At 62.3% G+C, this 111466-nt stretch carries 112 protein-coding genes, 2 tRNA genes and 3 pseudogenes (1 of these 117 only partly in view); 60 read left to right on the top strand and 57 right to left on the bottom strand.

The genetic code is table 11. The annotated features are described in order from the left end of the window. Positions 1 to 171 precede the first annotated feature (171 nt). The 4 genes from frdA (at position 172) to frdD (ending at position 3567) form a co-directional block, all read left to right on the top strand. Positions 172 to 1956 (top strand): fumarate reductase (quinol) flavoprotein subunit, encoded by a 1785-nt coding sequence (frdA, locus tag BN1120_RS02150; protein WP_010673806.1) that lies wholly within the window; start codon positions 172 to 174, stop codon positions 1954 to 1956. Continuing rightward, on the top strand, positions 1949 to 2683 hold the full coding sequence (locus tag BN1120_RS02145; protein ID WP_005298338.1) for a succinate dehydrogenase/fumarate reductase iron-sulfur subunit: 735 nt from the start codon (positions 1949 to 1951) through the stop codon (positions 2681 to 2683). Before frdA ends, BN1120_RS02145 begins: the two co-directional genes overlap by 8 nt. A 16-nt stretch (positions 2684 to 2699) precedes the next feature. Beyond that, positions 2700 to 3098, top strand: coding sequence for a fumarate reductase subunit C (locus BN1120_RS02140; protein ID WP_010673804.1), 399 nt, complete (start codon positions 2700 to 2702; stop codon positions 3096 to 3098). A 112-nt stretch (positions 3099 to 3210) separates the two neighbouring features. Beyond that, complete coding sequence (gene frdD, locus BN1120_RS02135; protein ID WP_010673803.1) at positions 3211 to 3567, top strand: fumarate reductase subunit FrdD; 357 nt, start codon at positions 3211 to 3213, stop codon at positions 3565 to 3567. Positions 3568 to 3676: 109 nt separating this feature from the next. On the opposite strand, the gene BN1120_RS02130 is transcribed toward frdD, so the two are convergent. Next, positions 3677 to 4375 (bottom strand): DAPG hydrolase family protein, encoded by a 699-nt coding sequence (locus BN1120_RS02130; protein ID WP_042014532.1) that lies wholly within the window; start codon positions 4373 to 4375, stop codon positions 3677 to 3679. Positions 4376 to 4468: 93 nt separating this feature from the next. Here BN1120_RS02130 and BN1120_RS02125 point away from each other — a divergent pair, with 93 nt between their 5' ends. Further along, positions 4469 to 5110, top strand: coding sequence for a TetR/AcrR family transcriptional regulator (locus tag BN1120_RS02125; protein WP_042014531.1), 642 nt, complete (start codon positions 4469 to 4471; stop codon positions 5108 to 5110). Between the two features lie 10 nt (positions 5111 to 5120). Here the strand turns inward: BN1120_RS02125 and BN1120_RS02120 are convergent, their stop codons facing one another. Both BN1120_RS02120 and BN1120_RS02115 read right to left on the bottom strand, forming a co-directional pair. Next, positions 5121 to 6341 carry a winged helix-turn-helix domain-containing protein gene (locus tag BN1120_RS02120; RefSeq protein WP_042014530.1) on the bottom strand — a complete coding sequence of 407 codons (1221 nt, stop codon included), beginning with the start codon at positions 6339 to 6341 and terminating at the stop codon, positions 5121 to 5123. A 74-nt stretch (positions 6342 to 6415) separates the two neighbouring features. Then, positions 6416 to 7057 (bottom strand): class I SAM-dependent methyltransferase, encoded by a 642-nt coding sequence (locus tag BN1120_RS02115; protein ID WP_042014528.1) that lies wholly within the window; start codon positions 7055 to 7057, stop codon positions 6416 to 6418. A 187-nt stretch (positions 7058 to 7244) separates the two neighbouring features. Here BN1120_RS02115 and BN1120_RS02110 point away from each other — a divergent pair, with 187 nt between their 5' ends. From BN1120_RS02110 to BN1120_RS02080, 7 genes are all read left to right on the top strand, one after another. Continuing rightward, positions 7245 to 7910, top strand: coding sequence for a thermostable hemolysin (locus BN1120_RS02110; protein WP_042014526.1), 666 nt, complete (start codon positions 7245 to 7247; stop codon positions 7908 to 7910). Then, positions 7907 to 9388, top strand: coding sequence for an AMP-binding protein (locus tag BN1120_RS02105; RefSeq protein WP_042014524.1), 1482 nt, complete (start codon positions 7907 to 7909; stop codon positions 9386 to 9388). The genes BN1120_RS02110 and BN1120_RS02105 overlap by 4 nt, the downstream gene beginning before the upstream one ends. After that, positions 9385 to 10041: a TenA family transcriptional regulator gene (locus BN1120_RS02100; protein ID WP_039039563.1), complete on the top strand. Its 657-nt coding sequence runs from the start codon at positions 9385 to 9387 to the stop codon at positions 10039 to 10041. The genes BN1120_RS02105 and BN1120_RS02100 overlap by 4 nt, the downstream gene beginning before the upstream one ends. Then, the gene (locus BN1120_RS02095; protein WP_039039562.1) at positions 10038 to 10886 is read left to right on the top strand and encodes an SDR family oxidoreductase; all 849 of its coding nucleotides are present in this window, start codon (positions 10038 to 10040) and stop codon (positions 10884 to 10886) included. Before BN1120_RS02100 ends, BN1120_RS02095 begins: the two co-directional genes overlap by 4 nt. Position 10887: 1 nt before the next feature. After that, on the top strand, positions 10888 to 11535 hold the full coding sequence (locus tag BN1120_RS02090) for a tetratricopeptide repeat protein (RefSeq protein WP_042014523.1): 648 nt from the start codon (positions 10888 to 10890) through the stop codon (positions 11533 to 11535). An 81-nt stretch (positions 11536 to 11616) separates the two neighbouring features. Beyond that, positions 11617 to 12309, top strand: a complete 693-nt coding sequence (locus tag BN1120_RS02085) for a response regulator (RefSeq protein ID WP_041215642.1) — start codon at positions 11617 to 11619, stop codon at positions 12307 to 12309. Continuing rightward, positions 12306 to 13745, top strand: coding sequence for an ATP-binding protein (locus BN1120_RS02080; RefSeq protein WP_039039559.1), 1440 nt, complete (start codon positions 12306 to 12308; stop codon positions 13743 to 13745). Before BN1120_RS02085 ends, BN1120_RS02080 begins: the two co-directional genes overlap by 4 nt. Before the next feature lie 67 nt (positions 13746 to 13812). Here the strand turns inward: BN1120_RS02080 and rloA3 are convergent, their stop codons facing one another. Further along, complete coding sequence (gene rloA3 / locus BN1120_RS02075; RefSeq protein ID WP_223919489.1) at positions 13813 to 14292, bottom strand: retropepsin-like aspartic peptidase RloA3; 480 nt, start codon at positions 14290 to 14292, stop codon at positions 13813 to 13815. A gap of 391 nt (positions 14293 to 14683) precedes the next feature. Between rloA3 and BN1120_RS02070 the strand changes: the two genes are divergently transcribed. The 3 genes from BN1120_RS02070 to efp all read left to right on the top strand — a co-directional run bounded on the left by BN1120_RS02070 (position 14684) and on the right by efp (position 17628). Further along, a complete protein-coding gene (locus BN1120_RS02070) occupies positions 14684 to 15727 on the top strand; it encodes a GMP reductase (RefSeq protein ID WP_042014520.1) in 1044 nt (347 codons plus the stop codon). Between the two features lie 92 nt (positions 15728 to 15819). Next, the gene (earP, locus tag BN1120_RS02065) at positions 15820 to 17016 is read left to right on the top strand and encodes an elongation factor P maturation arginine rhamnosyltransferase EarP (RefSeq protein ID WP_042014519.1); all 1197 of its coding nucleotides are present in this window, start codon (positions 15820 to 15822) and stop codon (positions 17014 to 17016) included. Positions 17017 to 17061: 45 nt separating this feature from the next. After that, a complete protein-coding gene (gene efp / locus BN1120_RS02060) occupies positions 17062 to 17628 on the top strand; it encodes an elongation factor P (RefSeq protein WP_010673788.1) in 567 nt (188 codons plus the stop codon). 94 nt (positions 17629 to 17722) lie between these two features. On the opposite strand, the gene BN1120_RS02055 is transcribed toward efp, so the two are convergent. From BN1120_RS02055 to BN1120_RS02040, 4 genes are read right to left on the bottom strand one after another with little or no spacing between them, the layout of a single operon-like run. Further along, positions 17723 to 18394 carry a methionine ABC transporter permease gene (locus BN1120_RS02055; RefSeq protein WP_010673787.1) on the bottom strand — a complete coding sequence of 224 codons (672 nt, stop codon included), beginning with the start codon at positions 18392 to 18394 and terminating at the stop codon, positions 17723 to 17725. Further along, positions 18379 to 19173, bottom strand: a complete 795-nt coding sequence (locus BN1120_RS02050; protein ID WP_080767849.1) for a methionine ABC transporter ATP-binding protein — start codon at positions 19171 to 19173, stop codon at positions 18379 to 18381. The genes BN1120_RS02055 and BN1120_RS02050 overlap by 16 nt, the downstream gene beginning before the upstream one ends. Then, the gene (locus BN1120_RS02045) at positions 19170 to 19982 is read right to left on the bottom strand and encodes a MetQ/NlpA family ABC transporter substrate-binding protein (RefSeq protein ID WP_042014517.1); all 813 of its coding nucleotides are present in this window, start codon (positions 19980 to 19982) and stop codon (positions 19170 to 19172) included. The genes BN1120_RS02050 and BN1120_RS02045 overlap by 4 nt, the downstream gene beginning before the upstream one ends. A 21-nt stretch (positions 19983 to 20003) precedes the next feature. After that, the gene (locus tag BN1120_RS02040) at positions 20004 to 21044 is read right to left on the bottom strand and encodes an isopenicillin N synthase family dioxygenase (protein ID WP_042014516.1); all 1041 of its coding nucleotides are present in this window, start codon (positions 21042 to 21044) and stop codon (positions 20004 to 20006) included. A 309-nt stretch (positions 21045 to 21353) separates the two neighbouring features. Here BN1120_RS02040 and BN1120_RS02035 point away from each other — a divergent pair, with 309 nt between their 5' ends. Continuing rightward, positions 21354 to 22124, top strand: coding sequence for a DUF3530 family protein (locus tag BN1120_RS02035; RefSeq protein ID WP_042014515.1), 771 nt, complete (start codon positions 21354 to 21356; stop codon positions 22122 to 22124). 119 nt (positions 22125 to 22243) lie between these two features. Further along, the gene (locus BN1120_RS02030; RefSeq protein WP_039041095.1) at positions 22244 to 23200 is read left to right on the top strand and encodes a D-2-hydroxyacid dehydrogenase; all 957 of its coding nucleotides are present in this window, start codon (positions 22244 to 22246) and stop codon (positions 23198 to 23200) included. A gap of 87 nt (positions 23201 to 23287) precedes the next feature. Here the strand turns inward: BN1120_RS02030 and BN1120_RS02025 are convergent, their stop codons facing one another. Together BN1120_RS02025 and BN1120_RS02020 are read right to left on the bottom strand one after the other, a co-directional pair. Beyond that, positions 23288 to 23761: a YMGG-like glycine zipper-containing protein gene (locus tag BN1120_RS02025; RefSeq protein WP_039041096.1), complete on the bottom strand. Its 474-nt coding sequence runs from the start codon at positions 23759 to 23761 to the stop codon at positions 23288 to 23290. 241 nt (positions 23762 to 24002) lie between these two features. Further along, entirely contained in the window at positions 24003 to 25547 is a 1545-nt protein-coding gene (locus BN1120_RS02020) for a sensor domain-containing diguanylate cyclase (protein WP_042014512.1), read from the bottom strand. A 290-nt stretch (positions 25548 to 25837) separates the two neighbouring features. Between BN1120_RS02020 and BN1120_RS02015 the strand changes: the two genes are divergently transcribed. Both BN1120_RS02015 and BN1120_RS02010 read left to right on the top strand, forming a co-directional pair. Then, the gene (locus BN1120_RS02015; RefSeq protein ID WP_010673779.1) at positions 25838 to 26440 is read left to right on the top strand and encodes a nitroreductase family protein; all 603 of its coding nucleotides are present in this window, start codon (positions 25838 to 25840) and stop codon (positions 26438 to 26440) included. A 107-nt stretch (positions 26441 to 26547) separates the two neighbouring features. Continuing rightward, positions 26548 to 28008: a sensor domain-containing diguanylate cyclase gene (locus tag BN1120_RS02010; RefSeq protein ID WP_042014509.1), complete on the top strand. Its 1461-nt coding sequence runs from the start codon at positions 26548 to 26550 to the stop codon at positions 28006 to 28008. Positions 28009 to 28029: 21 nt separating this feature from the next. Here BN1120_RS02010 and BN1120_RS02005 read toward each other — a convergent pair whose 3' ends face one another. Beyond that, entirely contained in the window at positions 28030 to 28701 is a 672-nt protein-coding gene (locus tag BN1120_RS02005) for an HAD-IA family hydrolase (RefSeq protein WP_042014508.1), read from the bottom strand. Beyond that, positions 28698 to 28922 carry a hypothetical protein gene (locus tag BN1120_RS02000; protein WP_010673776.1) on the bottom strand — a complete coding sequence of 75 codons (225 nt, stop codon included), beginning with the start codon at positions 28920 to 28922 and terminating at the stop codon, positions 28698 to 28700. The genes BN1120_RS02005 and BN1120_RS02000 overlap by 4 nt, the downstream gene beginning before the upstream one ends. A gap of 114 nt (positions 28923 to 29036) precedes the next feature. On the opposite strand from BN1120_RS02000, the gene BN1120_RS01995 reads away from it, so the two are divergent. Next, on the top strand, positions 29037 to 29918 hold the full coding sequence (locus BN1120_RS01995; RefSeq protein ID WP_042014507.1) for a LysR family transcriptional regulator: 882 nt from the start codon (positions 29037 to 29039) through the stop codon (positions 29916 to 29918). 45 nt (positions 29919 to 29963) lie between these two features. Here the strand turns inward: BN1120_RS01995 and BN1120_RS01990 are convergent, their stop codons facing one another. Together BN1120_RS01990 and BN1120_RS01985 are read right to left on the bottom strand one after the other, a co-directional pair. Continuing rightward, positions 29964 to 30539 carry a cysteine hydrolase family protein gene (locus tag BN1120_RS01990; protein ID WP_042014506.1) on the bottom strand — a complete coding sequence of 192 codons (576 nt, stop codon included), beginning with the start codon at positions 30537 to 30539 and terminating at the stop codon, positions 29964 to 29966. A gap of 139 nt (positions 30540 to 30678) precedes the next feature. Beyond that, a complete protein-coding gene (locus tag BN1120_RS01985) occupies positions 30679 to 31842 on the bottom strand; it encodes an FAD-dependent monooxygenase (protein WP_010673773.1) in 1164 nt (387 codons plus the stop codon). A 225-nt stretch (positions 31843 to 32067) separates the two neighbouring features. Here BN1120_RS01985 and miaB point away from each other — a divergent pair, with 225 nt between their 5' ends. From miaB to lnt, 5 genes are all read left to right on the top strand, one after another. Next, on the top strand, positions 32068 to 33501 hold the full coding sequence (gene miaB / locus BN1120_RS01980; protein WP_010673772.1) for a tRNA (N6-isopentenyl adenosine(37)-C2)-methylthiotransferase MiaB: 1434 nt from the start codon (positions 32068 to 32070) through the stop codon (positions 33499 to 33501). A 50-nt stretch (positions 33502 to 33551) separates the two neighbouring features. Then, positions 33552 to 34610, top strand: coding sequence for a PhoH family protein (locus BN1120_RS01975; protein ID WP_041212533.1), 1059 nt, complete (start codon positions 33552 to 33554; stop codon positions 34608 to 34610). Beyond that, positions 34607 to 35071, top strand: a complete 465-nt coding sequence (gene ybeY / locus BN1120_RS01970; protein ID WP_039041101.1) for an rRNA maturation RNase YbeY — start codon at positions 34607 to 34609, stop codon at positions 35069 to 35071. Before BN1120_RS01975 ends, ybeY begins: the two co-directional genes overlap by 4 nt. A gap of 95 nt (positions 35072 to 35166) precedes the next feature. Next, a complete protein-coding gene (corC, locus tag BN1120_RS01965) occupies positions 35167 to 36048 on the top strand; it encodes a CNNM family magnesium/cobalt transport protein CorC (RefSeq protein WP_010673769.1) in 882 nt (293 codons plus the stop codon). A gap of 180 nt (positions 36049 to 36228) precedes the next feature. Next, entirely contained in the window at positions 36229 to 37758 is a 1530-nt protein-coding gene (lnt, locus tag BN1120_RS01960; RefSeq protein ID WP_042014505.1) for an apolipoprotein N-acyltransferase, read from the top strand. Between the two features lie 85 nt (positions 37759 to 37843). Here the strand turns inward: lnt and BN1120_RS01955 are convergent, their stop codons facing one another. After that, on the bottom strand, positions 37844 to 38332 hold the full coding sequence (locus BN1120_RS01955; RefSeq protein WP_041215952.1) for a zinc ribbon-containing protein: 489 nt from the start codon (positions 38330 to 38332) through the stop codon (positions 37844 to 37846). Between the two features lie 251 nt (positions 38333 to 38583). On the opposite strand from BN1120_RS01955, the gene leuS reads away from it, so the two are divergent. From leuS to BN1120_RS01870, 17 genes are all read left to right on the top strand, one after another. Beyond that, positions 38584 to 41160 (top strand): leucine--tRNA ligase, encoded by a 2577-nt coding sequence (gene leuS, locus BN1120_RS01950; protein ID WP_042014504.1) that lies wholly within the window; start codon positions 38584 to 38586, stop codon positions 41158 to 41160. Between the two features lie 112 nt (positions 41161 to 41272). Continuing rightward, positions 41273 to 41755 (top strand): LPS-assembly lipoprotein LptE, encoded by a 483-nt coding sequence (locus BN1120_RS01945; protein ID WP_010673765.1) that lies wholly within the window; start codon positions 41273 to 41275, stop codon positions 41753 to 41755. Positions 41756 to 41782: 27 nt separating this feature from the next. Then, positions 41783 to 41926 (top strand): hypothetical protein, encoded by a 144-nt coding sequence (locus tag BN1120_RS01940; RefSeq protein WP_042014502.1) that lies wholly within the window; start codon positions 41783 to 41785, stop codon positions 41924 to 41926. After that, positions 41926 to 42069, top strand: a complete 144-nt coding sequence (locus tag BN1120_RS01935; RefSeq protein WP_042014501.1) for a hypothetical protein — start codon at positions 41926 to 41928, stop codon at positions 42067 to 42069. The genes BN1120_RS01940 and BN1120_RS01935 overlap by 1 nt, the downstream gene beginning before the upstream one ends. After that, positions 42069 to 43103: a DNA polymerase III subunit delta gene (holA, locus tag BN1120_RS01930; protein WP_042014500.1), complete on the top strand. Its 1035-nt coding sequence runs from the start codon at positions 42069 to 42071 to the stop codon at positions 43101 to 43103. The genes BN1120_RS01935 and holA overlap by 1 nt, the downstream gene beginning before the upstream one ends. After that, the gene (gene nadD / locus BN1120_RS01925) at positions 43097 to 43750 is read left to right on the top strand and encodes a nicotinate-nucleotide adenylyltransferase (RefSeq protein WP_042014499.1); all 654 of its coding nucleotides are present in this window, start codon (positions 43097 to 43099) and stop codon (positions 43748 to 43750) included. The genes holA and nadD overlap by 7 nt, the downstream gene beginning before the upstream one ends. A 212-nt stretch (positions 43751 to 43962) precedes the next feature. Continuing rightward, positions 43963 to 44304: a ribosome silencing factor gene (gene rsfS / locus BN1120_RS01920; RefSeq protein WP_010673762.1), complete on the top strand. Its 342-nt coding sequence runs from the start codon at positions 43963 to 43965 to the stop codon at positions 44302 to 44304. Positions 44305 to 44325: 21 nt separating this feature from the next. Next, positions 44326 to 44793 carry a 23S rRNA (pseudouridine(1915)-N(3))-methyltransferase RlmH gene (gene rlmH, locus BN1120_RS01915; protein WP_005298242.1) on the top strand — a complete coding sequence of 156 codons (468 nt, stop codon included), beginning with the start codon at positions 44326 to 44328 and terminating at the stop codon, positions 44791 to 44793. 64 nt (positions 44794 to 44857) lie between these two features. Further along, positions 44858 to 46771, top strand: coding sequence for a penicillin-binding protein 2 (mrdA, locus tag BN1120_RS01910; RefSeq protein ID WP_010673761.1), 1914 nt, complete (start codon positions 44858 to 44860; stop codon positions 46769 to 46771). Further along, positions 46768 to 47871, top strand: coding sequence for a rod shape-determining protein RodA (gene rodA / locus BN1120_RS01905; RefSeq protein WP_039041107.1), 1104 nt, complete (start codon positions 46768 to 46770; stop codon positions 47869 to 47871). Before mrdA ends, rodA begins: the two co-directional genes overlap by 4 nt. Then, a complete protein-coding gene (gene mltB, locus BN1120_RS01900) occupies positions 47871 to 48869 on the top strand; it encodes a lytic murein transglycosylase B (protein ID WP_041212526.1) in 999 nt (332 codons plus the stop codon). The genes rodA and mltB overlap by 1 nt, the downstream gene beginning before the upstream one ends. Next, positions 48811 to 49740, top strand: coding sequence for a septal ring lytic transglycosylase RlpA family protein (locus BN1120_RS01895; RefSeq protein ID WP_042014497.1), 930 nt, complete (start codon positions 48811 to 48813; stop codon positions 49738 to 49740). Before mltB ends, BN1120_RS01895 begins: the two co-directional genes overlap by 59 nt. A gap of 165 nt (positions 49741 to 49905) precedes the next feature. Continuing rightward, positions 49906 to 51135, top strand: a complete 1230-nt coding sequence (locus tag BN1120_RS01890; RefSeq protein ID WP_039041110.1) for a D-alanyl-D-alanine carboxypeptidase family protein — start codon at positions 49906 to 49908, stop codon at positions 51133 to 51135. A gap of 279 nt (positions 51136 to 51414) precedes the next feature. Beyond that, entirely contained in the window at positions 51415 to 51678 is a 264-nt protein-coding gene (ybeD, locus tag BN1120_RS01885) for a DUF493 family protein YbeD (RefSeq protein ID WP_010673756.1), read from the top strand. 93 nt (positions 51679 to 51771) lie between these two features. Continuing rightward, positions 51772 to 52464: a lipoyl(octanoyl) transferase LipB gene (gene lipB / locus BN1120_RS01880; protein ID WP_010673755.1), complete on the top strand. Its 693-nt coding sequence runs from the start codon at positions 51772 to 51774 to the stop codon at positions 52462 to 52464. 85 nt (positions 52465 to 52549) lie between these two features. After that, on the top strand, positions 52550 to 53515 hold the full coding sequence (lipA, locus tag BN1120_RS01875) for a lipoyl synthase (protein ID WP_039041111.1): 966 nt from the start codon (positions 52550 to 52552) through the stop codon (positions 53513 to 53515). A 146-nt stretch (positions 53516 to 53661) separates the two neighbouring features. Continuing rightward, the gene (locus BN1120_RS01870; RefSeq protein ID WP_042014495.1) at positions 53662 to 54150 is read left to right on the top strand and encodes a GNAT family N-acetyltransferase; all 489 of its coding nucleotides are present in this window, start codon (positions 53662 to 53664) and stop codon (positions 54148 to 54150) included. A gap of 33 nt (positions 54151 to 54183) precedes the next feature. On the opposite strand, the gene nqrE is transcribed toward BN1120_RS01870, so the two are convergent. The 6 genes and pseudogenes from nqrE to BN1120_RS01840 form a co-directional block, all read right to left on the bottom strand. After that, positions 54184 to 54783 (bottom strand): NADH:ubiquinone reductase (Na(+)-transporting) subunit E, encoded by a 600-nt coding sequence (nqrE, locus tag BN1120_RS01865; RefSeq protein WP_010673752.1) that lies wholly within the window; start codon positions 54781 to 54783, stop codon positions 54184 to 54186. A gap of 203 nt (positions 54784 to 54986) precedes the next feature. Beyond that, positions 54987 to 55280, bottom strand: coding sequence for a hypothetical protein (locus tag BN1120_RS01860; protein WP_010673751.1), 294 nt, complete (start codon positions 55278 to 55280; stop codon positions 54987 to 54989). 306 nt (positions 55281 to 55586) lie between these two features. Then, the gene (locus BN1120_RS01855) at positions 55587 to 56090 is read right to left on the bottom strand and encodes a GNAT family N-acetyltransferase (RefSeq protein WP_042014494.1); all 504 of its coding nucleotides are present in this window, start codon (positions 56088 to 56090) and stop codon (positions 55587 to 55589) included. Between the two features lie 39 nt (positions 56091 to 56129). Further along, positions 56130 to 57312 (bottom strand): annotated as a pseudogene (locus BN1120_RS01850) (MerR family transcriptional regulator). Between the two features lie 150 nt (positions 57313 to 57462). Next, a complete protein-coding gene (recJ, locus tag BN1120_RS01845; protein ID WP_010673748.1) occupies positions 57463 to 59193 on the bottom strand; it encodes a single-stranded-DNA-specific exonuclease RecJ in 1731 nt (576 codons plus the stop codon). Continuing rightward, the gene (locus BN1120_RS01840) at positions 59159 to 59863 is read right to left on the bottom strand and encodes a disulfide isomerase DsbC N-terminal domain-containing protein (RefSeq protein ID WP_042014491.1); all 705 of its coding nucleotides are present in this window, start codon (positions 59861 to 59863) and stop codon (positions 59159 to 59161) included. Before BN1120_RS01840 ends, recJ begins: the two co-directional genes overlap by 35 nt. A 259-nt stretch (positions 59864 to 60122) precedes the next feature. Between BN1120_RS01840 and mscL the strand changes: the two genes are divergently transcribed. Next, a complete protein-coding gene (mscL, locus tag BN1120_RS01835; RefSeq protein WP_010673746.1) occupies positions 60123 to 60533 on the top strand; it encodes a large-conductance mechanosensitive channel protein MscL in 411 nt (136 codons plus the stop codon). 73 nt (positions 60534 to 60606) lie between these two features. Here mscL and xerD read toward each other — a convergent pair whose 3' ends face one another. Beyond that, positions 60607 to 61506 (bottom strand): site-specific tyrosine recombinase XerD, encoded by a 900-nt coding sequence (xerD, locus tag BN1120_RS01830; RefSeq protein WP_042014490.1) that lies wholly within the window; start codon positions 61504 to 61506, stop codon positions 60607 to 60609. Between the two features lie 184 nt (positions 61507 to 61690). On the opposite strand from xerD, the gene fldB reads away from it, so the two are divergent. The 4 genes from fldB to BN1120_RS01805 all read left to right on the top strand — a co-directional run bounded on the left by fldB (position 61691) and on the right by BN1120_RS01805 (position 66085). Beyond that, positions 61691 to 62209, top strand: coding sequence for a flavodoxin FldB (gene fldB, locus BN1120_RS01825; protein ID WP_041212516.1), 519 nt, complete (start codon positions 61691 to 61693; stop codon positions 62207 to 62209). Positions 62210 to 62718: 509 nt separating this feature from the next. Continuing rightward, a complete protein-coding gene (locus BN1120_RS01820; RefSeq protein WP_042014487.1) occupies positions 62719 to 64119 on the top strand; it encodes a TldD/PmbA family protein in 1401 nt (466 codons plus the stop codon). A 106-nt stretch (positions 64120 to 64225) separates the two neighbouring features. After that, positions 64226 to 65566, top strand: coding sequence for a TldD/PmbA family protein (locus BN1120_RS01810; protein ID WP_042014485.1), 1341 nt, complete (start codon positions 64226 to 64228; stop codon positions 65564 to 65566). A 141-nt stretch (positions 65567 to 65707) separates the two neighbouring features. Next, complete coding sequence (locus BN1120_RS01805) at positions 65708 to 66085, top strand: VOC family protein (RefSeq protein ID WP_010673739.1); 378 nt, start codon at positions 65708 to 65710, stop codon at positions 66083 to 66085. Positions 66086 to 66156: 71 nt separating this feature from the next. Here BN1120_RS01805 and BN1120_RS01800 read toward each other — a convergent pair whose 3' ends face one another. After that, positions 66157 to 67083 (bottom strand): L,D-transpeptidase family protein, encoded by a 927-nt coding sequence (locus BN1120_RS01800; RefSeq protein ID WP_042014484.1) that lies wholly within the window; start codon positions 67081 to 67083, stop codon positions 66157 to 66159. 443 nt (positions 67084 to 67526) lie between these two features. On the opposite strand from BN1120_RS01800, the gene trhP reads away from it, so the two are divergent. Together trhP and BN1120_RS01790 are read left to right on the top strand one after the other, a co-directional pair. Next, entirely contained in the window at positions 67527 to 68891 is a 1365-nt protein-coding gene (gene trhP, locus BN1120_RS01795) for a prephenate-dependent tRNA uridine(34) hydroxylase TrhP (RefSeq protein WP_010675357.1), read from the top strand. Position 68892: 1 nt separating this feature from the next. Further along, complete coding sequence (locus BN1120_RS01790) at positions 68893 to 69141, top strand: YfhL family 4Fe-4S dicluster ferredoxin (protein ID WP_010675358.1); 249 nt, start codon at positions 68893 to 68895, stop codon at positions 69139 to 69141. 199 nt (positions 69142 to 69340) lie between these two features. Here the strand turns inward: BN1120_RS01790 and BN1120_RS01785 are convergent, their stop codons facing one another. Then, positions 69341 to 69733 (bottom strand): DUF1090 domain-containing protein, encoded by a 393-nt coding sequence (locus BN1120_RS01785; protein WP_042014482.1) that lies wholly within the window; start codon positions 69731 to 69733, stop codon positions 69341 to 69343. Positions 69734 to 69893: 160 nt separating this feature from the next. Between BN1120_RS01785 and BN1120_RS01780 the strand changes: the two genes are divergently transcribed. Continuing rightward, complete coding sequence (locus BN1120_RS01780; protein WP_010675361.1) at positions 69894 to 70247, top strand: DsrE/DsrF/TusD sulfur relay family protein; 354 nt, start codon at positions 69894 to 69896, stop codon at positions 70245 to 70247. Between the two features lie 3 nt (positions 70248 to 70250). On the opposite strand, the gene BN1120_RS01775 is transcribed toward BN1120_RS01780, so the two are convergent. The 16 genes from BN1120_RS01775 to rlmE all read right to left on the bottom strand — a co-directional run bounded on the left by BN1120_RS01775 (position 70251) and on the right by rlmE (position 87029). Beyond that, positions 70251 to 71462, bottom strand: coding sequence for an MDR family MFS transporter (locus tag BN1120_RS01775; RefSeq protein WP_042014480.1), 1212 nt, complete (start codon positions 71460 to 71462; stop codon positions 70251 to 70253). Between the two features lie 142 nt (positions 71463 to 71604). Then, a complete protein-coding gene (pnp, locus tag BN1120_RS01770; protein ID WP_029314766.1) occupies positions 71605 to 73743 on the bottom strand; it encodes a polyribonucleotide nucleotidyltransferase in 2139 nt (712 codons plus the stop codon). Between the two features lie 180 nt (positions 73744 to 73923). Next, the gene (gene rpsO, locus BN1120_RS01765) at positions 73924 to 74193 is read right to left on the bottom strand and encodes a 30S ribosomal protein S15 (protein WP_010675364.1); all 270 of its coding nucleotides are present in this window, start codon (positions 74191 to 74193) and stop codon (positions 73924 to 73926) included. A 135-nt stretch (positions 74194 to 74328) separates the two neighbouring features. Further along, a complete protein-coding gene (gene truB, locus BN1120_RS01760; protein WP_010675365.1) occupies positions 74329 to 75279 on the bottom strand; it encodes a tRNA pseudouridine(55) synthase TruB in 951 nt (316 codons plus the stop codon). 1 nt (position 75280) lies between these two features. Beyond that, the gene (rbfA, locus tag BN1120_RS01755; protein WP_010675366.1) at positions 75281 to 75715 is read right to left on the bottom strand and encodes a 30S ribosome-binding factor RbfA; all 435 of its coding nucleotides are present in this window, start codon (positions 75713 to 75715) and stop codon (positions 75281 to 75283) included. A gap of 55 nt (positions 75716 to 75770) precedes the next feature. Beyond that, positions 75771 to 78473, bottom strand: coding sequence for a translation initiation factor IF-2 (infB, locus tag BN1120_RS01750; RefSeq protein WP_042014477.1), 2703 nt, complete (start codon positions 78471 to 78473; stop codon positions 75771 to 75773). Positions 78474 to 78493: 20 nt separating this feature from the next. After that, positions 78494 to 79996 (bottom strand): transcription termination factor NusA, encoded by a 1503-nt coding sequence (gene nusA / locus BN1120_RS01745; RefSeq protein WP_010675369.1) that lies wholly within the window; start codon positions 79994 to 79996, stop codon positions 78494 to 78496. A gap of 14 nt (positions 79997 to 80010) precedes the next feature. Continuing rightward, positions 80011 to 80469: a ribosome maturation factor RimP gene (gene rimP / locus BN1120_RS01740; RefSeq protein ID WP_010675370.1), complete on the bottom strand. Its 459-nt coding sequence runs from the start codon at positions 80467 to 80469 to the stop codon at positions 80011 to 80013. A gap of 166 nt (positions 80470 to 80635) precedes the next feature. Further along, positions 80636 to 80712, bottom strand: a tRNA-Met gene (locus BN1120_RS01735). A 91-nt stretch (positions 80713 to 80803) separates the two neighbouring features. Next, positions 80804 to 80888, bottom strand: a tRNA-Leu gene (locus tag BN1120_RS01730). A 7-nt stretch (positions 80889 to 80895) separates the two neighbouring features. Further along, a complete protein-coding gene (secG, locus tag BN1120_RS01725) occupies positions 80896 to 81222 on the bottom strand; it encodes a preprotein translocase subunit SecG (protein ID WP_010633113.1) in 327 nt (108 codons plus the stop codon). Further along, a complete protein-coding gene (gene tpiA / locus BN1120_RS01720) occupies positions 81223 to 81987 on the bottom strand; it encodes a triose-phosphate isomerase (protein WP_042014475.1) in 765 nt (254 codons plus the stop codon). Positions 81988 to 82118: 131 nt separating this feature from the next. Beyond that, the gene (gene glmM, locus BN1120_RS01715; protein ID WP_042014473.1) at positions 82119 to 83453 is read right to left on the bottom strand and encodes a phosphoglucosamine mutase; all 1335 of its coding nucleotides are present in this window, start codon (positions 83451 to 83453) and stop codon (positions 82119 to 82121) included. Between the two features lie 18 nt (positions 83454 to 83471). Continuing rightward, a complete protein-coding gene (gene folP / locus BN1120_RS01710) occupies positions 83472 to 84317 on the bottom strand; it encodes a dihydropteroate synthase (protein WP_042014554.1) in 846 nt (281 codons plus the stop codon). An 84-nt stretch (positions 84318 to 84401) separates the two neighbouring features. Then, a complete protein-coding gene (gene ftsH / locus BN1120_RS01705) occupies positions 84402 to 86354 on the bottom strand; it encodes an ATP-dependent zinc metalloprotease FtsH (RefSeq protein WP_042014472.1) in 1953 nt (650 codons plus the stop codon). A 45-nt stretch (positions 86355 to 86399) separates the two neighbouring features. Next, the gene (gene rlmE, locus BN1120_RS01700) at positions 86400 to 87029 is read right to left on the bottom strand and encodes a 23S rRNA (uridine(2552)-2'-O)-methyltransferase RlmE (RefSeq protein WP_042014471.1); all 630 of its coding nucleotides are present in this window, start codon (positions 87027 to 87029) and stop codon (positions 86400 to 86402) included. A gap of 97 nt (positions 87030 to 87126) precedes the next feature. Here rlmE and yhbY point away from each other — a divergent pair, with 97 nt between their 5' ends. Together yhbY and BN1120_RS01690 are read left to right on the top strand one after the other, a co-directional pair. Beyond that, the gene (yhbY, locus tag BN1120_RS01695; RefSeq protein WP_041215674.1) at positions 87127 to 87423 is read left to right on the top strand and encodes a ribosome assembly RNA-binding protein YhbY; all 297 of its coding nucleotides are present in this window, start codon (positions 87127 to 87129) and stop codon (positions 87421 to 87423) included. 105 nt (positions 87424 to 87528) lie between these two features. After that, positions 87529 to 88122, top strand: a complete 594-nt coding sequence (locus tag BN1120_RS01690) for a PilZ domain-containing protein (protein ID WP_042014470.1) — start codon at positions 87529 to 87531, stop codon at positions 88120 to 88122. A gap of 47 nt (positions 88123 to 88169) precedes the next feature. On the opposite strand, the gene greA is transcribed toward BN1120_RS01690, so the two are convergent. The 3 genes from greA to pomA all read right to left on the bottom strand — a co-directional run bounded on the left by greA (position 88170) and on the right by pomA (position 90454). Next, complete coding sequence (gene greA / locus BN1120_RS01685) at positions 88170 to 88646, bottom strand: transcription elongation factor GreA (RefSeq protein WP_010675378.1); 477 nt, start codon at positions 88644 to 88646, stop codon at positions 88170 to 88172. A gap of 145 nt (positions 88647 to 88791) precedes the next feature. Further along, a complete protein-coding gene (locus tag BN1120_RS01680; RefSeq protein WP_042014469.1) occupies positions 88792 to 89685 on the bottom strand; it encodes a flagellar motor protein MotB in 894 nt (297 codons plus the stop codon). Positions 89686 to 89695: 10 nt separating this feature from the next. Continuing rightward, entirely contained in the window at positions 89696 to 90454 is a 759-nt protein-coding gene (pomA, locus tag BN1120_RS01675) for a flagellar motor protein PomA (RefSeq protein ID WP_029314770.1), read from the bottom strand. A gap of 234 nt (positions 90455 to 90688) precedes the next feature. Here pomA and xseB point away from each other — a divergent pair, with 234 nt between their 5' ends. From xseB to dxs, 3 genes are read left to right on the top strand one after another with little or no spacing between them, the layout of a single operon-like run. Then, a complete protein-coding gene (gene xseB / locus BN1120_RS01670; RefSeq protein ID WP_010675381.1) occupies positions 90689 to 90940 on the top strand; it encodes an exodeoxyribonuclease VII small subunit in 252 nt (83 codons plus the stop codon). Beyond that, entirely contained in the window at positions 90941 to 91831 is an 891-nt protein-coding gene (gene ispA, locus BN1120_RS01665; RefSeq protein WP_042014467.1) for a (2E,6E)-farnesyl diphosphate synthase, read from the top strand. 21 nt (positions 91832 to 91852) lie between these two features. After that, positions 91853 to 93718, top strand: a complete 1866-nt coding sequence (gene dxs, locus BN1120_RS01660; RefSeq protein WP_042014466.1) for a 1-deoxy-D-xylulose-5-phosphate synthase — start codon at positions 91853 to 91855, stop codon at positions 93716 to 93718. Between the two features lie 221 nt (positions 93719 to 93939). Here dxs and BN1120_RS01655 read toward each other — a convergent pair whose 3' ends face one another. The 14 genes from BN1120_RS01655 to glyA all read right to left on the bottom strand — a co-directional run bounded on the left by BN1120_RS01655 (position 93940) and on the right by glyA (position 108176). Beyond that, positions 93940 to 94881 (bottom strand): ABC transporter permease, encoded by a 942-nt coding sequence (locus tag BN1120_RS01655; RefSeq protein ID WP_029314771.1) that lies wholly within the window; start codon positions 94879 to 94881, stop codon positions 93940 to 93942. A gap of 3 nt (positions 94882 to 94884) precedes the next feature. Next, positions 94885 to 95859, bottom strand: a complete 975-nt coding sequence (locus BN1120_RS01650) for an ABC transporter permease (RefSeq protein WP_042014465.1) — start codon at positions 95857 to 95859, stop codon at positions 94885 to 94887. A 96-nt stretch (positions 95860 to 95955) separates the two neighbouring features. Continuing rightward, entirely contained in the window at positions 95956 to 97512 is a 1557-nt protein-coding gene (locus tag BN1120_RS01645) for an ABC transporter substrate-binding protein (RefSeq protein WP_010675386.1), read from the bottom strand. Positions 97513 to 97570: 58 nt separating this feature from the next. Then, positions 97571 to 99295, bottom strand: coding sequence for a dipeptide ABC transporter ATP-binding protein (locus BN1120_RS01640; RefSeq protein ID WP_010675387.1), 1725 nt, complete (start codon positions 99293 to 99295; stop codon positions 97571 to 97573). Positions 99296 to 99940: 645 nt separating this feature from the next. Beyond that, positions 99941 to 100429 carry a phosphatidylglycerophosphatase A family protein gene (locus BN1120_RS01635; RefSeq protein ID WP_010675388.1) on the bottom strand — a complete coding sequence of 163 codons (489 nt, stop codon included), beginning with the start codon at positions 100427 to 100429 and terminating at the stop codon, positions 99941 to 99943. Next, positions 100426 to 101385, bottom strand: coding sequence for a thiamine-phosphate kinase (gene thiL / locus BN1120_RS01630; RefSeq protein WP_039040298.1), 960 nt, complete (start codon positions 101383 to 101385; stop codon positions 100426 to 100428). Before thiL ends, BN1120_RS01635 begins: the two co-directional genes overlap by 4 nt. A gap of 57 nt (positions 101386 to 101442) precedes the next feature. Continuing rightward, positions 101443 to 101856 carry a transcription antitermination factor NusB gene (gene nusB, locus BN1120_RS01625; RefSeq protein WP_010675390.1) on the bottom strand — a complete coding sequence of 138 codons (414 nt, stop codon included), beginning with the start codon at positions 101854 to 101856 and terminating at the stop codon, positions 101443 to 101445. 14 nt (positions 101857 to 101870) lie between these two features. Continuing rightward, positions 101871 to 102341 carry a 6,7-dimethyl-8-ribityllumazine synthase gene (gene ribH, locus BN1120_RS01620; protein ID WP_010675391.1) on the bottom strand — a complete coding sequence of 157 codons (471 nt, stop codon included), beginning with the start codon at positions 102339 to 102341 and terminating at the stop codon, positions 101871 to 101873. A 133-nt stretch (positions 102342 to 102474) separates the two neighbouring features. After that, a complete protein-coding gene (ribBA, locus tag BN1120_RS01615; protein WP_039040299.1) occupies positions 102475 to 103584 on the bottom strand; it encodes a bifunctional 3,4-dihydroxy-2-butanone-4-phosphate synthase/GTP cyclohydrolase II in 1110 nt (369 codons plus the stop codon). 137 nt (positions 103585 to 103721) lie between these two features. Beyond that, entirely contained in the window at positions 103722 to 104375 is a 654-nt protein-coding gene (locus BN1120_RS01610; protein WP_041212973.1) for a riboflavin synthase, read from the bottom strand. A 55-nt stretch (positions 104376 to 104430) separates the two neighbouring features. Continuing rightward, positions 104431 to 105540: a bifunctional diaminohydroxyphosphoribosylaminopyrimidine deaminase/5-amino-6-(5-phosphoribosylamino)uracil reductase RibD gene (gene ribD / locus BN1120_RS01605; RefSeq protein WP_039040300.1), complete on the bottom strand. Its 1110-nt coding sequence runs from the start codon at positions 105538 to 105540 to the stop codon at positions 104431 to 104433. Between the two features lie 276 nt (positions 105541 to 105816). Then, positions 105817 to 106266 carry a transcriptional regulator NrdR gene (nrdR, locus tag BN1120_RS01600; protein WP_010675395.1) on the bottom strand — a complete coding sequence of 150 codons (450 nt, stop codon included), beginning with the start codon at positions 106264 to 106266 and terminating at the stop codon, positions 105817 to 105819. Between the two features lie 134 nt (positions 106267 to 106400). Further along, positions 106401 to 106835, bottom strand: a complete 435-nt coding sequence (locus tag BN1120_RS01595) for a hypothetical protein (protein ID WP_042014553.1) — start codon at positions 106833 to 106835, stop codon at positions 106401 to 106403. A gap of 87 nt (positions 106836 to 106922) precedes the next feature. After that, positions 106923 to 108176: a serine hydroxymethyltransferase gene (gene glyA / locus BN1120_RS01590; RefSeq protein WP_010675397.1), complete on the bottom strand. Its 1254-nt coding sequence runs from the start codon at positions 108174 to 108176 to the stop codon at positions 106923 to 106925. 341 nt (positions 108177 to 108517) lie between these two features. Between glyA and BN1120_RS01580 the strand changes: the two genes are divergently transcribed. From BN1120_RS01580 to BN1120_RS01565, 5 genes and pseudogenes are all read left to right on the top strand, one after another. Then, positions 108518 to 108805, top strand: coding sequence for a hypothetical protein (locus BN1120_RS01580; protein WP_010675399.1), 288 nt, complete (start codon positions 108518 to 108520; stop codon positions 108803 to 108805). Positions 108806 to 108955: 150 nt separating this feature from the next. Next, entirely contained in the window at positions 108956 to 109624 is a 669-nt protein-coding gene (torD, locus tag BN1120_RS01575; protein ID WP_042014462.1) for a molecular chaperone TorD, read from the top strand. 7 nt (positions 109625 to 109631) lie between these two features. Beyond that, complete coding sequence (locus tag BN1120_RS01570) at positions 109632 to 110000, top strand: hypothetical protein (RefSeq protein WP_042014461.1); 369 nt, start codon at positions 109632 to 109634, stop codon at positions 109998 to 110000. Between the two features lie 106 nt (positions 110001 to 110106). Continuing rightward, positions 110107 to 110490, top strand: a pseudogene (locus BN1120_RS21940) (PAS domain-containing protein); the annotation flags it as partial. 96 nt (positions 110491 to 110586) lie between these two features. After that, positions 110587 to 111466, top strand: a pseudogene (locus BN1120_RS01565) (putative bifunctional diguanylate cyclase/phosphodiesterase) (its annotated part continues 428 nt past the right edge of the window); the annotation flags it as partial.

Raw genomic sequence — 111466 nt, 5'->3', positions numbered from 1 at the left:
GATCACTGATGGATGGCGATAATGACGGCATTTTCATCCAAGGAATGGGGTGGTTGTAATAAAAATCACCGTTGCCAAGCACTAAAACAAAGCAGTTTGACTTGCATCAAGCCTGAATTTTTTTCATAGAGCAAAATCGTGCCCAGCAAATCTATCCCTAAGGAGGCAGATGTGGATATTATCAAGACCGATGTTGCCATCATCGGTGCCGGTGGCGGTGGCCTGCGTGCCGCAATCGCCATTGCAGAAGCCCACCCGGAGCTGGAGATCGCCCTGATTTCCAAGGTCTATCCGATGCGCAGCCACACCGTGGCCGCCGAAGGTGGCGCCGCAGGCGTCGTTCGTGATGACGACTCCCTGGAAAACCACTTCAACGACACCGTCTCCGGTGGTGACTGGTTGTGTGAGCAGGACGTAGTCGAGTACTTCGTCAACAACGCCACCAACGAGATGATCCAGCTGGAGCACTGGGGTTGCCCCTGGAGCCGCAAACCGGACGGCAAGGCCAACGTGCGCCGTTTCGGCGGGATGAAGATCCCCCGCACCTGGTTCGCCGCCGACAAGTCCGGCTTCCACATCCTGCACACCCTGTTCCAGACCTCCATCAAGTACCCGACCATCAAGCGCTTCGACGAGCACTTCTGTCTGGATCTCATCGTGGAAGATGGCCGTGTCCAGGGTGTCGTCACCTTTGACATCCAGAACGGCATCACCCGCTTCATCCAGGCCAAGTCCGTGGTGCTGGCCACCGGCGGCGCAGGTCGTGTCTATCGCTACAACACCAACGGTGGCATCGTCACCGGTGACGGCATGGCCCTGGCCTACCGCCACGGCGTACCGCTGCGGGACATGGAGTTCGTCCAGTATCACCCGACCGGTCTGCCGGGCACCGGCATCCTGATGACCGAAGGTTGTCGTGGTGAGGGTGGCATCCTGCTCAACAAGGATGGCTATCGCTACCTGCAAGATTACGGTCTGGGCCCGGAAACCCCGGTCGGCCAGCCGAAGAACAAGCACATGGAGCTGGGTCCGCGCGACCGTCTCTCCCAGGCCTTCTGGCAGGAGCAGCAAAAAGGCCGCGTTATCCAGGGCCCCATGGGCGACGTGGTTCACCTCGACCTGCGCCACCTTGGCGAGAAGTACCTGAAAGAGCGTCTGCCCTTCATTTGCGAACTGGCCAAGGCCTACGTGGGTGTGGATCCGGTAAAAGAGCCGATTCCGGTACGTCCGACCGCCCACTACACCATGGGTGGCATCGAAACCGACGGCAAGTGCGCCACTCGTCTGGCCGGTCTCTATGCCGCTGGCGAATGTGCCTCCGTCGGTCTGCACGGCGCCAACCGTCTGGGTTCCAACTCCCTGTCCGAGATCGTGGTCTTCGGCAAGGTGGCCGGTGAGCAGGCAGCCGAGTTTGCCGCCACCCAGCAACACGGCAACACCCAGGCGCTGGTCGCCAAGGCCGAGGCGCTCATCAAGCAGCACCTCTCCCTGCTGGACATCGACGGCACCGAAAACCCGGCGGATATCCGCAACGAACTGGGCATGTCCATGGAAGCCGGTGTCGGTATCTACCGTACCGAAGAGCTGATGCAGGGCACCATCGACAAGATCAACGAGCTGAAAGCCCGTTACAAGAAGATCAAGATCAACGACAAGTCCTCGGTCTTCAACACCGACCTGCTGTACGCCATCGAGCTGGGCTACATGCTGGACGTGGCGGAAGCCATGGCGCACTCCGCCATCAACCGCAAAGAGTCCCGCGGTTCCCACCAGCGTCTGGACGGTTACGAGGAGCGCGATGACGTCAACTTCCTCAAGCACACTCTCTCCTTCTACAACGGTGAAGGGGCCCCGACCATCGATTACTCCGATGTGAAGATCACTAAATCCCAACCGGCGAAACGCGTATACGGTTCCGAGGGTGAGAAACAAGACGAGGCTAAGAAGAATGGCTGAGATGATCGAAATTGAAATCCTGCGCTACCGTCCCGAGCAGGATAACGAGCCCTGGATGCAGACCTTCCAGGTGCCCTACCTCAAAGAGATGTCCCTGCTGGATGCGCTGCAATACATCAAGGATCATCTGGACTCCACCTTGAGCTTCCGCTGGTCCTGCCGGATGGCGATCTGCGGCTCCTGCGGCATGATGGTCAACGGCATTCCCAAGCTGGGCTGCAAGACCTTCCTGCGCGACTACCTGCCGGGCAAAATGACCATAGAGCCGCTCAACAACTTCCCGATCGAGCGCGATCTGGTGGTCGACATGTCCGACTTCATCGAGAAGCTGGAGAGCATCAAGCCCTACATCATCCCGTCCGAGCCGCGCAACCTGTGCGATGGCGAGTACACCCAGACCCCGGCTGACATGGCGAAGTATCACCAGTTCTCCATGTGCATCAACTGCGGTCTGTGCTACGCGGCCTGCCCGCAATATGGCATCAACAAGAAGTTCACCGGTCCGGCGGCCCTGGCACTGGCCTATCGCTACAACGCCGACAATCGCGACAGCGCGTCCAAGGAGCGGATGAAGATCATCAGCCAGGACGAGGGCGTCTGGGGCTGTACCTTCGTGGGCTACTGCTCCGAAGTGTGCCCGAAAGGCGTGGATCCGGCCGCCGCCATCCAGCTTGGCAAGGTCGAGAGCGCCAAGGACTACATGATCGCCATGTTCAAGCCGGATTGAGACCAGGAGTGAGACCATGAACAACACTGAGAGCAAACGTAAGCCTTACGTGCGCGAGATGAAAAAAGACTGGTGGCTGAAGAATGCCTTCTACACCGGTTACATGATCCGCGAAGGCACCAGCATCTTCGTCTCCATCTACGCCGTCGTGCTGATGTGGGGTCTGCTGCGGCTGGTACAGGGTCAGGAGGCATTCAATGGCTGGCTGGAATCCCTGCAGAGCCCCATTGCCATCCTGTTCCACGTCATCGCCCTGGCAGCCTGCCTGTTCCACGCCAAGACCTGGTTCGCCCTGGCCCCGAAAGCCATGCGCATCTTCCGTGGCGAAGACCTGGTGCCGGAGAAGCCGATCGTCATCGCCCAGTATGTGGCGCTGGCGGCGGTATCCCTGCTTGTCCTGATCATCGTGGCCTGAGGAGAAAACCATAAGACGTTCTGACGAACCCGGTTATTGGTGTCTGTTTGGTACCGGGCTCTCACTCAGAAACGTTGGCCACGATCACTCAATCATGATTTGAGGAAAAAATATGAGACGTTCTGACGAGCCAATTTACTGGGGTCTGTTTGGTGCGGGTGGCATGGTGGTTGCCATGCTGCTGCCGGTCATTGTCCTCATCACAGGTCTGCTGGTGCCCATGGGTATCATGGACGTGGAGACCATGAGCTACGAGCGCGTGCTGGCATTCGCCAGCTCCTGGTGGGGTGCCTGCATCCTGCTGGTCATTATCGCCCTGCCCGTCTGGCACGGCATGCACCGCATCTACCACGGCCTGCATGATCTGGGGATCCACACCACCAAGCTGCACCACTATGTGTTCTATGGCTTCGCCTTCCTGGTGTCCGCCATCACCGTCGGTCTGCTGATGGTGCTGGTGCTCCAGTAAGCACATCCTGACTGCATAACAAACCGGGCCCAGTGCCCGGTTTTTTTATGACCATCTTCCGCGGCTCATCTCCATCCGGCAGCTGTCCTGCGCACTCGTTCGGCATCCTTCACCAGAGCCTCGGTGCCGGCTCACGGCCGTTTTCCGCGTAGTAGAGCGACGGCAGAAACTGCGCCAGATAGCTGAATTCGCTGTAGCAGTGGCGCATCAGGTTGAAGCCTATCTCGTCCGGCACCTCGTCAAGCGGATTGGTGCAGGCCTTGCCCAGCAGGAAGCGGCTGCGCAGCACACAGCCGTATGGGGTATCGCGCGCCAGGTGCAACATCTCGCCATCCAGCGGCGCCCCCTGCTCATCCAGCGCCACCTCATCGCCAAAGCCGATACGGGCGCAGATGGCGGCAGAGAGAGCCTGCGTCTCCCGCGCCTCGTGTAGCGATTGCGGGGCGAACACCTCTTCGGCGCTGTGGAACTTGAGGCGAGCTGCCACCGGCGGCAGCTCGGCAAGCCACTCCACCGCCTCTATGCTGGCTCCAACGAAGCGCTCCCCTTTTTTCCAGTGATGATCCCAGCCCCGGTGCTCGACATGATCGTGCGGGTGCCACCACCTGATGTGCTGGGTCGTCTCGAAGAAGGTGAACCACCAATCCAGCATGCGCCCCTTGCAGCCGTGCAGATCGGTGCGGATGGCGACCGTCAGCAGGCCGTCGGTGCTGCGGGTCAGACCCATTTCCAGGCGAAGGGGTTGCGGGCTGAGCAACTCGTTGATGTCATTGACGCCCCAAGGGGCAAACAGGGCAGAAGGATGCATGATATGACTCCCATAAATTTAGGAAACGAAGTTCGTTTCTTAAATTACGCTATGCCTGTATGCTGGGTCTGTCAATGCTTTCCAGGAGCCCATATGTCACACCCGAACGATGAAGAAACACGCTCACGAGGCCGTCCGGTCACCCCGGAAGCCGACCTGCGCGCCGCCCTCGCCGAGGCGACGCTGACTTTGTTGCTCAAGGGAGGCTACGGCGCTGCGACCGTGGATGCGGTGGCCAAAGAGGCGGGAGTTGCCAAGAAGACCCTCTACCGCTTCGCCGCCAATCGCGACGAGCTGGTGGCGCAGGCGGTGCGCAGCTGGACCGATGCCTTCCAGCCGGCCTTCGAGCAGGATGCCGCTCATCCAGGAGCCCTAGGGGAGATGCTGGAGCTGGGCTTGCAGGCCATAGCGGGACAGGTGCTGAGCGCACCGGCGGTGGGCATGTTCCGGCTGCTGCAGCATGAGTTCGCGGGGCGGGATGCCCTGCTGGCGGCCTATCAGGAGAACGGTATTGCCCGCGGCAGGGCGACGCTGGCGGCGTGGCTACAGCGCCAGCAGCAACTGGGCTGGCTTCGGGAGCTGGACACCGCCCAGACCAGCGATCTGTTGCTGGCGATGACCATGGCGGAGCCGCTGCGCCAGATGGCGCTCGGCTTGCTGGCGCCGGGCAGCGACATCCGCGCGCGCATCACCGCGGCCGTTGCGCTGGTGCTGCCCGGCTTGATGCGAGGGTAGGCGTCCTTCCTCAGCGTGCCACCTCCTGCCATTGAGCCAACAAGGGAGCAGGAACGTTGCCATAACGCACCAGCGGGGTCTGGTGCCACTCCGCCAGCTTCTGGATGGCCTTGCCCAGATCCTGGGCCAGGGTCCGGGTCACCCTGATCCCGTCTTCCAGATAGAGGCTCTTGACCTCAAACACCCCCTCCTTGCGATGGGCCTTGGCGTCCATCCTGCCCACCAGCTTGCCGCGATGCAGCAACGGCAGCACGAAATAACCGTACTGGCGCTTGGGGGCCGGGGTATAGCACTCGATGCGATAGTCAAAACCAAACAACTCGCTGGCCCGCTTGCGATCCCACACCAGCGGGTCAAAGGGCGAGAGCACGGCGGTGTGGCTCGCCTTGAGGGAGCCCGCCTGGGCCCGGTCCAGTTCATCGGCCAGGGAGGCGTGAACGAAGGCTCCGTGCTGCCACCCCTCCACTCGTACCGGCAACAGCTCCCCCTCGTCCGCCAGCTGGTGGAGCAGGGCGTCGTATTTCCCCCGTTTAAGGCGATAGTAATCCGCCACCCAGCCGGTCTTGACCAGCCCCAGCGCCCGGCAACTGGCTCGCACCATGTCCCGCCGGGCGAGATCAGGACTCGGCAGATCCCGCTCGTCATTCCACTCCGGCATGACCCGCTCGGCGAGATCGTAGACCCGCTGGAAATTGCGCCGTTCGCGCACCATCAGCTGGCCTGCGGTAAACAGCACCTCCAGGTGGCGCTTTTCGGGCTTCCAGTCCCACCAGCCGTTGCCCTTGTCCCCCTTGCGCTCGAAGTCTGCCGCCCGCACCGGGCCATCCTGGCGAATGCGCTCCACTATCTGCGCTATCTCGCCGCCGTGGGTCTTGAGCCACTGGGCGGAGAACTTCCAGCCCATGGCGGCGGGATCCAGCATGCGATGGCGCAGCAGCCGGTAATCTTCCCGGGGGACGAAACAGGCCTCGTGGGCCCAGTATTCGAAGAGGTCACCATCGGCCAGCAGTTGTTCCAGCCAGCGCGGATCGTAGTGGCCGAGACGGCTGAACAGCACCAGATAGGGGCTGCGAGCCACCACGGAGATGGTGTCTATCTGCAGCAACGCCATGCGGCGAATGCAGGCGAGCAGGTCGGCGGGGGTTGCTCTGGCGCGTCGCGGGGTCAGCAGCCCCTGGGCCACCAGCTGCAGGTGGCGAGCGTCTTGCAATGAGAGGTGGGGGATCGACATGGAGATAGGGGCATCCGTTCCTGGGTATCAGGCCACCAGCATGCCCAACTCATGGCCAAATGAAAACGCCCGGCTCAGGGTTTGGTGAACACCGCCACATCGGCATGAGGAAACTCGACCGCTGCCTGCCAGCGGACCGCCAGGGCACGGAACGAGGCCTCGGCGAAGAAGACGATGTGGGTGGGATCGTGGCGATAGCGCCAGGTCTTGAAGCGCTCGTCCCCCAGCACCCGCTGGGTCTGCAACACCAGCACCCCGCCGGGCTTGAGACAGCCCCAGAGCGTGTCCAGCACGGCGCGGGGGGTGGCGATGTGCTCTATCACCTCGGTGCTGGTGATGAAGTCATATTGCCTTGTCAGGCACTCGGGATCGTCGGCATAGAACTTGTCGTAGCCCGCCATCTCGAAGCCCGCCTCCCGCCCCATGGCGATGAGGGCGGGCCCGGGGCCGCAGCCAAAATCGAGGCCGCTGGCAGGAGGCGACACCCGGGCCAGCACCTCGCCAAAGGCGCGCATCAGAAAGGCCCGGTAGCGGGGATCATCCACCCGGTTGTCGTGCCCGTCATAGACCGCCTTCTCGGCCCCCTCGTCCAGGTGGTCCGCCTCGTCCATCCAGACCAGCTCGCACGCCAGGCAGCGATAATAGCCCTTGCCCGCCACCGGCAGGGCATGGTGCCGAGGGGAGAGACACAGGGGACAGTGAACAGGGGATGACATGGCAGCTCCTCGGGTGGCGACAGCGGGGCAGATTGCCTGCCACGCCCGCTGCTGGCAACTGTTTTGTCTAGTGCCCCCATCGGCCCCCGTTCACCCCCCGCCAGTTTTTTTCGTCTTTTTTTGCGCCTTAAGGGTTTCTTAAGTTTGCCCTTTTACTCTCATCCCATCGCAAGAGAAGGAGCCAACCATGACCATCGAGATCCAAGCCCCCTACCGGTTGATCCTGGCCGAATCCCCGCAGCAGGTCATGGCGCTGCAAACCTATATCCAGGCCGCCTACACCCTCGAGTTCAACGCCCGCATTCCCCATTTTCTGCCCTGCCTGCTCGGGCTCTACCGGGCAGATGGCGTGCTGGTCGGTGCCTGCGGCCTCAACCAGGCCTGCCATGGCGAGCACGAGCAACCGCTCTATCTGGAGCAATATCTGGAGCAGCCTGTCGAGGCCGCCATCGAGACCCGTCTCGGGGTCCGTCCGGCCCGCCACCGCATCATCGAAGTGGGCAATCTTGCCTGCAGCGAACCGGGTCACGCCCGCCTGATGTTTGCCGCGCTGTGCCGTCTGCTGTGTGACAACGCCCTGGACTACGTGGTGTTCACCGGCACCGCCAAGCTGCGCAACAGCTTTACCCGCCTGCGTCTCAACCCGGTGGAGCTGGCCCCCGCCCAGGCCCATCAGGTGGGAGAGGATGCCAGCGCCTGGGGCGAATACTACCGCTGCCAGCCCAAGGTGATGGCAGGCGACATCAACCAGGGGCGCGAGGTGCTCGCACAGAGCAGCCTGCTGCTCAACCTGCTGGGGCCCATGCCCCGCCTTTTTAACCATGCCGACATCGACAGGAGGTGCGCGCAATGACGCTGTTCGACACCATCGCCCACCATGCCAGCCAGACCCCGCGCCAGCCTGCGCTGCTAGGCAGCCAGGGTGAGCTGGATTACCAGAGCCTGTGGCAGCAGATCCAGCAACTGGCAGGCGTGCTGCAAGGGGCCGGCATCCGCCGCCTGGCCCTGCAACTCGACAACGGCCTGCCCTGGGCGCTGATCGATCTCGCCTGCACCTGGGCCGGCATCGTGGTCATCCCGGTTCCCCACTTCTTCAGTCCGGCGCAGCAGACGTGGCTGCTTGAAAGCAGCGGAGCAGACGCCCTGGTCGGCCCGGAGCACCAGGGGTGGCAGTCCGCCTCGCCCCTCGTGCTCATGGCAGGCAGGCCCGATGAACAGGCCGTGCCCCTGTGGCGCCGCATCCCGGCCCGCCTCCCCGAGCTGCCTGCAGGCACCGCCAAGATCACCTATACCTCGGGCACCACGGGGCAACCCAAGGGCGTCTGCCTGTCGCTGGAACAGATGACGGCGGTCTGCGGATCCCTTGCCCTGCGGGTGGCCCCTGCCCGGGTTGAGAAACACCTGACCCTGCTGCCCCTCACCACCTTGCTGGAGAACCTGACCGGCTTGTATGTACCGCTGCTGACCGGCGCCTGCAGCCGCATCCCCTCCCTGGGGGAACTCGGCTTCTCGGGCTCCAGCAAGCTGGATCCTGCGGCCCTGGCCCAGGCACTGCTGCGCTGGCCCAGCCACAGCCTGGTGCTGGTCCCCGAGTTGCTGCGCCTGCTGCTGGCCCTGTGCCTCAATACCCCTGCCCTGGCAACACAGCTCGGCACCCTGCGCTTCGTCGCCGTGGGCGGCGGCAAGGTCGCCCCCGAACTCATCGCTCACGCCCGTGCGGCGGGGCTGCCGGTCTATGAGGGATACGGTCTCTCCGAATGCGGCTCCGTGGTCGCCCTGAACGGCCCCCACGGGGATCGTCCCGGCAGCGTCGGCCTGCCCCTGCCCCACTGCCAGGTGACGATCGCCGCAGACGGCGAAGTCATGGTCAGCGGCAGCGCCATGCTGGGCTACCTAGGGGAAGAGGGCGAGACGGGCAGCCAGATCGCCACAGGGGATCTAGGTCGGATCGACGAGGAGGGCTATCTCCATATCACGGGGCGCAAGAAGAACGTGCAGATCACCGCCTTTGGTCGCAACTTCTCCCCGGAGTGGGTGGAAGCCCAGGCCCAGCTCTGCCCGGCCATCGCCCGCATCGTCATCTTCGGTGACGGTCAGCCCGCCAACGTGGCCCTTATCCAGCCGCTGCCGGGCAGCCAGTCCCAATTGCCAGAGCAGATTGCCCGGCTCAACCAGCAGTTGCCCGATTACGCCCGCATCCATCACTGGTTGCCGGTCGCCCTGGATCAGCTCCCTGGCCTGCTGACGGCCAACGGGCGCCCCCGTCGCAACGAGATTTATCACCATTTTTCCCGGCAGATCAGCCAATGCCTCACAGGAGAGACCTCATGAGCTTCTACCAGACCCTGCAACAAGCCACCGCCTGCGAACGCGAACGCCTGTTCAACGCCCCCATCATCGAGGCCTGCCGCCGCGGCGACATCAGCCGTGACACCTACCTCGCCTTCCTGGCACAAGCCTACTACCACGTGCGCCACACGGTGCCGCTCCTGATGGCCACCGGCGGCAAACTGGGGCAGGAGTACGAATGGGTGCGAGGCGCCATCAGGGAGTACATTGACGAGGAGTACGGCCATCAGGAGTGGATCCTGAACGACATCCGTGCCTGCGGCGGTGATGCCGAGGCGGTGCGCCACGGCCAGCCGGGCCTGCCCATCGAGCTGATGGTGGCCTTCCTCTACGATCAGATCCAGCGCGGCAACCCCATGGGCTTCTTCGGCATGGTGCAGGTGCTGGAAGGCACCAGCGTCGCCATCGCCCTGACCGTCGCCGACCAGCTCAAGAGCGGTCTGGGTCTGCCGCCCCAGGCCATGAGCTACCTGAGCTCCCACGGGGCCCTGGACCAGGAGCACCTCAAGTTCTTCGAATCCCTGATGAACCGGGTGGAAGATGCCGCCGATCAGGCCGCCATCATTCACGCCGCCAAGGTGGTCTACCGCCTCTATGGCGACATGCTCTATCAGCTCACGGGATCCTGCCAATGAAGCTTGAAGGCAAACGCATACTGCTGACTGGCGCCAGTGGCGGCATTGGTGAAGCCCTGGCCCATGAACTGGCGGCCCAGGGTGCCCATCTGCTGCTGCACGGTCGTCGGGCCAGCGCCCTGGAGCGCCTGCGCCGGGAGCTGCCTCATCCGGATCGCCACCAGACGGTGACGGCCGATCTCGGCTCTCCCCATGAGCGGGCGCAGCTGCTGCAACATCCGGCCCTGGACGAGGGGCTGGACGTGCTCATCAACAGTGCGGGCTGCAACCAGTTCGCCTGGCTGGAAGATCAGAGCAGCGAGCAGGTGACACGCCAGTTGCTGCTCAACGTCGAGGCGCCCATCCAGCTCACCCGGGCCCTGCTGCCCCGGCTGCGCAAGCCCGCCATCATCATGAACATCGGCTCCAGCCTCGGGGCCATCGGTTTTGCCGGCTACAGCGTCTATTGCGCCAGCAAGTTCGCCATGCGCGGCTTCAGCGAGTCCCTGGGGCGGGAGCTGGAGGGAACCGGCATCAAGGTGCTGCACTTTGCCCCCCGTGCCACCCGCACCCACCTCAACTCCGAGGCGGCCTATGCCATGAATGCCGAGCTCGGCACCCGGACCGACAGCCCACAGGACGTGGCCGAGGAGGCCGTCATCGCCTTGTGCAACGAGACACGCCGCCGCTGGCTCGGCTGGCCGGAAAAGCTCTTTGTGCGGCTCAACGGCCTGCTGCCCGCCTTGGTGGACATGGCCCTGGCCAAGCAGCGCCCGATCATCGAGCGCCACGCCCGCCGCACCGCCTCCCCAGCCCCCGATCACAGGAGCGATCCCGCCTGTGCGACAAACGAGAAGGAACATTGAGATGAAGCACGCCACTTTCCGTCCCCGATTTGGTCACGGCCCCCTGTTGCTCGCCCTGGGAGGCCTGCTGGCAAGCGGTCTGGCCCAGGCCGCCGATGCCCTGCCCACCATTCAGCAGGAGTGGGCCCACTGCCAGTACCAGCAGACCGGAAAAGCCAAGGAGAGCTGCCTGGAGAGCCTGAGTGCCAAGGCCGATGAGGCGAGCGCCAAGGAGGCATTTCGCACCGATCTGCTGATCTGGTCCGCCATCGTCAAGAGCACCTGGGCGGGGGCCAAGGGCGGCCTCGGCGCCCTTGGTCTGGTGAAGGAGGCCAAGGCCAAGCTCGAGATCGCCATCAAGCAGGATCCCAAGGCGCTGGAAGGCTCGGCCTACACCAGCCTGGGCTCCCTCTACTATCAGGTACCGGGCTGGCCGGTGGGCTTTGGTGATGACGAGAAGGCGGAGAAGCTGCTCAAGCAGGCGCTGGTCATCAATCCCACCGGCATCGACCCCAACTTCTTCTACGGCGACTTCCTGCTGGATCAGGGTGACAAGGCACAGGCGAAGATCTATCTGGACAAGGCCCTGGCCGCCCCGGCGCGCCCTGGCCGCGAGGTGGCGGACGAGGGCCGCAGAATGGAAATTCGCGAGCGTCTCGCCAAGCTGTAAATACAAGCAGCACAGTGTGCTATTTCAACTCTGCCCACCAGCTAGCATACTGGTGGGCAGTGTCGTTTGAGGGAGAGAACAATGCGGATCCTGTTGGTGGAAGATGATGTGATGCTGGGAGACGGCATGGTGGATGCCCTGCGCAGCAGCGGCTACACGGTGGACTGGCTCCAGCAGGGGATGCCGGCCCTCTCGGCGCTCAAGAGCGAGGAGTTTGCCGCCCTTGTCCTGGATCTCAACCTGCCGGACATCGACGGCATCAGCCTGCTGCGCAAGTTGCGCCGGGAGGGGCAGACCCTGCCCGTGCTCATCCTGACCGCCCGTGATGCCCTGGACGACCGGGTGCTGGGGCTGGATGCAGGCTCCGACGACTACATGGTCAAACCCTTCGCCCTGCAGGAGCTCAACGCCCGGCTGCGCGCCCTGGTGCGGCGCAGCAAGGGGCAGGCCCAGGCGGTGCTGGAGTACGGGGAGCTGCAGCTCTTCCCCGCGTCACAACAGGTCACCTATCGGGGCGAGCCGGTCAAGCTCACCCCCCATGAGTACAAGCTGTTGCAGGAGCTCATCACCCAGAGCGGCCGGGTATTGAGCCGGGATCAACTGCAACAGAGCCTCTACGGCTGGGACGAGGGGGCAGAGAGCAACGCGGTGGAGGTGCACATTCACCATCTGCGCAAGAAATTTTTCCCCGAGCTCATCCGCAACATTCGCGGTGTCGGTTACATCGTGCCCCAGCTCGACGTCCAGGGCGCAAGAGGAGCCTCCGCCCCATGAGCCGTGTCCGTTCCATCCGCCGTTTCCTGCTCTCCGGCATCCTGGCCCTGGTCAGCCTCAGCCTCGCCATCAGCGGCCTTATCGGCTACCTGCAGGCCAACCACGAAATGGAAGAGCTGTTTGATGCCCGTCTCGCCCAGTCCGCCCGCATCACCAACCAGTTGCTCAGCCGCTATCTCAAGCAGAGCGGCGAGCTGCCGCGCAACGGCACCGTGTACCAGGAGTGGGTGCAGGCCGTCCCCGAGACGCCCCACATCGAGAAGGGCGGCTTCTTCCAGTTCGGCCAGGACAACGAGTTCACCCCCTATGGCCATGAATTCGAGCACAACCTCTACTTCCAGTTGCTGAGCGAGCAGGGCGCCGTGCTGCTGCGCTCGCCCAATGCCCCGGCCCAACCGTTGACCACCCTGGAGCGGGGCTTCAACAGCGAAACCAAGGATCACCACGAGTGGCGCACCTTTACCCTCTACAACGAAGATGAACAGACCTGGCTCATCGTGGCGGAGCGGGATGACGAACGCAGCGAGCTGGCCAGCAAGATGGCCACCCTCACCATGCTGCCCCTCTTCATCACCCTGCCCTTCCTGCTCGGTCTGCTGTGGTGGCTGATCACCCGGGGGCTGTCACCGCTGCACCAGCTGGCGCAAGCCATCGGCGAGCGTCATCCCGCCAACCTGAGCCCCCTCAATCTTGCCATCAAGGCCGAGGAGCTGACGCCGCTGGTGGGGGAGATCAACCGGCTGATGCACGCCCTCGCTGACACCCTGGATCGGGAGAAACAGTTCACCAACGAGGCCGCCCACGAGCTGCGCACCCCCCTCGCGGTGCTGCGCATCCACAGCGAGAACGCCATGACGGCCGAGGATGATCAGAGCCGGGAGCAGGCCCTGCGCAAGATGCTCTTGGCCCTCGATCGCAGCGATCGGCTGATCCGCCAGTTGCTGACCCAGGCCCGCATCGACAACCAGCAGAGCCCGGCCCTCACCGCCCTCCCCCTGTTCCCCCTGTTGCAGGGCACCCTGGCGACCCTGGCCCCCATCGCCCTGAAAAAGGATCAGCAGCTGTCCCTGGAGGGCGCCGAACAGGTGCAGGTAATGGGACAGGCAATGTTGCTGGAGCTGATGTTCGGCAACCTCATCGACAATGCGCTGCGCTACACCCAGGTGGGCGGCGAGGTCGCCGTGGTGGTGAGCCAGGTGGGCAACCGGATCCGGGTGGATGTGCGGGACAACGGCCCCGGCATCCCCACCGCCGCCCTCTCCCGGCTGTGCGAGCGCTTCTTCCGGGTCAATCCCCAGCAGGGGGATGGCGTGGGCCTTGGCATGGCCATCGTCTCGCGCATCGCCCAGCTTCACGGAGCGGATCTCGACATCCACAATCGACCTGAAGGGGGGCTCGAAGTGAGCGTGCTGCTGCCCGCCTCGCGCCAGGCATGAGGGGTCAGCCTTTGCGCACGCCATGAAAAACGGGGGCCAGGCCCCCGTTTTTCATGGCTGCACCACCCTAGTCGCAGGTGGGCTGTACAGTGAAGGTCCGGCTCGAATCCACCGGTCCCAGCTCCGCCAGCAGACGGCGCCCCAGCAGCACCGGGTAGATCATCTTGCTGCGATCCCGCAGGGTGAACCACTCCTTGTAGACCTGGTCCCCGACGCAGACGGACATGGTCACCGTCGGGCGCTGCTCCATGCCGCCCGCCCCGCGCACGGTCACGCTGCGCTCCACAGGTCGCTCCACGCTCCGGTGCACCACCTTGTCGGTATTGGCATCGGTCAGCACCAGGTTGAAGCGCACCCAGGGCTTGCCATCCTTCTTGAAATGCTTCAGGTCGCGGGCATCCAGCGACGAAGTGAGAGCACCGGTATCGAGCTTCATCTTGACCGCCACTCCGTAGGGCATCAGCACCCCCTTCTCGATCCAGCCATAGCTGGTCTGGGCCGCCATCGCGCTGCCGCACAGCGCCCACATCATGGCCGCCGCCACCATTCTCTTGCCCATCTTGCTCTCTCGCCTTGTCAGTCTTGCGCCCAGATGTATCACAGCCAACTGCCGGGTCAACCGGATTCTGGCGCGCAGGAGAGCGGGCTCTGGACGCGGTGCCAACAGGCGACAATCTATGCCGGGTACGGCGCGAGAGTGGGGAATGCAGCAGGAAAACGAGGGGAGAACAGGGTGCTGGATGACGCTGGCGGTCATCCTCAGGTTGTGACGCCAAAGGCTACCACAGCGGTGCGTGAATTATCAGTCTTGTTCTGACGGGATTTTTGCCTACACTGCTGTAAACCGGAGGGCCTGAAAACCACCGGTTTTTTTGCGCCTGCCGAAAAGTTGCCACTGCAAAGTGAGCTCTCACACAAGGCTCAATAAGGAATTCGCAATGCGTATCGAAGAAGACTTGAAGCTCGGTTTCAAGGATGTCCTGTTTCGCCCCAAGCGCTCTACTCTCAAGAGCCGTTCCCAAGTCAGCCTGACCCGCCAGTTCACCTTCAAGCACACCCAGACCCAATGGCAGGGCGTGCCCGTCATCGCCGCCAACATGGATACCGTCGGCAGCTTCGCCATGGCGCGTACCCTGGCCAGCTTCGAGATGATGACGGCGGTGCACAAGCACTACAGCCTTGCGCAGTGGCAAACCTTCGTCAATGAGACCGACCAGGCCCTGCTGGGTCATGTGATGGTCTCCACCGGCACCTCGGAGGAGGACTTCACCAAGACACGCCAGATCCTCGCGATGTCCAGCGCCCTGCGCTTCATCTGCGTGGACGTGGCCAACGGCTACTCCCAGCACTTCGTCGAGTTTCTGCGCAAGATCCGCGAGGCCTGCCCGAACCACGTCATCCTGGCGGGCAACGTGGTGACCGGCGAGATGGTGGAGGAGCTGATCCTCTCCGGCGCCGACATCGTCAAGGTGGGCATAGGCCCGGGCTCGGTCTGCACCACCCGGGTCAAGACCGGGGTCGGCTACCCGCAGCTCTCCGCCATCATCGAGTGTGCCGATGCGGCCCACGGCCTGGGTGGCCAGATCGTCGGTGACGGCGGCTGCACCTGCCCGGGGGATGTGGCCAAGGCATTTGGCGGCGGCGCCGACTTCGTGATGCTGGGGGGCATGCTGGCCGCTCACGAAGAGTGCGGCGGTGAAATCGTCGAGGTCGATGGCGAGCCCTTCATGAAGTTCTACGGCATGAGCTCGGCCAGCGCCATGGACAAGCACGCTGGCGGCGTCGCCGAGTATCGCGCCTCCGAAGGCAAAACCGTGCTGCTGCCCTACCGCGGCCCGGTGGAGAACACGGTGCGCGACATCCTGGGCGGGGTGCGATCCACCTGCACCTATGTGGGGGCCAGCCAGTTGAAAGAGCTCACCAAACGCACCACCTTCATCCGGGTGCGCGAGCAGGAGAACAACGTCTACGGCAAGGAGTAAGTTCCTCCTTCGGCCCCGAGCCGACCGTTAGAAGCCAGCCAACCGGTGTGCTACCCTGCGCACCGGTTTTTTTGCATCTGGGACCCTGCGCCATGACAAGCCCTCTCCCCCCCTTCGACTGGGACATCTTCTGCTGCGTCGTCGACAACTTCGGTGACATCGGCGTCACCTGGCGACTCGCCCGCCAGCTCAAACAGGAAGGCGTGCTCCCGGCGCAGAAGAGTGAGGTGCAGGTGCGGCTCTGGGTGGACGATCTGGTTAGCTTCGCCCGCATCTGCCCGGCGCTCGACCCCGCACAGGACGGTCAGTGGGTCGATGGCATCTATGTCCAGCACTGGCACGAGCGCCTCCCCGCCGACATGACCCCGGCCAGGGTGGTCATCGAGGCGTTTGCCTGCGAGCTGCCCGCCCCCTTTATCGAACGCATGGCCGAGCAGACCACGCCCCCCTGCTGGATCAACCTCGAATACCTCTCGGCCGAGAGCTGGGTCGAGGATTGCCATGGCCTCGCCTCGCCCCAGCAGGTCGGCAGCCGGCGCCTCGACAAGTACTTCTTCTTCCCGGGTTTCACGCAGAAAACGGGCGGCCTCTTGTGCGAGCACGGCCTCATCGTCGAGCGCGAGCGCTGGCAACAGGATGAAGCGGGACTGGCCGCCTACTGGGCCAGCCTCGGCCTGCCACCCCAACGAGAAGACGAGCTGCGGGTCAGCCTCTTTACCTACGAGAGCAAGGCGCTCAGGAGCCTGGTCGAGGGCTGGCGCCAGAGCGTCACCCCCGTCACCCTGCTGCTGCCGCTGGGGCGCTCCCTCGACGACGTGCTCATCGGCGCAGGGCTGGCAGAGGCCATTCCCGGTGCCAGGGCCGGAGATCTGCTCCAGGCGGGCAACCTCACCGTCAAGCTGCTGCCGATGACCGATCAGAGGGGCTACGATCGCCTGCTGTGGAGCTGCGATCTCAACCTGGTGCGCGGGGAGGACTCCTTCGTGCGGGCCCAGTGGGCGGGGCGCCCCTTCCTCTGGCATATCTACCAGCAGGAAGAGGATGCCCACATGGTCAAGCTGGACGGTTTTCTCGACCACTACCTCTCCCCCTTGCCAGCGCCGGCCGGTCAGTGGCTGCGCCGCTTCAACCATGCCCTCAACCGGGGGGAACACACCGGTGAACTCTGGGCACAATGGCCGCAATACGCGGCCATATGGCAGCAACATGGGCGCACCTGGCCACAGAGGCTGCTGGCGGACGGGGATCTCGTCACGAGGTTGGTGAAATTTTTAGAAAGCCGTATATAATCTGGCAGTTTTTATCCGTCCGTTTCACGAACAGGAATTTTTTACATGAAAACCGCACAGGAAATCCGCGCTGGTAACGTAGTCATGATCGGCACCGAGCCGATGGTGGTCCAGAAGGCTGAATTCAACAAATCCGGCCGTAACTCCGCCGTGGTCAAGATGAAGCTGAAGGGTCTGCTGAACGGCAGCGCCACCGAGACCGTCTTCAAGGCCGACGACAAGCTGGAAGTCGTTCAGCTGGAGCGTAAAGAGTGCACCTACTCCTACTACTCCGACCCGCTGTATGTCTTCATGGACACCGAGTACAACCAGTACGACGTCGAGAAAGACAACCTGGGTGATGCCCTGAACTACCTGGTAGACGGCATGGAAGACCTCTGCGAAGTGACTTTCTACAACGAGAAAGCCATCTCCGTAGAACTGCCGACCACCATCGTGCGTGAAGTCGAGTACACCGAGCCGGCCGCCCGTGGCGACACCTCCGGTAAAGTGACCAAGCCTGCCCGCCTGAAGGGCACCTCCTACGAGCTGGCCGTTGCCGCCTTCGTGGAGATCGGTGACAAGATCGAAATCGACACCCGTACCGGTGAATTCAAGCGTCGCGTCAACTAAGTTGACCCCTTGATGTGATTGCAAAAAAAGCGAGCCAAGGCTCGCTTTTTTATTGGCTGGCACCTCACGGCCGGCCTGATGAGAAGCCGTGCCCCTAGCGGCGATGGGCCAGTGCCCGCACCAGCCTGTCCCCCACCCCCTGTACCAGTTGCACCAGCAGCAGCAACATGACCACTGTCCCTGCCATCACCTTGTCATCAAAGCGCTGGTAGCCGTAGCGGATCGCCAGATCCCCGAGCCCGCCACCACCGACCACCCCTGCCATGGAGGAGAAGCCAATGAGCATCACCACCGTCAGGGTGAGTCCGGCCAGCAGCGCCGGCAAGGCCTCGGGCAGCAGCGCCTTGACGACCACGTGCCAGCCGCTGCCCCCCATGGCGAGCACGGCTTCGACGCGCCCCTTGTCCACCTCATCGAGGGCGCTCTCCACCACCCGGGCAAAGAAGGGGAAGGCCCCCAGGGTGATGGGGACGATGGCGGCGGTGCTGCCCAGTGAGGTGCCGACCACCAGCCGGGTCAGGGGGATCAGGGCGATCAGGAGCACCACGAAGGGGAGCGACCGCCCGATGTTGATACCGATCCCCAGCACCATGTTGAGACGGGGCAAGGGCAGCACGCCCCCGGGGCGGGTCACCACCAGCAGCACCCCGGTCGGCAGCCCCAGCAGCAGGGTGAACACGGCCGCCACTCCCACCATGTAGAGCGTTTCGAGCGACCCCTGATACATCAGTTCGAGCAAGGCATCGACACTCAGGCGACTCTGCATAAACGCACCTCCTCTGTGACTCCGTGACGCGCCATGAAACGCCGCAGGATCTCGGGATCCGGCAACAGGGCCTGCCGCACGCGGGAGTCGGGGTTGGCCAGCAGGGTGCGCAGAGCGCCGCTTTCCACCAGCTGACCCCGTTCAAGCAATGCCGCGTGATCGCAGATGGCCCTGACCACCTCCAGCTCGTGGGTGATGAGCACTATGGTGATCCCGAGGCGGCGGTTGATGTCGGCAAGCAGCGCCAGCACCGACTCCGTGGTCTCCGGATCCAGGGCACTGGTCGCCTCGTCACAGAGCAAGTGGCGCGGATTGGCGGCCAGGGCGCGGGCGATGCCCACTCGTTGCTTCTGCCCCCCCGACAACTGGGAGGGAAAGGCGCGACGGTGCTCGCCAAGCCCCACCAGTTCCAGCAGCTCGCTGACCCGGGCAACCCGCTCCCGGCGCGCCACTCCGGCGATTTCCAGCGGGACTGCCACGTTCTCCTCCACGCTGCGGGCGTGCAGCAGATTGAAGTGCTGGAAAATCATGCCGGTCCCCTGACGGTGGCGGCGCAAGGCCGCCCCCTCCAGGGCCGTGATGTCGCGGCCATCGAACAGGATGCGGCCCCGGCTTGGCCTCTCCAGCAGATTGAGGCAACGAATGAGCGTGCTCTTGCCCGCGCCGCTGCGCCCGAGAATGCCGTAGATGGCCCCATCCGGAATCTCGAGCGACACCCCCTCCAGAGCGGGTTGCCCGTGCCCCGGGTACTGCTTGCCGAGCCCCTCCAGCACGATCATGACTGCCGCCCGGCCACCGGGATCACCGACCCCTTGTAGCTCTTGCGAATGAAGTCGGCGATCGCCCTGGACTCCAGGTCCCGCGCCAACTGGCGGATCCGCGGATCATCCTTGAGCGCCGGGGTGGTCACCAGGATGTTGGCGTAGGGATTGTTCTGGGCGCTCTCCAGCCCCAGGGCATCGCGAGCAGGCTCCAGCCCCGCCTCCAGGGCATAGTTGCCATTGATCACCGCCAGATCCACGTCGTCGAGGGAGCGCGGCAGCTGCGGCGCCTCGATCTCCAGGATCCTGAGCGCCTTGGGGTTGGTGGCGATGTCGTGCACCGTCGCCAGATCCCGCGCCGGATCTTCATGGCCGGCCTTGAGGGTGATGAGCCCCTCGTGCTGCAACAGATAGAGGGCCCGGCTCAGGTTGGTGACATTGTTGGGCAGGGCGATCACCGCCTTTTCCGGTACCTCCCTCAGGTGCTTGAACTTCTTCGAATAGATGCCAAGAGGCTCCACGTGTACGGTCGCGGCCACCACCAGCTCGGTGCCGAGCGCCTTCTCCTGATCCCGCAGGTAAGGGACGTGCTGGAAGTAGTTGGCATCCACATCACCCGCCACCAGCAGAGCATTGGCATTGATGCCGCCACTGAGCTCGATCACCTGCAGATCCAGCGAAGGGTCCTGGCGTTTCACCTCGCCGAGGATATCCGCATGGGGCAGTGGATCCGCGGCAACCCGCAGCGCCTGGGCTGCCTGGGCGGAGAGAGAGAGTCCGAGGGCCAATACCAGGCCGCTCAGGGAAAACAGTCCGTGCTTGTTCATCTTGTGCTCCTTGCCATGCAATCAATGGGTGGTTTCGCCGACCGCCAGCGCCCGGGGCGCCGGCAACAGATCGGCATGGTGGCGCAATGCCACATCAGGGTGAGAACGCAGCCGCCCCTTGAGGTAGTTCCAGCCCACCTCCCGCAGCAGCGGATTGTGCGGGTCGGTGGCAGGCCCCCTGGCTTCACGGGCCAGTGCCTCGGGCAGCGGATAGACGGGCACCACAGCGTCGAGCTGGGCCCCCAGGAAGAAGGCGATGGAGAGACGCTCCTGCCCCGGCGCCGACGGCACCACCCGGTGCACGGTCGCCCGCAGGTAGCCGTTGCTGGCGAGCTCCAGCAGCTCACCGATGTTGACCACGAAGGTGCCGGGGAGCGGGAGCGCATCGATCCAGTGATCCGGCGCCACCTCCACCTGCAGGCCGGGCTGGTCATCCTGCAGCAGGAAGCTCAGGAAGCCCGAATCCTTGTGGGGACCGACTCCCTGGGTGGCGCCCCGCTCACCGGGATAGCGGATCAGCTTGATATGTTCGTTGGGACGCTCTCCGTGCAGGGCATCGAAGGCATCTGGCGACAGTGCGAGCGCCTCGGCAAAAGCCCCGAGCAGGGTACGGGACATCCGGGTCATCTGCCCACGCCAGCGCGTCAGCACGGGTTGCAGTGTCGGCAGCGCCTCCGGCCACTGATTCGGCCCCTGCAACCGCCACCAGGGCGGGTCGCCCGCCGCGCGCGGCAAGGCAGGGCGATCGGCACCGATATCAAACTGCTCTCGCCAGTCGGGTTGACCCCGGGTCAGCTCCGCCCCCGGTCGGTTGTAGCCACGAAAATGGGGAGAGTGGATCATGGCGACCTGCTGCTTGGCCGCCAGAGGCAGCGCAAAGAAGGCCCGCGACAGCTGCTGCACCTCCTGTTGCAGCTCGGGATCGATGCCGTGGCCGGTCAGGTAGAAAAATCCCGTCTCTCTCGCGGCATCGCGCAACGATGCCAGAAAATCGGCCCGGGCGTCGGGCGAGGCATCCAGCAGCCTCAGGTCGAGGATGGGCAAGTGAACCAAGGTGCTCATGGCGATAACGCTCCCTGTCGATGGAAAGTGAGGGTGAACCTCTCGTTCTGACGAGACAGGGGGGAGAATTCTCCGCCTGCGGCCAGTGGCGACATGCCCCGGCCCCCTGTCTGTCTGCCCTTACTGAACCATGTATGGGTCACGGGATGGAACAATCAAAACCGGGAATGCTTTGCCATTTGGAACAATCCCGGGCCCGTGTCCGGCCCGCCGGTCAGACCCTCTTCGCCACCGCCGATGCCGATGTGCCCCCTTGCCCTAAAGAAACCCCCGGCGAGGCCGCTATGAGGGAGTGCTGGAGGATCCCCCATGACATTTCGCCCCTATCTGCTGCTGACCCTGCTTGCTTTTACCGCCCACGGCGCCGGGCAGGCACCGTCAGGCGCCGCCCCGGATCCAGCCCCCCTGGTTCCCCCCGACTACTGGCAGAGCAGCGACTGGCAGGGGATACCCGACAGCACCAGAGTGGACAGGCAACAGGTACTGTTTGCCAAGCACGACAGCGACAACTACGTGGGTCTGGTCATCCTGCTGCCCGACTGGCAGCGCAGCGGCCAGCTGTGGCAACTGACCCGGGAGCTGGGGCGCCTCGGTTTCGATACCCTGCTGCTGCTCCCCTCGCCGCAGCAGACCGAGCTCGACCCCGCCGCCGAGAAGAAACAGCAGGTCATCGACGATTTTCGCAAGCAGTTTGCCTCCCGCATCAGCAAGCTGGGGGATGCCAAGCTGCAGGAGGGGGGCTTCAAGCTGCTGCTGGCCCAGGGTACCAGCGCCGCCTGGGCCGCCAACCTCATCGCCAGCGAACAGTTGCCCGCCCCCGATGCCCTGGTGCTGCTCGACGGCTTCTTCCCCAACCAGCTGAGCAACCAGACCCTCGCCAAGCAGATAGCCCAGGGCAGCATCCCTACCCTGGATCTCTATCAGGAGGAGGGAGGACGCTGGCCCCTGCTGGCGGCCGAAGCCCGCAGAAGCGAGAGCCGCCGCAGCCACAAGCTCAACTACCGCCCCTATGCCCTGATGGATCTGGAGGAGACGCCGGGGCGCATCCAGGGCTGGCTGACGCACCTGGGCTGGATCTGAGGCCCTCCGAGGCACAGCCCCCGCCTTTACCTTCCCCATCGGACTTGGCCCGATGCCACCGCGCTGGTCAGCCGCCCTCCATGTTTGGCATCATGTCCGAACCAACGGCAGGAGGCTTCATGCAGCAAATCGTGTTTCTCGACAGCGACACCCTGGACACCGGCATCAATCTGCGCCGCCCCGATTTTCCCCATCACTGGCAAAGCTACCCGACCACGGCGCCGGATCAGGTGGTGGAGCGGCTCAAGTGCGCCAGCATCGCCATCATCAACAAGGTGCGCATCGGGGCCGATGAACTGGCCCAGCTTCCCGAACTGCGCCTGATCGCCCTGGCCGCCACCGGCAGCGACAACCTGGATCTGGAGGCGTGCCGCGCCGCCAATGTCGCCGTGTGCAATATCCGCAACTACTCGGGCCCTTCCGTCCCCGAGCACGCCATGGCCCTGATGCTCGCCCTGTCGCGCAACCTGTTCGCCTGGCGCCAGTCCCTGCTGGAGGGGCGCTGGCAACAAAGCGGCCAGTTCTGCTTCTTCGACCACCCCATCACGGATCTGCATGGCAAGCGCCTCGGGATCATCGGCAAGGGAACCCTGGGACAGGCGCTGGGACAGCGGGCAAGCGCCATCGGGATGGAGGTTTACTATGCCCAGAGCCAGGTCGGCTCCCCGGGGGATGACGACAGGCTGCCCCTGGATGCCCTGCTGCAAAGTTCGGATGTGATCAGCCTGCACTGCCCGCTCACCCCCTACACCCGCCATCTCATCGGGGAGCGGGAGTTGGCCCTGATGAAACCGGGTGCCCTGCTCATCAACGTGGGCCGTGGCGGCCTGGTGGACGAGCAGGCGCTGCTCGAAGCCCTCGGCAACGGCCGTCTGGGGGGCGCCGGCTTCGATGTGGCAAGCGTCGAGCCGCCGCCTCCGGATCACCCCCTGATGCAGGCCCTGCGTTACCCCAATTTCATCCTGACTCCCCACGTGGCCTGGGCCAGCGAAGAGTCGATGCAGCGCCTCGCGGATCAGCTCATCGACAACATCAACGCCTTCTCCCTTGGCAGGCGCCAGCACAGGCTGGTGTAAGAGGCCGCTCGCCGCCCCTTACGGGCCGGCAGCGGGCTCAAAAAAAGGGGCCAAAGGCCCCTTTTTGTCGATCAGCTTGCCGCGGCATCAGTCGTCATGCCATCTGTGCTTGCGGTGCTTTTTGTGTTTCTTGTGGTGCTTGTGATAGCGCCTGTCATCGTAATAGCGATCGCCGCGGCTCTCGTGACCATCCCCGGTCCTGGCTCCGATGGCGGAACCACCGGCACCACCGATACCGGCGCCGATCAGCTGGCCCGTGCTGCCACCGACGCTCTTGCCGATGGCTGCCCCGCCTAGGGCACCGACGGCGCCGCCGAGCGCCGCTTCGTTCTTGTTGCCCCTATTGGCCGTGGCCGCACCACCGGCCGCGCCCCCCAGGGCGGCCCCCACCAGGGCGCCGGTGTCGCCACCCAGCTCCTTGCCGATCATGGTGCCCGCCACCCCGCCGGCTCCGCCGCCGAGAATGGTATTGAGGGTCTCGGATGCCTGCACCTGTCCTGTGCCCAACAGCAACGCCCCCAGCAGCGCCAGTGCGCTCATGCCAAACGGTTTCATTTTCATGGGGTACTCCTGTCAAACCTGATGATTGATTATTTTTCCCTGCACTATACAAAGCCCCCTGACCTGCGCCACTGCCGCAAGGGGCACCTCACGGCCAGCCCTCCCTGTCTCCGGTTCGCGACACGATGCAAGAAAGCAGGCTAACCACCTGAAACCACATCAAAAAAAAAGGTCACACGAGAAATCATCCCCGTCATGACCCTTTTCCCGGCCTAAAGGCCCTTTTTTGCAGCGATCACCGTCAGACAGATACTGTCACAACCTCCCCGTCAACGGGCGACGACGCCGCCAGATGCCAGCAATCCCGCCCCTGGTGCTTGCTCTCGTACAGGCAGGCATCCGCCCGCTCGAGCAGCGTCAGGGCATCATCCGGATAGCGCGCGCCGCCGGCGCTCAGGGTGATGGCGTCGGCGAACTCCCGCCATTTCAGGGCCTTCACCCGACCGAGCAGGTGGGTCAGGCGACATTCCACCTCCGCCTGCTCCCAGGGCAGCAAGGCCGCAAATTCATCGCCCCCGATGCGATAGACCCGCTCATCCCCCAGGGTTCTCGCCATGATGGTGGCTACCCGAAACAGCACCGCATCCCCCACACCGTGTCCCCAGCTGTCGTTGACGCGCTTGAAGTTGTCCACATCGAACAGCACCAGCCAGTAGGGCCTCCCCGCCTGCTCCAGCCCCGCCCGCTGCTGATCGAAGGCTCGCCGGTTCAGGATGCCGGTGAGAGGGTCGTGGAGCAGGGCATCCTGCCCTTGCAGCAGGCTGTTTCGCACCTGTTCTATCTCTCCCAGGCTGCCGTGCACGAACCAGGTTCGCTGACGCCGCTGGATCTCCTTTCGCGCCTCATCCCGGATGAGGCCGCTGAGCGAGCCCTGCACCAGCGCCTGCTCCTGACGAAAGATCCGCACCAGAAACCACAGGCTGCACAGCCAGATGCAGAGCAATGCCAGGGCGGGCAGCACCACCATCAGCAGGGTGTCTTGCAGGTTTTCATGAAAATGGGAGGGGGGGAGATAGACGTTGAGATCCCACTCCATCCCCTCCAGAGCGTGTTGCAGGTGGCGTCCTTCCCAGAACCCGTCCAGGCCGGCCGCCTGCGTCTCCCGCTCGAGACGGGGCGGCAACAGCGACAAATTGTGCCCCACCACCAGCTTGCCCCCCTTGCGCTCGGTGATGTAGAGGGCCACCGGATCCTCACCCACTGCCCGGTGCAACGCCCCCTGCAAGGCGCTGAACGACATGTCCACCATCAGCAGCCCAAGCAGTTGCCCCTCATCATCCTTGACCCGCTTGATGAGAGTCAGTACCTGCCGGGCCGAATCGAACTCCGGGTAGGGACCGAACCAGACGAGATCATCGCCCTCGCCGGACAGGGTCTGGTACCAAGGCCGCGCCTGTGCCCGGTAGCCCTCCGGTTGCTGCCAGTCGGGATAGCCGTCGAGCCGATGGGTGCGCGCATTGTAAAAATAGAGGAAGTGGGCGTCGTACTTGAACTGATGGGCAATGGCCCAGATGGGATTGATGGCCGATGCCCCGGCAGCGATGGCCTGCTTGTCCAGGGACGCCTCCAGCACGCCAAGCTGGCGGCGATTGTCCTGCGCCATGTCCTGGAACAGGGTGGCGTCGAGGGCGGCCAGCATGTGACCATAACCCGCCACCGTCTTGTCGATGCTGCTCAGGTAGCTGGCTGCCGCCAGCAACAGGGTGGCGATCAGCACCAGCCCTCCCAGGAGAAACGACAGCGGAGTCAGTATGTAATAGCGTTCCTTGATCAGCGCCGCCGTCATGCCACCCTCTATAAAATGTCATATTTTATGAATTTTATAGATTAAAAATCTGAAAAAGATATTGATTGAAGTCATTAACATCCACTACTAATGATAAAAAAGATATCAAGGTGTCTCACGGCCATATTCACATCCGTCATGTGAATATCCATAAAAAGTAGAAACAGTCATTACTCCTCGTTGACGGTTTATTGCCCGCAAGGTGATATAGTCGATGACTCGAGAAATCGGAGCCAGATGACCTTTGTCGGCAACGCTGGCGGTGATGATTCATCAACCAAGGAGATGTTATGAGCAGTCCGTTTATCGAACAGATCAAAGCACGTCGTACCATCTATGCCCTGGGCAACCGGGTGACCCACTCTGAGGCCCAGCTGACCGCCCTCATCAAGGATGCCGTCAAGCACAGCCCCTCTTCGTTCAACTCCCAGAGTTCCCGCGCCGTCATCCTGTTCGGCGAGCAGCACCACAAGCTGTGGGACATCGTCAAGGCGGAGCTCAAGAAGATAGTGCCGCCGGAGGCCTATCCCCAGAGTGAAGCCAAGATCAACGGCAGCTTCCGCGCCGGGGCTGGCACCGTGCTCTTCTTCGAAGACACCGCCGTCATCGAGGATCTTCAGCAGAAATTCGCTCTCTATGCCGACAACTTCCCCATCTGGTCCGAACATGCCACCGGGATCGCCCAGTTCGCGGTCTGGACCACCCTGGCCCAGGAGGGCATCGGCGCCTCCCTGCAACACTACAACCCGCTCATCGACGATGCGGTGCGCAAGGAGTGGGACCTGCCCGCCAGCTGGCTGCTCCGTGCCCAGATGCCTTTTGGCAGCATAGAGCAACCTGCCGGCGACAAGACCTTCATTGACGACGACGTGCGTTTCCGGGTCTTCAAGTAAGCCTTCACGCCCCCTCCAACAGGGGGCGTTTTCTTCTCTCCCCCTCGTTCACCCTTGTCACGTGCCAGCCATACTCTGAACAAACGCTCTCTTGTCAGGAGGTCCCCATGGGGGACATCGCACGCCAACGTACCTCATGCACATTGACGCCCTTGTCCGCTCTGTTGTGTGTCGCCGCCCTGGTACTGCTGTTCTCGCTGATCGGCATCTTCACCCGCCCCCCCAACCTGCTGGCGGCCTTCTGGCCTGCCAATGCGGTCCTGCTCGGCTGCATGGTGCGCTATCCACGCCTGGCCACCCCGGCGGGCTGGGCCGGCGGCATACTGGGCTTTTTTCTCGCCGCCCTCTTCACCGGCGAGCCCCTGTTCAAAACCATCCTGCTGACCTGCGGCAACCTGGCCGGCATCGGCGTCGGGTATCTGCTGATGCATCGGCTCGCGCCTGCCGACAAGCTCCTCAGGCGCCCCACCTCCCTCGTGCTCCTGCTGCGAAACACTCTGGCCGCCTCCCTCGCCGCCGGCGTGGTCGGCGCCATCATCAATCCCATCCTGTCTCTGGGCCCCCCGCTCTACGGGCTGGGCTTCTGGTTTGCCAGCGAGCTGGTGAACTACATGACCATACTGCCGGTGCTCCTGACACTGCCTCCCCATGACAGCGTGCCCCCCTGGCGCACCCTCCTTTACCGCACCGAGTTCTCCTGGGCCAGATTGATGCCGCTGCTGAGCCTGGTGGCCTCCCTGCTGCTCACCCTGCTCGTCGAGGGGCCGGGATCCATCGCCTTCCCGGTACCGGCGCTGCTCTGGTGCGCCGTCACCTACTCCGTCTTCGCCACCAGCCTGCTGACCCTGAGTTACAGCACCCTGATCCTGATCGCCCTCTCAAACGGCCACCTCGTCATCAATCACGATGTCCAGACCCAGTACTGGATGTTCTCCGTCCGGATAGGGGTCATGTTGATCGCTCTCACCCCCCTGACCGCCGCCAGCATCATGGCGGCCCGCAACAGCCTGCTGCGGGAGATGAAACACCTGGCCCACCACGATCACCTGACCGGTGCGCTGAACCGGGCCGGCTTCTGGTCGGCCGCCAACGAACTGCTCCAGTACCTCACGGTGCAGCGCTACCCTGTGGCGATCTGCATGCTGGACATCGATCATTTCAAACGCATCAATGATCGTCACGGTCACGAAGAGGGTGACAACCAGTTGAGCAGCTTCGCGGCCCGTGTGCGCGACCAGCTTCGACCGGGGGATCTCTTCTGTCGCCTGGGGGGAGAGGAGTTCGTGGCCATCTGGCCCGGCCTCAGCGAGGAGCAGGCAATGGCAGTTGCCGAGCGGCTGCGAAAAATCGTCGCGCAGCCAGGGGAAGAAAAGGGAGCCGAGCCCGCCGTCTGCATCACAGTCAGCATCGGTATCGCCTCCCAGAAAGAGGGCCCCTTCAATCTGGACGAGCTGCTCTCTCGCGCCGATCAGGCGCTCTATCTGGCCAAGCACAATGGCCGCAACCGGGTGGAACGCTATTCGGCCGAGCAGGCTTCCCCCAGCATCGGGCAATCTTGCGGCGCCTGAATGGCATGCCCCTTGTCGTCATCATCCGGCCTCTGCCGGCAGCGGGGCGGGCAGATGAAGATGGAGCCCGTCTGGTGCCACCTCGATCTCGATCCCGCGCCAGTCCCGCAGCCAGCCCTTGAGCCTGTCGTCATACCGCCTTGTTCCCCCCATCTGCACCACCTGGCAACCCGCCTGCAGGGCGCTGGCGATGCCCGCTGGTGCATCCTCGAACACCAGGCAATCGGCCGGAGCCAGTCCCAACCGGCTGGAAGCCAGCAAATAAGGCTCGGGATCCGGCTTGCCCCGTACCACATCACCGGCACACACCAGGAGTCGGGGCAGCGGCAATCCGGCGTGCAGCAGCCGGTGCTCTGCCACCCTCCGGCTTGCGGAAGTCACCAGCGCCCAGCGCGTCGACGGCAGCTGTTCGAGCCGTCGCCGGGCACCGTCCAGAGGTATCGGCGCCGCAGCGTATGCCATCTCCAGATCGTCGAGCAGGGCCACCTCCACCGCCATGTCCAACTGGGGAGCCAGGGCCCCTATCACCTCCCGTGAGCGCACGCCGTGACACATGGCGAGCACGGGAGCGGGATCCAGCCCATGGTGCTGACACCAGCGCCGCCACACGACTTCCACGTCGCCGGTGGAGTGGACCAGGGTCCCGTCCATGTCCAGCAGCAGGGCCGCGGCCTTCACGCGCACCGCGCTCACAGGGCTCTCCCCGCCAGCGCATCGGCGAAGACCTGCCGCTGGGCAGCGGCCTCGTAACAGGCGAGCGCCTGCTCCGCATTGCTGGCCCACACCGGCAAGGGGGCGACGACGAACCCCTGCTGCAACAGACTGGTCAGCAGCTCCCCGGTCTCCGGTGCGGCCAGCGGCTGAGCCATCACCAGGCTCCCCTTGATCAAAAACAGATAGCGTTCGCTCGACATAACATGACTCCTTGTGGCTGAACAGCGGGCAAGCAGGCCCGTTTCGAGACCATTAGAACAAGGAGATTAGATAATTTATAATCAATAAATCGCCACATTGGATAACCAAATGGAATGAGATTCGACCTGAGACAATTGCAGGCCTTCGTCATGCTGGCCGAGAGTGCCAACTACCGGGAGGCGGCCAGCCGGCTTTTTGTGACGCAACCGGCCCTGACCAAGCAGATCCAGGGGCTGGAGCAGGCCCTCGGCAGCACCCTGTTCAACCGGGGCCGCCACGGGGCCGAGCTGACCGCCATCGGCCTCCAGTTGCTGCCCCAGGCCATGGCTCTGGTGGATCACGGCAAGGGATTCGAGCAGCATGCCCTGGCGCTGGCAAGCGGTGCCGCCGGACGCCTCAACATCGGGTTCGGGCTCTCCAGCTTCGCACTGGCCCCCTCCCTGGTGGCCCGTTTCAAACAGCAGGCCCCCGACGTGCTGGTCCACCTGCGGGACACCACCTCCGCCATCCAGCAGGAGCACTTGCTGGCGGGTCGGCTGCAACTGGGCTTCATGCGACGGCCTGATGCGCCGCAGCTGAGGGAACACAGGTTGCTGACGGACAGACTGGTGCTGGCCGTCCCCACCCAGGTGGCAGGGTCGGACTTCGACCTGGAGCGGGCGCTGATCCGCGATCCCTTGCTGCAGATGGTGGGCCATCGCTGTCCGGGTCTCAGCCAGCAGATCGCCCGCTTTCTCGGCGCCAACCGGCTGACCGGTCTCATCCAGGAGGCGGAAGACATCCAGACCCTGGTCGCCCTGGTGGCCGCCGGTATCGGCAACGCCATCCTGCCGCGCAGCGTAGGGTTCATCGCGGGCAAGGAGGTGACCCTCTACCCTCTCTCCGGCCCCTGGTCGGAATGGGAAATCAGCCTGGTGTGGAACCCGGAATTTGCCGATCCCATTCGGGATCGCTTCCTCGCCATGGTGAGAGAAACGCACCCCGAGCCCGCATGAGATGCATGAGATGCATGAGATGCCTGCAGGAGAGGATGGCCGGGCTCAGTCCCGTTCCGCCAGCTCCGCGACCTTGATGATCTCGGCAATGCGACCGAGCATGCGCAGGGAAGCCTGATGTTCTGCGGCATCCGCCGCCGCGCAGGCATCTTCCAGGATGGTGATGGCGTAGTCCCGATCGTGGCCATCTCGCACCGCCCCCTGAATGGCCCAGCTGGTGCTCACGCCGCACACATAGAGATGCTCGATGCGATTGGCCCGTAGCGCAGGCTCCAGCGCCGTGCCGTAGAAGGGGCTGACTCTGGGTTTGGTCAGCACCAGATCCCCGGGTTGCACATCGAGCTCCGGGTGAAAGTCGGTGCCGCTGTCGGCCAGGGAGAGGGCCCCGAACTGCCGGGCACGGCCAAACATGGGGGAGCCCTTGGGTTGCAGCAGATAGCCCTCGTCAAACCCCACCTTGATGAGCACCACCAGCCAGCCGTGAGCGCGGGCATGAGCCAGCGCTTGGTTGGCGTGCGCAATGGCGTCCTGCTCGATCACCTGGGCCGCCGAGGCGGCGATGCGCCCGTCCGGGTGGGCGATGTCGTTGATGAAATCGATCACCAGCAATGCCTTGTTCATGGTGTGCCCCCCCTTGCCTGAGGCCGTTTTTCCCCTGCGCCGCCAGGATCACTCCTCGCGGCCATATAAAAAACTGGCTGGCACCATCACACGGATTGATATGCCACCCGATTGGCACCTGGCAGTGCCACGCACTGCCTCATACCAGCCCAAGCGCATAGCGTAGCGCCATCTCCTTGAGGGGGCCCGCCTTGTCCGCCAGATTCAGCGCCAGGTTGCGGGCAAGCCTGAGGGGGCCTATCTCGTTGCTGAAGACCCCGTAGAAGAGATCCATCCCCGACTGCATCAGCAGGTTGTCAGGGCGGCGTCGCCCCTCGTAACGCCCGGCCAGCGCCAGCTCGTGCCACTGTGCCCCCGCCTTGCCGAGCAACCCGGCCCAGCAGGCCACGTCCTTGAAACCGAGGTTCACCCCCTGCCCCGCCAGCGGGTTGATGGTGTGGGCCGCATCCCCGAGCAGCACCACTCGCCCGGCGTGATAGTCGTTGGCGTGGCGGCGCACCAGGGGGAAGCTCCCCTTGGCCGTCACGGTGAAACCGCCAAGGCGGCTCGGGAAGTGGCGGCGCACCTCGACGGCCAGGGCCTCGTTGCTCATGGCGGCCAGCGCCCGGATGCGGGCCGGGCTGTCATACCAGACCAGGGAGCCATGGCGGCCCGGCAGCGGCAGGAAGGCCCGCGGGCCGCTCGGGGTGAACTGCTGCCAGGTGATGTCTTCCTGGGCAAAATCGGTGTCGATGTTGATCAGCATGCAGTGCTGGCGGTACTCGAAACGCGACACCCCGATACCGGCCAATCGCCGGGTGTGGGATTCGGCACCATCGCAGGCCAGCACCCAGCGCGCCTGCAGCTCGGTGCCGTCATCCAGAGTCAGCACGGCGTCATCCGCACTCTGGCGCAGACTCGTCACCGCCGCCGGGGTATGGGTCTGGATGGTCGGGAAATCCTCCATCCTTTTCAGCAGTGCGAGCTGGATCAGCCGGTTCTCGATGATGTAGCCGAGCTGGGGCAGCCCGAGATCCACCGCGTCGAAGCGGGTAGCGAAGCCGTCCAGCTCCCAGGTCTCCAGCCGACGGTAGGGGCACAGCCGCATCTGCTGCAGATATTGCCAGGCACCGGCCCGGGTCAGCAGCGCCACCGAGGCCTGACTGATGGCGGAAACCCGCAGATCCAGCGACTGCTCGGGGGCATAGGGCTCGGGCAACCGGGTCTCGATGACCCGAACCGAGAGCCCCTCTGCCGCCAGCAGGCAGGCGGTGGCGGCGCCCACCATGCCGGCGCCGACGATGGCGATATCACACTGTTCCATAACTTGATTCCTGCAAGGAGTCCCCCGCGATAAGGGGCAAGGGCCGAACCGAATGGGGCATGATAACGCAAGGAGGCGGCAGAAACAGTGAGGGGGATGCGCAATTGCCGACGACAAGCCGGCCCTGATGGCGACGGGCGGCCCCAGACTGGTCAGCACCGGGATTGCGGAGTAAAATGGCCGGTCCTTTGACCCTGCCGATTTCAAAACCAGTCACGAGAAGCAATGAGCAAGAAACTTCATATCAAGACCTGGGGCTGCCAGATGAACGAGTACGACTCGTCCAAGATGGCGGACCTGCTGGATGCCAGCAATGGCTACACGCTTACCGAGGAGCCGGAAGAGGCAGATGTGCTGCTGCTCAACACCTGTTCCATCCGCGAGAAGGCCCAGGAGAAGGTGTTCCACCAGCTCGGTCGCTGGAAGAAGCTCAAGGCGAAAAAACCGGGGCTGGTGATCGGGGTGGGCGGCTGCGTCGCCTCCCAGGAAGGGGAGAACCTGCGCAGCCGGGCGCCCTATGTGGACATCGTCTTCGGACCCCAGACCCTGCACCGCCTGCCGACCATGATCAAGCAGGTGCAGGAGGGGCGCGGTGCCCAGGTGGACATCGCCTTCCCCGAAATCGAGAAGTTCGACAACCTGCCCGAACCCCGTGCCGAGGGGGCGACCGCCTTCGTTTCCATCATGGAAGGCTGCTCCAAGTACTGCTCCTTCTGCGTGGTGCCCTACACCCGTGGCGAGGAGGTGAGCCGGCCACTGGATGACGTGCTCTATGAAATCGCCCAGCTCGCCCAGCAAGGGGTGCGCGAAGTGAACCTGCTCGGCCAGAACGTCAACGCCTACCGGGGGCCGACCTTCGACGGGGAGGTCTGCACCTTCGCCGAACTGCTGCGCCTGGTGGCTGCCATCGACGGCATCGACCGCATTCGCTACACCACCAGCCACCCGGTCGAGTTCACCGACGACATCATCGAGGTCTATCGTGATACCCCCGAGGTGGTCAGCTTCCTGCACTTGCCCATCCAGAGCGGCTCGGATCGCATCCTGACCATGATGAAGCGCCCGCACACCGTGCTGGAGTACAAGTCCAAGATCCGCCGCCTGCGCGCCGTGCGTCCCGACATCACCATGAGCTCCGACTTTATCGTCGGCTTCCCGAACGAGACGGACGAAGACTTCGAGGCCACCATGAAACTCATCGAGGAGATCAACTTCGACATGAGCTTCAGCTTCATCTACAGCCCGCGCCCCGGTACCCCGGCCGCGGACCTGCCCGATGACGTCGACATGGAGGTGAAGAAGGCCCGCCTGACTCGACTGCAAAACCGCATCAATCACCAGTCCATGCTCATCGGCCGCGCCATGCTGGGCTCGGTGCAGCGCATCCTGGTGGAGGGGCCCTCCAAGATGGATCCCATGCAGCTCAGTGGCCGCACCGAGAACAACCGGGTGGTCAACTTCGAGGGGCCGCACCGCCTCATCGGCGGCTTCGCCGACGTGGAGATCACCGACGTACGCCCCTACTCCCTGCGCGGCCGCTTCATCCGCGGCGAGGACGAAATGAACCTGCGCATCGCCACGGCCCCGAGCGAGATCCTCGCCCGTCGTCCTGACAACGTGCCCGATGATCTGGGCGTTGCGGCCTTCAGACCCCATTGATGACTCTCTCCCCCGCCCCCTGGCGGGGGAACAACCGATAAGAGGACACCTTGAGCCGACACATCTCCACCCTGAATCTGCACCTTGAACCCGCCGACAACCAGCGCCTCGCCAGCCTGTGCGGACCCTTTGACGACAACCTCAAGCAGCTGGAGCGACGTCTCGGCATCGAGATAAGCTACCGGGACAACCACTTCCAAGTGATCGGCAAGCAGGCCCAGGTGGAGGCGGCTGCCGTCATCCTCAAGCACCTCTATGTGGAAACCCAGCCCCTCAAGGGGAGCAAGGTGAGCGACATCACCCCCGAGATGGTGCACCTGGCGGTGCAGGAGTCCCGCGTGCTGGAGCAGGACGACGACCCCGCCCCTTCCCTGCCCTACGGCAAGGAGGTCACGGTCAAGACCAAGCGCGGTCTCATCAAGCCCCGCAGCCCGAACCAGGCCCAGTACATCGCCAATATCGTGCGCCACGACATCAGCTTCGGCATCGGGCCCGCCGGGACCGGCAAGACCTATCTCGCCGTGGCCGCCGCCGTGGATGCCCTGGAGCGCCAGGAGATCCGCCGCATCCTGCTGACCCGCCCGGCGGTGGAAGCCGGTGAGAAGCTCGGCTTTCTGCCCGGCGATCTTTCCCAGAAGGTGGACCCCTACCTGCGCCCCCTCTACGACGCCCTGTTCGAGATGCTGGGCTTCGAGCGGGTGGAGAAGCTGATGGAGCGCAACGTCATCGAGGTTGCACCGCTTGCCTACATGCGAGGCAGAACCTTGAATGACGCCTTTATCATCCTGGACGAGGCCCAGAACACCACCACGGAACAGATGAAGATGTTCCTGACCCGCATCGGCTTCAACTCCAAGGCGGTGGTGACCGGCGACATCACCCAGGTGGACTTGCCTCGCAGCACCAAATCCGGTCTGCGCCACGCCCTGGAGGTGTTGCAGGGGGTCGATGGCCTCTCCTTCAACTTCTTCGAGTCCAAGGACGTGGTGCGCCATCCCGTGGTGGCCCGCATCGTGCAGGCCTACGAGGCATTCGATGCCCAGCAGGCGGCCGAGAAGAGCGCAGCCACTCCCCGCAACGAGAACACCAGCAAAGAGAGTGCCCAATGAGCGTGACCCTGGATCTGCAACTGGCCTGCGCCAGCCCGGACGGCCTGCCGACCGAGGCCCAGCTGCAAGGCTGGCTCGACGGCACCATTCTGGGCTTCCAGCCCGAGGCCGAGGTGACGGTGCGCCTGGTGGACGAGGCGGAGAGCCGCGAGCTCAACCACACCTATCGCGGCAAGGACAAGCCCACCAACGTGCTCTCCTTCCCCTTCGAGGCGCCGCCGGGTCTCGAGCTGCCCCTGCTCGGGGATCTGGTGATCTGCCGCCAGGTGGTCGAGGCCGAAGCCGTCGAACAGGGCAAGCCCCTGATGGCCCACTGGGCTCACATGGTTGTGCATGGCAGTCTGCATCTGCTAGGTTATGACCATATCGAGGACGAGGAAGCCGAGGAGATGGAGCAGCTCGAGCGCGACATCATGCAGGAACTGGGCTTCGCCGATCCTTATCTGAACGACGAAGAGTAACGAACCGGATGGTCATCGTCTTGAAACAGCCGATGCCCATCCTCATATAGCCACAACGATTTCAAGTGTGTTCATACGAGTAACCAAGAGAGAAAATGACCGACGATCACCCTAGTACCGGCTCGCCGAAGAAAACCTGGCTCGACAAACTCAGCCAACTCTTTCAGGGCGAGCCAAAAGACCGCAACGATCTGGTAGAGGTCATCGCCGATGCCGAAGAGCGGGACCTCATCGATCAGGACACCAAGGACATGATCGAGGGCGTGCTCGAAATTGCCGAGCTGCGCGTGCGTGACATCATGATCCCCCGCTCCCAGATGGTGACCATCGAGAAGTCCCAGCCGGTGGACGAGTTCCTGCCGGTCATCATCGAATCCGGCCACTCCCGCTTCCCGGTGATCAACGAAGACAAGGATCACGTGGAGGGCATCTTGCTCGCCAAGGATCTGCTGCCGTTCGGTTTTGGCGGCCAGCATGCCAGCGAACCGCTCCAGCTGGAGAAGATCCTGCGTCCCACGGTGATCGTGCCGGAGAGCAAGCGGGTCGATCGCCTGCTCAAGGAGTTCCGGGAAGAACGCTACCACATGGCCATCGTGGTGGACGAATTTGGCGGTGTCTCCGGCCTCGTGACCATCGAGGACATTCTGGAGCTCATCGTCGGCGAGATTGACGACGAGTTCGACGACATCGAGGACGAGCCGGAAGAGATCCGCCGCATCAGCAAGCGGGTCTTCTCGGTGAGCGCGCTGACCGAGATCGAGGACTTCAACGACTTCTTCGGCACCCAGTTCAGCGATGAAGAGGTGGACACCGTCGGCGGTCTGGTGATGCACGCCTTCAGCCACCTGCCCAAGAAAGGTGAAGAGATCGAACTCGACGGCTACCTGTTCAAGGTGATGCACGCCGATCGCCGTCGCCTGCAACAGTTGCAGGTAAAGATCCCCGAGCATCATGCGGCGGCGCAGCCGGAGTCCTGATCCCGCCCAGCCCCACGCACATCCCGCGCCCCTCTCGTCAGGGGCGCTTTTTTTACCTCTCTCCCGCCGCGCGACCGCCACTTGGCCCACGCCGACCGCGAGGCTCGCCGTTGACCCGGTTTGCGGTTAAGATGTCGGCCATTGTGTTTTCATTCAGTCCAATTCGAGCCCCGATCCCCCGTGAAATCGAAACTCCTGACCAGCCTGTTTGCCATTGCCAGCGGCGCCATTGCCGTGCTGGCCTTCTCCCCTTTCGGCTACTGGCCCCTGGTGATCCCCTCCCTGCTCGGCCTTTACGCCCTGCTGGACAAGGCCACCCCCAAACAGGCAGCCTGGCGCGGCTTCGGCTACGCCATGGGTCTGTTCCTGCCCGGGCAGTGGTGGATCCACGTCAGCATGACGGAGTTTGGCGGCATTCCGCTGCCGGCCGCCTTCGTGCTGCTGGCCGGGCTCTGCGCCTATCTCTCCCTCTATCCGACCCTGGCCTGCTGGCTCTTCGCCCGCTTCTTTGCCGGCCGCCACTGGAGCCGCTGGCTGCTCGCCTTCCCGGCGCTCTGGCTGATGGCCGACTGGCTGCGGGGCTGGGTGATGACAGGCTACCCCTGGCTCTGGTTCGGCTACACCCAGATAGACGGCCCCCTCAAGGGCTTCGCTCCCCTTCTCGGGGTGCAAGGCATCACCCTCGCCCTGCTGCTCACCGCCTCCGCCCTCTGGCTGGTATGGCAACACCGCAAGCCGGCCTGGCTGCTGCTCCCTGTCGCCCTGGTGGGCGCCGCCCAGGGGCTGATGCAGCTCAACTGGGTGACCCGGGGTGAACCGGTCAAGGTCGCGCTGGTGCAGGGCAACATCGAGCAGTCCCTCAAGTGGGATCCGGAGGCCCTGGTGCCGACCGTGCGCAAGTATCAGGATCTCAGCCGCGAGAACCAGGATGCCGACATCATCGTCTGGCCGGAGTCTGCCATCCCGGCCATCGAGAAGGAGATGGGTACCTATCTGGAGAGCCTGGACAAGGCGATGAAGGTGAACGACACCGGCCTGCTGGCGGGGATCATCCATTACGATCTGAAACAGCAGCGCTTCTTCAATACCGTGCTCGGCATGGGGGTGCAGGATGCAGAAGGCAAGGAGTCCTACTACTACGAGCACAAGAACCGCTACTACAAGTACCACCTGCTGCCCATCGGCGAGTTCGTGCCCTTTGAAGATCTGCTGCGTCCCATCGCCCCCTTCTTCAACCTGCCCATGTCCTCCTTCAGCCGGGGTGACGAGGTGCAGCCGAACCTGATCGCCAAGGGGCTCAAGTTTGCCGCCGCCATCTGTTACGAGATCATCTTCCCGGACGAGGTGCGCCGCAACGTGCAGCCGGATACCGACTTCCTGCTGACCGTCTCCAACGACGCCTGGTTCGGCACCAGCATCGGCCCCTGGCAGCACATGGAGATCGCCCGCATGCGTGCCCTCGAGCTGGCCCGCCCACTGCTGCGCGACACCAACACCGGCATCACCATCGTCACCGAGATAGACGGCAGCATCATCGCCCAGATCCCGCAGTTCGAGGCTGGAGTATTGCGTGCCGAGGTACGCCCCGCCCACGGCCAGACCCCCTATCTGCGTTTTGGCAGCTGGCCCATGTATGGCCTGGCCGCCGCCCTGCTGGGGCTGGCCCTGTGGCTGCGCCCCCGCGCCCACCCCTGGGCGCGCAAGGGCTAAGACCACACAACCCCGATAAACAAAAGAGGCGCCCTTGGGCGCCTCTTTTTATGGTTTGGCTTATGGCTTGGCACAGTCTGGCGGCTCAAGGAGACAGCGGCTCACGGTGATACTCATCGGCCCCGCACTCCGGGCAGGTGCCAAGCTGCTCTGGATGCAGCACGGTATGGCGCCACTCGCAGTGATCGCACACCAGCACCCCGAGTCCCACCCAGTCCCCCGCCCGGTAGACCCCCTTGTGTTCCAGCTCGTCCGCCAACTCCTGCCACTCCACCTGGGTGCGGTCGGTCACGTCTGCCAGCCAGGACCAGGCGGTGTCCTTGAGCGCCAGCATGAAGGCCGACTCCTCCACCTGCTCATCCTTGCGCCCTTCGTCATAGTTGCCCAGATCCCGCTTCACATACTCGGCGATCAGCGCCAGCTCGTCCTGGGTCAGATCCCCGGCCGCCTCCAGATAGGCCTGCACCTTGGCGATCATCCGGTTGAGGCGCTCTCCCTGAAACGCTTCCGTCTCTTCCCACTGCTTCTTGAGCTGGGCGATAAAGGCTTCATACCCTTGTCGACGTTTGTCCATGGCCATCACTCCTCTGCTGAATCCCGATCGAGCCAGACCCTGACCTCGGGCTCGGCGGATACGGGCGGCGGTTGCCATTCTCACTTCGTTGCGACTCTCGCGGCTCTTGCGGCTCTGCAAATCCTCGCGGGTACCGGACCTGGCCCGAGACCGGGCGGATGCTGGCGGTTGTTGCCGCCGCAGGATATGGGTATTCTATCGGGATTTCCCAGCCGTTTTATCTATTCATTTCACAGATCCGGATGTCACCAATGCAAGAGCAATACGTTCCCCAATCCATAGAACCAGCAGTGCAGAAGCACTGGGATGCCAAGAAAACCTTCAAGGCGGTGGAGAAAGTAGACAAGGAAAAGTTCTACTGCCTCTCCATGTTCCCCTATCCGTCTGGTCGTCTACACATGGGGCACGTTCGCAACTACACCATAGGTGATGTGATCTCCCGTTATCAACGGCTCAATGGCAAGAACGTGCTGCAACCCATCGGTTGGGACGCCTTCGGCCTGCCGGCAGAAAACGCCGCCATCAAGAACAACACGGCGCCGGCCCCCTGGACCTACGAAAACATCGAATACATGAAGAACCAGCTGAAGATGCTGGGTCTGGGCTATGACTGGGATCGGGAGCTGGCCACCTGCAAGCCGGACTACTACCGCTGGGAGCAGTGGTTCTTCACCAAGCTCTACGAGAAGGGTTTGGTCTACAAGAAGACCTCCTCCGTCAACTGGTGCCCGAACGACATGACGGTGCTGGCCAACGAGCAGGTTGTCGACAACTGCTGCTGGCGCTGTGACACCCCGGTGGAGCAGAAAGAGATCCCCCAGTGGTTCATCAAGATCACCGACTACGCCGAAGAGCTGCTGAACGACATCGACAATCTGGAAGGCTGGCCTGAGATGGTCAAGACCATGCAGCGCAACTGGATTGGCCGCTCCGAAGGGGTCAACATCAGCTTCAATATCGACGGTCAGGCCGAGCACCTCGAGGTCTACACCACCCGTCCGGACACCTTCATGGGTGTGACCTATGTGGGCATCGCCGCCGGTCACCCGCTGGCGCTGCAAGCAGCCCAGAACAATCCGGAGCTGGCCGCCTTCATCGAAGAGTGCAAGAACACCAAGGTGGCCGAAGCTGAACTGGCCACCATGGAGAAGAAGGGCATGGCCACCGGCCTCTACGCCATTCACCCGCTGGATGGCCGCAAGGTGCCCGTCTGGGTCGCCAACTTCGTGCTGATGAACTACGGCACCGGCGCCGTGATGGCGGTACCGGGTCACGACCTGCGTGACCACGAATTCGCCACCAAGTACGGCCTCGAGATCAAGCCTGTCATCAAGCCGGTTGATGGTGACGTCGACGTGAGCGAAGCGGCTTATACCGAGAAGGGCGTGCTGTTCAACTCCGGCGAGTTCGACGGCCTCGACTTCCAGGGTGCCTTCGATGCCATCGCCAACAAGCTGGAAGGGCTCGGCAAGGGCAAGCGCACCGTCAACTACCGTCTGCGCGACTGGGGTGTCTCCCGTCAGCGCTACTGGGGCGCTCCCATCCCGATGCTGACCCTGGCGGATGGTACCGTGGTGCCGACCCCGGAAGATCAACTGCCGGTACTGCTGCCGGAAGACGTGGTGATGGATGGTATCCAGAGCCCGATCAAGGCCGATGCCGAGTGGGCAAAGACCACTTACAACGGCCAGGAAGCGTTCCGCGAGACCGATACCTTCGACACCTTCATGGAGTCCTCCTGGTACTACGCCCGCTACTGCTCCCCGGACTACGACAAGGGCATGCTGGATCCGGCGGCTGCCAACCACTGGCTGCCGGTGGATCAATACATCGGCGGCATTGAGCACGCCTGTATGCACCTGCTCTACGCCCGCTTCTTCCACAAGCTGCTGCGCGATGCGGGCCTGGTGAACAGCGACGAGCCGTTCAAGCGTCTGCTTTGCCAGGGCATGGTGCTGGCCGACGCCTTCTACTACAAGGATGAGAAGGGCGGCAACGTCTGGGTCAGCCCCCTCGACGTCAAGGTGGAGCGTGACGAGAAGGGTCGCATCACCAAGGCCATCGACAACGAAGGTCGTGAGGTGATGCACTCCGGCATGACCAAGATGTCCAAGTCCAAGAACAACGGCATCGACCCGCAACTGATGGTGGAGCGTTACGGCGCCGATACCGTCCGTCTGTTCATGATGTTCGCCTCTCCGGCCGAGATGACCCTGGAGTGGTCCGACTCCGGCGTGGAAGGTGCCCAGCGCTTCCTGCGTCGCCTGTGGCGCATCACCTTCGAGCACGTATCCGGTGGCGCCGTTGCCGCACTGGACGTCGCCGCCCTCACCAGCGACCAGAAAGCCGTGCGCCGCGAGCTGCACAAGACCATCGCCAAGGTGAGCGACGACGTGGGTCGTCGTCAGACCTTCAACACCGCCATCGCCGCCATCATGGAGCTGATGAACAACCTGGCCAAGCTGGGCAGCGACGAGCAGGACCGCGCCCTGATGCAGGAAGCGCTGGAAGCGGTCGTGGTCATGCTCTACCCCATCACCCCGCACATCGGCTTCGAGCTGTGGAAGATGCTGGGCAAGGAAGGGGACATCGATGTCGCGGCCTGGCCGGTGGCCGACGAAGCGGCCATGGTCGAGACCGAGAAGCTGGTGGTGGTGCAGATCAACGGCAAGATGCGCGGCAAGCTGACCGTGCCGGCCGAGATAAGCCAGGCCGACGTCGAGAAACTGGCCATGGCCGATGCCTCGGTCCAGAAGTTCACCGACGGTCTGACCGTGCGCAAAGTCGTGTACGTGCCGGGCAAGCTGCTCAACATCGTGGCCAACTGATGACGCCTCCCCTGGCGGCGGCCGACGGTCCGGGCCAGGGGCTGACGACACACGGATGATGACGGCGGGCCCTGCGCCCGCCGCTCTTCCCTTCATGCAAAGAGGATTTTTTATGGGCACCATCTTCACGCGCTGGATGGCCATCGTGCTGGCAGGACTGCTGCTGCAGGCCTGCGGTTTTCAGATGCGGGGCACCGCCATTCCCCCCGAGCTGATGACCATGAAAGTGGTCGGTGACAACAAGAGCGACTTCTACCGGCTGGTCACCACCCGTCTCAAGGCCGCTGGCGTGCAGCTCGCCGACAAGGAGGGCATCCCGGTGCTGACCCTGGCCGGGGTACGTAGCCGCAGCCAGGTCGCCTCCGTCGACTCCATCGGCCAGGACCGCGAATACCTGCTCAGTTACAGCACCCAGTTCACCGTGGTCATGCCGGGCAAACCGACCCAGGTCTTCCCCATCACCTTCAACCGCAGCTTCCTGAACAAGCCGGATGCGGCACTCGCCTCCTCCCGCGAGCAGGAGCAGCTGGGCAAGGAGATGCAGGAGCAGGCCGCCAACCTGGTTATTCGCCAGCTCAGTCAGGTCAAGTTCTGATGCGCGTATCTTGATGAGAGGGTGTTGATGAGAGTCTATCCCGAGCAGTTTGCGGATCATCTCAAGGCAGGGCTCAAGCCCTGCTATCTCATTTTTGGGGACGAGCCCCTGTTCAAGAATGAGCAAGCCATCGACCGTGAATCCTTCCCCCTCAACCAGGCCAGGTTCTGATGCGGATTTACCCTGAACAACTCGCGGACCATCTCAAGGCAGGGCTCAAGTCCTGCTATCTCATTTTTGGGGACGATCCCCTGTTCAAGAATGAGCAAGCCATCGACCGTGAATCCTTCCCCCTCAACCAGGCCAGGTTCTGATGCGGATTTACCCTGAACAACTCGCGGATCATCTCAAGGCTGGGCTCAAGCCCTGCTATCTCATTTTTGGGGACGAGCCCCTGCTCAAGCTGGAAGCCATCGACGCCGTGCGTCAGGTGGCACGCAAACAGGGCTTCGATGAGCGCCACAGCTTCGTGGTGGAACAGGGGCTGGACTGGAACCAGGTCTACGATGCCTGCCAGGCCATGAGCCTGTTCTCGGCCCGCCAGATCATCGAGCTGGAGCTGCCCGCCAAGATCGACAAGGATCTCGCCGCCCGCATCAGCGACATTGGCAAACAGCTCCACCCCGACCTGCTGCTGGTCCTGAGTGGTAATCGCCTAAACCAGACCCAGATGAAGGCGGCCTGGTTCGACAAGCTGAGCCAGAGCGGCACCTATGTGCCGGTCAACCACCCCGAGCCCCGCTTCTTCCCGCGCTGGATGAGCGCCCGCTTTCAGCGCTTCGGCCTCAAGGCACTGCCGGATGCGGTCAACTTCATGTGCCACGCCTACGAGGGCAACCTGCTGGCCGCGAGCCAGGAGATCGAGAAGCTGACCCTGCTCTCCCCGCCCCAGCCCATCAGCGTCGCCTATCTGCAGGAGACCATCATCCGCCACGCCCACTTCACCCCCTTCCAACTCGTCGATACCCTGCTGGAAGGAAAGGTGAACCGGGCCCAGCGCATCCTGCTGGCCCTGCGCGCCGAGGGCACCGAACCCGGCATGCTGGCCTGGACCCTGTGCCGCGAACTGGAGCAGCTCACCGAGCTGGCGCTGGCCGCCCGCGCCGGACAGCCCCTGGTGGAGCATTTCAGCCGCCTGCGCATCTGGCAGAGCCGCCAGCAGCTCATCCAGCAGGCGCTGACCCGGCTTCCCTTCCCCAAGATCCGGCAACTCTGGCAACTGATGGCCCAGCTGGACCATGCCCAGCGCCATTTCGACACCGAACAGGCCTGGCTGATGCTGCAAACCATCGCCCTCGGCTTTCGTGACGGTACCCCGCTCCCCCTGCTGGAGACGGAATCATGCTGACACCGCCCATCGGGATCCTCGGCGGCACCTTCGATCCCATTCACATCGGCCACCTGAGGCCCGCCATCGAGGCACGGGACGCCCTGGGTCTGGCCGAGGTGCGCCTGCTCCCGAACCATATCCCGCCCCACCGGGCCAATCCGCTCTGCTCCAGCGAGCAGCGACTCGCCATGGTCCGGCTCGCTGCGGCGGACAACCCGGGATTCGTGGTGGATGAGCGGGAGCTCAGGCGCGACACTCCCTCCTGGACCATCGACACCCTTGTCGAGTTGAGGAGCGAGCTGCCGGACACCCCGCTCTGCTTTTTGATGGGGATGGATTCCCTGCTCGGCCTGCCGAGCTGGCACCGCTGGCAGGAGCTGCTCGATTACGCCCACCTGGTGGTGAGCTGCCGCCCAGGCTGGCAACCGGATTATCCCGTCCAGGTGGCCGAGCTGCTGGCCCGCCACCAGACCCGGGACATTCGGGCTCTCCATCGCCAGCGCCACGGTCATGTCTGGCTTTGTGACAATCTGCCCGTCGAGCTGTCGGCCACACGCCTGCGTGCCCTGCTCGCGGCAGGCCAGGATCCCAAATACCTGCTGCCCAACCCGGTCGCCGACTATATCCGGCGCCACGGGCTCTACCGCTCATCGGCAACGCAGTAAACGGCGCCACGCAGGCGGGTCAGCCGACACGTCCGGGCGCACCGGGCCCGGCCCTGACTATTGCCAGGCCGGGTTGCACACTATAGTGATCGTCAAGGGGCCCCTCCCCCACGGGACGGCTCCCCGGGCGATGCTCCCTTTGCCAGGCTGGGAAACGGGAGTGACCATGATATAATCCGCCGCCCTCTGGCGCCGGAAGATAGGAGAAGACATTGCAAGGCCAAGAATTGCTCGCCTTTATCGTCGACAAGATCGATGACATGAAAGGCCGCGACATCATCACCCTCGATGTGCGCGGCAAATCCAGCATCACGGACACCATGATCATCTGCTCCGGCAACTCCAATCGTCACGTCAGTGCCATCGCCCACAACCTCGCCAGCGAGGCCCGTCATGCGGGGCTCGACCTGCTGAGCGTGGAAGGGGAACTCACCGGTGAGTGGGTGCTGGTGGACATGGGGTCGGTCATCGTCCACGTGATGCAGGATGAGTACCGCGACTTCTACCAGCTGGAAAAACTCTGGAGCGGCGCCGCCCAGGTCAATTCGCAATAAAGGGCGACAGCGTAACCAAAGATGAAGATCCAGTTGATTGCCGTGGGCACCAAGATGCCTGCCTGGGTAGAGCATGGCTTCGAAGAGTACCGTCGCCGCTTCCCCAAAGACATGCCGTTCGAGCTGGTCGAGATCGGCGCAGGCAAGCGCGGCAAGAATGCCGACATTCCCCGCATCCTGCAAAAGGAAGGGGAAGCCATGCTGGCCGCCGCCGGCCGCTCCCGCATCGTGACCCTGGACATTCCGGGCAAGCCCTGGACCACGGAGCAGCTCGCCGTGCAACTGGAAGCCTGGAAGCTGGATGGCCGGGATGTGGCGCTGCTGGTGGGTGGCCCGGAGGGGCTCTCCCCCGAGTGCAAGGCTGCCGCGGAGCAGAGCTGGTCGCTCTCGCCCCTGACCCTGCCCCATCCCCTGGTGCGGGTACTGGTGGCCGAGAGCCTCTACCGCGCCTGGAGCATCACCACCAATCACCCTTATCACAGAGAGTGACCCATGCCGACCCTGAGCATGCATTTCTCCTCTCTCACCCGCACGTCAGCCACAAGGTAACGGCATGCTGAAGAATCGCATTGAAATGCGCGATCACAGTGCCGAGGGACGTCTGTTCTTCCGGCGCACCCTGGTCGCCTACATCGGCATGGTCACCCTCATGCTGGTGCTGCTAGCTAACCTCTACTACCTGCAAGTAGAGTCTTACGAAACCTATCAGACCCGATCCAACGACAACCGCATCCGTGTGGTACCGGTGGCGCCGCCCCGTGGCCTCATCTACGACGCCAACGGTGTCCTGCTGGCGGAAAACCGCCCTGTCTACAGCCTGGAGATCGTGCCCGAAGAGACCGAGAACCTGGAGAAGACCGCGGACGACCTCATCACCCTGCTGGCCCTGCCGGAGGGGACCAAGGAGAAGTTCCTGGCCGAGGTCAAGCGTCAGCGCCGCTTCAAGCCCGTGCCCCTGTTCGAGAAGCTGACCGAATACCAGGTCGCCCTCTTCTCGGTCAACCAGCACAACTACCCGGGGGCCAGCATCGAGGCCTACCTCAAGCGCTACTACCCGTTCGGCGATACCCTGACCCATGCCCTGGGCTACGTGGCCAAGATCAACACCCGTGACGTGGAGCGCCTCGAGAAGGAGGAGAAGCTCGCCAACTATGCCGCCACCAAGGACATCGGCAAACAGGGGGTGGAGAAGTACTACGAGGATCAGCTGCACGGCGTGGCGGGTTATCAGGAGGTCGAGGTGAACAACCGCGGCCGGGTGGTGCGCACCCTGAAATTCCAGCCCCCCGAGCCCGGCAAGGACATCTACCTCAACATCGACATCCGCCTGCAGTTGAAAGCCCAGGAGCTGCTGGCCGGCCGCCGGGGCGCCATCGTGATGATGGAGCCCAACACCGGCGCCATCCTGGCCATGGAGTCGAGCCCGAGCTACGACCCCAACCTGTTCGTGACCGGCATCTCCAGCGCCAACTACTCGGCGCTGCTCAACGATCCCGCCCGGCCGCTGGTGAACCGCACCACCCAGGGCATCTATGCCCCCGCCTCCACCGTCAAGCCCATGATGGCGGTGATGGGGCTCAACGAGGGGGCGATCACTCCCAATTACCGCTACTTCGGCGGGCCCAGCTTCTCCATCCCGGGCACCACCAAGAAGTTCCGGGACTGGCGCCGCTGGGGCCACGGCTGGCTCGACGTCTATCGCGCCATCGAAGTGTCTGCGGACACTTATTTCTACGATCTCGCCTACCGGGTCGGCATCGACAAGATCAACAGCTACATGACCAAGTTCGGCTTCGGCCAGTACAGCGGCGTGGACCTCTATGAAGAGACCCGGGGCGTCATGCCCTCCCGGGACTGGAAGATGGCCCGCTGGCGTCAACCCTGGTACCAGGGGGACACCATCTCCATCGGCATCGGCCAGGGCTACTGGAGCGCCACCCCGATCCAGCTCGCCAAGGCCATCAGCATCCTGACCCAGAACGGTCACGACGTGACGCCGCACCTGCTCAAGAGCACCGCCTCCTCCGATGGCGTGGTCAACGCCCCCATCAACCCGAACGTGGCCATCGCCGCCAAGAGCGATACCTACTGGCAGGTGGCCAAGGACGGCATGTGGCGCGTCATCAATGGCCACGAAGGGACGGGGCGCCGCGCCTTCGCCAATACCCCCTACAAGGCGGCGGGTAAGTCCGGCACCGCCCAGGTTGTGGGCCTCAAGGAGAACCAGGTCTACAACGCGGCCACCACCAAGGTGGAGCACCGCGACAACGCCCTGTTCGTCGCCTTCGCCCCCTTCGAGGCACCCAAGGCGGTGGTCGCCCTGGTGCTGGAGAACGCCGGGGGCGGCAGCGCCATGGCGGCACCGGTCGCCCGCCACATGCTGGATGCCTATCTGCTGCCGCCGGAACCCCAGTTGCCACCGGCACCGGAAAAGCCGTCCCAACCGAGTGAGGTCGTTTCCCAATGAGTAATTCTGCCCGCCAGCAGAGCATCTGGTACAAGCTGCACATCGACCTGCCGCTGCTGCTCGGCCTGCTGACCCTGATGGCCCTCTCCATGGTGGTGCTCTACTCCGCCTCGGGCCAGGATCTCGACTCCATCGTGCGCCAGCTGGTGCGCGGCGCCCTGGCCTTCGGTCTGATGATCGGCATAGCCCAGCTGCCGCCCTCCCTCTATGCCCGCTGGTCGGTGCCCCTGTTTGCGGTGGTGGTGCTGCTGCTCATCGCGGTGGACGTGTTCGGCCATATCGGCAAGGGGGCCCAGCGCTGGCTCGATCTCGGCTTCATGAAGTTCCAGCCCTCCGAGGTGATGAAACTCTCCATGCCCATCATGGTGGCCGCCTGGCTCAGCCGGCACTCCCTACCGCCAAAGTTCAGCCATGTGATGATCGCCCTGGTGATGGTGCTGCTGCCCACCCTGCTGATCGCGGCCCAACCCGATCTCGGCACCTCCATCCTGGTAGCCGCTTCCGGCTTCTTCGTCATCTTCCTGGCGGGGATCAGCTGGTGGCTCATCGGGCTCGCGGTCTTGCTCATCTGCGCCTTCATGCCGGTACTCTGGTTCTTCCTGATGCACGACTACCAGCGCCAGCGGGTGCTGATGCTGCTGGACCCGGAGAAGGACCCGCTCGGTCGCGGCTATCACATCATCCAGTCCAAGATTGCGATCGGCTCCGGCGGCGTGTTCGGCAAGGGGTGGCTGCAAGGCACCCAGTCCCAGCTCGAATTCCTGCCAGAGCGCCACACCGACTTCATCTTCGCCGTCTTCAGCGAGGAGTTCGGTCTGGTGGGCGTGGCCCTCTTGCTGGTCATCTACCTCTACATCATCAGCCGCTGCCTGTTTATCTCCATGCAGGCCCAGAACAGCTTCGAACGCCTGCTGGGAGGCGCCCTGACCCTGACCTTCTTCGTCTATGTGTTCGTCAACATGGGCATGGTAAGCGGCATCCTGCCGGTGGTAGGGGTTCCCCTGCCACTGGTGAGCTACGGCGGCACCTCCATGGTGACCCTGATGGCGGGCTTCGGCGTTCTGATGTCCATCCAGACCCACAGGCGGCTGCTCGCCTGATGCGGCTCGGCTGGCTGGCTCTATCTCTGTGCACCCTGACGGCGGGTGCTGCCGTCTCGCCGGCCCGGCTCAGCCTGCTGGCCGAGCAGCAGCAGGTGCCGCTGGCAGAGTTGCAGGCCGCCGCCGCCCAGGCCAGCCTGCGCCAGGAGGTGCTGGACACCATCCGCCGCCCCTGGGAAGCCAAGCCCTGGCACCGCTACAGGCCGCTGTTCGTCACCCCGGAGCGCATCCGGGACGGAGTGGGATTCTGGCAGCGCCATGCCGCCACCCTGGCACGGGCCGAGCAGACCTACCAGGTCCCCGCCTCCCTCATCGTCGCCATCATCGGCATCGAGACCTTTTACGGTCGACAGATGGGGCGCCATCCGGTGCTCGACAGCCTTTACACCCTGGGATTCCACTACCCCGAACGGGCGGATTTCTTCGCCAAGGAGTTTGCCCAGCTGGTGCTGCTTGCCCGGGAAGAGAAGTGGCCGCTCACCACCCTCAAGGGCTCCTATGCCGGTGCCATGGGCATGGGCCAGTTCATGCCCTCCAGCTACCGCCACTACGCGGTCGACTTCGACGGAGACGGCAAGCGGGATCTCTTCGCCAACCCGGCAGATGCCATCGGCAGCGTGGCCAACTACTTCGCCCTGCACCACTGGCGCTGGGGCGAGCCGGTGGTGGAGCCCGCCTTGATCGGATTGGCGCCAGTAGGTACCCTGCTTGCACCCGAGCCCGAGCTAAGACACCGCTGGGCAGAGCTGGCCGCTGCGGGCATTGAAGTCGCCACACCGCCGTCACCCGAGACGCCGGTAAAACTGCTGGCGATGGAGCAGGCCGAAGGACCGGAATACTGGGTCGCGCGCCACAATTTTTACGTGATCACCCGCTACAATCGCAGCCCTCTCTATGCGATGGCGGTGCATCAACTCAGTCAAGCAATCCAGGACGCTTATGCATTACAGCCACAAACTTCTTCCCCTCAGCCTGACCTTGTTGCTGGCCGCCTGTAGCAGCCAACCCGAACCCCAGCCGCTGCCCCCGGAGCCCGTCCCCCAGGAGAAGCCCCAGGTCATCGAGATCCCCCAGGCGACCGGCGCCATTCCCCGCCCCGAACCCATGAGCGAGAGCGGCAACCGGGACTACTGGATCGGCAAGCAGAAGTTTGAGGTGTGGCGCGACATCAAGCACTACAGCGAGGAAGGCACTGCCAGCTGGCTCTCCCGGGATCTGGACGGCAACAAGACTGCCAACGGCGACGTGCAGGACAGCACCCTGTTCAGCGCCGCCCACCGCAACCTGCCCCTGCCAAGCTACGTGCGGGTCACCAATCTGGACAACGGTCTGGAGACCATAGTACGCGTCAATGATCGCGGCCCCTTCGGCAGCGATCGCCTCATAGATCTATCCCACGCCGCCGCCGCGCAGCTGGAGATGGTGGAAGGGGGTGAGGCCCGGGTGCGCCTCGAACTCATCACCGATCAGCCGGATCAGATGGTGGAGATGGTGCCCATGACCCCGATGACGCCCATGGAGCCTGCGGCGCCAGCCGCCAATTCCTTCGTCAACGAGACGCCGGCCCCCACGGTACCGGCCAAGGCCGCCCCTGCTCCTGCTCCTACCGCCACGGCGACCACCACCGTCTCCCCCCCCAAGGCCGGTGCGACCCAGGGCAAGATGATCCAGGTGCTCGCCAGCGGCTCGCAGGCGCGAGCCGAGGCCATGGGCAAGGTGATGACCCAGCGCTATGGCGTGCCGTACCAGGTGGTGGCACATGGCGCCGTCTTCCGCGTCCTGCTCGGGCCCGTGGCCAGCGACAAGCAGGCCCCCCTGCTCGAGCAGATCCGCCAGGGTGGGTTGGAGCAGGCCTTCATCGTGCCCTGATACCCGCCCCGACCTCGCGCCGGGATACGACGCGAGGTCGGGGACCATCCCATAAAATCCCGTCCAGGTCGCATCTCGGACTATGACCGACACGCACATCTGGTATAGTGGGGCCCGCTTTTTTTCAACTTGGGTACATCCCATCCAGGCACCAGGAATTTCAAGATGTCCAAATTTGCCCGCTCCGTTATTCTGGCCTCCCTGTTAAGCGCCACCGCTCAGGCCAACCAGCCTGTTCCGACCCCGGATTCGGCCCTGCCGAGTGCCCAGCCGGTCCCCACTTTGAACAGCGCCCCCATGGTGGTGCCTGCCGCGCCCGAGATCTCCGCCAAGGCCCACATCCTGATCGACTACTTCTCCGGCCAGGTGCTGGCCGAGCAGAACGCCGACGAGCGTCTGCCACCCGCCAGCCTGACCAAGATGATGACCTCCTACATCGTCGGCGACGAGCTGCACAAGGGGAACATCAAGGGCACCGACATGGTGACCATCAGCCAGAACGCCTGGTCCAAGAACTACTCCGACTCCTCCAAGATGTTCATCGAGGTGGGCAAGCAGGTCTCCGTCGATGATCTCAACAAGGGCATCATCATCCAGTCCGGCAACGACGCCTGTGTCGCCATGGCCGAGCACCTGGCGGGTAGCACCGACTCCTTTGCCAGCCTGATGAACGCCTGGGCCGCCAAGCTCGGCATGAAGGACTCCCAGTTCAAGAACCCCCACGGCCTGGATGAAGAGGGCCACTACAGTACCGCCCGCGACATGGCCCGCCTGGGTCAGGCTCTGATCCACGATCAGCCGGAGGAGTACAAGATCTACTCCCAGAAGTCCTTCGTGTTCAACGGCATCACCCAGCACAACCGCAACCGCCTGCTGTGGGACCAATCCCTGCAGGTTGACGGCATCAAGACAGGTCACGTCAGCCAGGTCGGCTACAACCTGGTCTCTTCCGCCACCAACAACGAAGGCATGCGCCTGATCGCCGTGGTCATGGGGGCCAACAGCGAGGCTTCCCGCGCCGCCGAGAGCAAGAAGCTGCTCACCTACGGCTTCCGCTTCTTCCAGAGCCTGACCCCCTACAAGGCGGGCACCGAACTGGTCACCCAGAAGATCTGGATGGGCGACAAGTCTGAAGTGAAGCTGGGGGTCGACAAGGACGTCTCCGTGCTGGTCACCCGTGGCCAGGGCAACAACCTCAAGGCAGACTTCCAGCTGGAAAGCGAGCTGAAGGCGCCCCTGGCCAAGGGCCAGCGCGTCGGCACCGTGTACCTCAAGCAAGGGGACAAGGAGATCAAGCAGGTTCCCCTGGTTGCCCTGGAAGAGGTGCAGGAAGGTGGCCTGATGAGCCGCCTGTGGGATTACCTGGTGATGCTGGTCTCCAGCTGGTTCAAGTAACAGACCCTTCCTCAAGCAGCGGCGCCAACAGGCGCCGCTGCTGTCTTTTGCGGTCTGTCCAGTCAATAACCCTGTAATCTGCAGGTTCCGCCGACTGACGATTTGTGGTAAAAAGCAGCATTTCCACGTCTTGCCGCACCGCCGGGTCTTGATCCCGAGGCGGCTCATGCCCATATAGACTGGGAACTGCCCCCTGGGGGCTGATGAGGGGATCGTTTCGGCGGCCCTCAAAGACGTAAAGATGACGTCGCTTCCCGGCGACCCAGAAAGGTGAAGTAGATGAATACCAAGTTTGATGAACTGCTGGAGTTCCCCTGCAAGTTCCCGTTCAAGGTGCTTGGCGTGGCCGATCCCGCCCTGCCCGACATGGTGGTGGAAGTGCTGCAGCAACATGCTCCCGGCACCTACAGCCCGACCGTTCAACCGAGCTCCAAGGGCAACTATCACTCGGTACGGGTGACGGTCACCGCCCAGAGCAAGGAACACATCGAGGCCATGTATACCGCCCTTGGCAAGATCGAGCTGGTTCGTTACGTCCTGTAAGTTGCCTCTCTCGCCCCGCCACCGGGGCGACTGATTATTTGCCGCCCGGTCGCAGCGGCGACCGTACCGACACCGCGCCGCCAGTGAGGAAAGATGTCACTCGAAACGCCCGCCGAGCCACAACCGTCAGCCGGCCAACTGCTCGTCAGACAGCTGGGCCGTCGCCCCTACCAGCCGGTGTGGGACGCCATGAAGGCGTTCACCGACAATCGCACCCCCGACACCCCGGACGAGTTCTGGGTAGTGGAGCATGACCCCGTCTACACCCAGGGTCAGGCCGGCAAGGCCGAACACCTGCTCGCCCCCGGCAATATCCCGGTGGTGCAGAGTGATCGCGGCGGCCAGGTGACCTATCACGGCCCGGGCCAGCTGGTGCTCTACGTGCTGGTGGATGTGCGCCGCAGCAAGCTCTCTGTACGGGAGCTGGTGACCTGCCTCGAAACCGCCATCATCAACACGCTCGCCAAAAGCAATATCGAGGCCTACGCCAAGGCCGATGCCCCGGGCGTCTACGTGAAGAGCGATCTGGGTATGGAAGCCAAGCTGGCGTCCCTGGGTTTGCGCATTCGCAAGGGGTGCTCGTTCCACGGGTTGGCCCTCAACGTCAACATGGACATGACTCCCTTCCTGCGCATCAATCCGTGCGGCTATGCGGGCATGGCCATGACCCAGACCAGCGCCCTGGGCGGCCCGCAGAGCGTCGCCGAGGCACAGTCCCTGCTGGTGACGGAGCTGGCCCGCCTGATTGGCTACCAAGAGATCACGAATACCGAAGAGGCGGCATGAGCAACCCCATGCCCCGTGGTCACGAGGGAGCCGCAAGGCCCCTGGTGACCGTCAACCAGACAATAACAAACACCGAGAGTGAATCATGAGCAAACCCGTTCGTATGGAGCCGGGCGTCAAGCTGCGCGATGGCGACAAGATGGCCCTGATCCCGGTGAAATTCATGCCGGATCCCAACGAGGAAGTGCTGCGCAAGCCGGAGTGGATGCGGATCAAGCTGCCGCCGTCGAGCCAGAAGATCGAGCACATCAAGAGCACCCTGCGCAAAAACAAGCTGCACTCTGTGTGTGAAGAGGCTTCCTGCCCCAACCTGGCGGAGTGCTTCAACCACGGCACCGCGACCTTCATGATCATGGGCGCCATCTGTACCCGCCGATGCCCCTTCTGCGACGTGGCCCACGGCCGTCCGTTGCCGCTGGATCCGGAGGAACCGAAGAAGCTGGCACTCACCATCAAGGAGATGAACCTCAAGTACGTGGTGATCACCTCGGTGGACCGCGACGATCTGCGGGACGGCGGTGCCCAGCACTTCGCCGACTGCATCCGCGAGATCCGCGAGCACAGCCCCCAGACCCGCATCGAGATCCTGACCCCGGACTTCCGTGGCCGGATGGAGCAGGCGCTGGAGGTGTTCCGCGAGACCCCGCCTGACGTCTTCAACCACAACCTGGAAACCGCCCCGCGCATGTACCGGGTTGCCCGTCCGGGCGCCGACTACAAGTGGTCCCTGGAGCTGCTGCGCCGCATCAAGGAGATGCACCCCCACGTGCCGACCAAGTCCGGTCTGATGATGGGCCTTGGCGAGACCAACGAGGAGATCGTCGAGGTGCTCAAGGACTTGCGCGAGCACGGCGTCAACATGCTGACCCTGGGCCAGTACCTGCAACCGAGCCGCCACCACCTGCCGGTGAAGCGTTATGTGCCGCCCGCAGAGTTCGACGAACTCAAGGATGTGGCCATGGATCTCGGCTTCAGCCACGCCGCCTGCGGTCCCTTCGTGCGTTCCTCCTACCACGCAGACCTGCAAGCCAAGGGGGAAGAGGTCAAATAAGCCTCTTTTCCTGCTGGCAGAAAAAAGAGCGCCTCTGGGCGCTCTTTTTTTTATCGCCGTCACCTCGCAGGCAGCGGTTGTCCCTTTGTGATTGGCGCCGTTCTGGCGTAACGTGGCCACTCCCCTTCTCTGGAGTGCTGTTCCGGATGCCGACTCTCACCGTTCGCCTGATCCCCCTGCGTGACGCAGACTTTCCCGCCTATCGCGACTACTTCATCGAGGATTACGCCCAGGATCTTGCCAGCAACCACGGGATGGCGCTGCCTGACGCCCACCGTCAGGCCGACGCCTCGTTGCAGCAGCTCCTGCCACTGGGTGTCGCCACCCCGGGTCATCACCTGCTCGCCATGGTACCTGAAGCCTCGAACGCACCGGGCGAGCCTCTGGGCTATCTCTGGCACGCCATCGACGGCGCCGCCGGCACCACCTTCATCTACGACTTCTATGTGACACCGCCCCATCGTGGTCGCGGCCTCGGCAAGGCTGCCATGGCCGCCCTGGAGGCACAGCTCACCCCCCTAGGCATCCACCAGATCAAGCTGAGGGTGGCCCATGACAACCCGAGGGCACTGGCGCTCTATCAGGCGCTGGGCTTCACCATCACCGGCTACAACATGGCAAAGCGTCTGGATTGAGCACCTTCATTGGGCCACCACCCAGCCCATGGCTCAGAGCGAGATGCCGGAAAAAGACATGAAGCCGAGGGACATCAGCCCGGCCACGATGAAGGTAATGCCGATCCCCCGCAGCCCCTCGGGCACATCCGAATACTTCATCTTCTGGCGCAACCCCGCAATGGCGACGATGGCCAGCAGCCAGCCCAGCCCTGAGCCCGCCCCGTAGACCACGGATTCGATGAAGTCGTAATCCCGCTGGGCCATGAACATCACCCCGCCGAAGATGGCGCAGTGCACCGTCAGCAGCGGCAGATAGATGCCGAGCGCGTGATGGAGCGCCGGGAAATGTTTGTCGAGCACCATCTCCATCACCTGCACCAGCGCCGCCAGCACCCCGATGTAGACGATGAAATCGAGAAAGCCCAGATCAAACTCCCCGAGGAAGGTACTCTCGGGACGCAGGATATGGCGGTAGATCAGGTTGTTGAGGGGGATGGCGATCACCATGACCACCAGCACCGTCATGCCCAAACCGAAGGCGGTGTTGATGTTTTTCGAGACGGCCAGGAAGGTGCACATGCCAAGGAAGAAGGCCAGCGCCAGGTTTTCCACAAAAATCGACTGGATGAAGAGATTGACGTAATAGTCCATGAATGAGTTCACCACTTGGTTGCAATAAGAGCACGTCCGCGCCCGGCCAACGGCCAGTCGCGAAGATGACGTCACGGATGACGTTTACAGAGAGAGCTGGCGCAGCACCCGGTAATGACCACGGCAGCCGCCAGACTGCCGAGCAGCCCGGTCAGCGGTACTCAATGACGGGGATCAAACGGGCAGGCGCCCGGCTGGTGAACCTAGTCGCCCTGGCAGAAGCGATATTGCAGGTGGTGGCAGCGAAGCCGCCGTGTGTGCAGAGCGCCGAAGTAGTCGGGCCGCTGCCTGAGATAGATGAGAGGCAGGAAAAACAGCAGGCCGCAGAGCAGGCCGAGGATCTCGTGCTGGAACCAGGCCAGCAGCATCTGGTAGAGCTCGGCATGAGCGGCCCCTTCCAGTCGCCGTCCCTGTTCGAAACCGAGCCGCCACTGGGAGGCGGGCGGCAGGCTGACGTTGTCGGCAAGCCCCGGGTTCGCTGGCTCATGGAACAGCATCGGCCGCTCCTGCCCTTGCGTCTCCATTCCCGGCGTTGCAACGACCCCTGCCGCCGCCGCAGCGGCAAGCCAGAGAAGGCAGGCGATGGCAAGCACCATCGGCCATGACGAGGGGCGGCGAGAGGATGACAAGGGGGCTGTCCGTCAAGAAAAATTACAGGTGGAATATATCACAATACCGTCACTTATTGCATTTTCCACCATGAGATATCAGAAAGGTTGATATTAAACACCGCCCCATTCCCTAAAACCGACAAGGTTGCACCACCTTGAGAAAGCGACTTGCGTCTTCCTCAAGGTGAGGGCTCACCCCTGCTGGAAGGCCTGGTGGTAGCGCACTTCACCACTGGGCATGGCAGCGCCGAACGAGCGTGTCATGAAGTACTCGGGCGGCACGCCGGGCAGCGTCAACCCCGACTCGGGCACGAAACCGAAACGGCCGTAGAAGCCGGGATCCCCCAGCACCACGCAGCCGGCCGCCCCCATCCCCTTGAGCTCGGCCAGACCCGCGTCCATCAGCCGTGACCCCAGCCCCCTACCCTGAAGCGCAGGGGAGACGGAAATGGGGCCCAGGCCATACCAGTGCGGGCTACCATCGCTGATGGTGACCGGCGAGAAGCAGAGGTGGCCGACCACCCGCCCCGCCTGCTCCGCCACCAGCGACAGGCTGAGTGCTCCGGCCTGGCGCAGGTCACGCACGATCAGCTGCTCGTTGTGATCGGTATGGGGGGCATTGAGGAACGCGGCCACGGTCAGCGCTTCAATGGCGTCGTGATCGGCGCCTGTTTCGGGCCGAATGATGATGTTCATAGGTTTTCTCCGTTTGTTATCTTGCAATGGATGGCCTGATCAGAATGCCTGCAGGCAGCAGATCACATAGCCGTAGCTGCCCAGGTGTTGGCGGTAGATGGCCACTTCCCGGCTCAAGTCCTGCCAGGCGGGGCTATCCCCCAGCTCGGCACTGTGGCGCGCCAGATTGCGCTTGATGGGATCCAGATAGTTGTGCCAGGCCCTTTGCGGCAACGGGGTGTGCCACAGGCAGCGATAACCCGCCTCCTTCACCGTTTTGAGCAGGCCCGCCAGGGTCTGCATGGCGGGATAATCCCGCTGCCAGAACGCCAGCGCCTCCTCTGGGGGCGTGTCCGTCAGCCACACCAGGTCGCTCAGCACCAGGCAGGCAGCAGGGCCGGCAAGGTGTGCCCGCCAGGCTTTGAGCGCATTGGCCACCCCGATGGTGTAGGCGCTCCCCTCGGCCCAGATGAGATCGGCGGGGGCCAGGTCTGCCGGCAGCGCCGCCATGTTGGCGCACAGGGTAGTGACCTGACTCAGCCCCGCCGCACTGGCCGATCTCGCCACGGCGGCCAGCGCCTCCTCGTCCAGATCGATGGCTACGATGGTGGCGTCCGTCACCTGTGCCAGCGCCAGGGTGGCGGCGCCGCGCCCACAGCCCATGTCGAGGATCCGGCGAGGCTGGCTGGGCAGCGCGGCAAATTGCTGCTGGGTGAAGAGGCTATCGCCCGGCCCCCAATAGCTCATGCCATCCAGCAGCAGCTTGAAATCCCGGATGTAGCGCTCATGTTCATTCATGTCTTTGCTGAGCCACTGCAGGTGGTAACGCGCTTTTTCACTGAATCCCTGCTTCATCACCCAGGCAAAGTAAGCCTGCGGGGCTTGATGCTGCAGTTGCCGCTGCCAGGCCTTGAACTCGTCGCCGGAGTGCGCACGCAAACCGGCGAGATCCGCCAGCAGATCCCGGGCGCGTTGCATCAGCGCCAGCTCTTCATCCAGCTCCCTGACCCGGGTTTCCAGCGTTGCCTGCTCCAGCTCGCCCGCCAGACAGGCGAGGCACTGCTTGAGGCTGAGCCCGCCGGCCTGCAGGGCCTGTACCATCCGCAGCCGCTGCAGATCGTCATCGTCGTAGTGGCGATAGCCGTTGGCGCCCCTTGTGCCCGCAATCACCCCCAGCTTCTCGTAAATAGAGCAGGGTGGAGCGGGCCAGGCCGCAGCGCCGGGCCAGTTCGGATATTTTCATGACAACCACTCGCTGAGGGGTCCGTGACCCGATGAAGGGAAGCTTAAACTGTGAAGCAATAGACGGGTCAACGACAACATCCGGGTTCACACCATAAAAAAACGGCCACCCTGAGGTGGCCGTCATCGACAGCAAGAGAGACTCGCGGGATCAGAGGCCGGCGGCTTCCAGATGCTCCACCAACAACTGCACGCTGCGGTTGCCACGCCACTCGTTGACGTCGAGCCGGTAGACCAGCCGCACCCGCTTCACCGAGGCATCGGGCCAGCGCTGCAAGTCGACGCCAAAGGCGATGGCATCCACCGCGTGGCCGGAATCCGTGGTCAGCATCATCTTGAGGTGCTTCTCCCCCACCAGCCGCTGCTGCACCAGCACGAATTCCCCGTCAAACAGCGGCTCGGGAAAGGCCTGACCCCAGGGGCCGGAGGCACGAATAAGCTCCGCCAGCTCGAGGGTGAGCTCGTCCGGCAGCAGCTCGCCATCGGTGAGCAGCACCCCGGTCAAGAGCTCAGGGGTCACCAGCTCGCCGATGACCGCCTCGAAGGCACGGCCGAAGGCCTCGATATTGGCCTTGGGCAGGGTCAGCCCGGCCGCCATGGCGTGGCCGCCAAACTTGCCCATCAAGCCGGGGTGGCGGGTATCGAGCAGTTCCAGCGCATCGCGCAGGTGCACCCCCGGAATGGAGCGCCCGGAGCCCTTGAGCTCGGTCTCGCTGCTCTCGGCAAAGGCGATAACCGGGCGGTAGTACTTCTCCTTCACCTTGGAGGCAACCAGCCCCACCACCCCCTGATGCCACTCGTTTCGGTGCAGCACGATGCCCGACGGCACCTCACCGTCACGAAAACGGATCTGCTCCAGGGTGGCGAGCGCTTCCTGCTGCATCCCCTGCTCGATCTCCTTGCGCTCCTGGTTGAGGCTGTCCATTTCGGAGGCGAACTGGCGCGCCAGGTTGATGTCGTCACAGAGCAGACAGGCGACCCCGAGGGACATGTCATCGAGCCGGCCCACCGCGTTGAGGCGCGGCCCCAGCGCAAAGCCGAGATCGGCAGCGCACAGGCGACGACCGTCGCGGCCCGACACATCCACCAGCGCCTGGATGCCGGGGCGACAACGGCCGGCCCGGATCCGCTGCAACCCCTGATGAACCAGGATGCGGTTGTTGCCATCGAGCGCCACCACGTCGGCCACGGTGCCGAGGGCCACCAGATCCAGGTAATCCGCCACGTTGGGGGCGCGCAGCCCCTGGCGCTCATACCAGCCGCTCTGGCGCAGATGGGTGTTGAGGGCCGCCATCAGATAGAAGGCGACCCCGACCCCGGCCAGGGACTTGGAGGGGAAGTCGCAGCCATGCTGGTTGGGGTTCACTATCGCGTCGGCGTCAGGCAGCTCCTGACCCGGCAAATGGTGATCGGTAACCAGTACCTGCATGCCTGCCGCCTTGGCCGCCGCCACCCCGGCGATGCTGGAGATCCCGTTGTCCACCGTGATCAGGAACTCGGCGCCGCGGGCCACCGCCAGCTCGACGATCTCCGGGGTGAGGCCATAACCGAACTCGAAGCGGTTGGGCACCAGAAAATCGATGTGGTGCCCCCCCATGGCGCGCAAGGCCAGCACGCACAGGGCCGAGCTGGTGGCGCCGTCGCAGTCGAAGTCACCGACGATGAGAATGCGTTTTTGCGCCGTCAGCGCCTCGGCCAGCAGCGGCACCGCCTGCGCCATGCCGAACAGACGCTGGGGCGGCAGCAGCTGGTTGGCGCTGCGCTCCAGCAGGGCAGGGTCTTCGACCCCGCGGCTGGCGAAGATCTGGCGAAGCAGCGGGTGCAGGGTGGCGGGCAGATGGGAATCATCAACTCGCGGACGACGACGGATTTGCAGGGGCATTGATGTGATCCAGTATCTTGAGCAGTTGTTCGGGGCTCTGGTAACCGCGCACCAGGTCGCCATTAGGCAGGACCCAGCTCGGTGACGCCTTGATCCCGAGCCACTGGCTCAGGCCGATATGATGGGCAAGGATCGCATTACAGCCGCTCTCAGGCAAACGATCGCTGAAGTTGAGTTCGCGCAGCAGCCCGGGATCGCACCAGCTAGCCTGATCCGAGGCGGCGACAGGTGCAGGCAGCAGTTGTACGCTCACGCCCCTCGCCTGCAAGCGGGGCAACTCCTCCAACGCGATGCGGCAAGGACCGCAGGCGAGATCGGTAAACAGGGTGAGGCGGTGGCGTTCAGGGGTGGCCTTGAGCCAGAGCCGGGCCTCCCCTATCTGGGAGAGCGCCAGCCTGCGTTGCTGCTGCTGGCTGAGCCGGGTGAGGTTTCTCATCTCGTGGGCCAGATCCAGCATGGAGCCCTGCAGCACATAGTCTCCCCTGGCATCGCTGTAGAGCAGTCCCTGGGCCGTGCCCAGCAGATAGAGGCCCGGCATGGGGGTCTCGTCCACCAGGTAGACCTGCACACCGAGGCGCTGCTCTATGGTCTGTTTCAACACATGGGGGTCCATCCCCGCGCTGGCCGCAAAAGCGCACAGCAGCATCATTCCCAGCAGTAAATATCGCATCAGCTCATTCACTTGGCATGATTGAAGGGTCTCATAAGGTAACCCAGACAATTCCCTCTCCCAAAGACCTTAATTAGTGATCGATTAATAACGTCCGCAAGAAAAAATCACGGGATGACAGGTTGCCAATCGGGCTTGAGCCCCGCAAGCTAATCAGGACGACGGGAGACATCTTTAGTCATCCCTCTGTTTTGCTGATGTTTTATTATTCAAATCGACGTGCGCTCAAGTGGCATGTCGTCCATTTCTAGGGGGAAAAATGAGTCTGATTCAAGAGTTCAAGGCCTTTGCATCCAGGGGCAATGTGATCGACATGGCGGTCGGTATCATCATAGGTGCCGCCTTTGGCAAGATTGTCTCCTCCTTCGTGGGAGACGTGATCATGCCCCCCATCGGGCTGATCCTGGGGGGCGTGGATTTCAGCGATCTCGCCGTGACCCTGAAGGCCGCCGAAGGGGATGCCCCTGCCGTGGTCATCGCCTACGGCAAGTTCATCCAGACCTGTATCGACTTCCTGATCATCTCCTTCGCCATCTTCATGGGGCTCAAGGCCATCAACACCCTGAAGAAGAAGCAGGAAGAGGAAGCCGCTGCCCCGGCCGGCCCCACCAAGGATCAGGAGCTGCTGACCGAGATCCGCGACTTGCTGAAATCCCAGCAGGGGAAATAACCGTTTCCTCCCTGTCGTGTGCTGAAAAAAAACCGCCTTCGGGCGGTTTTTTGTTGCAAGGCAGGTGAGGCGATCAGGCTCTGGGGTGGTGCTGGCCGTGCAGTGCCTTGAGCCGCTCGTTGGCCACGTGGGTATAAATCTGGGTGGTGGAGAGATCCGCGTGGCCCAGCAGCATCTGCACCACTCGCAGATCGGCGCCGTGATTGAGCAGGTGGGTGGCGAAGGCGTGACGCAGGGTGTGGGGGGAGAGTTCCCCCCTGATGCCGGCTCTCAGGGCATAGAGCTTGATGCGGTGCCAAAAGGTCTGGCGGGTCATCATCCGGGCCCGCTTGGAGGGGAACACCACGTCCGAGCTGGTGCCACCCAGCAGCAGGGTGCGCCCCTCCCGGTAGTAGCGCTCCAGCCAGTGCACCGCCTCCTCCCCCATGGGCACCAGGCGCTCCTTGTTGCCCTTGCCCACCACCCGCACCAGCCCCTGGCGCAGGCTGACGTGTTCGGCGGTCAGCCCCACCAGCTCGGACACCCGCAGCCCGGTGGCGTAGAGCAGCTCGAGCATTGCCTTGTCCCGCAGCTCCAGCGGATCGTCCACCAGGGGCGCTTGCAGCAGCGCCTCCACCTCGGCTTCGCTCAGATCCGATGGCAGCTTTTTGGGGAGCTTTGGCCCCTCCAGCAGCACGGTGGGATCGTCGCTGCGCAGCTTCTCTCGATTGAGATACTGGTAGAAGCGGCGCAGGGCCGAGAGGAAACGGGCCGTGCTGCTGGCCGCGAACTGATGGTCCACCCGCCAGGCGAGGTAGTGCTGGATGTCGTCCAGCCCCGCCAGCAGCAGGGAACCGCCTTGCTCATCGAGCCAGAGGGCAAATTTTTCCAGGTCGGTGCGATAGGAGCTGACCGTGTTGTCGGAGAGCCCCCGCTCAAGCCAGAGGGCGTCGAGAAACGGCTCGATCAGGGGATGGGATTCTGCTTTGCTCATGGTGCGCCGCGCTCAGGGAAACAGGTCGCCATTGTAACGTGCCGACCCACCCGGGCCGCAAGGCAAGGCTGCACATCCCCTCAGGCGGTGAAGAGCCCGGCGCAATCTGCTAGACTGGCGCCCTCCCCCCCGGGCGCCGCTGTGCCGGTCACGCCCCTTGCCGACTGCGATCAAGAGAAGAGCGATGAAGATAGGTTTGTTTTATGGCTCCACCACCTGCTACACCGAGATGGCCGCCGAGAAGATCCGCGCCCTCATCGGCCCCGAGCTGGTCGATCTCCACAACATCAAGGATGTGCCCCTCGCCCGCATGCAGGAGTACGACATCCTGATCCTGGGCATCTCCACCTGGGACTTCGGCGAGCTGCAGGAGGACTGGGAATCCCGCTGGGAAGACATCGCCGACCTGCATCTGGAGGGACGCATCATCGCCCTGTTTGGCATGGGCGATCAGCTGGGCTATGGGGAGTGGTATCAGGATGCCCTCGGCCTGCTGCACGATCAGCTGGTCCCCAAGGGGGTCAAGCTGGTGGGCTACTGGCCCAACGAGGGGTACGAGTTTGACGCCTCCAAGGCGCTCATCGACGATGGCCGTCACTTCGTCGGGCTGGCCCTTGATGACGCCAATCAGTACGACCAGACCGAATCCCGCATCGAGCAGTGGGTCGACCAGATCCTGAGCGAGATCCACGAACTGCTCTGATCCTGGCCGCCTGGATGTTCGACGACGCCAGCCAATGGACGACCAGACCGACCCGTATCGAGCAGTGGGTCGACCAGATTCTGAGCGAGATCCACGAACTGCTCTGACCCTGGCCGTCTGGATGTTCGACGACGCCAGCCATTGGACGGCCAGATCGACCCCGTATCGAGCAGTGGGTCGACCAGATCCTGAGCGAGATCCACGAACTGCTCTGACCCTGATCGCCTGGATGTTCGACGACGCCGGCCAATGGACGACCAGACCGACCCCGTATAGAGCAGTGGGTCAACCTCATATAAAACGAGCGCCATGAGCGGCGCCAACCTCCCCTGTCGGTAGCCTGCGCTCGGGCTGCCGGGCGCATAAATCGCACCGATTTTCTCGTTCGGTATCATCGGCTGACGCTATAGCGACTTTTTGCTTCTGGTCTGCAACAATGAGGTCGACACCCCATAACAACACAACGCCGGGTGTCGGAAGCAAACGGACAGACCAGAAAAGGATATTCTATGACTTCATTCTCCCTGTTGGCCCCCGCCATCGCCCGCGACGTGCTCGATCACGCGCTGGCGCTGGGTGCCGATTTCGCCGAGCTGTTTGTGGAGCGCAAGCGCCGCAGCCAGCTCAGCCTGCTCTCCAGCCAGATAGAGAACATCAGCGGTGGTCTCGACTTCGGTATCGGCGTTCGCCTGTGCTACGGCCACAAGGTGCTCTACGGCTACACCAATCTGGCCGATCGCAACGAGCTCTTGCGCATCGTTACCCTGCTGGCGGCCAAGGACAGGCGTGACCCCGTGGTCACCGCCACCGCCTTTGACTTCACCCGCCTGACCGACCGCAACCCCATCGCTCTGCCGCTGTCGGCCGACAAGCTGCTGGAGCAGAAGATCACCTACCTGCATGCCATGGACGCTGCGGCCCGCGCCGAGAGCGACAAGGTGAGCCAGTTCTCGGGCAACGTGCTCGGCTGGGAGCAGGAGGTGGAGATCTTCAACAGCGAAGGGGTGCAGGTGAGCGATCGCCGCCACTACAACCGCATCATGGCCCAGACCATCGCCCTGGACGGGGGCGAGCAGAGCGTAGGTTATGAAGCCCCCGGTGCCATGAAGGGATGGGAGCATGCCGAGAGCATCGATCCCCGCGAGCTGGCTCTCACCGCCACCCGCCAGGCACTGGTGAAGCTGGGAGCCGCCCCCTGCCCGAGCGGCAAGCTGCCGGTCATCATGGAGAGCGGCTTTGGCGGCGTCATCTTCCACGAGGCGTGCGGTCACCTGCTGGAGACCACCTCGGTGGCCAAGAAGGCATCCGTGTTCCACGACAAGATGGGCCAGCTCATCGCCAACCCCGCGGTCAGCGCGGTGGACGAGGGCTTGCAGGGCAACGCCTGGGGCTCCATCAACGTCGATGACGAGGGGATGGCGACCCAGCACACCCAGCTCATCAAGGATGGCGTGCTGACCGGCTTCCTGGTGGACAGAATGGGGGCCCTTCGCACCGGCTACGCCCGCACCGGTTCCGGGCGCCGGGAATCCTACAAGTTCGCCCCCGCCTCCCGCATGCGCAACACCTATATCGAACCGGGCAACTACAGCCTCGACGACATGCTGGCAACCGTGGAGCACGGTATCTATGCCAAGCGGATGGGGGGTGGCTCTGTGCAGCCCGGTACCGGCGAGTTCAACTTCAACGTGCAGGAGGCCTACCTCATCGAGGGGGGCAGGATCACCCGGCCCCTCAAGTCGGCCACCCTGATCGGCACCGGCCCGCAGGTATTGAAGGAGATCTCCATGGTGGGGCGCGATCTGGCCCTCTCCGCCGGCATGTGCGGCTCGGTCTCCGGATCCATTCCCGCCTCGGTCGGCCAACCGCCGCTCAAGGTTGACAGCATTCTGGTCGGAGGGAACGCCTGATGAACATCCATGACACTCTGTGCGGTTCCATCTCCCGCCTCATTCGCGTTTCAGTCGGCCCGTCGCCGCTCAAGGTTGACAATATCCTGGTTGGGGGGAACGCCTGATGAGCCAACTCGACATGAACCAACTGCTTGCCCGTCTATTGGACCAGGTCGCCGATCTGGGTGCCGAGGCAGACGTCATCGCCAATCAGGAGAAGGCCTTCTCCCTCAAGGCCGACAAGGGCGAGCTCAGTGAATACAAGGTCACCAGCAGCCAGCAGATCGGCATTCGCCTCATCAAGGAAGGCCGGGTCGGCATCGCCTATTCCGAGTCCCTCGACGCGTCGGCCCTGGACGCCATGGTGCAGGATGCGCTCGATGCGAGCCGCTTCGCCAAGGTGGACCCGGATCAGCGCATCACAGTGCAGCAGAGCAGGCTCATCACCGACTGCGCCGAGATACATCAGGCCGACACCACGGCGGTGGAAGAGAAGATCGCCCTGACCCTGCGCCTCGAGTCCGACATGCTGGCCCTGCCGGACGTGACCGGCGCCCCCTACAACGGCTTCTTCGAGGGGGAGAGCCGCCTCTGGCTTGCCAACAGCCAGGGCAGCATCTGTGAACATCAGGAATTCAGCGTCGGCTGCCACAGCTCCGCTCTCATCGAGCGGGAGGGCCGCCAGTCCATGCACTACCAGGGACAGTACGCACGGCGCTTCGACGAGTTGGAGAGCCAGCCTCTCATCCGCCAGATCCACGCCGTGGCCGATGGCCTGCTGATGGGTGAGGCGGTGCCGAGCGGTCGCTACAGCGGCATCTTCAGCACCCACTGCTTTGCCAGCCTGTTTGGCTGCTTCCAGTCCGCCCTGTCTGGCAAGTGGGCCCAGCAGGGGATCAACCCCTGGCGCGACAAGCTGGGCCAAAGCGTGGCGTCTCGCTGGCTCACCCTGGAGAGCCGTGCCTATATGCCGGGGGGCATGAAGATCAAGGCGTTTGACGGCGAAGGGGCCGCCACTTCGGATCTCCTGCTCATCGGCGAGGGGGAGCTCAAGACCCTGCTGCACAACAGCGCCACCGCCCGCCACTTCGGCGTGACGAGCAACGGTGCAGCCGCCCGCAGTGCCCGCAGTGCCCTGGACGTGGCCCCTCGTCACCTGGTGTTCGGGCTCGGCCCCCACGGCGAGGCCGAGGTACAAAGCGGTGAGTACCTGGAGCTGGTCAAGCTGGACGGCCTGCACTCCGGGGCCGATGCGGTGAGCGGCGACTTCTCGTTCGGCGCCTCCGGCTTCCTCTGCCGAAATGGCGAGCGCGTGGCACCGGTACGCGGCATCACGGTGGCGGGCAACTTCTATCGTCTGCTCGGGGAGCTGGAAGCGGTCGGCAACCAGCTGCACCACGACGATGGCAAGGACTTCTATGCCCCGCTGATCCGCTTTGGCGGGCTCAGCATTGCCGGCAAATAAGAGGGGGAGCCTTACTCGGCTCTTCCCCCTTCAAGCGGCGCCATCAGGCGCCGCTTTTTTATCCATGGCGCCCCCCGACCGCCACTTCTAACCTCAAAGAGCCACCGACCGCGTTGGCCGGAAACTCTGGAGAATACGACGATGGACAACACCCTGGTCTGGGCCGACATTCCGACACGGGATCTGGATCGTGCCATGGACTTCTACTCGGCCCTGCTCGATGTGCAGGTCACCCCCATCCAGGAAGAGACCATGCGCTTTGCCATGCTGCGCCACGACGGCAGCAACGCGGCGGCCTGTCTCGGCCCCATGGACAAATATCACCAGCCCGGCGGTGCCGGTCCCCTCATCTATCTCTCCCTCGGTGACAGGCTGCAGGAAGCGGAACTGCTGGTCCCACGGCTCGGCGGGCGGGTGCTGGAGCCTCTGCACAGCATCGGCAGCGGTCATGGCTCCCGGGTCATCATCGAAGATACCGAAGGCAACTGGCTGGCTCTCTATGCCCCACCAGCCAGCTGACGTCCGGATATGCAGAAACAACAACGGCGACCTGATGGTCGCCGTTGTTGTTTAACTGCACTTGCCGGCCATTACGCTTCTGGATTGAGGCGGGTCGGGATGCCGGTACGCTGTTCCAGCACCTGCTTGACCACGTTGGAATCGCTGTCAGCGTGGGCGATGAAGCGGGTGGTAGCCGGGGTCATGGGCAGCGGCACGGAGGCGGTGGAGTTGAACTCTTCCTCGGTGCGCGACAGCGGCTCGTGCACTTCCATGTAGCGACCGCCATCCGGCTCGACCGTGGTCTTGACCGGCTGGTTGACGAACTGGACGCGGGTGCCGACCGGCACGTGATCGAACAGGTACTTGATGTCGTCGGCGCGCAGGCGCACGCAGCCGCTGCTCACCCGCAGACCGATGCCGAAGGTGGCGTTGGTGCCGTGGATGGCGTACAGGTTGCCGATGTAGAGCGCGTGCAGGCCCATGGGGTTGTCCGGGCCGGCCGGCCAGACCGCGGGCAGGGTCTTGCCCTGGGCGGCGTAGCGGCGACGGATATTCTCGGTCGGGGTCCAGGTCGGGTTGGCACGCTTGCGCTCAACCTTGGTGATCCAGTTCTCCGGGGTGTTGACCCCGAGCTGGCCGATGCCGATGGGCAGCACATGCACCACGTTCTTGCCCTTCGGGTAGTAATAGAGACGCATCTCCGCCACGTTGATGACGATCCCTTCGCGGGGAGCGTTGGGCAGGATCAGCTGATGGGGAATGATCAGCGTGCTGCCCGCCTTGGGCAGGTAGGGGTCGACGCCCGGGTTGGCTTCCATGATGTTGGTCAGACCCAGCTGGAAGTCGGAGGCGATCTGCTCCAGCGGACGGTTGTCTGCGGGCACCACGTATTCCTGGTTCTCACCGATCAGGCGGCTGTTGGCCGCAGGCAGCTGGTATTCAACGGCGGCGGCCTGCTGGCTGACCAGCGTCAGCGTACATAAAAGAGCCGAAGCGGCAATGCGAAGGGGATTCATAAAATTCCTGTATGGTTTCCTGTTCCTGTGGGCCTTTGCCCTGCTCATCATCGGTCTCTTGTGGGCCCGTCACCGGGGACCAACAACCGAGCGCGCATTCTTTCCCGAGCAGGGCAAAATTTCAACTTGGAGATGGTTTTTTTCGCCGAAAAGATCCATTTCATCGCCAACTCAGGGGCATCTTTCACCCCTTGCACTCTAGCAACCCCAGTCTGAGCGTAAAATGAACATGGCGCAGGCATGTCAAGGCCGTCCCAAATTGCATGACGAGGCGGTCACGAGTACAATCTCGCACCCCGTATATCCGGAGTATCGAGTCACCTCCTGCTCCGATGTACCCCCATCGGATAACCGTGCGTCGAAGACGGTCGCGCCACCGATGAACCCACACGACGCCATCAGGTGGCGCCGTCCTGATTTGCAATCAGATAAAAGAGTCCAACATGTTCAGACCAGAATTGCTCTCCCCTGCCGGGACCCTCAAGAACATGCGCTACGCCTATGCCTATGGCGCAGACGCCGTCTATGCGGGCCAGCCGCGCTACAGCCTGCGGGTACGCAACAACGAATTCGATCACGAGAATCTGCAGCTCGGCATCAACGAGGCCCATGCCCTCGGCAAGCAGTTCTATGTGGTGGCCAACATCCAGCCCCACAACTCCAAGCTCAAGACCTTCATCCGCGACATGCGCCCCGTGGTGGATATGAAGCCGGATGCACTCATCATGTCCGACCCCGGCCTCATCATGATGATGCGCGAAGCCTTCCCCGACATGCCTATCCACCTCTCGGTGCAGGCCAACGCGGTCAACTGGGCCACGGTGAAGTTCTGGCATCAGATGGGCCTGACCCGTGCCATCCTCTCCCGCGAGCTGTCTCTCGACGAGATCGAGGAGATCCGCATGCAGGTGCCGGAGATGGAGCTGGAAGTCTTCGTCCACGGGGCGCTGTGCATGGCCTACTCCGGCCGCTGCCTGCTCTCCGGCTACATCAACAAGCGTGACCCCAATCAGGGCACCTGCACCAACTCCTGCCGCTGGGAGTACAAGGTGCACGAGGGCAAGGAAGATGACGTGGGCCAGATCGTCCACCGCCAGGAGCCCATCGCCGTGCAAAAGGTGGATCCGACTCTGGGCGCAGGCAAGCCAACCGATGCCCTGGTGCTGCTGGAAGAGTCCAACCGCCCGGGCGAGTTCATGACCGCGTTTGAAGACGAGCACGGCACCTACATCATGAACTCCAAGGATCTGCGCGCTGTCGAGCACGTCGAGCGCCTGACCAAAATGGGCGTTCATTCCCTGAAAATCGAAGGCCGTACCAAGTCCTTCTACTATTGCGCCCGTACCGCCCAGGTCTATCGCAAGGCCATCGACGATGCGGTGGCTGGCCGTCCGTTCGATCCGACCCTGATGGGCACCCTCGAGAACCTGGCCCACCGCGGCTACACCGAGGGCTTCCTGCGCCGTCACAACCACAGCGAATACCAGAACTACGACTACGGTTACTCCGTCTCCGACACCCAGCAGTTCGTCGGCGAGATCACCGGTCGCAACGGTGACATGGTCGAAGTCGAGGTGAAGAACAAGTTCCTGCTGGGCAACAGCCTGGAGCTGATGACCCCCCAGGGCAACCTCAGCTTCAACCTGGAGCAGATGCAGAACCGCAAGGGCGAGCTCATCGACACCGCACCGGGCAACGGCCACGTGGTCTACGTGCCGGTACCCAAGGAGATCGACGTGAATTACGGTATCCTGCTGCGCAACCTCGGCGAGCGCGAGGATACCCGTCAACCTCACTCGGCGGCCTGAGATGGCACTGCTCATCACCGACAAGTGCATCAACTGTGACATGTGCGATCCGGAGTGTCCGAACCAGGCCATCACCCTGGGGAGCAAGATCTACGAGATAGACCCGGATCGCTGCACCGAATGCGTCGGCCACTATGAGAAGCCCACCTGCATCAGCGTCTGCCCTATCGACTGCATCATCTGGGATCCCGCCCACGTGGAGACCGAAGATCAGCTGATGGAAAAGTTCGTGCGGATGCACAGGCAGTAGCTGTAGCACCTGCATCAGCATCTGCGCCCCATGGACGGCATCCTCCGGGATCCCATCCATCGGGTGGGAAACCGAAGATCAGCTGATGGAGAAATTCGTGCGGATGCACAGGCAGTCAGCGTCTGACACTCGCGGGTGCATTATCCAGAAATAGAAAAAGCCGGGCATGCCCGGCTTTTTCTATTGCGCTGCCCTTCCCTCAGGGTTTGACCAGTTTTTGCAGCGCCTCGAGTTCGCGCTGGGCTTCCAGCAACTCGGCCTGGGACTCCTCCAGCTTGGACTGCTTCTTGGCAATCTTGTCCGGCTTGCACGATACCCGTGCGCTCTGCAACTCGGCCAGCCGCTCTTCCACTTCTTCCCTCTGCTTGACCACCTTGCGTTGCTGCTCCTCAAGGAGCCCGGCATCGGTACAATGGGCCTCCAGGTTGCGCAGTGCCCGCTCAAGGCCGGCTACCTGCTCCTGGTTGTTGTGCGCCCTGGCGAACGCAAGCTGATCCGTCACGGCCTGCTGTCTGGCCTTGCAGCCGATGTTTTCACTACCATAGGCTTGTCCGGCCAACAACAATAAGCCTATTCCGGCGATCTTCCACATAACAACCTCTTTGTTCTGTCATACTGGATGGCCGTCCATGAGACCTGACTCCCTGTGTGAGGTCAAGACACACGGGGCCGGGCTACGACAGAGTGTGCTCTGCATCATGCCGGGCCGCTTTCGCCGAGGCTACAATGGCCCTTTCAATCAGGAGAGCCACATGACCCAACACATTCTCATCATTGCCAACGGCGCCCCCTATGGCAGCGAGTCCCTGTTCAATGCCCTGCGCCTCGGCATCGCCCTCAAAGAGGAGGGAAAGGTAGACCTCAACCTCTTCCTGATGTCGGATGCCGTCACTGCTGCTCTGGCCGGGCAGGCTCCGGCCGAGGGCTACAACCTGCGCCAGATGCTGGAGATACTGCTGGCTCAGGGCACCCGGATCCGGCTTTGCAAGAGTTGCACCGATGCGCGCGGCATCACCCCGCTACCCCTTGTCGAGGGCATAGAGATAGGCACCCTCCCCTTGCTGGCCCAATGGACTCTGGCCGCCGACAAGGTGCTGACCTTCTAGCCGTCAGGGCCCAGCCCGGACCAGCGCAGGGCGCGAGGTCCGGGTACTCAGACCATAGAGCATCAGGATCACCAGGCAGAGCAGCGCCATCAGAGCGTAAAGCCAGCTCCCGCCCCAGTGGGCCAGCACCCAGCCTCCCAGCAAGGCCCCCATGGCCACCCCGAGTCCGGAGATGGAGGCCGCCCCGAAATAGCTCCCCTTCAAATGACCAGGCGCCATCTGATCGATCAGCACATTGAGCAAGGGGAAGAGGATGCACTCCCCGACGCTCAGGAGGATCACCGCCACTATCCAGTGCCACCAGATGGCGGTATCCCCCAGCGCAAACTGCAACTGGGCGCCGAGAAAGAGCGCCACCCCGAGTTGCAGCTTGCGCCGCGTGGACCAGCGGGCAGTCAGGTGCAGCAGGGGGAACTGCAGCATCACTATGGTCAGCGCGTTGGTCGTCACCAGCCAGCCGATGAGCCGCTCCACCTCCGGCGTCCCCGCGCGGGTCAGATACTGGATGAGGGGCGACTCGAACTGGGCGTAGACTAGCATCAGCAGCAGATTGGCCATGATCAGCAGCAGAAACCCCCTGTCCTGCCAGAGCACCCGCAGCACAGCACGCATGCCGGGCCCGGCCGCCTGGCTGGTGTGGCAACCCGCCAGCCTGAACCCGATGACAAAGACGATGCCAAGCAGCAGATAGCTGGCACTGAGCAACAGGAAGGTCTCCTGACGCGCGCTCAGGCCATAGGTGACGCCGAGCAGAGGACCGATGGCCGCCCCCAGGTTGAGCAGGAAATAACGCAGGTGCAGCGCCAGCTCACGGGCTTTGGGCTCGGCCAGATTGTCGGCCATCAGTGCCTTGCCCGGTGCGTCGATGAGCCCGTAGGAGAGTCCGCTGCCGATCACCCCGAGTGCTAGCCAGCCCACCTGGTGGGAGAGGCCGAGCAGGGCGACGCTCAGGGCGGACACCAGGCAGCCGAACAACAGGATGTTGCGCCGCCCCCATTTGTCCGAGAGCCAGCCGCCATAGAAGCTGACAAGAGTGGAAAGCGCCGCCGTGGCCCCCAGGATGGCGCCTATCAGGGTCGCCGAAAGTCCGTAGTCACGGTAGAGCAGGATGGAGAAAAAGGGCCAGACCATGAAGAAGGTGGTACGCACCATGAAAGTCCCCAGGATGACGATCCAGACCAGGGAAGGAAACTGCCTGAGGTAGGCCCAAGACATACTGCAATTCCTTTTGCCAACGAAGCGGGGTCGTCCCTTATATCAAGGGGCGCCAAAAGGAACAAGGAGACAATCTGCGCCATGCCGGGCGACAGGCACAAAAAAGCCGACCCAAGGGTCGGCTCTTTCACATACGGCAGCCTTATTCGGCAGCCGGCTCTTCGACGGCAACGGCAGCAGGAGCAGCAGCCGCTTCGGTCGGTGCGTTCGCTTCCTTGATGGAGAGACGCACACGGCCCTGACGGTCCACTTCCAGTACCTTCACCTTCACCACGTCACCGATTTTCAGGAAGTCGGCCACGTTCTGTACGCGGGCATCGGTGATCTGGGAGATGTGCACCAGACCGTCTTTACCCGGCAGGATGTTGACGAAGGCGCCGAAGTCAGCCAGGCGCACGACCTTGCCTTCGTAGATGCGGTTCACTTCGATCTCGGCGGTGATGGCCTCGATGCGGCGGATCGCTTCCATGGCGGCTTCGTTGGCCACGGCGGAGATGCGTACGGTACCGTCATCATCCAGCTCGATGTTGGTGCCGGTCTCTTCGGTCAGTGCGCGGATCACGGAACCACCCTTGCCGATCACGTCCTTGATCTTCTCAGGATTGATCTTGATGGTGTGGATGCGCGGTGCGAAATCGGAGATCTGAGCACGGGGAGCCTGGATAGCTTCGTCCATCACTTTCAGGATGTGCAGACGAGCGCCACGAGCTTGCTTCAGCGCAATCTCCATGATCTCTTTGGTGATGCCTTCGATCTTGATGTCCATCTGCAGCGCGGTCACACCTTCGCTGGTACCGGCTACCTTGAAGTCCATGTCGCCCAGGTGATCTTCGTCACCCAGGATGTCGGACAGCACGACGAAACCTTCTTCTTCCTTCACCAGACCCATGGCGATACCGGCAACGGAGGCCTTGATCGGCACACCGGCATCCATCAGCGCCAGGGAGGAGCCACAGACAGACGCCATGGAGGAGGAGCCGTTGGATTCGGTGATTTCAGAGACCACGCGCACCACGTACGGGAACTCGGCGGCGCTCGGCATCACGGCAGCAACGCCACGCTTGGCCAGACGGCCGTGACCGATTTCACGACGCTTCGGGCTGCCCATCATGCCGGTCTCGCCGACGCAGTAGGGCGGGAAGTTGTAGTGCAGCATGAAGCGATCGGCGCGGTTGCCGGTCAGCTCGTCGATGTTCTGGGCGTCACGCTCGGTACCCAGCGTGGCCACCACGATGGCCTGGGTTTCACCACGGGTGAACAGGGCAGAACCGTGGGCACGGGGCAGGATGCCGGTACCGACGGAGAGGGCGCGGATCATTTCCGGATCGCGACCGTCGATACGCGGCTCACCACGTACGACGCGACCACGGACGATGCGGCTCTCCAGGCTGTGGAACTCTTCGCCGATCTTCTTGGCATCTTCTTCCACGCCGGATGCGATGACTTGCTCGACCACGCGGCCCTTGATGGCAGCGATGGTTTCGTAGCGAACAGCCTTCTCGGTGATGCGGTAGGCTTCACCCAGCTCAGCTGTGGCCAGTTCGGCAACTTTGGCTTTCAGCGCTTCGTTGACGGCAGGCGGGGTCCAGTCCCAGGGCTTGGTACCGACGTCGGCAGCGAATTCATTGATGGCGTTGATCACGGTCTGCATCTGCTCGTGACCGTAGACTACGGCGCCCAGCATCACCTCTTCGGAGAGGATGGCCGCTTCGGATTCCACCATCAGCACCGCATTGGCAGTACCGGCAACCACCAGATCCAGATCGCTCTGGGGCAGTTCGGTGGTGGTCGGGTTCAGCACGTACTGGCCGTTCATGTAACCCACGCGGGCTGCACCGATCGGGCCGCCGAACGGGATGCCGGAGATGGCCAGGGCCGCGGAGGCACCGATCATGGCAACGATGTCGGGAGAAACGGCCGGGTTCACGGACATGACGGTGGCAACCACCTGAACCTCATTGAGGAAGCCTTCCGGGAACAGCGGACGGATGGGACGGTCGATCAGACGGGAGATGAGGGTCTCACCCTCGCTCGGACGGCCTTCACGACGGAAGAAACCACCCGGGATACGACCAGCAGCATAGGTACGCTCCTGATAGTTGACGGTCAGCGGGAAGAAATCACGGCCGTGATCGGCCTCTTTCTTGCCAACGACAGTCACGAAGACACAGGTATCGTCCATGCTGACCATGACGGCCGCAGTGGCTTGACGGGCCATCACACCGGTTTCCAGTGTGACGGTGTGTTGACCGTACTGGAATGACTTTACAATAGGATTCACGTGAATTTCCTTTTAACAATTTGGCGCTTTAAATTCGCGTGCAAGTATACTTGATTCGCATCAAAAGGTAAGCGCGGACGTCAATTCTGTGAGGCAGGCAACGGCCTGCATCCTGTTTGAAACGGGCAATAAAAAAGGGGAACCTCGCGGTTCCCCTTTTTTGCGAAATCTGATGGTCGATTAACGACGCAGACCCAGCTTGGCGATCAGAGCAGCGTAACGCTGAACGTCTTTACGCTTCAGGTAGTCCAGCAGCTTACGACGCTGGGAAACCATGCGCAGCAGACCGCGACGACCGTGGTGATCCTTGGCGTGCTCCTTGAAGTGACCTTGCAGATGGTTGATCTGGGCAGTCAGCAGGGCAACTTGCACTTCGGGGGAACCGGTGTCGTTGGCGCCACGAGCGTTGTCGGCAACGATTTGAGCTTTGATCTCAGCATTTAGAGACATGGTATTACTCCAGTAGAGTGTTTAAAGGTTCACAGCCAATCTCTAATTCAGCCGTGAAATGAGGGCGGTATCATAATCGTCCCCGCCCCTTTTCGCAACGGGAAAGACGCGTGACAGACCGATACCGCCTGAGGATCACTCCTCGTCGTGGTAGCGAACCAGACGCTTGGGCGCCACGCGCCCCTCGTCATCGATCTCGCCAACCCCGATGAATTCGCGCTCCGGGCCAACCGTCATGCGGACCTGGCCGCTTTGGGGGCTACCTGCCACCTGCACGGCCTGACCCTGGTTCACATAGGCGGCCACGGCGACCAGCATGTTTACCTCGGGCAGAGAGGCCACGGCGGTGTCCATCGGCAGCAACAGGGGATCCAACTGTTCCCGTGGCGGAATGCTTTCGGCCTTGGCCTGCTCGAAGATGCACTCGAGCTGCTCCAGGGTCAGCATCCGCTCGTAGGGGTAGCTCGCCACCTGGGTGCGACGCAGCTGGGTGACGTGAGCGCCACAGCCCAGCACTTCCCCCAGATCGTCCACCAGGGAACGGATATAGGTACCCTTGCTGCAATGCACTTCCAGCTTCACCTCGTCCCCCTCGAAGCCGAGCAGCTTGAGTTCGAAGATGGTGATGGGACGGGCTTCCCGCTCGATCTCGATCCCTTCACGGGCATATTCGTAGAGCGGACGGCCGTTGTGCTTGAGGGCGGAGTACATGGACGGCACCTGCATGATGGGGCCGCGGAACTGGTCCAGCGCCTCGATCAGGGTACCCACGGCCACGTTCACCGGACGGGTGGAGACCACCTCGCCGTCGGAGTCGCTGGTATTGGTGCGCTCGCCGAGCTTGGCGGTCACCTCATAGCGCTTGTCCGCTTCCAGCAGATACTGGGAGAACTTGGTGGCCTCCCCGAGGCAGATCGGCAACATGCCGGTGGCCAGGGGGTCCAGGGCGCCGGTATGGCCAGCCTTGGCGGCGTTGTAGATCCGCTTGACCTTCTGCAACACATCGTTGGAAGTCAGGCCGGTCGGTTTGTCCAGCAGCAGGATGCCGTGTACGTCACGGCCTTTGAAACGACGTCTACGAGACATCTCAGGCGTTATCCTCAGTCGTGTCATCCGGTGCGGATTGCTCTTCGTCACGACCGGCTTCAGTCATGCGACGCTTGTCTTCACGCACAGTGTTGGTCACCAGGTTGGAGAGGCGCATCCCCTCGACCAGGGTCTGGTCGTAGTAGAAACGCAGCTCGGGCACCACCCGCAGACGCATGGCGCTGCCCAGCAGGCTGCGGATGTAACCGGCAGCCTCGGTCAGGCCCTTGAGCCCTTCCTTGATGCGTTCGGCGTCATTCTCCAGTTGCAAGAAGGTGACATAAACCTTGGCATAGTTGAGGTCCTTGGAGACCTCCACGTCGGAGACGGTCACCATGCCGATGCGCGGGTCTTTCACCTCGCGCTGCAGGATCAGCGCGATTTCACGCTGGATCTGCTGCCCGACCCGACGGGTCCGGCTGAATTCTCTGGCCATATTCTATCCTGCGATAAAAGGGGGCCGCGACCCCCTATTTTGTCTAACGCTCGGCTTACAGAGTCCGCTGGATTTCAACGGTCTCGTACACCTCGATCTGGTCGCCTTCGCGCACGTCGTTGTAGTTCTTGACCGCGATACCACACTCGTAGCCGTTGCGAACTTCGTTGACGTCATCCTTGAAGCGGCGCAGGGATTCCAGCTCGCCTTCATAGATAACCACGTTGTCACGCAGAACGCGAATGCGGTTGGAACGCTTGACCACACCTTCGGTAACCATACAGCCGGCAACGGCGCCGAACTTCGGCGACTTGAAGACGCTACGCACTTCAGCCAGACCGATGATCTCCTGACGATACTCGGGGGCCAGCTTGCCGCTCATGGCCTGCTTCACTTCGTCGATCAGGTCATAGATGACGGAGTAGTAACGCAGATCCAGGCTCTCGGATTCGATGACCTTGCGCGCAGAAGCGTCGGCACGGACGTTGAAGCCCACCAGGATGGCGCTGGAAGCCGCGGCCAGGGTCGCGTCGGTTTCGGTGATGCCACCTACGCCGGAACCCACGATCTTCACCTTCACTTCGTCGGTGGAGAGTTTGACCAGCGCATCGCAGATCGCTTCCACAGAGCCTTGTACATCGGCCTTGATCACCACGTTCACTTCGGACACTTCGCCCTCGGTCATGTTGGCGAACATGTTTTCCAGCTTGGCCTTCTGCTGGCGGGCCAGCTTGACTTCGCGGAACTTGCCCTGACGGTAGAGCGCCACTTCACGGGCTTTCTTCTCGTCACGCACAACGGTGGCTTCGTCACCAGCAGAGGGGACGCCGGACAGACCCAGAATTTCCACTGGCAGAGAGGGACCTGCTTCCTTGATCTCGCGACCCAGTTCGTCACGCATGGCGCGCACCCGGCCGTACTCAAGACCGCACAGCACGATGTCGCCCTGACGCAGAGTACCTTCCTGTACCAGCACGGTGGCAACCGGACCACGACCTTTATCCAGGAAGGATTCGATCACGACGCCGTTGGCCATGCCGTCAACCACCGCTTTCAGCTCCAGGACTTCGGCCTGGATCAGGATGGCTTCCAGCAGGTCGTCGATGCCTTCGCCAGACTTGGCGGAGACGTGCACGAACTGGCAATCGCCACCCCAGTCTTCGGACATGACGTTGTAACGGGCCAGCTCGGTCTTGACGCGATCCGGATCCGCTTCAGGCTTGTCGATCTTGTTCACCGCAACAACCAGCGGCACACCGGCCGCCTTGGCGTGCTGGATAGCTTCGATGGTTTGCGGCATCACGCCGTCGTCAGCTGCAACAACCAGAACAACGATGTCGGTCGCCTTGGCACCACGAGCACGCATGGAGGTAAACGCCGCGTGACCCGGGGTATCCAGGAAGGTGATCATCCCGCTGTCGGTCTGTACGTGGTACGCACCGATGTGCTGGGTAATGCCACCGGCTTCGCCCGCGGCAACCTTGGCCTTACGGATATAGTCCAGCAGCGAGGTCTTGCCGTGGTCGACGTGACCCATGATGGTCACGACCGGCGCACGCGGCTTGGCTTCGGAGGTCTCGTCACGATCGCTAAGTACCGCCTCTTCCAGCTCGTTCTCACGGCGCAGCACTACCTTGTGACCCATCTCCTCGGCGACCAGCTGAGCGGTCTCCTGGTCGATCACCTGGTTGATGGTGGCCATGGCACCCATCTTCATCATCACCTTGATGACTTCAACGCCCTTGACGGCCATCTTGTTGGCGAGCTCCGCCACTGTGATGGTCTCGCCGATGACGACGTCACGGTTGACCACGGCAGCCGGCTTGTTGAAGCCGTGTTTCATGGCGTTCGGCATGGCCATCTTGCCACGCTTGCCTTTGCGGGCACGGGGATCGCGGGAGTTGCGGTCATTGCGGTCGTCTTCGCGACGGCCGACCTTCTTCGGCGCCTTGGCAGCGGCAGCCGTGCGACGGCTGGTCTCTTCCTTACGATCCAACTCATCTTCGGCCGCTTGCGCGTGCTTGTTGGTGGTCAGATGGTAATCGCTGCTCTCTTTGGCGCGAGCCGCTTCTTCTTCAGCCCAGCGGGCCGCATTCTGTTCCGCCATGATGCGAGCCTCTTCGGCTTTCTTCGCGGCGAGTTCTTCAGCTTTTTGCAAAGCTGTCTGTTCCTGTTGGCGCTTCAGTTCTTCTGCTTCGCGCTTGGCCATCTTTTCTGCCTCTTGCTGAGCTGTGCTAACGGCTGCTTTGGCGGGCTGTTGAGCCTGTCGAGCCTTCTGTTGTGCCTCGATCCGCGCCTTTTCCTCAGCTTCACGACGAGCCTGCTCAGCCTCACGGCGAGCCTTCTCTTCAGCGTCGAGGCGGGCCTTCTCTTCGGCCTCGCGACGAGCTTTTTCTTCTGCTTCCAAACGCGCTGTTTCCTCGGCTTCCGCCTGGCGCTGTTCATCTTCCAGCGCCGAGCGTCTTACATAGGTGCGAGACTTGCGCACTTCTACCTGCACTTCCTTGTTCTTGCCGCCAGTCCCCTGAACACTGATGGTGCTCTTGGTCTTGCGCTGCAAGGTCATGCGAGCAGGTGCGGTGACCTCGTCACCTCCATGCTGTTTCTTCAGATGTGCCAGCAGGGTCTGTTTCTCAGACTCGCTGACCATGTCGTCGGCCTTGCTCTTCACGATGCCGGCATCGACAAACTGCTGGAGAAGACGATCAACCGGCGTGTCGATGTCAGTGGCAAGTTGCTTAACTGATACTTCTGCCATTCATTTTCCTCCGTTTGACCTTATTCAGACTGCTCTTCTCCGAACCAACAGATATTGCGAGCAGCCATAATGAGCTCACCTGCCTTCTCGGCGGTCAACTCTTCGATGTCGGCAAGGTCATCGATACCTTGCTCTGCCAAATCTTCCAAGGTGCCGACGCCGCGAGCGGCCAGGGCATAGGCCATTTCACGACCGAGGCCGGAGAGATTGAGCAGTTCTTCGGAAGGCTCGACGCCTTCAAAGGATTCTTCTTTGGCCAGGGCCTTGGTGGTCAGGGCATCCTTGGCACGCTTGCGCAGCTCTTCGACCATGTCTTCATCCAGACCGTCGATGGCCAGCAGCTCGTTGACCGGGACGAAGGCGATCTCTTCCAGGGTGGAGAAGCCCTCTTCCATCAGCAGGCCGGCGAAATCGTCGTCGATGTCGAGGGTGCTGGTGAACAGGTTCATGATGCGGTCGTTCTCGGCCTGGTGCTTGGCACGCATGTCCTCGACGGTCATCACGTTCAGTTCCCAACCGGTCAGCTGGGAGGCAAGACGCACGTTCTGACCGTTGCGGCCGATGGCCTGGGCCAGGTTGGCGGCTTCCACGGCGATGTCCATGGTGTGGTTGTCTTCATCGACGATGATGGAGGCCACATCGGCTGGCGCCATGGCGTTGATCACGTATTGGGCCGGGTTGTCATCGTACAGCACGATGTCGGCACGCTCACCGCTCAGCTCGGCGGAGACGGCCTGAACGCGGGCACCACGCATGCCGATACAGGCACCGATCGGGTCGATACGACGATCGTTGGTCTTGACCGCAATCTTGGCGCGGGAACCCGGATCACGGGCGGCGCCCATGATTTCGATCATCTCTTCGCCGATTTCCGGCACTTCGATGCGGAACAGCTCTTTCAGGAAGTCCGGGCTGGAGCGGCTGACGAACAGCTGGGAACCACGGGCTTCCGGACGCACGGCGTAGAGCAGGCCACGGATACGGTCACCGGGACGGAAGGTCTCACGGGGCAGCATGTCGTCACGGAAGATCACGGCTTCGGCATTGCTGCCCAGATCCAGGATCACGTTGTCACGATTGCTCTTCTTGACCACGCCGCTGATGATGGTGCCTTCCTTGTCCTTGAACTGGTCAACGACTTGGGAACGCTCGGCCTCGCGCACTTTCTGCACGATGACCTGCTTGGCGGTCTGGGTGGTGATACGGTCGAAGGTCACAGAGTCAATCTGGTCTTCAACATAGTCGCCGATCTGGATATCCGGCTGCTCGATCTGAGCGGCTTCGAGAGTGATTTCCCCGTACGGGTTCTCCATGGAAGCCTGATCGGCCACCACGACCCAACGACGATAGGTGTCATAGTCACCGGTCTTGCGATCGATCTCGACACGCACTTCAATCTCGCCTTCGTATTTTTTCTTGGTCGCAGTCGCCAGCGCAGTCTCCAGAGCCTGGAAAATCTTCTCGCGGGGGACAGCCTTCTCGTTGGACACAGCGTCAACGACCAGCAAAATCTCTTTATTCATATCCGATAGCCTCGTTAACCAAAGTTCGGCACTATGTTCGCTTTTTGGATATTGGTGAAAGCCAACACCTCGTCCTTACCATCTACCGTCAGAGTGATCATGTCCCCCTGCACGGCTTTGATTACGCCTTTGAATTTGCGGCGGTTGTTTGTTGCCATCCGAAGCGTTACCGCCGCCTCCTGGCCAACGTATTTTTCGAACTGGGCGACCTTGAACAGTGGACGATCCAGACCCGGGGAAGACACCTCAAGGTAGTACTCCTCGGTGATGGGATCTTCGACATCCATGATGGCGCCGACCTGGCGGCTCACCTCGGCACAGTCTTCCACCGTCACGCCTTGCTCCGAGTCGATGAAAACGCGCAAGGTCGAGTGCTTACCCGCACGGATAAACTCGATACCCCACAGTTCAAAACCCAAGGCAACGACCGGAGCCTCGAGCAGATCGGTCAAACGTTGTTCCAACGTAGCCAAAGTCACCCTCCGAAAAACGAAAAAAGGGCATATAGCCCAGATAGAAATAGATTCAGAGTAAATTGCACATAACAAAAAGCCCCGATGTCAAATCGGGGCTTGGCGCTTTACCCTGATTGTCGCCTCGCAGCGACCGCCTTCCTGAGCGTAGGAAATGCGTGAAATTTGGTTGCGGGGGCCGGATTTGAACCGACGACCTTCGGGTTATGAGCCCGACGAGCTACCATGCTGCTCCACCCCGCGTCCGAAATCGTGCGAGATTATAGCCACTTCACTCTCGTGAGACAATACTCAGTGGCTATAACATCCCGGTTACCCGGGTTCACTGCTTAATTGGTGCCGTGGGCGGGACTCGAACCCGCACACCCTAGAGCACTACCCCCTCAAGATAGCGTGTCTACCAATTCCACCACCACGGCAAAACTCTTATTCGGGAACGTCAGTATCTTTCTTCACTGGCGCTTTGCTCTGCTCAACTTGTTGAGTCTGTTGCAGATTTTCCCATTCACTACCCTGCTTGACCTTGTTGCTGGACATGGAACCCAGAACCAGACTAATCAAGAAAAACAGAGTAGCCAAAATCGCTGTTGTGCGGGTCAGGAAGCTGCCTGAACCACCGGAGCCGAACACTGTGTTCGATGCCCCTGCGCCGAAGGAGGCGCCCATATCAGCCCCTTTACCTTGCTGAATCATCACCAGACCAATCAGAGCCAGCGATACCAGCAGATAAACGACCAAAAGAATCTCGTACATTTAACTTGCACCCTTTGCCGCTTCAACTATTCCTAAAAACGCCTCGCCATCAAGACTTGCCTTGCCTATCAGACCGCCATCAATATCGGGCTGCGCAAACAAATCTTGTGCATTGGCCGGTGTCACGCTCCCACCATAGATGATTCTGACTTTCTCACCTATTACCGGAGTATCCTCCGCCAAGCGACCGCGAATAAAGGAATGAACCTCTTGTGCCTGCTCGGGTGTGGCGCATTTACCTGTACCTACAGCCCAGATTGGCTCGTAGGCGATGATAGCATTATCGAAAGCCATCGCGCCATTTTTCTCTATGACTATGTCCAGTTCCTCGGCAATCACCTCGAAGGTTCTTCTTGCCTGCCTCGCTGCTCCTGACTCACCCAAACAAAGTATGGGTATCAGACCTGCTGCTCTGACTGCCGCAAACTTCTCTGCGACGATAAAACTGGTCTCACCAAAGAGACGCCTGCGCTCGGAGTGGCCAACAAGTACATATCGGCAACCTGCCTCGACCAGCATCCCACACGAGATTTCACCCGTATAAGCGCCCTGTCTGTGCTGACTCACGTTCTGAGCCCCCAGCTTCACTCTTCCCTGCTCACCGAGCAGTTCGGCCGTGAAACCGAGATGCACATGGGATGGACACAAGACCACATCTACGTCTTCATCAATGCGTTCTGTGCACTGACTCGTAAACTGCTCTAACTGCGACCTACTACCGTGTAACTTCCAGTTGGCTGCTACAAACGGCTTGCGATGTCCCATCGGCAACTCCCTTGCGAAAGCGGGGCTGATAATATCCAGAGGATGCTCAGCTGACAAGTGCTATTTTCAAATTTTCGAATCGTTTGAACAAGATACAACCAAGGCGACTAAAAAGCCGCCTTGGTTGTTCATTAAAACGCCGATTCGACCTGTTTGGCGATGCGCTCTGCCATATCGCGCACCTGCTGTTCGTGTTCACCTTCGACCATGACCCGGATCAGGGGCTCGGTGCCGGATTTGCGCAACAGCACCCGGCCACGGCCGGCCAGTTCCAGCTCCACTGCCGCCACTTCCTGCTGAACGGCACTGGAGGTCAGCGGATCCTTGCCTTCGGCGAAGCGCACATTGACCAGCACTTGCGGGAACTTGCTCATGCCCGAACGCAATTTGGCCAGCGGCATCTCGGCACTGCGCATGGCCGTCAGCACCTGCAGGGCGGCGACGATACCATCCCCCGTGGTGGTCTGATCCAGGCAGATGATGTGACCGGAGTTTTCGCCCCCGATGCGCCAGCCCTTCTCGTTCATCATTTCAAGCACGTAGCGGTCACCTACCTTGGCACGGGCAAAGGGGATGCCCAGGGTCTGAAGCGCCAGCTCCAGCCCCATGTTGGCCATCAGGGTGCCCACCACACCGCCCTTGAGACGGCCATGGCGCAGGGCATCCCGGGCGATGATGTAGAGGATCTCATCTCCGTCGATGATGTAACCTGTGCTGTCCACCATCACCAGACGGTCGCCGTCACCGTCGAAGGCAACGCCGAGATCGGCTTTGCACTCCTGGACCTTGGCGGCCAGCGCCTCCGGTGCGGTGGAACCGACGCCGTCATTGATGTTGAGCCCATCCGGGCTGCAGCCGATGGCGATGACTTCGGCACCCAGTTCGCGGAAGACGGAAGGGGCGATGTGGTAGGTGGCACCATGACCGCAATCCACTACCATTTTCAGCCCTTCCAGGCTCAGATTGGAGGGGAAGGTGCTCTTGCAGAATTCGATGTAGCGACCAGCCGCATCATCGATGCGCTGCGCCTTGCCAAGCTCCGCGGACTCCACGCACTTGAGTTCGTTGTCGAGCTCGGCTTCGATGGCCAGCTCGACATCATCGGGCAGCTTGGTGCCGTCGGCGGAGAAGAACTTGATGCCGTTGTCGTAATAGGGGTTGTGGGATGCACTGATGACGATGCCGGCTTCGGCACGGAAGGTGCGAGTCAGGTAGGCAACCGCCGGGGTGGGCATGGGTCCCATCAGTATGGCTTTGAGACCGGCGGCGGAGAGCCCCGCCTCCAGTGCCGACTCCAGCATGTAACCGGAGATACGGGTATCCTTGCCGATCAGCACCTTCTTGGTCCCTTTCTTGGAGAGCACCTTGCCGGCGGCCCAGCCCAGTTTCATGACGAAATCCGGGGTGATTGGGTATTCACCCACCTTGCCGCGCACGCCGTCGGTGCCGAAGTACTTTCTGGTCATTGTCTGTTTCTCGTTTTTCTATTTGGATATGAAATCTTGTCCCGTCATGGTCATCCAGCCTGTACGCAAGACATCCATGGTGGCCCGCACGTCGTGCACCCGGATGATCCTGGCGCCATGTTGCAACCCGATCAGGGCACAGGCCAGACTACCAGCCAACCGCTCGTCTACCAGGCGGTCAAGCAGGTTGCCTATCATAGACTTTCGTGACATGCCCACCAAGAGCGGAAGTTGGTAATCGAGCAGTGACGCCTGCTGGGCCAACAGCTGATAGTTGTGCGCCAGCGTCTTGCCAAAGCCATAGCCTGGATCCAATACCAGATGCTCACGCGGGATACCGGCCCCCAGACAAGCGGCAATCCGCTCGTCAAAGAAGGCTCTCACCTCCCCCACCAGATCGTCATAGTGCGGCTCCACCTGCATGGTACGGGGCTGCCCCTGCATGTGCATGAGGCATACCGGTACGCCAGCCTCGGCGGCTGCGCCCAGCGCTCCCGGCTCTTGCAGGGCGCGGACATCATTGATGAGGTGACCACCTGCAGCACACCCCTCCCGCATGACAATCGCCTTGGAGGTATCGAGGGAGATCATCACATCCAGCTCGGCGACCATGCGCTCCACCACGGGGATGACCCTGTCCAGCTCTTCTTGTTCGCTGACGTCGGGGGCACCGGGGCGGGTCGACTCGCCACCTATATCGATAAGGGTGGCCCCATCGGCCACCATGTCGCGGGCATGACCCAACGCCAGATCGATCTGCTTGAAGCGGCCACCATCTGAAAAGGAGTCCGGCGTCACATTGAGAATCCCCATGACATGGGGACGGTCGAGAGAAAGGGTACGTCCCTTGCTGATTAACTGCATTGCTTCAACTACCTCCAACAAGAGCGGCAAACGCTTCGTGCAAAGAAAAACCCCGGGCAAGCCCGGGGTTTGTATCATGGCAACTTATTTGGCCGGGACATCGTTCGCCTTGTCGATGTCACTCAGAGGTGCATTGCCCTCTTCAGCCGGCGCCTTGCCCTCCGGCCCGTTGTTCACGCTGGCACCACCTTGCGGGGTGTCACCGTGCTCATCATGCCAGTTGCTGGGAGCACGGACTTCGCGACGCGCCATCAGATCATCGATCTGCTTGGCATCGATGGTCTCGTACTTCATCAATGCATCTTTCATGGTGTGCAGCACATCCATGTTGTCCAGCAGGATCTGCTTGGCACGATCGTAGTTGCGATCGATGACCTGCTTGACCTCTGCATCGATGATGCGGGCGGTATCGTCAGACATGTGCTTGGCCTTGGCCATGCTGCGGCCGAGGAAGACTTCACCGTCCTCTTCTGCGTAAAGCATGGGGCCGAGACGCTCGGACATGCCCCACTGGGTCACCATCTTGCGGGCGATGTCGGTGGCACGTTCGATGTCGTTGGATGCACCGGTCGATACCTTCTCGGCACCGTAGATCAACTCTTCCGCCAGACGACCGCCATACAGGCTGGAGATCATGGACTCCAGATGCTGCTTGGAGTGGCTCCAGCGGTCCTGTTCCGGCAGGTACATGGTCACACCCAGCGCACGGCCGCGCGGAATGATGGAGACCTTGTAGACAGGGTCATGATCCGGCACCACGCGACCAATGATGGCGTGACCCGCTTCATGATAGGCCGTCATCTCCTTCTCGGACTCTTTCATCACCATGGAGCGACGTTCCGCCCCCATCATGATCTTGTCCTTCGCCTTTTCGAACTCCAGCATGGAGACCACTCGGCGGCTCTCGCGAGCAGAGAAGAGGGCAGCCTCGTTCACCAGGTTGGCCAGATCGGCACCGGAGAAACCAGGGGTACCACGGGCAATCAGCGCCGGATTGACGTCATCCGCCAGCGGTACCTTGCGCATGTGCACTTTCAGGATCTGCTCACGACCGCGAACATCCGGCAAGCCGACCACGACCTGGCGGTCGAAACGACCTGGACGCAGCAGAGCAGGATCCAGTACGTCGGGACGGTTGGTGGCGGCGATGACGATGATGCCTTCATTGCCTTCAAAACCATCCATTTCAACCAGCATCTGGTTCAGGGTCTGCTCACGTTCGTCGTGACCACCACCCAGACCGGCGCCACGCTGGCGACCGACCGCATCGATCTCATCGATGAAGATGATGCAGGGGGAGGATTTCTTGGCCTGTTCGAACATGTCACGCACCCGGGAGGCACCGACACCCACGAACATTTCCACGAAGTCCGAACCTGAAATGGTGAAGAACGGCACCTTGGCCTCGCCTGCAATGGCTTTGGCCAGCAGGGTCTTACCGGTACCGGGAGGACCTACCAACAGGACGCCGGTCGGGATCTTGCCACCCAGCTTCTGGAATTTGGTCGGGTCACGCAGATAGTCGACCAGCTCCTTGACCTCTTCCTTTGCCTCGTCACAACCGGCTACGTCGGCAAAGGTAGTCTTGATCTGATCTTCGCTCATCAGGCGAGCCTTGCTCTTGCCGAACGACATGGCACCCTTGCCGCCGCCGCCCTGCATCTGACGCATGAAGAAGACCCAGACACCGATCAGCAACAGCATCGGGAACCAGGAGATGAAGATGGACGTGATCAGGGACGGTTCTTCCGGCTTCTCACCCATCACCTTGACGTTATGGTTGAGCATGTCGTTGAGCAGTTGGGGATCCGGCGCAGGAATGATGGTGGTGAAACGTTCACCGGTGCGCTTGACGCCATTGATGACCTTGCCATCCATCCGCACTTCACGGATCTGCTCCTGGGTCACTTCTTTCACGAAGCTGGAATAGTCCAGCTGGCGACTGGTGGTATCGCTGGGGCTGAAGCTATTGAACACCGACATCAGCACGACGGCGATGACCAGCCACAGGATTAGGTTTTTCGCCATGTCACTCAAATCAATGACCTCGCAGACTGACAGTTAACGATGAGGGTTAGGGTACTACAGTTTAAAACCGGTAGCCACAATGTAGACTTCTCGTGAACGGGCACGGGACGAGTCTGGTTTTCGAATCTTGACGACAGAGAAAAGTCTACGTATTTCATTGAGATAGGCATCAAACCCCTCCCCCTGGAACACCTTGACTACAAAACTGCCATTACTGCTCAGGACCTGATTGCACATGTCCAGCGCCAGTTCCACCAGGTACATGGCACGGGCCTGATCCACCTGCTGGGTGCCGCTCATGTTGGGTGCCATGTCCGACATGACGACATCCACCTTGTCGGGGCTGACTCGCTCCAGCAAGGCGCCGAGTACAGTTTCCTCCCGAAAGTCCCCTTGCAGGAAATCGACACCGGCAATGGAATCCATCGGCAAAATATCGCACGCAATGACGCGCCCCTTGTCACCAACCTGGTCGATGGCAAATTGGGACCAGCCACCGGGAGCAGCCCCCAGGTCCACTACCGTCATCCCCGGCTTGAGCAGCCGGTCTTTGCCCTGGATCTCATCGATCTTGAAAACGGCGCGAGAGCGCAGTCCCAACTTCTGGGCTTTCTTGACGTATTGGTCGTCGAAATGTTCTTTTAACCAGCGGGTTGAACTGGGGGAACGTTTTTTCTGGGTCATGATTGTCGACTTTAAAAAACCACAAGGGTTATTAGTATTAAGGGCTAAGTGGGGGTAGAATACGCCCCTTTCAACCCTGACTTATGAAGAAATTGCCATGATTCTCAACAATAAACAGAAACAGTACCTCAAGGGCCTGGCCCACAGTCTGAAGCCGGTCGTCCTGCTGGGACAACACGGTCTGACCGAAGGGGTGCTGGCCGAGATCGATCTGGCCCTGAACCACCACGAGCTGATCAAGGTTAAGGTTGCGTCTGAAGATCGTGAGATGAAACAGCTGGTGATGGATGCCATCGTTCGCGAGACCGGCTCCATCAAGGTACAGAGCATGGGCCATGTACTGACCATCTACCGTCAGGCCAAAGAGCCCAAGATCCAGTTGCCGCGCAAGTAACAGGAAAGAGCATTCGCTCTTTCCTTCATTTCCCTTCTTCCCAAGTCGCTTGCCAAAATAGTGGTCAGGCCCTTAACCTGCGATGAATAGTCGCGGACACCCACTATGGACAAGCATCAGCTCCTCACCGATGAAGAACTGGCCATGCTGCGGGACCTGGGAAACGATGAAGACATTGCCACCAGCCAATACCTGCGCGGCACCCTGCCCCTTCCTCTCCAAAGCCTGTTGCAGCGAGCCAAGCCTCTGACACTCGAAGCCCGCATCGCCGGCTACCAATTGCGTTTCCCGCTCCACTGCACCCAGGCAGAGGAGGGCCACACCGAGCTGCGCATCGCCGCGCCGACCATTACCGAGCTAGGTTCGCCCCATCTGCGCGCCTGGCGACTCGACGAAAAGGCCGTGCTCTGCACCGAAGACGCGGAGTACGAGGTATACAGCCTCTCCCTTGGCGGTCTCATCGTGGCCGGCTTGCCGGACTCCTCTGCCAAGGGAGATCCACTTGGCGGATACCTTCGCATCGAGGATCTCCCTCCCCTGGCCATGACAGGCACCCTCATCAGGCACGTGGATGCCAATCAACATCACCATGACTGGGCCGTCCAGTTCCGACTGGGCAAGGAGGATCAGGAACAATTGCGGGACTGGCTCTTCCAGCGCCACCAGGACGCCTTCGTCCAGACCTATCAGGGTGACTAAAGACAACAGGGGAGCCCGGCTCCCCTGTCTCTTTCCCCGACGTTCAATCAGAGATAGGCAACTTCCAGGATCTCGTACTCCACATCGCCACCCGGCGTCTTGACGATGGCAACGTCATCCACTTCCTTGCCGATCAGGGCGCGGGCAATGGGGGAGTTCACGGAGATCATGTTCTGCTTGATGTCCGCCTCGTCGTCTCCCACGATGCGGTAGACCACTTCCTCTTCCGTTTCACTTTTGAGCAGGGTCACGGTTGCGCCGAAGATGACGCGGCCATTGTTGGCAATCTTGGTGACATCGATAATCTGGGCATTGGAGAGCTTGCCTTCGATTTCCTGAATGCGGCCTTCACAGAAACCCTGCTGCTCGCGGGCGGCATGGTATTCGGCATTTTCTTTCAGATCGCCATGTTCACGGGCATCAGCAATCGCTTCGATAATCTGGGGACGCAGCTCGGTCTTGAGATAATCGAGCTCTTGACGCAGCTTTTCAGCGCCGCGAACAGTCATCGGAGTATGATTCATAGTCGAAACCTGGGTTGCTTTATAAAGAGAAGCTGCGGCAATCAAAAGAGAGCCGCAGCTGTCGGTTCGGATGGGGCATCTTAATATGAAGCCGCCACAAAATCCATGTCAGCCCCTGCGAGCGGGATCCCGCTTTGGGCCAGCGTTACTTGGATTCCGAGACGCCAAGCGGAGCCGACACCGTCGGTTTGCCCTGCATGATGGCGATCTCGACACGTCGGTTCATGCGCCGATTCTCCGGGCTGTTGTTGGGCACCAGCGGCTGGGAATCCGCCATCCCTTGCACCACCAGACGATTGCCGTCAAAACCGGGCACCTTGATCATCTGGTGGGCCACCGCCACCGCCCGCTGGGATGAAAGCTCCCAGTTGGACTGGAACAACTCGTCCTCGGTGGCCACATTGTCGGTGTGGCCGGAGACGGTGATCTCCCCCGGCACATCCTTGAGCAGCGCAGCCACCTTGCGGATCACCGGCCAGAACTGGGGTTGCAGGAAGGCGGACCCCGCCGGGAACGCCGCTTTCTCGCGAATGCGAATGATGATCTGCTGACCCAGCGCCTCTATCTCGATGGCCCCATCCTGGATCTGGGCCTGCATCTGCTCCGCCAGTGCCTTGGCCAGGGTGTTGGACTGCTCCTGCGCCTTCTGGGCCTCCTGGGCGGAATCGCCACCGCTCTGCTGACCTTCGGCCTTGTCATGTCCACCCGCCTTGTCCGCATCCCCAGGCTGGAAATCCAGCTCGGTCTGGGTCATGTCGATGGTCTGCTGCATGATGGTGTCAATAGGCGTCGGCTCGGGGCGACCAGGACGAAACTCCTGGGCGATGACAGAGGTTCCCTTGGGAATATCCTTGACCTCCAGGATGTTCTGCACCCCGAACGCCTTCTCCATGGAACCGGCGATCTGCTTGAACTTCTGCACATCCATCTCGGCAAAGGAGAGCAAGAGCACGAAGAAGCACATCAGCAGGGACATGAGATCCGCGAAGGTTCCCATGTAACCGGGCAATCCGGGAGGCGGGCACTTGCACTTTGCCATCTGCGCGCTCCTATTCGGTCCCGTTGTTGCGTTTGGACTGATTCAGGTAGTTCTGCAACATGGCCTGGATCACCCTCGGGTTCTGTCCATCCTGGATCCCCATGATGGCGTCGAGGATCAGGGTGCGGCTCAACTGTTCCTCGCCACTGCGCAGTTCCAGCTTGTCAGCGATGGGGATGGCAATCATGTTGGCCTCGATGGCGCCATACAGGGTCGTCAGCAAGGCCACCGCCATGGCCGGGCCGATGGATTTGGGGTCGCTCATGTTGGCCAGCATGGCCACCAACCCCACCAGGGTACCGATCATGCCCATGGCCGGACCGAGATCCCCCAGGGAGCGGAACACCTTGATGGCCGTGGCGTGACGCTCGGACGTCAGTTCGATGTCCTTCTCCATCACCGCACGCACCACGTCGGCATCATGGCCGTCCACCAGCATGTCGATGCCCTTCTTCATGAAGGTATTGGGGATCTCCGCCGCCTCCAGAGCCAGAAAGCCCCCCTTGCGGGCCGCATCCGCCAGTTCCACCGCCTTGGTGATGAGATCGTCGAGCTTGTCCCCCTTGTACATGAAGGCCTTGCCCGCGACCTTGAAGGCCATCAGAAACTGACCGAGGTTGAATTTCATCATGCAGATGAACACGGACCCCAGTATGGTGATGTAGACCGATGGCATGTCCACATACATGCTCATGGGGCCGCCCAGCAACATGCCGTACACCACGACCCCGAACCCCAGCACCAAGCCTATCAGACTCCCTAAATCCACATCCCTACTCCTGTCGCCGAACGTGCCGTCTCATTATATTGCGTTGAATTTTCTGCTATTGCGTCCCCGGCAGCAAGCCCGGTACACCGCAATCGCCGATCGGCAATGCGTGGTTGCATGCCCGTTCTTATCGGCCAGGGTCAGGATAGTTTGAGGACGCCGCGTTTTTCTGCCTCCCCCCTGTGGCCGGTCGATGTTAAGATGAGCCGTTTTTTTCAATCCCCGAGGATGGACATGGCCAGTAAAAAAATCGACCGTCTGAGTTTTGATGCCACCCTGGAAGAGCTGGAAACCATAGTGCATCAACTCGAACAGGGCTCGCTCCCCCTCGAGGAGGCACTCAAACAATTCGAACAGGGCATCCATCTGGTGCGCGCCGGCCAGCAGAAGCTGGAACAGGCCGAGCAGAAGATCCAGATCCTCCTGACCCAGGCCGATGGCAGCGAGCAAGCGGTCCCCTTTCGAGCAGAACAAGGAGAGGAGTGAGTGACCCTGGACGATTTCTCCCGCCTGCATCGGCGCCGCATCGACGACTGCCTCTCGGCACAGCTTGACGCCCTGCCCGCCATGGCGCCACGTTTGCGGGACGCGATGAAATACGGCCTGCTGCTCGGTGGGAAACGGGTGCGCCCCTTCCTGGTCTATGCCGTCGGCGAGATGCTGGGCGTCAAGAGCGAACTGCTGGATGGCCCCGCCGCCGCCGTGGAGTGCATTCACGCATACTCCCTCCTGCACGACGACTTGCCCGCCATGGACGACGACGACCTGCGTCGTGGTCAGCCCACCGTACACAAGGCCTTCGATGAAGGCACAGCCATCCTGGCAGGCGATGCCCTGCAGACCCTGGCGTTTTCCATTCTGGCCGACCACCCCATGCCCGATACATTGATGGCCAACCGGGTGCGGATGCTGAGTGCCCTGGCCCGCGCGTCCGGCTATCTCGGCATGTGCGGCGGTCAGGCACTGGATCTGGACGCCGAAGGGCGCCGGATCAGCCTCGCCGAGCTGGAGCAGGTGCACCGCCACAAGACCGGGGCCCTCATCGAGTGCGCCGTGACCCTCGGCGCCCTGTGCAAGGCTGACGTGGAACCCGCCACCCTCATCGCCCTGCAAACCTATGCCGCCGCCATCGGACTCGCCTTCCAGGTGCAGGACGACATCCTAGACATCACGGGCGATACCGCCACCCTGGGCAAGCCGCAAGGCTCGGATCTGGCGCTGGAAAAGAGTACCTATCCGGCCCTGCTCGGACTCGACAATGCCCGTGAGCTGGCTCGCGAACTGCATGACAAGGCCTTAACAGCCCTGCAATCCTTGCCCTACAATACCGACATTCTGGAAGCGTTTGCCGATTACATCATCGAGCGAACCCACTAAACGCTGGATAACAGTAACAATATGAGCGTTGATATTAGCGATTTCCCCAACCTGGCCCTCGCAGACACGCCGGTCGATTTGCGATCCCTCCCCTTCGAGCGGCTGCCCGTGGTGTGCAACGAGCTGCGCGAGTATCTGCTGCGCTCGGTGAGCCGCTCCAGCGGCCACTTCGCCTCCGGCCTTGGCACCGTCGAGCTGACGGTTGCCCTGCACTATGTCTACAACACCCCCTTCGATCGGCTGGTGTGGGACGTGGGCCACCAGGCCTATCCCCACAAGATCCTGACCGGACGACGGGAGCGCATTCACACCATTCGCCAGAAAGATGGACTGCACCCCTTCCCCTGGCGGGAAGAGAGCGAGTACGACGTGCTCAGCGTGGGCCACTCCAGCACCTCCATCGGGGCAGCGCTCGGCATGGCGGTGGCGGCCGAAAGCGAAGGGCTTGGCCGCAAGGTGGTCGCGGTCATCGGTGATGGCGCCATCACCGCCGGCATGGCCTTCGAGGCCCTCAATCACGCCGGCGACGTCCACAAGGACATGCTGGTGGTGCTCAACGACAACGAGATGTCCATCTCCGAGAACGTGGGAGCCCTGAACAATCACCTCGCCAGGCTGATGTCCGGCAAGCTCTACACCACCATTCGCGAGGGGGGCAAGAAGGTGCTGGCGGGTCTGCCGCCGGTCAAGGAGCTCGCCAAGCGGGCCGAGGAGCACCTCAAGGGCATGGTGGTGCCCGGCACTCTGTTCGAGGAGTTCGGCTTCAACTACATCGGCCCCATCGACGGTCACGACATCCATGCCCTGGTCGAAACCCTGCGCAACATGCGCAACCTCAAGGGTCCCCAGCTGCTGCACGTCAAGACCAAGAAGGGCAAGGGCTACGAGCCGGCGGAAAAAGATCCCATCGGTTATCACGCCGTCCCCAAATTCAACCCGGATGACTGTGCCCTGCCCAAGAGCGCCGGTGGCAAACCCACCTTCTCCGCCATCTTCGGTCAGTGGCTGTGCGATATCGCCGCCAAGGACGAACGAGTGGTCGGCATCACCCCCGCCATGCGCGAAGGTTCCGGTCTGGTGAAATTCAGCCAGCAATATCCGGATCGCTACTTCGACGTGGCCATCGCCGAGCAACATGCGGTCACCTTCGCCGCCGGTCTCGCCATCGCCGACCAGAAACCCGTGGTCGCCATCTATTCGAGCTTCCTGCAGCGGGCCTATGACCAGCTGATCCACGACGTGGCGCTGCAGAACCTGCCGGTGCTGTTCGCCATCGACCGGGCCGGTCTGGTGGGGGCCGACGGCCCGACCCATCAAGGGGCGTTCGACATCAGCTTCCTGCGCACCGTGCCCAACATGGTGGTGATGACCCCGTCCGACGAGAACGAGTGCCGCCAGATGCTCTACACCGGCTATCTGTGCAACGGGCCAGCGGCGGTGCGCTACCCTCGTGGCAGCGGCACCGGCATCCAGGCCGAGAGCGAGATGCAGGCCCTGCCCCTCGGCAAGGGACGTGTCGTTCGTGAGGGCAAGGGGACCGCCATCCTGGCGTTCGGCACCCTGCTGCAACAGGCCAGAGCAGCCGCAGAGGCGCTCGATGCCACCCTGGTGGACATGCGCTTCGTCAAACCCATGGACGAGGCGCTGGTGCTCTCCCTGGCCGCCTCCCACGATCAGTTCGTCACCCTCGAGGACAACGCCGTCATGGGCGGTGCAGGCTCTGCGGTGAACGAGCTGCTGATGGGCTGCAAGCAGTGCAAACCGGTGCTCAACCTCGGCCTGCCGGATCGCTTCATCGAACAGGGCACCCAGGATGAGATCTACGCCCTGCTGGGGCTGGACAGCGTGGGCATTCAGACCCGCATCGAGAGCTGGCTGCAGGCCTGACAAAGGTTATCGCAAGCAATAAAAAAGGGCGCCTGATGGCGCCCTTTTTTGTTATTCACTGTGCCAGACCAACCCTGCTCACACACTGTCGCGAGAAGGCCGTCAACAAGGTTACAAACCGCTCAGGAACCGAGACATACATGAGCACTCCTTGGTTCCACATAAGCGAGCAGCACATGAACCTTGATCACGGCCTCGCAGCCAGTTCGTGGAGAGGTTTATCAGCCCTTGTAGATCTTCGGGTTGAACACATCCCGCAGCCAGTCACCCAGCAGGTTGATCACCAGCACCAGCACCACCAGGCAGAGGCCCGGGAAGGCGGTGATCCACCAGGAGCCGGAGAAGATGTAGTTGAAGCCCACGCTGATGAGCGACCCCAGGGACGGTTGATCAACGGGCATCCCCAGACCCAGGAAGGAGAGGGCCGCCTCGCTCATGATGGCGTTCGCCACCTGCACGGTGGAGATGACCAGGATGGGGGACAGGCAGTTCGGCAGAATGTGGCGGAACATGATGCGCGGGGCGCGGAACCCCATCACCTGAGCCGCTTCCACATACTCCTTCTTCTTCTCCGCCAGCACGGAGGCGCGCACCGTCCGGGCATACTGGGGCCACTCGGCGATACCGATGATCACCACCAGCATCAGGATGGCGAACTTCGAGTAGAACTCGGAGCCAAAGGTCGCCTGGAAGATGGCGGAGATGATGATCGCCACCATCATGGTGGAGAACGACAGCTGCACATCGGCAAAGCGCATCAGCAGGTTGTCGATGCGACCACCAAAGTAGCCGGCCATCAGACCGATGACGATACCGAGCACCAGCTGCAGCCCCACCGCGAACAGACCAATGGTCAGCGAGATGCGGGCGCCATAGAGGATGGTGCTCCAGATGTCGCGTCCCTGGTTGTCGGTCCCGAGCCAGAAGCGGGCCTCGCCCCCTTCCAGCCAGGAGGGGGGCAGCTCCGCATCCATCAGATCGAAGCTGGTCTGGTCATAGACGTTGTGCGGTGCGATCCAGGGTGCCAGCAGAGCCGCCAGCACGAAGACCACAAACACCGCAAAGCTGAACATGGCTACCTTGTCCCGCAGGAAGTAGTAGACGATGTCGGAATTTTTAAAGCGTGCCCAACGGCTTGGGCTTGCAGTTACAGCATTAGTCATCTGTTACCCCTTGGCGGTCAGGTTGACGGTCGGGTTGATCAACCCGTAGAGCAGGTCGACCAGGGTATTGGTCACCACGAAAATGAGGCCGACGAAGATGACATAGGCGGTGATCAGCGGCGTATCGACCCGGTGGATCGCCTCAAGGAAGAGGAAGCCGGTCCCCGGCCACTGGAACACGCTCTCGGTCAGGATGGTGTAGGCCACCATGGTTCCGATCTGCACACCGCCCACCGTGATGACCGGCAGCATGGTGTTCTTCAGGGCGTGCTGGTAGTAGACCTTGTTGTTGTCCAGCCCCTTGGCACGGGCAAACTTGACGTACTCGGAGGAGAGCTGCTCCAGCATCTCCGAGCGCACCAGCCGGATGAACAGCGGCAGCATGATGGAGGAGAGGGAGACAGCTGGCAGCACCAGGTGCAGGATACCGTCCCAGGTGAAGAAGCCCGACTCCCAGCCCAGCAGGTTGTAGGTCTCGCCACGGCCATAGGCCGGCAGCCAGCCCAGCTGGATGGAGAAGAGGTACATCAGCATGATGGCGGTCAGGAAGACCGGGATCGAGATGCCGATGCTGCTCACCGCCATGATGAGCTTGGTGAGGATGCTGCGCGGTCTTATCGCCGAATAAACCCCCAGCGGAATGGAGACCACGACGATGATGAGCGCGGCGGCAAACACCAGCTCAAGGGTAGCCACCAGCTTGTCGAGGATAACCTCGAGGGCTGGTCGCTTGAAGAAATAGGAAGTGCCCAGATCCCCGTGTACCGCATTTTTCAAGAAGCGGCTGTATTTCACGAGGAAGGGATCATTGAGTCCCATCTTGTCGCGCAGCTCCTGGCGCACGGACTCGGAGACGGATTGTCCCACCAGCTCGCGCAGCGGATCCCCCAGGTTGTCCTGGATGGAGAAGGCGACCAGGCTGATGACGAACATCACTATCACGGCCTGATAGAACCGTTTCAGCAGGAATGTAAACATGCTTGTCCTTCTACGTGGCCTGTGTCTTGGCACAGGCTTCTGTTAATGGCGGGGCAACCATGGGTGCCCCGCCGGGTCCTTCCTTAAGCGCTTCGCTTACTTGTTGACCACCAGGTCACCCAGATAAGGGAAGTTCATCACGTTGACCACCGGCTTGATGTCGACGTTCTTCTTGGCGCCATAGGCCAGGTCTTCCCAGTGCAGCGGCACATAGGCGGCGTCGTCGATCAGCATGGCTTCCACCTTCTGCAGGATGGCGGCACGCTTGGCAGGATCGGTCTCGGTGTTGGCTTCCATCACCATCTTGTCAGCTTCCGCGTTGGCATAACCGCCGCAGTTGTACTGACCCATGCCGGTCTTGGCATCCTTGGTGAAGGTCAGGAACTCGAAGAAGTTCGCACTGTCTTCGGTGTCGGAGTGCCAGCCGATCAGCTGCATGTCAGCGGCGCACTTGTCAAACTCCGGCCAGTACTGGGCCACCGGCATGGTCTTCAGATCCACCTTGATGTTGATCTTGGACAGCATGGCGGAGACGGCCTGGGCAATCTTGACGTCGTTGACGTAGCGGGCAGCCGGGGAGATGAAGCTCATCTTGAAGCCCTTCTCGTAACCGGCTTCCTTCATCAGCTCCTTGGCCTTGGCCAGATCATACTGGGGCTTGAGGGCCTCGTTGTAGCCTGCATAGCCTTTCGGGCTCAGCTGGCCGGCCGGGGTACCGAAGCCCTTGTTGATCTTGTCGACGATGCCCACCTGGTTGATGGCGTAGTTGATCGCCTGACGCACGCGCTTGTCTTTCAGCGCCGGGTTGGTGTTCTGGTTCAGCTCGATGATGATGGCACGGGTACCGGACAGGGTGACCAGCTGGGAATCCTTGCCGTTCTTCACGCGCTCCAGATCGTTCGGGGCAACCGGGTAGATCATGTCCACATCGCCGCCCAGCAGGGCTGCAACACGGGTGGCGTCTTCCTTGATCGGTACTACGGTCAGGTTCTCGACGTTGCCCTTGGAGGCCTTGTCCCAGTAGTTGGCGTTGCGCACGTATTCCAGCTTCACGCCCTGCTCGCGGAACTTGACGCTGAACGGACCGGTACCGGAGACATTGGTGGAGGCGAAGGAGTCACCGTTCTTCACGATCTCGGCCTTGTCCTTGCCCGCCTCGGTCTTGCCGCTATAGAACTTGGAGTCCATCGGGAAGATGTAGGTGACGGTCTGCAGCACCAGCGGGAACGGCTTGGCGGTGACGAGATCCACGGTGAAATCATCCACCTTCTTGGCTTCGGCGATGGGATCGAAGATCGCCTTGAAGTCCGGGGAGGCCTTCAGACGGTTGACGGTCCATACCACGTCATCGGCGGTGAAGTCGTTGCCGGAGTGGAACTTCACACCCTTGCGCAGGTGGAAACGGACGGTCTTGTCGTCGATGCGCTCATACTTCTCGGCCAGACGCGGCTCGAACTGCAGATCCTGAGTGTAACGCATCAGGGGGTCGAACACCAGGTGAGACATCTCCAGGGTCTGACCGGAGAGCTGCTCCTGCGGGTCCAGCGAGGTGGCGTCGGACGCGACGGCGACCTTGATGTCGGCAGCAGAAACGTTGAACGCGAGACCAGCGGCGAACAGCGCCATGGCGATCTTGGATAATCCTTTCTTCATGTCTTTCTCCATGCTTTTGGCTTTTTATTGACAGACAAACCGGCGAACCGGTGCTTTCCTAGCTTGCGATTTCCAGCCCCTCGCGGGACATTCCCTTGAATTCCGGCATGAGGGAGATCAGCTTGCGGCTGTACTCATGCTCGGCATTGGTGAACAGTTTCTCGGTCTCGGCCACTTCCACCAGATGACCGTGCTGCATCACACCGATGCGGTCGCACATCTGGCGGATGACCGGCAGATCGTGACTGATGAACAGCATGGTGAGCCCAAGCTCCTGTTGCAAGTCTTTGAGCAGGTTGAGGATCTGGGCCTGCACCGAGACATCCAGCGCCGAGGTGGGCTCGTCGCAGATGAGGAAGCGCGGGCGGGTCGCCAGGGCGCGGGCAATGGAGATGCGCTGGCGCTGACCACCGGAGAATTCGTGGGGATACTTGACCCCGGCGCCGCGGCCCAGGCCCACATGATCCAGCAGGTCCCCGACGATCTGCTCTATCTGCCGCTCGCTCTCGGCGAGGCGGTGGAAGCGGATCGGCTCGGCGATGATGTCACGCACCTTCATGCGCGGGTTCATCGAAGAGTAGGGATTCTGGAACACCATCTGCATCTGGCGGCGCAGGGGGCGACGCTCGTGCTCCCCTTTCAGGGCGGTGAGATCGATCCCCTCGAAGACAATCTTGCCGGTGTCGGGCGGATAGAGCCCGGTGATGGCACGGGCGATGGTGGATTTGCCGGAGCCCGACTCCCCCACCAGACCGAAGGTCTCACCCTCGAAGATCTCGAAGCTGATGTTGTTGCAGGCGCGCACGTACTGGCGGCGGCTCGGGAAGATGGAATCTTTGGTGACGAACTTCAGATCCACGTTCTCCACCCGCAACAGCGCGCCTTCATAGGTGCGCTCGTCCTGACTCTGGCCGAGCCAGTGGGTCTTGAGATCGATGCTGGTATCCGCCGCACCGGCATCCTCGATATAGGAGACCAGGGGGAAGCGCACCAGCTTCACATCCGAGCGGGGCACCGCCGAGATGAGGCTGCGGGTATAGGGGTGATTGGGGCGGCCCAGCACCTGTTCGGTGGTGCCGAACTCCACCAGATCGCCGCGGTACATCACCGCCACCTTGTCGGTGACGTTGGAGACCACCCCCATGTCATGGGTCACCAGCATGCAGCCTACCTGGCGCTCTTTGCACAGGTTGCGGATGAGCTGGAGGATCTGATCCTGGATGGAGACGTCCAGCGCCGTGGTCGGCTCATCGGCGATGATGAGCTCGGGATCCCCGGAGAGGGCGATGGCGATCACCACCCGCTGGCGCATGCCACCGGAGAACTGGTGAGGATACTGCTTGATGCGCACGTCCGGGTTCGGGATCCCCACCGCCCCCATCAGCTCGAGGGCCTTGGCAAAGGCCGCCTCGCGGGACAGGTCGGTGTTGGCGAGGATGGTCTCCACCAGCTGCTGCTCCACGGTGAACAGCGGATTGAGGGAGGTCATGGGATCCTGGAAGATGAAACCGATGCGCGAGCCACGAATGGCCCGCATCTCGTTCTGGCTCTTGCCGGAGATGAGCTCGCCGTTGAGGTAGATATCGCCACGGGCGATGCGACCGGGCGGGCTCAACAGATCGATGACGGCGTTGCCGATAGTGGATTTGCCAGCGCCGGACTCACCGACGACGCCGACGATCTCGCCCTTTTCAACAGAAAAAGAGAGATCCTTGACCGCGGCAAGCACCCCGTAGCGGGAGGGGTACTCGATCCGCAAGTTTTTGACTTCAAGCAAGGACATGGTTACCTCTGCGGGGGACATCCGTCCCAAATAATTCGTCCGTAAATCAGCCGCAGATGCTGGTTGTGCCTTGGTACTGCTCGAGAGCCGTTGTTGTGTAATTAACGCTCAATCCATGAGGCAGCCAAACCAGCGATCCGGGCGGGTTTTTTGCATTTTTTTGGAATAACCCGCGAGTAAGTTAGTCGGTTTGCCCGCGGGTGTAAATGATCCAGTTATACAATTTCGCAATACTTTGCCCAGAGAATGCCGGCACCCTGGGGTTAAAATGTCGATAAAAGTCACATTACCAGAGATTACGCTGGCAATGCGAGACCATCAACCAATTATGTTTCAACAAAATAGCAACAAACCATCTTATTCACTATCAGCATTATGCTGACCAGCTTCGAATGAGTAGTGAATATTTATGTGAAATGATTTTTTGACGGCAGCATATCCGGAGTAAGGAAAAATAGGCAGAGCTAAATAGGGACAATGCAGAAGGATCAACCTGGGCCACAGGCCCGCCGGCACGGCAAGCCGGGAGGGATTGCATACAAAAAAACGCAGGCCCCTCAGGGCCTGCGTGTGCGGTATATCCGGCCTCTTTGCAAGAGGAGAGGAGTGAAAAACAGCGAGAGGGCGTTCAGATGCCGCCTCCCCTCACCAGTGGGCAAGCAGTTGCATGCAGGCCAGGGCGAACAGGCCGGCAATGAGATCGTCCAGCATGATGCCAAGCCCGCCGTGAATGCGGCGATCGAACCAGGAGATGGGCCAGGGCTTGAGCACGTCGAACAGGCGAAACAGCACGAAGCCCGCCAGCACCCACTCCCAGCCGGCCGGGGCCGCAATCATGGTGACCCCGAATCCGATGACCTCGTCCCAGACGATGGCCCCGTGATCCGGCATCCCGATGGCGTCGGTGGCGCTCTGGCAGATGCGGATGCCCGCCACGAAACCCACCACCAGCAGGGCGATGAACCAGGAGGTCGGCAGCCCGCTCACCAACAGATAGAGCGGGATGGCTGCCAGGGTCCCCATGGTGCCCGGCGCCTTGGGGGAGAGGCCGGAGCCAAAGCCCACCGCCAGGAAGTGGAGCGGGTTTTTAAGGTTCAGCCGCGTCAGTTCGGGCTTTATCTTGAAAGACATCATGCGAAGTGATCCCAGCCCTTGAGGTGCAGTTCGACGGGTTGCTCGTCCTGCAGATAGTCGATGCCAGGCTCCCCGGCCAGGATGCGACCGATGCGGGTGAACTTCACGCCACAATTGGCCAGTGCCGTGTCCAGGGCACCGTGATGCTCCTGGGGCACGGTGAAGCAGAGCTCGTAGTCGTCGCCCCCGGCCAGAGCAAGTTGCCAGGCATCCATGGCCGGCACCGCATCCTGCAACACGGGGGAGAGGGGCAGCAGATTGAGATCGATCTGGGCCCGCACGCCGGACGCCTTGAGGATGTGGCCGAGATCGGACGCCAGGCCGTCTGAGAGATCCAGGGCGCTGCTTGCCAGCCCGCGCAGGGCCTGACCGGCCAGGATGCGGGGATGGGGATGGTCGAGGCGCGGCAACACGGCCGCCAACTGGTTCTCGTTGAGGGTGCGCTTGCCCAGCAGGTGGGAGAGCGCCAGGGCGGCATCTCCCAGGGTGCCGGTCACGTAGACCCCGTCACCGGCCTTGGCGCCGCTGCGCATCAGGGCGCGACCTGCCGGGACCGATCCTTTCACCGAGACGGTGATGGAGAGGGGCCCGCGGGTCATGTCTCCCCCCACCAGCGCCACGTTGTAGTACTCGGCGAGCTCGAGGAACCCTTCGGCGAAACCGGCGACCCAGCGCTCGTTGATGGCGGGCAGGGTCAGGGCCAGGGAGACCCAGCGCGGCTCGGCACCCATGGCGGCCAGATCGGAGAGATTGACCGCCAGCGCCTTGTAGCCGAGATCCACCGGATCCATGTCGGGGAAGAAGTGCACGCCGCTCACCAGGGTGTCCGTGCTCACCGCCAACTGGGCGTCGGGGGGCAGGGTCAGCAGGGCACAGTCATCTCCAGGGCCCATCACCACGTCCTTGCGGGCGTGGGGGACCTTGAAGTACTTCTCAATCAGCTCAAATTCACCCATACAGTAAAAAGCCAGCAATAAGCTGGCTCCTCTCTTAATTGCTGACGGACAGCAGGATCAGCGCTTGGGCAGCGTCTTGATCACCTTGTCCAGGACGCCGTTGACAAACTTGTGGCTGTCATCGGCGGCGAAGGCTTTGGCCAGCTCGATCGCTTCGTTGATCACCACGCGCGGCGGCACATCTTCACGACGGGTCAGCTCGTAGGTCGCCAGACGCAGGATCGCCTTGTCCACCATGTCCACTTCTTCCAGCGGACGGGAGAGGAAAGGCGCGAACACCTTGTCCAGCTCGTTGCAGTGGACCGCAACCCCGAACAGCAGATCGCGGAAATAGTTCAGGTCCACACCCTTGGTGTCCTGATCGATCTTGAACTGCTCTTCGATGTCGCCCACGTTGGCCTGGGTCATCTGCCACTGGTAGATGGCCTGGGTGGCGCAATGGCGGGCCTTACGGCGCTCGGACGGTTTCAATGCATTTCTCCTCGTTACACGTCCAGTTGTTTCAGGACGTTGATCATTTCGAGCGCGCTCAGTGCAGCCTCTGCACCCTTGTTACCCGCCTTGGTACCGGCGCGTTCGATGGCTTGTTCAATGTTTTCGGTGGTCAGCACGCCGAAGGCAACGGGAATGTCGTATTCCATCATTACCTGGGCCAGACCCTTGCCGTTCTCGCTCGCTACCAGTTCGAAGTGGTAGGTACCGCCGCGGATGACGGTGCCGAGTGCGACGATGGCGTCGTATTGACCGCTCTTGGCCAGCTTCTTGGCCGCCAGGGGAATTTCGACGGCCCCCGGTACGCGCACCAGGGTCAGATTGCTCTCCTGGACCTGACCTTGACGCTTCAGCACGTCCAGCGCGCCGTTCACCAGGCTGTCATTGATGAAGCTGTTGAAACGGGCAACGACAATAGCAACACGCGCCTCGGGAGCGGCGATATTTCCTTCGATAATCTTCATTGGAAATCCTGTCTCTGTGCAATCAATTAGGGGCCGGGCTCAAAAGTGCACGCATTCTAGCACAACAGAGCCGCGACAAAAAACCATGGCCGCAACGGGCGGCCATGGTGATGAATTCAACCGTACGCAGCGCTTACTCGCCGACGTACTCCACCACTTCCAGACCAAAGCCACCGAGGGCATGGTACTTCTTGGGAGAGCTCAACAAGCGCATCTTGCCGACCCCCAGCGCCTTGAGGATCTGGGAACCGACCCCGACCCGGCGCGAGGTGCCCTGCCACTTGGCCCCTTCCGGTGCCAGCCCCTTGTCGGCGGCTTCAAAACCCTTGACCCGGGCCAGCAGCTCGGCGCCATGGGCTTCCGCCCCCAGGATCACCAGCACCCCGCCCTCGTCGGCGATGCGGGCCATGGATTTGGGCAGCGGCCAGCTGCGGGCGCTGTGGCGGTCGGTGAGCAGCAGATCGCTCAGCACGTCGTGCAGGTGCACCCGTACCAGGGTCGGCTGGTCGGCCTTCACGTCCCCTTTCTTCAGGGCGAAGTGCACCTGGTTGTCGATGGTGTCGCGGAAGGTGACGAGGTCGAACTCGCCATATTCGGTGGGCAACTTGCACTCGGCCACCTTCTCTACCGTGGTCTCGTGCTGGTTGCGGTATTCGATAAGGTCGGCAATGGTGCCGAGCTTGATGCCGTGCTGCTCGGCAAAGATCTCGAGATCCGGGCGCCGGGCCATGGTGCCGTCTTCGTTGAGGATCTCGACGATGACGGAGGCTGGCTCGAAGCCGGCCAGCCGGGCCAGATCACAGCCCGCTTCGGTGTGGCCGGCGCGGGTCAGCACACCGCCATCCTGCGCCATCAGCGGGAAGATGTGGCCGGGCTGCACCAGATCGGCGGCCTTGGCATGGGGCGCCACCGCGGCCTGCACGGTGACGGCGCGGTCGGCGGCGGAGATGCCGGTGGTCACCCCTTCCGCCGCCTCGATGGAGACGGTGAAGGCGGTGGAGAACTGGGCATTGTTGCGATCGACCATCAGCGGCAGCGCCAGCTGCTTGCAGCGATCCCGGGTCAGGGTCAGGCAGATGAGGCCACGACCGTAGCGCGCCATGAAGTTGATGTCTTCCGGGCGGACACAGGAGGCGGCCATGATCAGGTCCCCTTCGTTCTCCCTGTCTTCGTCATCCATCAGGATCACCATCTTGCCAGCCTTGATATCGGCAATGATTTCCTGGGTCGTGCTCAGCGCCATGGGCTACTCCATCAACATGCTTGGGGATTGAGCCAGTCGGCTCGACTTGATACTGCGTATTGTGCTCTAGATGGGGGCACGCGGCCCCGTTTCAATCCGCGCGGGATCACAGAACCGCGTTTTCCCGTCAAAACGGCTCACAAGAATCCGGACTGGGCCAGCTTCTCCAGGGTCAGGGTAGAGGCACTGCTCTGCTCGCGCTTGCCCGTCATCAGCCGCTCCAGATAGCGGGCTATCTGGTCCACCTCGAGGTTGACCCGGTAGCCGGGTTTCCAGCGGGCGATGGTGGTCTCCTGGGCGGTGTGGGGCACGATGGTCAGCCGGAACAGATCCCCCTGCACGGCGTTGACGGTGAGGCTGATGCCATCCACCGCAATCGACCCCTTCTCGGCGATGTAGCGGGAGAGTTCCCCCGGCGCCTTGATCCAGTATTCGATGGCGCGGCCGCTGGACGATTTGCTCTTCACCTCGCCGATACCGTCCACGTGGCCGGAGACCAGGTGGCCGCCGAGGCGGGAGGTGGGCATCAGCGCCTTTTCGAGGTTGACCGGATCCCCCACCTTGGCGGCAGAAAAACCGGTGCGGGAGAGGGTCTCCAGGGAGACGTCGGCGGTATAGCTGTGATCCCCGAGCGCCACCACGGTGAGGCAGACGCCGTTGGTGGCGATGGAGTCGCCCAGCTTGACGTCACTGAAGTCCAGGGTCGGCGCGTGCACGGTGAGGGCCATGTCCTCCCCCTGGCGACGCAGCTCGGCCAGGGTTCCCACCGCTTCGATAATTCCGGTAAACATGCAGATCACCTTGCTGATGACGGGGGCGACGGATGCCCCCGTGAACATTGAAAAATCAGGCTATTTTCGCAGTGATGCGAATATCCTGGCCAAGCATGCGCACATCCTTGAGGTTGAGTTTGGGGGCCTGGAACAGCCGGGTCAGCCCCGGCAGATGGAACAGGCCGCGCCCCTCATCCCCCATCAGTTTGGGCGCCTGATAGAGCACCAGCTCGTCCACCAGCCCCTTCTCCAGCAGGGCGCCGCATAGCCGCGGCCCCGCCTCCACCAGTACCGAGTTGACATTCTGTTTGGCCAGCAGCATGAAGAGGCTGACCAGATCCAGCTTGCCATCCAGCAGCGGCACTTCCAGCTGCTGCACCCAGGCGGGCCACTCACCGGATGCCTTGTGGCGGGCCAGCAGTACCGGGCTCTCGCTCTGGAACAGGGGCAGATCCGGGGTGAGCCGGTTTTGCGAATCCACGATGACCCGCAGCGGCTGGCGCAGGGTCTCTTTGGGATAGACCGCCTTGACCGAGGGGGGCAGCTCGTCCCAGCGCACGGTGAGGGAGGCGCCATCCGCCAGCACGGTTTCGGCGCTGGAGAGCACCGCATCGTGACGGGCCCGCAGCCGCTGCACGTCCCGGCGCGCCTCCGGAGAGGTGATCCACTGGCTCTCGCCACTCGCCATGGCGGTGCGACCATCCAGGCTAGCCCCCAGCTTGACCGTCACCAGCGGGAACGCGGTGCGCATCCGCTTGAAGAAACCAGGATTGAGGGCCTCGGCTTCTGCGGCCAGCAGGCCGAAATCGGTCTTGATCCCCGCCTCGGAGAGCATCCGCAGGCCACGCCCGCCCACCTGGGGATTGGGATCCACCATGGCGGCGACCACCCGGGTCACCCCGGCCTTGATGAGCGCTTCGGCGCAGGGGGGCGTGCGACCATGATGGGAGCAGGGCTCCAGGGTCACATAGGCGGTGGCACCGCGGGCCTCTTCCCCTGCCGCGTGCAGGGCATAGACCTCGGCATGGGGCTCACCGGCCCGCTTGTGCCAGCCCTCCCCCACCACCACGCCGGCCTTCACCAGCACGGCGCCGACGCAGGGGTTGGGAGCCGTGGTGTAACGGCCGCGCCGGGCCAGTTCGAGGGCCCGGCTCATCCATTGGTAATCGTCTTGACTAAACATCCGGGCTCCTGTGTCCAGCAACCTGTCCCCGTGGCACGGCCATCCGATGGGACAAGAAAATAGGGTGTACGCGCTTGCCGCACGCCTTCTCGGGCAGATCGGCCATGGCATCTGACGCCATGGCGACGGGCACACACATCGCAGGATGCGGCCGCACGCCCTCATACTTTTTCACCAGTGCAACGATGCGCTATCTAGATGTCTCACTGGTGTAACAACTGGCGCTGCCGCAACGGCAGGCCCTCTCTTATTCACATAGGGAGCCGCAGGCCGGCGTTACTTCTCCAGCTTGGCGATCTCTTCCCCGAATTCGCGAATGTCTTCAAAGCTGCGGTAGACGGAGGCAAAGCGGATGTAGGCCACCTTGTCCAGGCTCTTGAGCTCATCCATCACCAGATTGCCCACCAATTGGGAGGCCACCTCCCGCTCGCCGGTGGCCCGCAGGCGGGACTTGATGTGGTTGACCGCCTTCTCGATGGCCTCCATGCTCACCGGCCGCTTCTCCAGCGCCCGCAGAATGCCGGCCCGCAGTTTGTCTTCGTTGAAGGGCTCGCGGGAGCCGTTGGACTTGATGACGCGGGGCATGACCAGTTCGGCCATTTCGAAGGTAGTAAAACGCTCGTGACAGAGCAGGCATTCGCGACGGCGGCGCACCTGATGGCCCTCGGCCACCAGACGGGAATCGATCACCTTGGTATCAACGGCACTACAGAAAGGGCAATGCATCTGACCTCCGGCGTGGATGAAAATGGGCGCGGGCCCCGGGGGCTGGCGCTAGGCCGGCCAGTGTAACACGGCCATCCAGAGCCGGTAAAAGCCCATGAAAACAAGGGACAACCTGCCAGGCCTTCGGGCAGGACTCAGTCGTCATAGGGCAACGCCTCGGGGTCGCAATCCTGGTAATCGGGGGCAGGATCCACAGCAAAACGACGCGCCTCGATATGGCTGTGGCCCAGCATCAGCGCCTTGCCTACCCGGTGCATGCCATCCATCACCCGACCGGCGCTGTCCAGCAGGATGGGATAGGCGAGATCCGCCGCCATCATGAGCTGGCAATGCGCCACCACGCTGCGCACCGTGGGCGTGGCGTCGCCATGGCCGTACCAGTGGTTGCGGTCAAGCTCGGCAATCTCGCCGAGTGCCACCGCCTGCACCGGCAGGTTGCGGCTCAGCCGGATCAAGCGGCGCACATCCCAGGCCAGCAGCCCCTGTTCGCTGGCGCGAAAGTGGTACTGAGCGCGAACCGTCTGCCGCAGTGACGCCTCCAGCACGTCCTCTTTCATGTCATTGCACATGGTCACCTCTGTCTCATCTTGCCAGGCGCTGCAAAAAACAATGCCACCCGAGGGTGGCATTGGTCTTCAACCTGAAGGTCAGGCTGATTATGCGTAGACCGGGAAGCGGCGGCAGATATCCAGCACCTTCTCGCGCACGGTCGCCAGCACTTCTTCGTTGTCGTGGCTGTCCAGCACGTCGCAGATCCAGTTGGCCAACTGGATGGACTCGGCTTCCTTGAAGCCGCGGCGGGTGATGGCCGGGGTGCCGATACGCACGCCGGAGGTCACGAACGGGGAACGCGGGTCGTTCGGTACGGAGTTCTTGTTGACGGTGATGTTGGCCTTGCCGAGGGCTGCGTCGGCATCTTTGCCGGTCAGCTCGCGACCGATCAGGTCAACCAGCATCAGATGGTTGTCGGTACCGCCGGAGACGATCTTGTAGCCGCGCTCGATAAAGGTCGCCGCCATGGCCTTGGCGTTCTTCACGACCTGGGCCTGGTAGGTCTTGAACTCGGGCTCCAGCGCTTCCTTGAAGGCCACTGCCTTGCCGGCGATGACGTGCATCAGCGGGCCACCCTGACCACCCGGGAAGACGGCGGAGTTCAGCTTCTTGTACAGATCTTCGTCGTCCGCGGCGGAGAGGATCAGACCACCGCGCGGACCGGCCAGGGTCTTGTGGGTGGTGGAGGTGACCACGTGAGCGTGGGGCACCGGGTTCGGGTAGACGCCGGCGGCAATCAGACCGGCCACGTGGGCCATGTCCACGAACAGGTAAGCACCGATCTTGTCGGCGATTTCGCGCATGCGGGCCCAGTCGACGATGCCGGAGTAGGCGGAGAAGCCGCCGATCATCATCTTCGGCTTGTGCTCAACGGCCAGGCGCTCCATCTCGTCGTAGTCGATCTTGCCGGACTCGTCGATGCCGTAGGGGATGATGTTGTACAGCTTGCCGGAGAAGTTGACGGGGGAGCCGTGGGTCAAGTGACCGCCGTGGGCCAGGTTCATGCCGAGCACGGTGTCGCCCGGTTGCAGCAGGGCCATGTAGACGGCGCTGTTGGCCTGGGAGCCGGAGTGCGGCTGCACGTTGGCGTAGGTGGCACCGAACAGCTCTTTGGCGCGCTCGATGGCCAGGGTTTCAACCACATCCACATACTCGCAACCGCCGTAGTAACGCTTGGCCGGGTAGCCTTCGGCGTACTTGTTGGTCAACTGGGAGCCCTGGGCTTCCATGACGCGGGGGCTGGTGTAGTTCTCGGACGCAATCAGCTCGATGTGCTCTTCCTGACGACGGGTCTCGTCTGTGATGGCCTGCCACAGCTCTGGATCATAGCCGGCGATGGTCATGTCACGTTTCAACATCCGTTTATCTCCTGAAAATCGTTTGCGCGATAGGTGAAGTGGGCCCGCGCATTGTAACGTGAGCTGGATCAAAGAGACAGTCCAACCACCCAAAAAATTGTTTATAAAATGTAAAATACGTCGCAAATTTCGAATCCCGCCCCCTGGCTTCGCTCATCCCCCCGACCTCCCCACACCAGCAATCCGGCTCCAGCGATCGTCCCCGCTTCCCGGGCAAGGCTATAGAAACCAGAGCCAGATCATGGATATAGCATTTACTAACAGATAACATCTTTAGGCCATGGGACATCTGCACGAGCGGGTGTCGCTCCCTGCCATCCCGGAACACAAGGGGAAACGCCATGATGGATCATCTGATGCTGTTCGTGATTGTCGCGGTCTTCGCTCTCTTCTACTGGGTCTACTACACCGCCAGCCGCAAGGGTGCCTGCACCGCCAACTGGGAGACACTTCCCACCCGGGAGCAGTACCTGGCGGCCCATCCCGGCGCCGCCGACGGGGATCTCATCTTCTGCATCCATTGCGGTCACCATCAGCAGCGGGAGGTCGGCCTGGTGCACCAGATGGATTACCGCCGCCAGCACATCTGCCCCCGTTGCAAGCAGGTGCTCTATCGCGTCGAGGAGTAGGTCGGCCTCCTCGTCGCCCACGGCGATCCCGCAATAGCGCCCCTCTCACCTAGCGCTATCCGGCCAAAGGGCCCCATGAGTTTCCTTTATTTTTAAAGTCGTTAGAATCGGGGGCCATCAAGGCTCCCGATTGTCATCCACGGAGGAAAAATGCAGGAATTCATGGCGACCAGCGAACGCCGGGCCGAGCTTTACTGGTGGTTCTCCACCCTGTTTGCTGCCGAACTCAGTGATGCACAGATCGCTGAATACGACACCTATGACGTGCGCAGCTTCTTGAAGAGCCTCTCTACTCTCGACCCCATGCGCGAAGCCGTGGCCGAGCTCAACGACGCCATCGCCCGCCTGCTGGTGCGCCCCGAGCGCCAGACGGCGCTGGCCGCCGACTTCGCCAGCCTGTTCCTGAGCGCTCCCGGGCAGGGTGCCCTGCCCTACGAATCCCTCTACCGGGGCGAAGGCAAGCAGCTGATGCAGGCCCCCATGACCGAGATGCAGGCACGCCTCGATCGCCTCGGCATCAATGTCAGCGACAAGTACAATGAGCCTGCCGATCATCTGGCCATCGAGCTGGATCTGATGGGCAGCCTCATCATCCGCGCCGCCGAGGCAACCACCGCCGACCAGCGCGAGGCGTGGCTTGGCGAGCAGGAGTCCCTGCTGCACGGTCACCTGCTGGGCTGGTTCGAGCGCTTCGAGCAGGCCTGCCGGGCCGCCGACACGTTTGGCTTCTACGGTGCCAGTGCCCGCCTGCTGGGGGTGTTCCTCAAGATGGACGCCAACTACCTCTCCCTGGTCAAACCGGCACCGTCCGCCGACTGAGCCCGGCATGAAGACAGCCCTGCTTCTTATCGCATGCTGGCTGCTGGCCCTGATCCCGCTGGATCAGGGTCTCACTCCCCTCGTTACGCTGCTGTTCAACCCAGACCGCGCGCTCTACGGCACCGCCCAGCTCACCGGCTTTGCCGGCATCCTGCTGACCCTCTACCTCGCCAATCTCGGGGTGGAAGTGGTGCTGCGTCGCCGTTTCCAGATAGCGGGCATGTTGGCCCTGCTCGCCGCCTGGGCAGATTTCATCAACAGCAGCGGCACCGAGAGCCACTGGCTGGTGCTCTACGCCATGGCGTTGCCGTTTCATCTGGTGGGCTGGCTGGTGTTCGTTCGCGGGATCCAGGCATTTGGCCGCCAGAAAGGCTGACATCTCGTTGATTTCACACCCTTCTCACACTTTCTTTCTCTCCTGACACTTCCTGCCATACTGACACAGTCGTCCTAATGACAAAGCAATCAATTCAGGAGCCTCCATGGAAAAAGTGCTGCCCGAATCGGTTCCGACACGGCATTTGTCAGGCCCGCTCTCTCCCTACGAGTTGCAACAGCTGTTCGCCCAGGCGCCCGTCGGGATTGGGGTCTTCGATCACGAATTCAGGTGTCGCGACGTCAACGGACGCTTTGCCGAACTGACCGGCCTCGCGCGGGCAGAGCACCCGGGCAAGACGCTGTTCGACATTGTCCCTGCCCAGACTCCCCAGCTGCTCCCGCTGTTTCAACAACTGCGACAAGGGGCCCCCCGATGCGCATTTGAGGTGGAGACGGTCGGTCTCTCCCGCGCGGCCTCCCCCGCACGCTGGCAAGTGAGCGTCAGCTCCGTGCTGGATGAGGAGGGCACCTTCAGCGGCATCTTCCTCGTGATGAGGGAGTCCGTACAGACAAGCACCCACCTCGACGCACCCGCGTCCCCCGGCCTGCAGGAGATGACCCACCTTCATGCACTGCGTCTCTATCAGGCCGAAGCCCGCTTGCAGCACCTCTCCTATTACGATCCTCTCACCGATCTCGGCAATCGCCATCTGCTGCAAGAGCGCCTCACTCTGGAGATAGAGACGGCCAGGGTGAACCGCCACGTCCTGGCGCTGCTGTTCATCGATCTCGACGGCTTCAAACTCATCAACGACAACCTGGGGCAAAGTGCCGGCGATCTGCTGCTCAAGCTGTCGGCAGACCGCATTCGCCACTGCCTGCGCCCCGGAGACATCGCCATCCGGCTGGGGGCAGACGAATTTCTGGTGTTGCTGCCCGCCATCAGAGACACCCAGGATCTGCTGGGTCTCATCGAGGGGTTGCAACGCAGGCTGCACGATCCCGCCGACATCGGCCAGGAGCGGGTGAGGCTCTCCGCCAGCATCGGCATCTCCCTCTATCCGGAGCATGGCCAGACCCCGGACAGCCTTATCAGCGCGGCGGACAACGCCATGCATGAAGCCAAGCGCCGTGGCCGCAACGGCTATCTGTTCCACTCCCCCGACATGACGGCACAGACCAGGGAGCGGATGCTGCTGGAGCAGGGATTGCTCAAGGCCATTGAGCAGCAAGAGTTTCGCCTGCTCTACCAACCCATGACGGATCTGGCGGATGGTCATCTCAGCGGCCTGGAGGCCCTGATCCGATGGCAGCATCCCAGCCTTGGCATGATATCCCCGGACCGTTTCATTCCGGTGGCAGAGGAGTGCGGTCTCATCGAACCGCTGGGCGAATGGGTGATGCGCACCGCCTGCCGGCAAGGGCAGCAGTGGCTGGCCGAAGGGCTCGCCGTGCCCAGGCTCTCGGTCAATGTGTCGGTCAGGGAGATGCGCTCCCACGACTACGTGGAGCGGGTGACAGCCA

It is taken from the genome of Aeromonas caviae (assembly GCF_000819785.1).
Taxonomy (GTDB): Bacteria; Pseudomonadota; Gammaproteobacteria; order Enterobacterales; family Aeromonadaceae; genus Aeromonas; species Aeromonas caviae.
Note: the sequence above shows the minus strand (reverse complement) of the source record. Positions and strands in the feature narration are given on the sequence as shown.

Bases quoted from the DNA above. Each gene is read 5' to 3' on its own strand.
- BN1120_RS02145 (WP_005298338.1), top strand. From the start codon at position 1,949: ATGGCTGAGATGATCGAAATTGAAATCCTGCGCTACCGTCCCGAGCAG.
- BN1120_RS02140 (WP_010673804.1), top strand. From the start codon at position 2,700: ATGAACAACACTGAGAGCAAACGTAAGCCTTACGTGCGCGAGATGAAA.
- frdD (WP_010673803.1), top strand. From the start codon at position 3,211: ATGAGACGTTCTGACGAGCCAATTTACTGGGGTCTGTTTGGTGCGGGT.
- BN1120_RS02130 (WP_042014532.1), bottom strand. From the start codon at position 4,375: ATGCATCCTTCTGCCCTGTTTGCCCCTTGGGGCGTCAATGACATCAAC.
- BN1120_RS02125 (WP_042014531.1), top strand. From the start codon at position 4,469: ATGTCACACCCGAACGATGAAGAAACACGCTCACGAGGCCGTCCGGTC.
- BN1120_RS02120 (WP_042014530.1), bottom strand. From the start codon at position 6,341: ATGTCGATCCCCCACCTCTCATTGCAAGACGCTCGCCACCTGCAGCTG.
- BN1120_RS02115 (WP_042014528.1), bottom strand. From the start codon at position 7,057: ATGTCATCCCCTGTTCACTGTCCCCTGTGTCTCTCCCCTCGGCACCAT.
- BN1120_RS02110 (WP_042014526.1), top strand. From the start codon at position 7,245: ATGACCATCGAGATCCAAGCCCCCTACCGGTTGATCCTGGCCGAATCC.
- BN1120_RS02105 (WP_042014524.1), top strand. From the start codon at position 7,907: ATGACGCTGTTCGACACCATCGCCCACCATGCCAGCCAGACCCCGCGC.
- BN1120_RS02100 (WP_039039563.1), top strand. From the start codon at position 9,385: ATGAGCTTCTACCAGACCCTGCAACAAGCCACCGCCTGCGAACGCGAA.
- BN1120_RS02095 (WP_039039562.1), top strand. From the start codon at position 10,038: ATGAAGCTTGAAGGCAAACGCATACTGCTGACTGGCGCCAGTGGCGGC.
- BN1120_RS02090 (WP_042014523.1), top strand. From the start codon at position 10,888: ATGAAGCACGCCACTTTCCGTCCCCGATTTGGTCACGGCCCCCTGTTG.
- BN1120_RS02085 (WP_041215642.1), top strand. From the start codon at position 11,617: ATGCGGATCCTGTTGGTGGAAGATGATGTGATGCTGGGAGACGGCATG.
- BN1120_RS02080 (WP_039039559.1), top strand. From the start codon at position 12,306: ATGAGCCGTGTCCGTTCCATCCGCCGTTTCCTGCTCTCCGGCATCCTG.
- rloA3 (WP_223919489.1), bottom strand. From the start codon at position 14,292: ATGGTGGCGGCGGCCATGATGTGGGCGCTGTGCGGCAGCGCGATGGCG.
- BN1120_RS02070 (WP_042014520.1), top strand. From the start codon at position 14,684: ATGCGTATCGAAGAAGACTTGAAGCTCGGTTTCAAGGATGTCCTGTTT.
- earP (WP_042014519.1), top strand. From the start codon at position 15,820: ATGACAAGCCCTCTCCCCCCCTTCGACTGGGACATCTTCTGCTGCGTC.
- efp (WP_010673788.1), top strand. From the start codon at position 17,062: ATGAAAACCGCACAGGAAATCCGCGCTGGTAACGTAGTCATGATCGGC.
- BN1120_RS02055 (WP_010673787.1), bottom strand. From the start codon at position 18,394: ATGCAGAGTCGCCTGAGTGTCGATGCCTTGCTCGAACTGATGTATCAG.
- BN1120_RS02050 (WP_080767849.1), bottom strand. From the start codon at position 19,173: ATGATCGTGCTGGAGGGGCTCGGCAAGCAGTACCCGGGGCACGGGCAA.
- BN1120_RS02045 (WP_042014517.1), bottom strand. From the start codon at position 19,982: ATGAACAAGCACGGACTGTTTTCCCTGAGCGGCCTGGTATTGGCCCTC.
- BN1120_RS02040 (WP_042014516.1), bottom strand. From the start codon at position 21,044: ATGAGCACCTTGGTTCACTTGCCCATCCTCGACCTGAGGCTGCTGGAT.
- BN1120_RS02035 (WP_042014515.1), top strand. From the start codon at position 21,354: ATGACATTTCGCCCCTATCTGCTGCTGACCCTGCTTGCTTTTACCGCC.
- BN1120_RS02030 (WP_039041095.1), top strand. From the start codon at position 22,244: ATGCAGCAAATCGTGTTTCTCGACAGCGACACCCTGGACACCGGCATC.
- BN1120_RS02025 (WP_039041096.1), bottom strand. From the start codon at position 23,761: ATGAAAATGAAACCGTTTGGCATGAGCGCACTGGCGCTGCTGGGGGCG.
- BN1120_RS02020 (WP_042014512.1), bottom strand. From the start codon at position 25,547: ATGACGGCGGCGCTGATCAAGGAACGCTATTACATACTGACTCCGCTG.
- BN1120_RS02015 (WP_010673779.1), top strand. From the start codon at position 25,838: ATGAGCAGTCCGTTTATCGAACAGATCAAAGCACGTCGTACCATCTAT.
- BN1120_RS02010 (WP_042014509.1), top strand. From the start codon at position 26,548: ATGGGGGACATCGCACGCCAACGTACCTCATGCACATTGACGCCCTTG.
- BN1120_RS02000 (WP_010673776.1), bottom strand. From the start codon at position 28,922: ATGTCGAGCGAACGCTATCTGTTTTTGATCAAGGGGAGCCTGGTGATG.
- BN1120_RS01995 (WP_042014507.1), top strand. From the start codon at position 29,037: ATGAGATTCGACCTGAGACAATTGCAGGCCTTCGTCATGCTGGCCGAG.
- BN1120_RS01990 (WP_042014506.1), bottom strand. From the start codon at position 30,539: ATGAACAAGGCATTGCTGGTGATCGATTTCATCAACGACATCGCCCAC.
- BN1120_RS01985 (WP_010673773.1), bottom strand. From the start codon at position 31,842: ATGGAACAGTGTGATATCGCCATCGTCGGCGCCGGCATGGTGGGCGCC.
- miaB (WP_010673772.1), top strand. From the start codon at position 32,068: ATGAGCAAGAAACTTCATATCAAGACCTGGGGCTGCCAGATGAACGAG.
- ybeY (WP_039041101.1), top strand. From the start codon at position 34,607: ATGAGCGTGACCCTGGATCTGCAACTGGCCTGCGCCAGCCCGGACGGC.
- corC (WP_010673769.1), top strand. From the start codon at position 35,167: ATGACCGACGATCACCCTAGTACCGGCTCGCCGAAGAAAACCTGGCTC.
- BN1120_RS01955 (WP_041215952.1), bottom strand. From the start codon at position 38,332: ATGGACAAACGTCGACAAGGGTATGAAGCCTTTATCGCCCAGCTCAAG.
- leuS (WP_042014504.1), top strand. From the start codon at position 38,584: ATGCAAGAGCAATACGTTCCCCAATCCATAGAACCAGCAGTGCAGAAG.
- BN1120_RS01945 (WP_010673765.1), top strand. From the start codon at position 41,273: ATGGGCACCATCTTCACGCGCTGGATGGCCATCGTGCTGGCAGGACTG.
- BN1120_RS01940 (WP_042014502.1), top strand. From the start codon at position 41,783: ATGAGAGTCTATCCCGAGCAGTTTGCGGATCATCTCAAGGCAGGGCTC.
- BN1120_RS01935 (WP_042014501.1), top strand. From the start codon at position 41,926: ATGCGGATTTACCCTGAACAACTCGCGGACCATCTCAAGGCAGGGCTC.
- holA (WP_042014500.1), top strand. From the start codon at position 42,069: ATGCGGATTTACCCTGAACAACTCGCGGATCATCTCAAGGCTGGGCTC.
- nadD (WP_042014499.1), top strand. From the start codon at position 43,097: ATGCTGACACCGCCCATCGGGATCCTCGGCGGCACCTTCGATCCCATT.
- rlmH (WP_005298242.1), top strand. From the start codon at position 44,326: ATGAAGATCCAGTTGATTGCCGTGGGCACCAAGATGCCTGCCTGGGTA.
- mrdA (WP_010673761.1), top strand. From the start codon at position 44,858: ATGCTGAAGAATCGCATTGAAATGCGCGATCACAGTGCCGAGGGACGT.
- rodA (WP_039041107.1), top strand. From the start codon at position 46,768: ATGAGTAATTCTGCCCGCCAGCAGAGCATCTGGTACAAGCTGCACATC.
- mltB (WP_041212526.1), top strand. From the start codon at position 47,871: ATGCGGCTCGGCTGGCTGGCTCTATCTCTGTGCACCCTGACGGCGGGT.
- BN1120_RS01895 (WP_042014497.1), top strand. From the start codon at position 48,811: ATGCATTACAGCCACAAACTTCTTCCCCTCAGCCTGACCTTGTTGCTG.
- BN1120_RS01890 (WP_039041110.1), top strand. From the start codon at position 49,906: ATGTCCAAATTTGCCCGCTCCGTTATTCTGGCCTCCCTGTTAAGCGCC.
- ybeD (WP_010673756.1), top strand. From the start codon at position 51,415: ATGAATACCAAGTTTGATGAACTGCTGGAGTTCCCCTGCAAGTTCCCG.
- lipB (WP_010673755.1), top strand. From the start codon at position 51,772: ATGTCACTCGAAACGCCCGCCGAGCCACAACCGTCAGCCGGCCAACTG.
- lipA (WP_039041111.1), top strand. From the start codon at position 52,550: ATGAGCAAACCCGTTCGTATGGAGCCGGGCGTCAAGCTGCGCGATGGC.
- BN1120_RS01870 (WP_042014495.1), top strand. From the start codon at position 53,662: ATGCCGACTCTCACCGTTCGCCTGATCCCCCTGCGTGACGCAGACTTT.
- nqrE (WP_010673752.1), bottom strand. From the start codon at position 54,783: ATGGACTATTACGTCAATCTCTTCATCCAGTCGATTTTTGTGGAAAAC.
- BN1120_RS01860 (WP_010673751.1), bottom strand. From the start codon at position 55,280: ATGCTGTTCCATGAGCCAGCGAACCCGGGGCTTGCCGACAACGTCAGC.
- BN1120_RS01855 (WP_042014494.1), bottom strand. From the start codon at position 56,090: ATGAACATCATCATTCGGCCCGAAACAGGCGCCGATCACGACGCCATT.
- recJ (WP_010673748.1), bottom strand. From the start codon at position 59,193: ATGCCCCTGCAAATCCGTCGTCGTCCGCGAGTTGATGATTCCCATCTG.
- BN1120_RS01840 (WP_042014491.1), bottom strand. From the start codon at position 59,863: ATGCGATATTTACTGCTGGGAATGATGCTGCTGTGCGCTTTTGCGGCC.
- mscL (WP_010673746.1), top strand. From the start codon at position 60,123: ATGAGTCTGATTCAAGAGTTCAAGGCCTTTGCATCCAGGGGCAATGTG.
- xerD (WP_042014490.1), bottom strand. From the start codon at position 61,506: ATGAGCAAAGCAGAATCCCATCCCCTGATCGAGCCGTTTCTCGACGCC.
- fldB (WP_041212516.1), top strand. From the start codon at position 61,691: ATGAAGATAGGTTTGTTTTATGGCTCCACCACCTGCTACACCGAGATG.
- BN1120_RS01820 (WP_042014487.1), top strand. From the start codon at position 62,719: ATGACTTCATTCTCCCTGTTGGCCCCCGCCATCGCCCGCGACGTGCTC.
- BN1120_RS01810 (WP_042014485.1), top strand. From the start codon at position 64,226: ATGAGCCAACTCGACATGAACCAACTGCTTGCCCGTCTATTGGACCAG.
- BN1120_RS01805 (WP_010673739.1), top strand. From the start codon at position 65,708: ATGGACAACACCCTGGTCTGGGCCGACATTCCGACACGGGATCTGGAT.
- BN1120_RS01800 (WP_042014484.1), bottom strand. From the start codon at position 67,083: ATGAATCCCCTTCGCATTGCCGCTTCGGCTCTTTTATGTACGCTGACG.
- trhP (WP_010675357.1), top strand. From the start codon at position 67,527: ATGTTCAGACCAGAATTGCTCTCCCCTGCCGGGACCCTCAAGAACATG.
- BN1120_RS01790 (WP_010675358.1), top strand. From the start codon at position 68,893: ATGGCACTGCTCATCACCGACAAGTGCATCAACTGTGACATGTGCGAT.
- BN1120_RS01785 (WP_042014482.1), bottom strand. From the start codon at position 69,733: ATGTGGAAGATCGCCGGAATAGGCTTATTGTTGTTGGCCGGACAAGCC.
- BN1120_RS01780 (WP_010675361.1), top strand. From the start codon at position 69,894: ATGACCCAACACATTCTCATCATTGCCAACGGCGCCCCCTATGGCAGC.
- BN1120_RS01775 (WP_042014480.1), bottom strand. From the start codon at position 71,462: ATGTCTTGGGCCTACCTCAGGCAGTTTCCTTCCCTGGTCTGGATCGTC.
- rpsO (WP_010675364.1), bottom strand. From the start codon at position 74,193: ATGTCTCTAAATGCTGAGATCAAAGCTCAAATCGTTGCCGACAACGCT.
- truB (WP_010675365.1), bottom strand. From the start codon at position 75,279: ATGTCTCGTAGACGTCGTTTCAAAGGCCGTGACGTACACGGCATCCTG.
- rbfA (WP_010675366.1), bottom strand. From the start codon at position 75,715: ATGGCCAGAGAATTCAGCCGGACCCGTCGGGTCGGGCAGCAGATCCAG.
- infB (WP_042014477.1), bottom strand. From the start codon at position 78,473: ATGGCAGAAGTATCAGTTAAGCAACTTGCCACTGACATCGACACGCCG.
- nusA (WP_010675369.1), bottom strand. From the start codon at position 79,996: ATGAATAAAGAGATTTTGCTGGTCGTTGACGCTGTGTCCAACGAGAAG.
- secG (WP_010633113.1), bottom strand. From the start codon at position 81,222: ATGTACGAGATTCTTTTGGTCGTTTATCTGCTGGTATCGCTGGCTCTG.
- tpiA (WP_042014475.1), bottom strand. From the start codon at position 81,987: ATGGGACATCGCAAGCCGTTTGTAGCAGCCAACTGGAAGTTACACGGT.
- glmM (WP_042014473.1), bottom strand. From the start codon at position 83,453: ATGACCAGAAAGTACTTCGGCACCGACGGCGTGCGCGGCAAGGTGGGT.
- folP (WP_042014554.1), bottom strand. From the start codon at position 84,317: ATGCAGTTAATCAGCAAGGGACGTACCCTTTCTCTCGACCGTCCCCAT.
- rlmE (WP_042014471.1), bottom strand. From the start codon at position 87,029: ATGACCCAGAAAAAACGTTCCCCCAGTTCAACCCGCTGGTTAAAAGAA.
- yhbY (WP_041215674.1), top strand. From the start codon at position 87,127: ATGATTCTCAACAATAAACAGAAACAGTACCTCAAGGGCCTGGCCCAC.
- BN1120_RS01690 (WP_042014470.1), top strand. From the start codon at position 87,529: ATGGACAAGCATCAGCTCCTCACCGATGAAGAACTGGCCATGCTGCGG.
- greA (WP_010675378.1), bottom strand. From the start codon at position 88,646: ATGAATCATACTCCGATGACTGTTCGCGGCGCTGAAAAGCTGCGTCAA.
- BN1120_RS01680 (WP_042014469.1), bottom strand. From the start codon at position 89,685: ATGGCAAAGTGCAAGTGCCCGCCTCCCGGATTGCCCGGTTACATGGGA.
- xseB (WP_010675381.1), top strand. From the start codon at position 90,689: ATGGCCAGTAAAAAAATCGACCGTCTGAGTTTTGATGCCACCCTGGAA.
- dxs (WP_042014466.1), top strand. From the start codon at position 91,853: ATGAGCGTTGATATTAGCGATTTCCCCAACCTGGCCCTCGCAGACACG.
- BN1120_RS01655 (WP_029314771.1), bottom strand. From the start codon at position 94,881: ATGACTAATGCTGTAACTGCAAGCCCAAGCCGTTGGGCACGCTTTAAA.
- BN1120_RS01650 (WP_042014465.1), bottom strand. From the start codon at position 95,859: ATGTTTACATTCCTGCTGAAACGGTTCTATCAGGCCGTGATAGTGATG.
- BN1120_RS01645 (WP_010675386.1), bottom strand. From the start codon at position 97,512: ATGAAGAAAGGATTATCCAAGATCGCCATGGCGCTGTTCGCCGCTGGT.
- BN1120_RS01640 (WP_010675387.1), bottom strand. From the start codon at position 99,295: ATGTCCTTGCTTGAAGTCAAAAACTTGCGGATCGAGTACCCCTCCCGC.
- BN1120_RS01635 (WP_010675388.1), bottom strand. From the start codon at position 100,429: ATGATGTCTTTCAAGATAAAGCCCGAACTGACGCGGCTGAACCTTAAA.
- thiL (WP_039040298.1), bottom strand. From the start codon at position 101,385: ATGGGTGAATTTGAGCTGATTGAGAAGTACTTCAAGGTCCCCCACGCC.
- ribH (WP_010675391.1), bottom strand. From the start codon at position 102,341: ATGAAGATTATCGAAGGAAATATCGCCGCTCCCGAGGCGCGTGTTGCT.
- ribBA (WP_039040299.1), bottom strand. From the start codon at position 103,584: ATGGCGCTGAGCACGACCCAGGAAATCATTGCCGATATCAAGGCTGGC.
- BN1120_RS01610 (WP_041212973.1), bottom strand. From the start codon at position 104,375: ATGTTTACCGGAATTATCGAAGCGGTGGGAACCCTGGCCGAGCTGCGT.
- ribD (WP_039040300.1), bottom strand. From the start codon at position 105,540: ATGTTTAGTCAAGACGATTACCAATGGATGAGCCGGGCCCTCGAACTG.
- nrdR (WP_010675395.1), bottom strand. From the start codon at position 106,266: ATGCATTGCCCTTTCTGTAGTGCCGTTGATACCAAGGTGATCGATTCC.
- BN1120_RS01595 (WP_042014553.1), bottom strand. From the start codon at position 106,835: ATGTGCAATGACATGAAAGAGGACGTGCTGGAGGCGTCACTGCGGCAG.
- glyA (WP_010675397.1), bottom strand. From the start codon at position 108,176: ATGTTGAAACGTGACATGACCATCGCCGGCTATGATCCAGAGCTGTGG.
- BN1120_RS01580 (WP_010675399.1), top strand. From the start codon at position 108,518: ATGATGGATCATCTGATGCTGTTCGTGATTGTCGCGGTCTTCGCTCTC.
- torD (WP_042014462.1), top strand. From the start codon at position 108,956: ATGCAGGAATTCATGGCGACCAGCGAACGCCGGGCCGAGCTTTACTGG.
- BN1120_RS01570 (WP_042014461.1), top strand. From the start codon at position 109,632: ATGAAGACAGCCCTGCTTCTTATCGCATGCTGGCTGCTGGCCCTGATC.